The following is a 115,343-nucleotide window of genomic DNA, read 5'->3' as shown; positions in this document are numbered from 1 at the left end:
GCAAGCCGGACTGGATGCGGATCAAGCTGCCCCCCTCCAGCCAGAAGATCGAACACATCAAGAGCACCTTGCGCAAGAACAAGCTGCACTCGGTCTGTGAAGAGGCTTCCTGCCCCAATCTGGCGGAGTGCTTCAACCACGGCACCGCCACCTTCATGATCATGGGCGCCATCTGCACCCGCCGCTGCCCCTTCTGCGACGTGGCCCACGGTCGCCCGCTGGCACTCGATCCGGAAGAGCCGAAGAAGCTGGCGCTGACCATCAAGGAGATGAACCTCAAGTATGTGGTGATCACCTCGGTGGACCGCGACGATCTGCGCGACGGCGGTGCCCAGCACTTCGCCGACTGCATCCGCGAGATCCGCGAGCACAGCCCTCAGACCCGCATCGAGATCCTGACTCCGGATTTCCGTGGCCGGATGGAGCAGGCGCTGGAGGTGTTCCGCGAAACCCCGCCGGACGTCTTCAACCACAACCTGGAAACCGCGCCGCGCATGTATCGCGTCGCCCGCCCGGGCGCCGACTACAAGTGGTCGCTGGAGCTGCTGCGCCGCATCAAGGAGATGCACCCTCACGTGCCGACCAAGTCCGGTCTGATGATGGGCCTTGGCGAGACCAACGAAGAGATCGTCGAGGTGCTCAAGGATCTGCGCGCCCATGGCGTCAACATGCTGACCTTGGGTCAGTATCTGCAGCCGAGCCGCCACCACCTGCCGGTCAAGCGCTACGTGCCGCCAGCAGAGTTTGACGAGCTGAAAGATGTCGCCATGGAGCTGGGCTTTACCCACGCCGCCTGTGGTCCTTTCGTTCGCTCCTCCTACCATGCGGATCTGCAAGCCAAGGGCGAAGAGGTCAAATGATCTCGCACGACAGAGTGGCCAAGTAACCGCCACCCTCGCAATGAAAAAGAGCGCCTATTGGCGCTCTTTTTCATTGATATCACTGACAGTTGCAGCTGGATGTACTCATCAGCCGTGGTCGAAGATCCCCTGCTGATGCCAGCGTTGCAGCTGGGCCAGCACCCGGGTCTCCCGCACCGTCCACTGGGGACAGGGCCCCGCCAGCTGGGTCTTGTTGGTCTGCAGCGCCTCGTCGAGGGCAAACCAGCCGGGCACGAAGCCAAGGCGGATCTCGTAGGGCTGCGGCTGCGGCGCCACCAGCTGATCGCCAATCCGGCACAAGTAGTAGAGCGAGCGGATGCAGTAGGCATCGAACCCCGGCTCGCGGGCGGCGCGATATTCACGGGTCTCGCCAAGCAGGCCCCCCACTTCCCGCAAATCGGCACCGCACTCCTCCAGCAGCTCGCGAGCGAGCGCCACATGGTGGCTCTCCCCCGCTTCAATACCGCCCCCGGGGAACATCAGATCGCCGTTGACCCGGGAGTGAACGAGCAGCAGCTCGTCGCCACGGGGCACCACGGCGCGCACCGTGAGGCGCTCAAGCGTGCGGCCATCGGTACGTACCTCGCCATGAACGAAAGAGAGATCGAACGGATTGGGCCAGCAGCTGGCCGGAGAAAACGTCGTCATCACTGCCTCAGGGCCGGTAGTTGCCATGCTTGAGCTGCTCGACAATTTCGGCAGCCCGCACATCGTAACCATCCTGCTCTGTCTTGCTCAGGGTGTGGTAGATGCCAAAACGCTTGGCTGAGACCTCGGGGCTATCCTGAAACGACTCGCTCACCTTGCCCCACAGATAGGCCAGCCCATACTGTTTCTGGCCCATATAGAGGGTGCTGAGGGAGGTGAATATACGGCTGTTTACCTTGTCCCCCTCCTGATAGAGGGAGAGCCCGTGCTGCAGGGTGGCGATGGCCTTTTCCGGGTCGCTCTTGGCGTAGATACCGCCGAGCGCCAGTTGCAGCTCGGGTTCATCCAGCGCCTTGGTACCTTCCAGCGCCATAAACTGCTGGCGAGCCAGCTCGTTGGTGTTGTTGGTCCAGTGCCAGAGCAGCAGGTAGGGATCTTGTGAATTGCGGGTCGCCGCATCGAGCTGGGCCAACTGATCCCCGGCCGCCAGCATGCCCTCGACCCGTGGACTCTTCTGCTCGCGGGCATTCTTGTATTCAATGCTGGTGGAGCGCTCGGCACACTTGAGATAGCGCTCAAGGTTACGCATCAGCTCGTACTTGCGCCGATCCGTCCCCTCTTCCTTGAGATAGAAGCGACTGCGGATCACATCGGTACGCTCGTAGCGACACCAGCCATCGTCCACCAGATCCTGGCAGAGCTCAGGATGATTGCCACAGATGTTGTGGATCCGGTCGTCATTGCAGCCAGCCACGGCAAGGCCGACTGAAAGCATGATGAAGGTCTGTCGCAGGGGGAAATTGGCCATGGTTCACATCTTGTTGGTAACGCGGGTTGGTAACAACTGGCGCCTTTACGGGCCACCTCCGGCTAGCAAACCGGTTACATATCCATTACAATGCGCGCGCCATATAAGGCCGCGATTGCAGAATAATATAACGAAATATACACCCCTACACTGATCTGCATTCGACGAATTTTCTATTTACACCAACAACGTGAAATAAAGGATCTGGTCAATGACCCACGAGCACTACCTGCAAGCGTGGCAGGAGAGCCAGGAGCTCGCCGAAGCCATGCAGCCCTTGATTGGTCGCCTCTACCGACAACAAGGGGTCGAGATCACCCTCTACGGCCGCCCGCTGCAAAACGCCTCCACCATCGATATCCTCAAGGCCCACCGGGTCGTCCGCCGCCACCAGGGCGTTCCCCTCCCCATCCAGCAAAGCTTCCCCCTGCTTCAGGCCATCGTTGCCCTCAAACCCACCGCCGCCGAGGTTGACCTTGGCAAGCTGGCAGTCGGCTACTGGCAGGATCATCAGGATGAGGCGGGGATCGAGGACTATCTGCAAGCGCGACTGGCGCCGGCCCTTGGCCGCAGCCAGATGCCGCAGCCGACCGACGTGGTGCTCTACGGCTTTGGCCGTATCGGCCGCCTGCTGGCCCGGCTGCTCATAGAGCGCACCGGCGCTGCCAATCCGCTGCGTCTGCGCGCCATCGTGGTACGCGGTGGTCGCGACGGGGATCTGGAGAAACGCGCCAGCCTGCTGCGCCGCGACTCGGTGCATGGCCCCTTCAACGGCTCCATCGAGGTGGATGTGGAACGCAGCGCCATCATCGCCAACGGCACCTTCATTCAGGTGATCTACGCCAATAGCCCGGCCGACATCGACTACACCGCCTACGGCATTCACGATGCGCTGATCGTCGACAACACCGGGGTCTGGCGTGACGAGGCTGGCCTCTCCGAGCATCTCAAGGCGCGCGGTGCCGGCAAGGTGCTGCTGACCGCTCCCGGCAAGGGGGAGATGAAGAACGTGGTGTTCGGCGTCAACCATGAGGTGATAGGCCCGGATGACAGGATCATCTCCGCCGCCTCCTGCACCACCAACGCCATCACTCCGGTGCTCAAGGTGATGCAGGAGCGGTACGGCATCCGCCACGGCCACGTGGAGACGGTCCACTCCTATACCAACGATCAGAACCTCATCGACAACTATCACAAGGGGGAGCGCCGCGGTCGCAGCGCCGCCCTCAACATGGTGATGACCAGCACCGGCGCCGCCAAGGCGGTGGCCAAGGCGCTACCTGAACTCAAGGGCAAGCTGACCGGCAACGCCATCCGGGTGCCGACCCCCAACGTCTCGCTGGCCATCATCAATCTGTCGCTGGAGCAGGCCACCGATCGGGAGAGCCTCAACGCCTATCTGCAACAGATGGCGCTAAGCTCGGGCCTGCATCGCCAGATCGACTTCAGCGCCAGCACCGAGCTGGTCTCCTCCGACATGGTGGGTTCCCGTTATGCGGGCATCGTCGACTCCCAGGCGACCATCGCCGAGGGGGATCACTGCGTGCTCTACGTATGGTATGACAACGAGTTCGGGTACAGTTGTCAGGTAGTGCGGGTGATGGAGCAGATGGCTGGCGTAGTCCGCCAGGATCTGCCGGCATAGACCGATAGGGTCTACCTGCATGGCCCATCAGATCCCGCTGTTTATGGCTCAATAGTTCAAGGAGAGGCCGGATGTCATTTCAACAGGGTGAGTTTTTGCAAGCTATCAGGCAGATGCCACAAGAGGTGTATGAGCGGCTCAAAACCGCAGTCGAGCTGGGCAAGTGGCCCGATGGCAAGCCCCTCACCGACGAGCAGAAGGCCACCTCCCTGCAAGCCGTAATGGCCTGGCAGTCGATGCACATCGACAATCCGGAACACATGAACATCGGCCGTGACGGCGAGATTGTGATGAAGAGCAAGAGCGAGCTCAAGCGTCAGTATCGCGACGAGGAGGAGATAGTGCGGGTCGATCTTAACCATTGAACCTGACCCGGCAGGCCGCTCGCAGCGACCACAGCAAAGAGGGGAGCCATGATGGCTCCCCTCTTTTTTCCTATCGATGCCGGGTGACTCATCCCCCTCATCCCCAACCCTTCTCCCGCCAAGGGGAGAAGGGAGCAGGCTCGCACCTGCGAACAGTGAACGGGCTACCTGCCAACGCTCTTCATGGCAAGCCTCGTGGCCAACAGCACCTCGCTCTATCCCCTCTCCCGCCGGGAGAGGGTTAGGGTGAGGGCCGCATCGCTTAGGGAGTCAGCTCCCCACGCAGGGACTGCTGCATCAGCTCGCGAATTCTGTGGGAAGGCAAATCCTGACTCAGCAGGAAGTGCAGCTTGGTGAGCGCCGCTTCGGCGGTCATGTCAAAGCCCGAGATCACCCCGGCCCGCGACAGGGCGTTGCCGGTGGCATAGCCCCCCATGTTAACCTTGCCGTGCAGGCACTGGCTCAGGTTGACGATGATGACGCCGCGAGCGGAAGCCTCGGAGAGCAGCGCCAGCATGGCCGGGTTCTGCGGTGCATTGCCCACCCCGAACGAGAGCAGGATCAGCGCCTTCACCGGTTGTTGCAGGATGTTGGCGATCACCTCGCTGGAGATCCCCGGATAGAGGGTCACCACGCCGATGGGCTGGGGGGTGATGTCGTGCAGCACCAGCGGCCGCTCGGAGGGCACACCCAGCTCACCCGCTTCCAGCGAGATGGCGATCCCGGCGTTGAGCAGCGGTGGATAGTTGGGGGAGTCGAAAGCGTGGAAGCCATCGGCATGCACCTTCTTGCTGCGGTTGCCGCGATAGAGCTGGTTGTTGAAGAACAGCGTCACCTCGTGGATCGGGTAGTTGGCCGCAATATAGAGGGCGTTGAGCAGGTTCTGCTGACCGTCGGAGCGCAACTCGGCCAGCGGGATCTGGGAGCCAGTGATGATGACCGGCTTGTGCAGATCTTCCAGCATGAAGGAGAGCGCCGAGGCGGTGAACGACATGGTGTCGGTACCGTGCAAAATGACAAAACCGTCGTACTTGTCGTAGTTGTCTCGAATATCCTCGGCGATGCGCTGCCAATCCGCCGGGGTCATGTCGGAGGAGTCGATGAGGGGCGCATATTCGTGGATATGGTAATCCGGCATCTCGGGGCGGTGGAACTCGGGCATCCGCGCCAGACAGTCTTCCATAAAGCCCGCCATCGGCACGTAGCCGTGATCGGAACGCTGCATCCCAATGGTGCCGCCTGTGTAGGCAATGTAGATAGACTTCTTCACACCCTCTCCTCTTGATGAAGTGAACACCGCCGGAACATGAACCATGTCGGGGTGAACCACAATGTCAACGCCCGCCAGCGCCTCTGCATACAGCGGAAACCGGCGAATTATAGAGACTGGCGCCCCAAATGACAGCCGTTCCATGCACCCTTTTCGGCTTTTCTGCCCTCTACCTACATAGTGTTAAATGTCACAATAAACCACTAAAACGAGCATTAATACGACAAAGATGGAATTAAACGATGCTTTTTGCTACAATCCGCCGGATTTTACTAAAATCTCATCTGGATGCCTGAGCATTTCAGGCCCGCACAAGCCCCATCTTTCCTGGGGCGGGGAGATGTTTCCCCTTCTTTGCTGGCATATAAGCCACACTGTTTTCATCCCGGCTGAATCTGTAAGTCTTTTGCTATGAAAGACACAGCCAATCAACATGGGAGTACTGAATGTTACAACTTGATTCCTACGCAACGCTGGTCGCTGCCACTCTGGTATTGCTGCTTGGCCGGGTGTTGGTTACCCGAGTCGGGCTGCTGCGTACCTTCAACATCCCCAAACCGGTAGCCGGCGGCCTGGTGGTCGCGCTGGTGCTGCTGCTGCTGCGCTCCACCCTGCAGATGGAGCTGCAATTTGATACCAGCCTGCAAACCCCGCTGATGCTGGCCTTCTTCGCCTCCATCGGTCTCTCCGCCGATCTCGCCAGCCTGAAACGCGGCGGCAAGGCGGTGGTTACCTTCCTGATGGTGGTCACCGGCCTGCTGCTGGTGCAAAACAGTCTGGGTGTCGGTCTGGCGACCCTGCTCGGTCTGGATCCCCACATGGGGCTGCTGGCCGGCTCCATCACACTCTCCGGCGGCCACGGCACCGGTGCGGCCTGGAGCGCTACCTTCTCCGAGAAGTACGGCGTGCAATCCGCCGCTGAGCTCGCCATCGCCTGTGCCACCTTCGGTCTGGTGCTGGGCGGCCTGATCGGCGGCCCAGTGGCTCGCTATCTGGTAAAGAAAGTGCAGGTACCCGGTGAGGAGCACAATCAGGATGAGGCCCCACAGGGCTTCGAAATGCCGGATATGGAGCGCCCCCTCACCACTTTCAGCGTCATCGAGACGCTGGCACTGATCGCCATCAGCCTCAAGGGCGGCGAGCTGCTCTCCGCCTCGCTCAAAGGGGGCGCCTTCGAGCTGCCGATCTTCGTCTGCGTGCTGTTTGTCGGCGTGTTGCTGCGCAACGTCCTGACCCTGCTGAACTGGCATGAAGTGAGCGATCGAGAAGTCTCCCTGCTGGGCAACGTCAGCCTGTCGCTGTTCCTCGCCATGGCACTGATGAGCCTGAAACTGTGGGATCTGGCCAGCCTGGCGCTGCCCATCTTCATTCTGCTGGCCGCCCAGACAGTGGCGATGGCGCTCTACGCCATCTTCGTCACCTTCCGGGTCATGGGCAAAAATTACGATGCGGCTGTGCTGGCGGCAGGTCACTGCGGCTTTGGCCTCGGGGCCACCCCAACAGCCATCGCCAACATGCAGGCCATCACCCAGCGCTTCGGTCCCTCCCACCTGGCGTTTCTGGTAGTGCCCATGGTGGGGGCCTTCTTTATCGACATTATCAACGCCATGGTGATCAAGCTGTTTATGGCGATGCCATTCCTGTAATTCCCTTTCAGTCAGACGTATATGATCAGAGCCCACCTTTCGGTGGGCTCTTTGTTTGTTATCGACTCGCCAGCTGACGCAGGCAGAGCCGGGGCACATATCCGCTACCCGGGTGACCCGTGAGCAACTCAGAAAACCCGGAATCCCCACATCCCGCACTCCCCCGAACAACAAAAAGCCCCGCGCTCGACAGAGGACGGGGCTTGATTATGTCAGCCGGAACGGGCCGGGACGTGCACTTTACAGGATAAAGGTCGACACCTGCTGGTTCAGGTCAGCAGCACGTCCTTTGAGGCTGTGGGCCTGATCCAGATCGCGCATGGCGGCGGCGGTGATCTCGTCACTCACATCCTTGATGGCGGTGGTGTTTTGGGTGATCTCGCCGGTCACCTGGGTCTGCTCCTCGGCGGCAGTGGCGATCTGACCCGCCATGTCGGAGATGAGGGAGATGGCGCTGGTGATCTCTTCCAGCGCACGCACCGCCTGATCCGCATCCTGCACACTGTTGTCCGCCAGCCCCTGACTGGTCTGCATCAGGCTCACCGCGCGGGCAGTGGTCTGTTGCAGGGTCTCGATGGTGGACTGGATCTGCTGGGTGGAGTCCTGGGTACGGCGCGACAGCACCCGCACCTCGTCAGCGACCACCGCAAAACCACGACCCTGCTCACCGGCACGGGCCGCTTCAATGGCCGCGTTCAACGCCAGCAGGTTGGTCTGCTCGGCAATCCCCTGAATGGTGGAGAGGATGCTGGTGATGGCCTGCGCGTGGCGGCTCAGCTCGCCGATCACCTCGGTCGCCTGCCCCACCTCTTCGGCCAGACCATTGATGGACTGGCGGGTCTTGTTGACCAGCATCTTGCCCTGCTCACTGCTCTGGGCAGATTGCTGGGCAGCGGCGGCGGTGTTCTCGGCGTTACCGGCGATCTCCATGGTGGCGCTCGCCATCTCGGTGACCGCCGTGGCGACCATGGTCACCTCCTGCTGCTGACGCTGCAGCTCGTCCACCGCGGCCTGGTTGGTCACCAGACTGCGCTCGGCATCGGCGTTCAACTCGTTGGCCAGCTGGCGGATATTGCCGATCAGCTGATGCTGACTGCCGACGAAACGGTTGAAGCTGTTGGCCAGTTGGCCCACTTCGTCGTTGGCGTCGATCTTGATGCGCTGGGTCAGATCGCCATTACCATCGGCAATGCGGGCCAGTGCCTGGGAGACCTTGGTGAGCGGGCCAAGCAGCATGCTGACCAGCCAGGAGATAGCGAGGATGCTACCCACCAGCACCAGTAGCGCCATCCCCAGCTGGGTCATCAGCAGGGAGGAGAGCGGCGCTTCCAGCGCGGCCTTGTCCAGCACCAGTACCAGTTCCCAGTCTGTGTCGGGGATATCAACCGCCCACAGCAGCTTGTCGCGACCTTCGTTGTCGAAATAGGCCGGCACCAGATCCTTGCTCGACTTGCTCTGCTCGATCAGCGCATTGGTCAGATCGTTGTCGATCTCGCTGGCCGGTTTCATCGCCTTGGCGGCATCCTTGTAGGCGATGATGGTGCCATCCTTGTGCATCATGATGGCGAAACCGTCGGCAGGCAGCTGCATCTTGGTCACGTCTTCCACCAGCGAGGCGATGGAGAGGTCACCACCGACTACCCCGCCAGAAACCGGCTGGGCCAGGGTCACCACCATGATGTTGTAGGCCACATCGAGATAGGGTTTGGTGACAATCAGGCCACCTTTGCTCATCGCCTCCTGATACCAGCCACGGGAGCGCGGGTCGTAGCCATCGCGGTTGATGGAGGGATCGGAGTCATTCATCTTGCCGCTGCTCTCACCGAAATAGGTGAGCTGGAAACGGCCGGAAACTTGTGCCTGTTGCAAGGCATTGAGGGGGTCGGCACCGGCCTTGTTGCCGAGCGCCTGGATCACGTCGCGACGGGCGGCGAGCCAGTCGCTGACACGCTCGGCCTGCTGGGTACCCAGCCGTTGCAACTGCTCCTGGCTGCCTTGCAGCAACAGGGACTTCTGGCTGCTATAGCTCTGCCAGGAGAGCAACAAAATCACCAACGAAAGGGCGATCACCACTGACAACAGTATCTTCTGCTTGAGTGACAGGTTTTTCATCATGTGTTCTTCTTATTGAGGTGAGGAGCGGGTTTTTCCCTAAATTGCACAACACTACACGTAGTCATTAGCGACCCGAATGGCCAAAACTGAACCTGAAAATGGGTCGGCGGGCGATATTTTCTACCGAGGTGGAGAAAAGTGCACCAGAAATTGACGGCATGAGCCGCACAAGCCAAGGCAACCCTGTTTATTCCTTCCACAATTGGCTAGAATATCCCGTTTTTAAATCACATCGACCCTGAGAGTTTTCACGATGTTCGAAGTTAATCCCGTATTAAATAAACTTAAGGAGCTGTCTGAGCGGACCGAGCTTCTTAGGGGGTACCTTTGACTATGACGCCAAGAAAGAGCGTCTAGAAGAGGTCAACGCCGAGCTGGAACAGCCGGACGTATGGAATGAACCCGAGCGCGCACAGGCGCTGGGCAAAGAGCGCGTCGCGCTGGAAAACGTGGTCGGCACCATCGACACCCTGACCCAGGGCGTGGATGACGTCGAGATGCTGGTGAGCCTGGCCGTGGAAGGGGAAGACGAAGAGACCTTCAACGAAGCCATCGCCGAATCCGAACAGCTGGAAGCCAAGCTGGTGGATCTCGAATTCCGCCGCATGTTCTCCGGTCAGCACGACGGCTCCGACTGCTATATCGATATTCAATCCGGCTCCGGTGGTACCGAAGCACAGGATTGGGCCAACATGGTACTGCGCATGTACCTGCGCTGGGGCGATGCCCACGGCTACAAGCCCGAGCTGATTGAATGCTCCGAAGGCGACGTGGCCGGTATCAAATCCGCCACCATCAAGTTCACCGGCGAATATGCGTTCGGCTGGCTGCGTACCGAAACCGGCGTACACCGTCTGGTTCGCAAGTCTCCGTTCGATTCCGGTGGCCGCCGTCACACCTCCTTCTGTTCTGTGTTCGTCTACCCCGAGATCGACGACGATATCGATATCGAGATCAACCCGGCGGATCTGCGGATCGACGTCTACCGTGCCTCCGGTGCCGGTGGTCAGCACGTTAACCGAACCGAATCCGCGGTACGTATTACCCACGTTCCGACCGGTGTCGTGGTACAGTGCCAGAACGACCGTTCCCAGCACAAAAACAAAGACCAGTGTATGAAGCAGCTGAAAGCCAAGCTCTACGAGCTGGAAATTCAGAAGCAGAACGCTGAGAAACAAGCCCTGGAAGAGACCAAGTCTGATATCGGTTGGGGCAGCCAGATCCGTTCCTATGTGCTGGATGACTCCCGTATCAAGGATCTGCGCACCGGCGTCGAAACCCGTAATACCCAATCGGTGCTCGACGGTGACTTGGACAAGTTTATCGAAGCCAGCCTGAAATCAGGTCTGTAAACAAGCAGGAATCACCATGTCTGAACAAACCATCACTCCGGAAGTCGACCAAACTCTCGAACTCAACAACGAGATGACCGAGCGTCGTTCCAAGCTGGCCGCCCTGCGCGCCCAGGGTAATCCTTTCCCCAACGACTTCCGTCGCGACAGCCTCTCTGGCGATCTGCACGCAGAGTTCGACGACAAAAGCGCCGAGGAGCTGACGAGCCTGGGTAAACGGGTGAAGATTGCCGGTCGCATCATGACCCGCCGGATCATGGGCAAGGCTTCTTTCGCCACCCTGCAGGACATGGCCGGCAAGATCCAGGTCTACGTCACCCGTGACGACCTGCCGGAAGGTTTCTACAACGAGCAGTTCAAGAAGTGGGATCTGGGCGACATCGTGGGTGTCGAAGGTACCCTGTTCAAGACCCAGACCGGTGAGCTCTCCGTTCACGTTTCCGATATCCGCCTGCTGACCAAGGCGCTGCGTCCGCTGCCCGAGAAGCACAAAGGCCTGACCGACCAGGAGGCTCGCTGCCGCCAGCGCTACCTGGATCTGATCGCCAACGAAGAGTCCCGCAAGACCTTCATGATCCGCACCCAGGTGGTTGCCGGTATCCGCAAGTTCTTCAACGAAAAGCGCTTCATGGAAGTGGAGACCCCGATGATGCAAGTCATCCCGGGTGGTGCCTCCGCGCGTCCGTTCGTCACTCACCACAATGCGCTGGACATCGACATGTACCTGCGTATCGCTCCGGAGCTCTATCTGAAGCGTCTGGTGGTCGGTGGTTTCGAGCGTGTCTACGAGATCAACCGCAACTTCCGTAACGAAGGTATCTCGGTTCGTCACAACCCCGAGTTCACCATGATCGAGTTCTACATGGCCTACGCCGACTACATCGATCTGATGGACCTGACCGAAGAGCTGCTGCGCACCCTGGCGCAGGACATTCTGGGCGACACCAAGATCCGTTACGCCAAAGAGGGCGAAGAGGGCCTGACCATCGATTTCGGTCAGCCGTTCCAGCGCCTCACCATGGTCGAGTCCATCCTGAAGTTCAATCCGGATGTGACCCTGGACGATCTGGCTACCCTCGAGAGCGCCAAGGCCGTTGCCAAGCGTCTGCACATCGAGCTGATGAAGGGATGGGAATTGGGCCACGTGATCACCGCGATCTTCGAAGAGACCGTGGAGCACATGCTGCTGCAACCGACCTTCATCACCGAGTACCCGGCCGCCGTTTCTCCGCTGGCTCGCCGCAACGACGTGAACCCGGACGTAACCGACCGCTTCGAATTCTTCATCGGTGGCCGCGAGCTGGCCAACGGCTTCTCCGAGCTGAACGATGCAGAAGATCAGGCCAAGCGCTTCCAGGATCAGGTTGATCAGAAAGAAGCAGGCGACGACGAAGCCATGTTCTACGACGCCGACTTCGTCACCGCGCTGGAACACGGCCTGCCGCCGACTGCCGGTCAGGGTATCGGTATCGACCGTCTGGTCATGCTGTTCACCAACAGCCACACCATCCGTGACGTCATTCTGTTCCCGGCCCTGCGTCCGCAGAAGTAAGGCCCACAGAAGCCAGCTAAATCCCTTGGGTCAATCCCGAGCGTGATAGCCAATAAGAACGCCCCGCAACAGCGGGGCGTTTTTCTATCTCCTTTACCGCCAAATCACTTCATAAATTCAATAATGGAATAAAGAAGATATTTTTATTCTTTGTTGTTATCCAACACGCCCTTTAATCTGGCCAAAAATCAGACCATGGAAGACGCGTGTGATGCAATTGAAGGATTCCCCATTCAACCTCTCCCCCCTCTCTGACGAGCAGCAACGTCAGCTGGGTCAGGTACTCTCGACCCTCAATACCCAGCAACTGGCCTGGGTGAGCGGATATCTCTACGGCCTCTCCCAGAGCGGTCACCAGAACGTTGCTGCCAGCGCCGCCGTGGCTGCGCCCAGCGGCAGCCTGACCATTCTCTACGGCTCCCAGACCGGCAACGCCAAAGGTGTCGCCACTACCATCAAGGCGCAGGCCGAGGCCCTCGGTCTACCGGTCACCCTAGCGTCTATGGCCGACTACAAACCCAAGCAGCTCAAGAAAGAGAGCCACCTGCTGGTGGTAGTGAGCACTTACGGGGAGGGTGAACCGCCGGAAAGCGCCGTCGATCTGTTCGAGCAGCTTAAAAAAGGCAAGCTTGGCAAGCTGGACGGCCTCAAGTTCGCGGTGCTGGGGCTGGGTGACAGCTCCTACGAATTTTTCTGCCAGACCGGCAAAGATTTTGACAGCTTCCTCGCCACCGCTGGGGCTGAGCGGATTTATGAGCTCGCGAGCCTTGATGTGGATTATCAGGATGCAGCCAAGGCGTGGGGCGAACAAGCACTCAATGCCATTGCAGCGACGCTCTCTATCGGTGCTGCCAGCAACAGCGTAGCCAGCGTGGTGCAGCAGGCGGTTGGCCACAGCCAGTACAGCAAGGAGAACCCCTTCCCTGCCCGCCTGTCGGTCAATCAGAAGATCACCGGCCGAGATTCCACCAAGGATATCCGCCATATCGAGATCAATCTGGCCGACTCAGGCCTCACCTATCAGCCGGGGGATGCCCTCGGCGTCTGGTTCGACAACGATGCAGAACTGGTTAATGAAGTGCTGGCCCTGACCGGCCTCTCCGGTGATGAAGCCACGGCCCATGGCACCTTGCGCGCCGCACTGACCAGTCACTTCGAACTGACCCGGCTGCACGGCGGCTTTATCACAGGGCTCGCTGATATATCGGACAACGCAGCGTTGAAAGATCTGGCGGGCGACAAGGCCCAGGTCAATGCACTGGTCGCCTCCGCTCAGGTGGTGGATGTGCTCAAACGCTTCCCGACCGCGCTCACTGCCGAGCAGCTGGTTGGCCTGCTGCGCCCCCTCACCCCGCGCCTCTACTCCATCGCCTCCGCCCAGAGCGAGGTGGAAGAGGAGGTGCACCTGACCGTCGGCGTGGTGCGCTACCCACAGGAAGATGGCACAGTGCGCTCTGGCGCAGCCTCCTCCTATCTGGCGGATCGGCTGATTGAGGATGGCGAGGTACGGGTATTCGTCGAGCACAACGATAACTTCCGCCTGCCGCAAAACCCCGACACCCCCGTCATCATGGTGGGCCCGGGCACCGGCATCGCCCCGTTCCGCGCCTTTATGCAGGAGCGGGAAGCCCAAGGTGCCGAGGGCAAGAACTGGCTCTTCTTCGGCAACCCCCACTTTACCCAGGATTTCCTCTATCAGGTGGAGTGGCAGCGTTATGTGAAATCGGGGCTGCTGTCGAAGATCTCCCTGGCCTTCAGCCGGGATCAGGCCAACAAAATTTATGTGCAGGACCGCCTGCGTGAAGCGGGCCAGGAACTCTACCAGTGGCTGGAAGCAGGCGCTCACTTCTATGTGTGTGGTGACGCCAACAAGATGGCCAAGGATGTGCAGGAGGCCCTGCTGGATGTGATTGCCGAACACGGTCACAAGAGCCGTGAGGAAGCAGAAGAGTATTTGAGCGAATTGCGTCGTGCCAAACGTTATCAAAGGGATGTCTATTGATGAGCAAACAACCTCTTTCTCACCCAAAAGCGGGACCGGTCGAAGGGCCGCTGGCCGACAACGAGCGCCTCAAGCGCGAGAGCAACTTTCTGCGCGGCACCATAGAGCAAGATCTGCAGGATCCGCTCACCGGCGGCTTCAACGGCGACAACTTCCAGCTGATCCGCTTTCACGGCATGTACCAGCAGGATGACCGCGACATCCGCCCGGAGCGCGCCGCCCAGAAGCTGGAGCCGCTGCACAACGTCATGCTGCGTGCCCGCCTGCCGGGTGGGATCATCACCCCGGCCCAGTGGCAGATCATTGACAAGTTCGCCGAAGAGCACAGCCTCTACGGCAGCATCCGCCTGACTACCCGTCAAACTTTCCAGTTCCACGGGGTATTGAAGCGCGACATCAAGCTGATGCACCAGACCCTCAACAACACCGGCATCGATTCCATCGCCACCGCTGGCGATGTGAACCGCAACGTGCTCTGCACCAGCAACCCGGTGGAGTCCGAGCTGCATCAGGAGGCCTACGAGTGGGCCAAGAAGATCTCCGAGCACCTGCTGCCCAAGACCCGCGCCTACGTGGAGATCTGGCTGGACGGTGAAAAACTGGGGCAGGATGAGGAACCGATCCTGGGCTCCAACTACCTGCCGCGCAAATTCAAGACCACTGTGGTGATCCCGCCTCACAACGATGTGGATATCCACGCCAACGACCTCAACTTCGTGGCGATTGCCGAAGGTGGCAAGCTGGTGGGCTTCAACGTGCTGGTGGGCGGGGGTCTGGCCATGACCCACGGCGACACCAGCACCTACCCGCGCAAGGCGAGCGACTTTGGCTTTATTCCGCTCTCCCACGTGCTGGAGGTGGCGGCCGCCGTGGTCAGCACCCAGCGCGACTGGGGCAACCGGGTCAACCGCAAGAACGCCAAGACCAAGTACACCCTGGAGCGCGTTGGCGTCGAGGCGTTCAAGGCCGAGGTGGAGAGCCGCGCCGGCATCCAGTTCGGGCCGGTTCGCCCCTATGAGTTCACCAGCCGTGGCGATCGCTTCGGTTGGGTCGAGGGGATCGACGGCAAGCATCACCTCACCCTGTTTATCGAGAATGGCCGCCTGCTTGACTTCCCGGGCAAGCCGCTCAAAACCGGCATGTTGGAGATCGCCAAGGTGCATCAGGGGGATTTTCGCCTGACCGCCAACCAAAACCTGATCATCGCGGGCGTGCCTGCCGGCGAGAAGGCTCGCATCGAAGGGCTTGCACGCCAATACGGCCTGCTGGATGACGGCGTGAGCGAGCAGCGCAAGCAGTCCATGGCCTGCGTGGCCCTGCCCACCTGCCCGCTGGCGATGGCCGAAGCGGAGCGCATGCTGCCGGCGTTTGTCACCGACATCGAGGGCTTGCTCACCAAACATGGGCTGGCGGATGACGCCATCATCTTCCGGGTCACCGGCTGCCCCAACGGCTGCGGCCGCGCCATGCTGGCGGAAGTAGGTCTGGTGGGCAAGGCACCCGGCCGCTACAACCTCCATCTGGGAGGCAACCTTGAGGGCACCCGCATTCCGCGCCTGCACCTAGAGAACATTACCGAGCCGCAGATCCTGGCCGAACTGGACGCGTTGATCGGCCGCTGGTCCACCGAGCGAAATCAGGGTGAGTGCTTCGGCGACTTCGTGATCCGGGTTGGGGTAATTGCCCCCGTTATCGATTCTGCGAGGGACTTCTATGCCGCTTAATGTCACTGAAGATGGCCGCCTTGAACTGCAGGCACTGCTGGCCCTCGGCCGTGAGGAGCAAGTCGAGGCACTCGCGCCCCTCAACCGCGAGCTGGATACCATGAGCGCCCCAGAACGGGTGCGCTGGGCCCTGGCCAATCTGCCGGGGGAGCATGTGCTCTCATCCAGCTTCGGCATTCAGGCGGCGCTGATGCTCCATCTGGTAAGCCGCGAGCGGGCCGACGTGCCCGTAGTGCTGACCGATACCGGTTATCTGTTCCCGGAGACCTACCGCTTTATCGACGAGCTGACCGAGCGCCTCGCACTCAACCTGAAGATCTATCGGGCCGAGTTGTCACCGGCCTGGCAGGAGGCGCGATTTGGTCTCTTGTGGGAGCAGGGGGTGGAGGGGATCACCCGCTACAACCAGCTCAACAAGGTGGAGCCGATGGACCGTGCCCTGCGTGAGCTGGGGGCCCAGACCTGGTTCTCCGGCCTGCGCCGGGAGCAGTCCGGCAGCCGTGGCAAGTTGCCGGTGCTCGGCATCCAGCGCGGCCGCTTCAAGTTCCTGCCGGTGATCGACTGGAGCAACAAGGATGTCTTCTACTACTTCAAGGAGTTCGACCTCCCCTACCATCCGCTGTGGGAGCAGGGCTACCTCTCGGTGGGCGATGTCCACACCACCACAAAATGGGAGCCGGGCATGAGCGAGGAGCAGACCCGCTTCTTCGGCCTCAAGCGCGAGTGCGGTTTGCACGAGGAGAACGGGGAGAACGACGGCTCAGGCATCTAATCCCGTCTTGAAAACCCAACAGAACAACAAGGGCATCCGAAGATGCCCTTGTTGTTATTTGCAAATTAGCATTCGCCCGTCAGCGGCGCTGCCAGATCTCGAAGCTATAGGGATGCGGGTTCTTCTCATCGGCAGGGTGGCTCTCGCACTCAACGCGTTGCCACTGACCATCGTCAAAAGCAGGGAAGCGGGTATCCCCCTCCACCGCCAGATCGATGCGGGTCAGGTAGAGACAATCCGCACTCGGCAACATCTCGGCATAGAGATGACCACCACCGATCACCATCAACTCCTCCACCGAGCTGCCTGCCAACAGCGCCAGCGCCGCCTCAACGGAGCCCACCACCTCAATGCCCTCAGCCTGATAGTCGGGATTGCGGCTGATCACCAGATTGCGCCGTCCGGGCAGCGGTCGACCGATGGATTCGAAGGTCTTGCGCCCCATCAATACCGGTTTACCGAGGGTGACACGCTTGAAGTGGGCCAAGTCAGCAGGCATATGCCAAGGCATCAGGTTGTCCTTGCCGATCACCCTGTCGTGGGCCATGGCGGCAATCATGGAAATCTTCATGGGGCCTCTCACCGTCTGTCAGATTATGGGGCGGTTACGGTACACGACCAGAGAGGGGATCGCCAAACCGAAACTGAGGGCACCGACGATAAAGAGCGCCTTGAGGCCGTTCTCCACCGCACTCTGGATCAACTCCATGGTCACGCCGTTGATGTTGAGCTCCACCACCGCAATCATGGTCTTGAAGGCATAACTGCCCGGGATCATCGGAATGATGGAGGCAACGCTGAACACCGGACGCGGCGCCAGCAGACGGCGCGACCAGTAGACGCAGACAAAGCCGACCGTGGTCGCCGCCGCCAGCGTCGCCCACTCGATGGGCATACCATAGTGGATCAGCAAGGTACGCAGGCTGTGGGCCAGCGCGCCGCCCATGGCGCAATACTTCAGCATCCGTGGTGGCACGTTGAACAGCATGGCAAACCCCACCGCCGGGATGGAGGACCAGAAGGCATCCTTGGCCAGTAGCCAGAGCAAATCCATCATACTTTCCACCCCCAGATCCCCGTGACCGACATGGCCAAAATGATACCTATGGCGGCGCTGATGGTCAGCAGGGTCGCGGTCCCCCAGCGGGCCAGCCCCATGTTGAAGTAGCCCTTCACCATGTCGGAGACCGCATTGATCAGCGGAAAGCCCGGCACCAGCAGCAGCACGCTAGCCGCCATGGCGAGATAGGGCTGGTCACCCCAGTTAAAAAAGGTGGCGCTGGAGGAGAGCAAGGTGGCAATAAAGCCGGTGGCGGCAAAGTTGATGAGCGGGCTATGGTGATGGCGGGCCATCAGTTGGCGCACCCGCATCGCCACGGCAGACGAGAAACAGGTCACCAGGAAGATGGGCCAGTCACCGCCAAACAGCAGGCTAAAGGCACCACAGGAGAGCCCCACCATGGGGACCACCAACCAGGGGTGATAGTGAAAGGGGACGATGGCCTCGAGCCGCTGACGCACTTCACGGGCGCCGATCAGCTCTTTCTCTGCCATGATGCAGATCCGCTGGATTTCGCACACCACCTGCATGTTGATGCCATGTTCGCGCACCCGCCGGGTAGTGGTGACGCAACCCCCCTGATAGAGACTGGTGAGCACGATGGCACTGGAAGAGATGGCCATTTCGACACTCTCCAGCCCCAGCGCCATCCCCAGCCGCACCGTGGTCTGCTCGATGATCCGGCTCTCCGCCCCGAACTGGGCCAACATCTGACCCACCTTGACGATAATGCGGGTGATCTCTGTCTGTTGCTCCCGCGACAACACCCGTCTTGGCGTGATACTTCTCATAATCCCTTCGAGTCGTAGCAATAAAAATTTCGGCCATATTAGCCTAACTTTTACTGTTATTCATCCACCCCTATCACAACCTGACTAATTAGTTATTACAAGAAGGAGAAAAGAAATTACATCACAAATACATTACGACTAACATTAAAAACCATAACAATCAGGTCGCCGGGAATCCCCTTTATTATGGCCTCACCGATTTGGCTGAAATATCATTCAAGGGGGTTATTGCAGATTATTTGCGACGTCGATAGTCCGCCAGACGGATTATTTTACCACTGCCATCGCTTTCAGGCGGAGGGTCCCCCTCTTCTCTGAACTGGCTCATTTCGCTGCGCATCAAATAAAAAGATTCCCGCATCATGTTGGTAATCCGGATACAGCTATCAAGATTGTTTTTCGCCAGACGGCGCTGACCATCAATCTTGAACTGCAACCCGCGCAGACGGCGCTGCTGATCGGGGCTCGCACGGGCCATCAACTGGTCGATCTGCTGCTCCAGAATCGCATCCAGCCGGGAGGACTCATTCGCAGCCAACTCCTTCAGGGTGTCAAAATCAGGCAACTCCATATGCCCTCCTTGGCGACTATTGCTGGCAACACACTGCGGTACCACACCATCACGTCCCAGCCATATAAATCTGTATATACGACGTGGCTAAAAAGGGTTCAATCCATCCACTGGCGACTAAACCGGACAATGGTCACTACGAGGGTGTCTATCTATTTTAATTGTGTTTGGAAACAAGCGATTGTTTTTAATTCAGGCGAGATAAAACACTTATACATTTTAGGTTGTGATTTTCTGTTTTTTATTGCAAATAAAAATCAGGGTGGCCTTATTTTGCTTCATTCGACACTTTATTCTTCCCTCACCGACCCGCGTCATCTCCTGACGGTTTAACATATCTCACTGATTATGTTATTTTAATTGCCACTTTTATCGGACATTCAAGAGCAGACCATGAGCAAGGCAAAAATCGGTATCGTCACCGTCAGCGATCGCGCCAGCGCGGGCATCTATGAAGACCTCTCCGGCCAGGCTATCATCGACACCCTGAACGCTTATCTGACCTCGGAGTGGGAACCTGTCTATCAGGTGATCCCCGATGAGCAGGAGCAGATTGAAGCGACCCTGATCCGGCTGGCGGATGAGGAGCAGTGTTGCCTCATCGTCACCACAGGCGGCACCGGCCCGGCCAAGCGGGATGTCACGCCGGAAGCGACCGAAGCGGTATGTGATCGCATGATGCCGGGCTTTGGCGAGCTGATGCGGGCCGAATCCCTCAAGTTTGTGCCGACCGCCATTCTGTCGCGCCAGACAGCCGGACTGCGCGACGACACCCTGATCGTCAATCTGCCGGGCAAGCCCAAATCAATCCGCGAATGTCTGGATGCAGTATTCCCCGCCATCCCCTACTGCATCGATTTGATGGAAGGGCCGTATCTTGAGTGCGATGAAACCGTCATCAAGCCGTTTCGGCCGAAAAAATAGCGAACCCAACCATAAAAATAATGGCGAGCCACGGCTCGCCATTATTTTTAACTCATCTGTCTGCGCAGAAAAACCGCATCAATTATTTGCGGCCAAATACTTTTACGCCCGCTTTGCTGCGCTCTGAATTACCGTACACTTCGATTTTTTTCACACAACGGCGCGAACCCAGTGATTTCCACTCGGTCTCTTTATCACTGCTCATTTCCCGATCGAAACGAATGGTCTTGGTACGATCACCACCATAGGTCACCACCACCCGATCCAGGGTCAAATCACGCTCCGCCTTCACCTTGATATATTTGGTCTGACGGCAAATCACCAAAGGAATTGTCGCACCATGATCACCGGCTCCCAGTAAAATAGTCCGCCCCAGCGTGAACTGATCGTCACCGGCATGGCTGGCTGACGCCACCACCAGCAAGACACCACCCAGCAAGCTGCGTGCAGAAAAACGGGAATTCCAGATAGACATCAAGGACATAACACCTCCAATAAAAAATGGAGTGTGATGATAAGGGTTAAACCATAACGGAAGCTGTATCACGACTGAATTTGCTGCAAATGTGCGGGGATAAACAGAGGAACAGCGGGAATTTTCGGCGAAAATGAGAAGAGCCGCAGATAGCGGCCCTTGCGGCAAGAGAGCGCTTAGCGCTCCATGATTTGGGTCACGTCATCTTTCTTGATCATCACCTCGCGCCCTTCATGATCGTAATAGCGATACATGCCGGTACTCTCATCCAGCTTGGGTTTGCTCTCTGTGGTGATCATCTTGCCATCCTTGGTGCTCATGATGTATTGGGAGCTGCATGCCACCAGCCCCAGGGCGCACACCAGGATCATCATCAGTTTTTTCATTGCGGCCTCTTCTGCGATCATCCTCACCACGAGGATGTTTCTTGAAGCCTAGTTCAATCGCACGGCACGGGATGACGAGATGAGCAAAGCGGGATCGCCGTCAATAATCAGCGACTTAGCCTCGCTATCTGGCCGGGTGGTGAGCGCAATGAAAAAAGCCGGACATCTCTGTCCGGCCTCTTCTTTTCAGCGCCAGCGCGCAATCATGACTTGGCGGGCTGACGCTCACCGGTCACGGTCGGGTTCTTGGGATCGGAACTCCACTCGTACCAACCGCCGTCGTAGACGCTGATCTGTTTCCAGTCCATCAGCCAGGCGTAGAAGAAGGCCTCGGAGGCGCGCCAGCCGGTACCGCAGTAGAACGCAGCCTGCTGAGTTGGCTCGATGTTCCACTGCTCCCACATGGCGAGGATTTCGCGGGCCGGCTTCATGGTGCCGTCCGGGTTGTGGAAATCGCTCATGCTGTTGGCATCCACCCCACCGTGACCCCACTTGGCCCCCGGGATATCGCCCTTCGGCTTGATGTAGCTGTAACCTGAGGTGTTGCCGACAAACTCGTCCCAGGTACGCACGCTGACCAGTGCGCTATCGGGCTTCTTGAGCAGCTCTTTTGCCTGACTTAACGTGGTGTAGTACTCGGGGTGAGCGGGAATGGCCACGCCAAACTCCTTCACCGGCTCATATTTGTTGGGCAGACCGGTTTCGGTGCGCAGGTGCTGGATAAACCAGGCATCCAGACCACCGTCCAGCAGTCGTACATCTTCCACCCCCGCATACATCATCAGGTGCGCGGCACGGGCAGCCGCCATAGTGTTGCGACCATAGAGGATGACGGTGGTGTCGTGACGGATGCCGTTATCCAGCAGCAGTTTCTTGAGCGCTTCGTCAGAGACCTTGTTCCACAGCGGCTCCTCTTCGAGGCTGTTGGTATCGATATAACCGGCCCCCGGGATGTGGCTGATGAGGTAGGCCTTGGGTGAACCCCAATCCACTTCAAACAGCCTCCAGTCACCCTTGGGCGCCGCGGCAACCGGCTTGCCCTCTTGCAGATCCACCAACCAGCGCGGATAGACCAGCTGCTGCCAGCGTGCCAGCGACTCGCGCGGTGCGGCTTGCCAACCTTGCAGCTCGAACAGCTGCTTGATCCCCTGCTTGCGCAGCAGACGGGCCACCTCAGCCACTTCGCGGGACGCACCGTAGAGGGCAACCGGACGATCGGCCTTCAGTCCCTTGATCTCGAGGGCCTTTGGCCACTCTTCATCGCTGTATTTCCACTCGGCAGAGAGGTTCTCGGCGCCCGCCACATGGCCGCCCTGCTTCTCCCCTTCCATCGGCCACCCCTGATAGAAGTAGCTGGCGCGGGTATCCAGGATGACAGCCTGTTTGGCCTTGGCATCGGCCAGCGAGAGCGGTGGCAACTCCCCTGCCACGGCGGGCAGGGCACACCAGAGCAGTAAGGTCGCCAGCGCGGCCTGCAGGAAGCGAAGATGTCGTTTCATGGTGATTTCTCGATTCATAGTGAACAAGGTTAAAAAATGGAGCGACCCAGCCGCTCGGCCAGCAGCTCCAGTGCCGCCGTGCCCGCCAGCGAGTTGCCGGCTTTGTTGAGCTCGGGCGACCAGACACAGACGCAGAGCTCACCCGGGATCAGGGCGATGATACCGCCGCCGACACCCGATTTGCCCGGCATGCCGACCCGATAGGCAAAATCGCCCGCCTCATCATAGAGGCCGCAGGTGGCGAGCAGGGCGTTGACCTGCTTGGTGGTGCGAGCTGGCAGCAGTGGCACGCTCTCGCCCAGTGGCACACCACGGTTGGCCAGATAGATGAATGCCCGCGCCAGATCGACGCAGCTCATGCGGATGGCACAGGCATTGAAGTAGCTTTGCAGCACCTTGTCCACTTCGTTTTCGAAGTTGCCATAGGCCTTCATCAGATAGGCGATGGCGGCGTTGCGGGCAGAGTGCTGATATTCGGAGCGGGCGACCACCTGATCCGCCATGATGGCCGGATTGCCGGAAAGGCGGCGCACCAGCTCGAGGGTACGCTGACGCGGCGCAGTGAGGCGGGTCTCCAGCAGATCGCTCACCACCAGCGCCCCGGCATTGATAAAGGGGTTACGGGGGATCCCCTGCTCGAACTCGAGCTGTACCAGCGAGTTGAAGGGCTGGCCGGAGGGCTCCTTGCCAACCCGAGCCCAGATCTCCTCCTCCTGATAGAGAGTGAGTGCCAGGGTCAGGCTCAGGGCCTTGGAGATACTTTGAATGGAGAAGGGTTCAAAAGCGTCACCGGCGGTGAACAGCTCCCCCTCGACGGTACAGACTGCGATACCCAGCCGATCGGCCGGTACCTGAGCCAGTGCCGGAATGTAGTCGGCCACCTTGCCTTGTCCCAGCAACGGGCGCACCTCTTCAAGGATGCTGGCCAGTAATTCGGATGACAACACCATAAGCAATAAGCGATTCCATGACTAAAACAGCGGTGGAGATCCCATCCCCACTGACAAAAATCCCGCCAGCGGCGGGATTTTTCAGTTACCCACAACAAGGCGCCAGATGCGGCAGCCTTGTATCAGGCCGGTTCACCGTACCAGAGGTCGAACAGTTCGGTAACGACCACGGCTTCCATCCCCTTGCCTTCCAGCCAGGATTTGACGGCAGCGCGGTCTTCTTCGGTACACTTGCCCAGTTGCTGGGTGCAGATCATCCCTTCCCAGGCCAGGTGACCGGAGCCGGCAAAAGCCAATTTACGGGGTTCAACAACCTCATCGATCATCGCATCGACTACCGCATCGATGGTCTCTTCGGCAGTGCCGACCGGGAAGTTGAAACTGATGTCGAAACCCATTTCCTGGAATTCATCGACGCGCAGTTTCTTGCGCAGGCGGCGGCTACGATTGGCCATGATAGCTCCTCAAGTTAGTTGATACGCTAGGTGTGTTGACGTGCCAGCTTAGCTGACACGCTTGAAAATCAGATCCCAAACCCCGTGGCCGAGACGGTGGCCACGTTGTTCAAATTTGGTCAGCGGACGCCAGTCCGGACGAGGCACCCAGTTGCCGGTGGCAGAGGTATTCTCGTAACCCTCGGCGGCGCTCATCACTTCCAGCATGTGCTCGGCATAGTTTTCCCAGTCGGTCGCCATGTGGAACACGCCACCGATGGCCAGCTTCTGGCGAATATCCTGGGCAAACGCAGGCTGTACGATGCGGCGCTTGTGGTGACGGCTCTTGTGCCAGGGATCCGGGAAGAAGAGCTGCAGGCAGGAGAGTGAACCGTTCGGGATCATGTGCTCCAGCACCTCGACCGCATCGTGGCAAATCACCTTCAGATTGGTGACCCCCGCTTCCTGAGCGGTACCCAGACAGGCGCCCACGCCCGGGGAGTGCACTTCAATGCCGATGAAGTTCTTCTCGGGGGCATTCTTGGCCATCTCCACCAGAGAGGCGCCCATGCCAAAGCCGATCTCCAGCACCACAGGTGCCTCGCGGCCAAACAGTGCGACCAGATCGAGCTGCTTTGGCTCGAAATCGATGCCCATGACCGGCCAGAGCTCTTCCAGGGCCTTCTCCTGCCCTTTGGTCAGGCGGCCTTCGCGACGGACAAAGCTGCGGATCTTGCGCATGAACTTGCCGTCTTCGTTAAATACATCTTGGGTCACAGGCATAATGGTCTCGTTATTTCATCAATCTGGGTAATACATCTTGTGTTCGATCCCGAGCGGGACCGCTCGCGGCTCGGCATTTCATCGACCCGCGAAAACAGGGGAGCGAATTATCCCAAGATAGGCCCAAGGCGCAAGTGTTTCGCGCAACAAATATTCCGGCCATCCACTTCCCTGCTCCCTCACTGGCATCACCATACCGACTAACCGTCCAATATAATCCGCAGTAGAGTCGTTCCAGCCCTTTTTTGGCGATTTTTGTGACAATCATTGCCTCATTTCTGAAATCTGATACAAACGGATAACCTGGCGGTCGAATGGAGCGACCGCCCACATGCCGAGAGAATTGTCTATGCAGCCGTTTTTTGCCCAGCGCTTCGAGAAGGTTGAACCTTCCTTTATCCGTGAAATCCTCAAAGTTGCCGCCAATCCGGAGATCATCTCCTTCGCTGGTGGCCTGCCCAATCCCCACCTGTTTCCGGTCAAGGCGATCGATCAGGCCTGTCAGGATGTACTGCGCGAGCAAGGGGCTGCTGCCCTGCAATATGCGGCGACCGAGGGCTTCGCACCGCTGCGCCAATATATTGCCGACCGCTATCTGGCCCGCCACGGCATGCAGGTCAATCCGGACAACATCCTGATCACCAGCGGCTCCCAGCAGGCGCTGGATCTGCTGGGCAAGGTGCTGATCGACGAGGGTCAGGATCTCATCATCGAAGAGCCGGGTTACCTTGGTGCCATTCAGGCCTTTTCTGTCTACCAGCCCACCTTCAAGCCGATCACCCTTGGAGAAGAGGGTCTGGATCTGGCTGCGCTGGATGCGCTGCTGGCAAGCGGATCCAATGCCAAACTGCTCTACGGCGTGCCCAACTTCCAGAACCCGAGCGGTGTCTCCTATAGCCGTGCCAACCGCGAGGCACTGGCCGAGCGACTGGTGCGCCACGAGCTGTTGATGGTGGAAGATGATCCCTACGGCGAGCTGCGCTTCGAGGGCGAGCATCTGCCCCCCATTGCCAAGTTGGCACCAAACAATACCGTGCTGCTCGGCTCCTTCTCCAAAACCGTGGTGCCCGCCTTCCGGCTGGGCTGGATGGTGATGCCAGACTGGCTGCGCAAGAAGGTGACCATCGCCAAGCAGGCGACCGATCTGCACAGCAACGCCTTCAGCCAGCAGGTGCTGCACCGCTTCCTGACCGACAATTCACTGGATGCCCATCTGGAGAAGATCAAGGAGGTCTATGGCCGCCAGCGCGCCGCCATGGAAGCCGCGCTGGCCCGTCACTGCCCGCCCGGCGTCAGCTACACCCGACCGGAAGGGGGTATGTTCCTCTGGCTGACCCTGCCTTCCCACATCAGTGCCATGGCGCTGTTTGACGAGGCGATCAAGGAGAAGGTGGCCTTCGTACCCGGCGCCCCCTTCTACGTGCGCCCCGAGATCAAGAACACCCTGCGCCTGAGCTTCTCCTGCGTCGATGAAGCGACCATCGAGGAGGGGGTCAAACGCTTGGCCCGCGCCCTCCAGCGCATGCTCTGATCGCCCAAGCCAAACCGTACCAACAAAAAACCAGCGAGCGATCGCTGGTTTTTTATGCTCCCCATTCAACCGTTCAGCCAAACAGGGTCTTGCAAAACTGCTTCATCGGGATGGGACGGCTGTAACGATACCCTTGCAGATAGTCAACATGCCGAGCCCGCAGGTAGTCCGCCTGCGACTGCTTCTCGACCCCCTCCGCGATCAGGATCAATTCAAGTCGCTTCGCCAGATCAATCACGTTTTCAACGATATGGCTGGAGAGTGCATCCGTGCCGATCATCTCCACAAAGCTCCGGTCAATCTTGAGTGCATCGACCTGAAACTGTTGCAGATAGGTGAGACTGGAGTGACCGGTGCCAAAATCATCGATAGAGATCAACACGCCCAGTTTGCGCAATTCGGCAAACATCTGAGCGGTTGTCTCATCGGCCACCAGCAGCTCCCGCTCGGTCAGCTCCAGCCCCAAATCAACGGGATTGTCTTTAAATGCGTCAAGAAACGCCTTGCAGTCAGCCAACAGGTCAAGGTCCTGAAAGTGCTTGGCGCTGATATTGAAGCAAAAATGGAACTTTGCCGGCAACTTGCGGGCATAAGGGGAGAAGTGATCGCGCACCTGCGCCATCAACAGGCTGGTCATGGGCACGATCAGCCCGCTATCTTCCGCCAGCGGAATAAAGCGATCCGGCGAGATCATCCCCTGCTTGGGATGCTGCCAGCGCATCAGCACCTCACAGCCACGCCACTGCTCATCCTCACCGGAGACCACCGGCTGCAGATAGGGGATAAACTCCTCTTCGATCAACGCCCGCTTGAGCTCTTCCGCTGGTGAGCTGCTACGCCCCATCAGCCTGAAGGTGCCGAATCCAATCAGCAGCGCCAGCAGCGGAGAGAGGAACAAGGTATATCTGGAGTAGCGCCATGCGTGACTCCAGTAGTCATGCACCGTGACCCGGGTGACGACCTGATAGGGGAAATCGGCCGAAGCGAGGGCAATATAACCTTCTTCTGTCGGAGAGGGCGCCGCCCCGACCTGACCTGAGCCAAACAGAGCCCTCTGCCCCACCACCAGAGCCATCGGGGAGTTCTTGCTGGAGATCTCCAGGGTATTGCGCAGGTAGTAGCCATCTACACCGATCAGCACACTCCCCTTGTCCGTTTCATGACGCAGCACGATCAAGGGGCGATCCGGTGTAACCTCATTGCCTGGCAGCAGTTGCAGCCTGCCATCCACATAACTGTCAGGATTGAAGGGGCCATCGTAGTCACCATAGAGCGAGGTGCAGTAGATGTGGCTGCCGACAGCCAGATTGGCGGAACGGACATAAGGCACCGTGGCCACCTGTTCGCGCAGCAGTTGTGCCGCCTCCTTGCAGGAGTGACCAAGCATCCCCTTCACATTGATGGCCGCCTGCCGGGCATGGCCGATGGAGCGCTCAAACATCACACGGGCATGCTGCAACCGTGAATCGGCATCACGCTCTGTCTCCGTCACCGTCTGCCAGATAACGGCAACAACCCCCAGCAGCAGGATCCCGCCCCCCATCAGCAGCGCCAACAGAATCCTCGAGTAAAGCTGGCGAAGTTTCAAACGACGAAATGGCATGGCGGCCTCTTTGATGCTCGGATAATGGGTGACAGCCTCGGTGGACAGGCGAAAAGGGTCGCCATAATAGCGATTGTTCAACAAATGTCCACACAACAAAAATCAATCAATTCAAACTATTGTTCAACAATATGTCGTAAGAAGAGGATAGAGTTAACAAACATCAAACAGAAAACTCCCGAAGCACGTCTCACTTGTTGAAGGGAAGCCACACCATTAAAGTTGAGCAAACGGCAGCAGGAGCATGCAGCGATGAAGATTCTTATTACCGGAGGGACCGGCTTTATCGGCCGCAAGCTGGTTGCCCATCTCAAGGTCAATCACGAGGTCGTGGTATTGAGCAGGCAGGGGAGCCGCGCTTACTCCCTGCTCGGTCACGATATCAAGGTATTGGATAACCTCGACCGGCTCGATGACCTCAATGACGTGGACGCGGTGATCAATCTGGCCGGTGAACCCATCGCCGCCGGACGCTGGAGCGAGTCGCGCAAACAGCTGCTCTGCAATAGCCGCTGGCTGTTGACCGAGCAGCTGGTGGATCTCATCAAGCTATCCAGCACGCCGCCCAAGGTGCTGATCAACGCCTCCGCCATCGGCTGGTATGGCAGACAGGGCACCGAAACCCTAGATGAGCAGTGCCGCTCTCCCAACGACGAGTTTACCCACCAGCTTTGCCAGCAGTGGGAAACCTTGGCGCAGGAGGCCCAGAGCCGCCAAACCCGGGTCTGTATCGTGCGGATCGGACTGGTGCTTGGCATGGATGGCGGCGCCCTGCCCAAAATGCTCCCTCCCTACCGCCTCGGACTCGGCGGCCCCATGGGGTCAGGCAGCCAGATGATGAGCTGGATCCATGTGCAGGACCTGGTACGCGCCATGCTGTTCTTGCTGGATCACGAAGAGTGCAGCGGCATCTTCAACGGCACTGCGCCCCATCCGGTCAGTAACCGGGAGTTCAGCCAAACCCTTGCCACCACGTTGCACCGCCCGCACCTCTTTTTCGTGCCCGCGCCGCTGTTGCAACTGGTGATGGGGGAGGCGGCAGATCTGCTACTCACTGGACAAAAGGTGATACCAGCACGGCTGCAACAGGCCGGTTTTAACTTCAGCTATCCCGAGCTGCCGAGCGCCCTCGCCAATCTGCTGCGCGAGCCCCGCTAACTCACACCCGCTCGCTGCGTCTGCTCGTCAGCACCTCGCATAACAAGCAGCCCGGCCAATGGCCGGGCTGCTTGTTTATTGTGGCTGCGCTATTGCACCTTGTGTGCATCGGCTCGCGCTGGCGGGATTACAACAGTCCCTGACCCAGCCCCCGCAGCCGATCGCTCAGGGTGCCAGCCAGCAGCTGACGTTGCATCCCCTGCCCCGCCAGCGTCACCAGCAGTGCCCCCAACGTCGGCAGGCCGAGCCAGATAGCCCAGTGGAACTGCCACAGCCCCTCGAACCACCACCACTGCAGGCCAAAAGAGCAGAGCTCCACCACCATGGCGGCACAGAGCCCCGCCAGTGCACCACTGGCCACCAGCTCCCAGCGCAGCATCTTTTTCAGTAGTTCGCTGCTGGCCCCCAGGGTGCGCATCAGCAACAGCTCGCGCCGACGCTGGGCCATGCTGGCCTGAGTCTGGGTCAGCAGCACCAGCAGCGCGGCCACTGTCACCAGCCCCAACATCAGCGCCAGCGCCCGACTCACCTGCTCCGATACCTGAGTGAGCCGCGCAATCAGGTCATCCACATCGATAAGACTCACCGTGGGGTGGCGGCGAATAAGCTCCACCTCGGCAGTGCGCCCCGCCTCGGGCAGCCGGTAACTACCAAGCCAGGTTCGGGAGAAGGGTGCCAGCAGATCCTCGGAGAAGATCATGTAGAAGTTGGGGCGCATGTTGTCCCACTTGATGCTGCGCAAACTGGTGACCCTGGCGCCAAAGCTGCGCCCCTCGATGGTAAAGGCGAGCATGTCCCCCAGCTTGATATCGAGCCGCTTGGCCAGCTCGCTATCCACCGACACCTCGCCGGGTCCGGCAAGCCATTTCCCGGCCACCAGCTTGTTGTCGATTGGCAGGGTTGCCGTGGTAGTGAAGTTGAGCTCCCGATCGACCCCCTCGCGGCCACTGCTGGCCCCCTCGCCCACCGCCTCACCGGCGATATGGGTCAGCCTGCCACGCACCATGGGATAGAAATCGGAGGTGTTGGCCCCGGCTGCCGCCAGCTCGCTCAGGATCCCCTCCCGCTCGTTCTCGGCCACATTGACCAGAAAACGGTTGGGTGCATCGACGGGGAGACGTGCCGAAAACTCATCCAGAAGATCGACCCGGGCCGCCCATAGCAAGCCAAACAGCATCAATGCCAGCGCAAAGCCCGCCAGCTGGAGCAGGCCGCTGCTGCGCTCGCGCGACAGGTGGGCCAGCGCCAGCCGAAAGGCATGAGGCCCGCTCACTTTCGTCCCCAGCCGCAACATCAGGGCTGCCAGCAGGGCCAACAGCCCCATCAGCAAACCCATGCCCCCCACCAGACCCAGCGCCAGCCGCACATCGGCGGTAAAGCCCCAGACCAGCGCAAACAGCCCGAACAGGCCGACCGGCAGGGCCAGCCAGGGGGGAATACCCGCCTCCAGCTCCCGGCGCAATACCCGCAGCGGCGGCACCTTCAGCAGACGCAAGAAGGGCACAAAAGCGAGCAGCAGGGTGATAAAGAGCGCCACCGCCACCCCCAGGGCAAAGGGACGCCAGGAGGGGGGCGGCAGATCCGGCGGCAGCAGGTCCCCCAGCAGCTGCAAGGTGATCCACTGCATGGCTGTGCCCGCCACCAGACCCAGCAACGCACCAATCAGCGTCAGCGAAAGCAGCAGGGTTCCCATCAGTTGCCAGAGCGAGCGACGTGATGCCCCCAGCGTCTTGAGCAGCGCCACCATATTGGTCTGGCGCTCGGCAAAGTGGCGCACCGCAATCCCCATCGCCAACGCCCCCAGCAACACCCCGCTTAGCGAGGCAAGCCGGAAGAAACGCTCGGCATTGGCCAGCGAGCGGCCCACTTGGGATTCGCTGTCATCCGGTTTGATCCACTTCTGTCCGGCCTGCAACTGCGGCAGCAACCATTGCTCGTAACGGGCCAGCGACTCTCGCGGCCCCTTGAACAGATAGCGCCACTGCTGGCGGCTGCCGGGGAGCAGGGCGCCGGTCGCCTCGATATCGGCACTGTGGATCAGTGCACGCGGCGCCAGCAGGAAGGGGCTGAAGCCCTGATCCGGCTCCTCGCCAAGCAGGCCTGCCACCTTGAGCACCGTATTGCCTACCTCCAGCTCATCCCCCGTTTTGGCCTTGAGCAGCTGCATTACCCGGGCGGAGAGCCAGATCTCGCCGGGAGCAGGGGCACGGGCAGGTTCCAGAGTGAGTTTGCCATAGAAGGGAAAACCATCGGGCACCGCCCGAATGGAGGCAAGCTGCAACGCATCACCGTGAAACAGCATGCTGTTGAAGCTGACGGTGGTCTGCACCGCCAAGCCATCCTGTTTCGCTCGGGCCAGCCAGCCATCCGGCAGAGCAGCGGCAGTGCGCAACACCCGATCCGCTCCGATAAAGTCGCGGCCCGACGCCTTGAGTCCGGCATCGAGCCGATCCGCCACCAATGCCACACTCAAGACACACGCCACGCTAAGCGCCAGCGCCAGCACAAACCAGCGCAGCTCGCCGCTGAAACCTTCCCGGCGCAGCAGTCGCCATCCCAATCGCCACTGCATCATCCCTTGCATCTCCCGCTTGACCCGCAGCTCACCCCGTTACACCACATCATGGGTCACCTCACGATCCAGTCTGCCCGCCGTCATGACCACTTGCCGCTGGCAGCGTTCGGCCAGCTGATGGTCATGGGTCACTACCACCAGGGTGGTGCCGTGCTTGCGATTGAGTTCAAACAGCAGTTCGATCACCTTCTCGCCGGTCTTGCTGTCGAGGTTGCCGGTCGGCTCGTCCGCCAGCAGCAGACTGGGGCGGGTCATAAAGGCACGGGCAATGGCCACCCGCTGCTGCTCACCGCCGGAAAGCCGTGGCGGCAGATGGTGCAACCGCTCGCCAAGCCCGACCGCGGCCAGCAGCTCGCGAGCTCTTGGTTCGCAATCACGCTCGCCGCGCAGCTCGGCGGGCAGCATCACATTCTCCAGCGCCGTCATGGTCGGGAGCAGCAGGAACGACTGGAACACAAAGCCGATCTGCTCGGCACGCAATCTGGCCCTCCCCTCTTCATCCAGCTCGCCAAGGGATTTGCCGAGGATTTCGATATCCCCCTGACTCGGCAGATCGAGCCCGGCCAGCAGCCCCAGCAGGGTGGACTTGCCGGAGCCGGAGGCGCCGACCAATGCCACCGTCTCGCCGCTATTGACTTGCAGATCGATCCCTTCAAGGATGGTGAGGCTTTCCTGGCCGAGGCGAACCGATTTGCCGAGGCCCTTAACGACAATAATGGGGGTTGAACTCATGCTCTGTATCCTTTGTTCCAATCCCTTGATGACAATCCATAGCGGGAGTTGAATTGATGGTGCGTATTCTGTTTGCCTTGTTTGTTGGCCTCGGCAGCCTGCTCTCGTCGGCTCAGGCCCAGACCCTGCTGGTGCTAGGAGACAGCCTGAGCGCCGGCTATCAAATGCAGGTTGAGCAGAGCTGGCCTGCCCTGCTCAACCAGAAATGGCAGGAGGAGGGGGGCAAACACACCCTGCTCAATGCCAGCATCAGCGGTGAAACGACACAAGGGGCGCTGGCCCGTCTGCCCGCTCTGCTGAAGGAGCACAAGCCGGACTGGCTGCTGATCGAACTGGGGGGCAACGATGGCCTGCGTGGCTTCGCACCGACCATTACCCGCCAAAATCTGGCCAGCATGATCGCGCTCGCCAAGGAGCAGCAGACCCGTGTGGTGTTGACCCAAATCCAGCTGCCCCGCAACTACGGTGCCCGCTATCTGCGCCAGTTCGAACAGATCTTTCCCGAGTTGGCCCAGGCTAACGATCTGCCGCTGCTGCCCTTCTTTATGGATGATATTGCGCTGCGCCCTGAACTTATGATGAACGATGGTATTCATCCCACCCCGGCGGCCCAGCCACAAATCCGCGATAAGGTTGCCCGCTTTATGGAGCCACTGCTCAACCAATAAACCCACCGTCTATCACCAATATCCCATAACAAAATATCCCGCCAAAATCGGATGTTTTGAATGGTCGACGATCTCGGCGTGGCACCTTGATTCAACCAATCCATCGCCCATACCCAATAACAAAACATCCCGCCGAAGCGGGATGTGTTGTTACTGATTTAGCATAACCGGCAGGCAGCTTCTCAGCTTTCCAGTACCTGGCGCAGCCGCTCCTGGGCCACACCGACCAGCAAGTCGGGCTGGAATTTGGAGATAAAACGGTCGCACCCCACCTTCTTGACCATGGCTTCGTTGAAATTGCCGCTCAGGGAGGTGTTGAGGGTGATAAAGAGATCGGACATACGCGGATCACTACGCACCTCGTGGGTCAGGCGGTAGCCGTCCATCTCCGGCATTTCGGCATCGGTGATCATCAGCAGGATCTCGTCGGTCACCTTCTTGCCAGCATCGCACCACCCCTTGAGCAGGGTCAGCGCCTGCAAACCATCCTGACACTCGATCACCTCAAGCCCAAGCTGGCCCAGGGTCTCGCGCACCAGATTGCGGGCGGTGCTGGAATCATCGACGATCAGCACCTTGCGTCCATGCATCTCGGGCAGGATCTCCCGGTCCAGCACCTCCTCGGAGATGCGGATGTCATAGGTGATGATCTCCGCCAGCACCTTCTCCACATCGATGATCTCGACGATCTGCTCCACTCCATCTTCGGGAATGCGGGTGATGGCAGTGAGGTAGTTGGCGCGCCCGGCGGAGCGCGGCGGCGGCAGGATATCCTTCCAGGTCATGTTGACGATATTGGCCACCTGCCCCACCAGAAAGCCCTGAATAGTGCGGTTGTACTCGGTGATGATGAGGTTGGATTCACTGTCGATGGGCATGGGTCGCATGCCGATGGCGCTACGCAGGTTGATCACCGGGATCGAGGTACCGCGGATATTGGCCACCCCGCTGATATTGTGATGGGAGCCCGGCATCTTGCTCAGATGGGGCAACTTGACCACTTCCCGTACCTTGAAGACGTTGATGGCGAACATCTGACGGGTGCCGAGACGAAACATCAACAACTCGAGGCGGTTTTCACCCACCAGTTGAGTTCGTTGATCAACGGAATCCAATATACTCGCCATACGCTGATATCCATCTGATTATTAATCGACTCTATTATAGAGGCTGCCCGCCAGGAAAGGCAGGCGCATTTTCAACCAGAGCGACCAACCAGACAAAAAAAGTGAGGCCGAAGCCTCACTTATCTCATTGATTTTAAAATCAATAGCTACAGACAGACTTCCAGCTGCCATCGGTTGCCTTGGGCTCGCTGCTGGTCCACCAGTTTGCTTGCCACACAACCTTGTTATGGGTGATGCGATCGCCGCCATTGGCATGATCCCCCTGCGGCCAGATCGGATAGGCCTTGTAGGCCGCCGGATTAACGTTCTGGCTGCTGCAGCTGGTACCCGGATTCTCACCGCCACCCGAGCCCAGCACGGCCTCCGGCAAGGTCGGGAACTCGGCCTTGAGACCAATGGTCTGGCTGCCGCTGATGATGCGCATACCGCTCGGCACGCCAGCGGCGGGCAGGTAGTAAGTCATGGCGACTTCAATCTCGGCCCCCGGCGCCAGAGTCTGCCAGCCCGGCAGGTTCATGGCGACCTTGTGGAAGTCCTTCTCGCCCGCAATGCCTTCCGAGTTGTCGTTGCCACCGCTCTCCACCACTTTCAGGCCCATGCCACTCTGATCCGTGATGGTGTCAGAGGTGGAGGTGGGCACCAGAAACTCGATGCGCGCGCCGCCCGGAATGGTCTGGGTCGACTTGTTGACCAGCTTGAGTTTCGGGTTGATCGGGTAGTTGGAGTCCCCTTCCTTGAAGCCGGAGAGGCTGACCTGGATGTCGAGCTGGGCGCTCGGCGCGGCCAGATCGTTTTGCTTGGTGTTGTACGGAGTTGCCTTGGCAAACTTCTCATAAGCCAGGGTGGTCAGGGTACTGCCCATGCCGTACTCGTTCTTGGCCGGATCGAAGGCGTAATCACCCGCCATCTCCCAGAACATCACCCCGCCCAGACCGCGCTTGATGATGTAGTCCAGCTTGTGGCCCATGGACTCTTCATCTTCGGTTGAGAGGAACACCTTCTTCTCTTCGTTCCACAGCCAGGGCGCGTGGGCCTTGTCATCGTAGTAACGCACATACTTGCCCTGTATCACGTGAGCCGGATTGTTGGGATCCAGACCCCAGGCAGTGCCATAACTTGGCAATGTGGTGATGCCGAGGCTGGCCGCATTCTCCAGGTTCTTGGCATGCCACATGGGCACGGCGCCACCGCCGATCTCTTTGCCGTTCTTGTCGAGATCATGCCAGATGTTGTCGATGCCGACCGCCCCGTTGCCGCACGGAATGGTGCTGCCACCTGTGCCCGGCTGGCACTCGTTCTGGCTCGGCAGGGCTGCTTTGCCACCCAGCCCATGACTGCCACCGCTCACCCCCTGCCAACCGCGGGTGTAATAGGGCACGCCAACGTTGATCTTGCCAGCCGCCAGCGCACCGCGGAAGTAGTGGGCAGACCAGGCCGCGTTGAGGTAACCGATACCGCCAAACTGGGTCTGGGTATAGACGCCCCAGTGGGAGAGCTCGGGGTCGGCATTGTTGTCGAACAGGGCCGCGTTGTGACCGACAAAGTGGTTCCAGGCACCGTGGAAGTCATAGGTCATCAGGTTGACGTAGTCGAGGTACTGGGTGACCTGGAAGTTCTCCATCCCGCGCAGCAGATAGGCCGATGCCGGTGAGGCGATGGTCAGCATGTACTTGCGGCCATCTTCGTTACCGGCGTTATCGAGCCGCGCCCGCAAGGTCTTCATCAGCACCTCGTAGTTGGCAAACAGCTTGGCTCGGCACTGGTTGGAGAGCGGGAAGTCGTTGGGATTGCCCGCATCCTTCATCGAGGTGGGGTATTCGTAGTCGATATCGACCCCGTCAAAACCATACTGGCGGATAAAGCTCACTGCCGAGTCAGCCAAGGTGTTGATACCGGCAGTATTGACCGAGCAGTCGCCCTTGGTGGTGGCGGTGTAGAAGCCACGGGTATCGGCCCAGCCGCCGACCGAGATGAGGGTCTTCACGTCCGGATACTGCTTCTTGTACTTCGACAGCAGGTTGAAGTGGCCCTTGTAGGCGAATTCAGGATCCATCTCGGCACCCGGCACGCCATCCCAGGTCATCTTGGTGGCTGCATCGTCCACCTTGATGGTGTGGCTCTGCTCATCCACCGCCGCGAAGGCGTAGTTGATGTGGGTGATCTTGTTCCATGGAATATCGCTCACCAGATAGGCGGGCAGGCCGTTCTTGCCGGTGCGCCAGGAGGTGAAGTAGCCGATGACCCGGCGGGCATGGTCATCCCCCATGCACTCGTAACCGTCCGGGCGATAGATCTGGCGGATATCGCAGGAGAGGTTGCCACCGGTGGGCGGCAGCGCGGCCTCCTCGACATTGACAGTCACCGCCGCCGACTCGCCGCTCAGATTGGTCTTGTCAGTGGCCACCAGCTTGAGGGCGGCACTGCCTTTGACATCCGGCGTCCAGTTCACCTGCCAGGGGGCAGTGGTATCTTCGCCCACCTTCTTGCCGTCGACATAGAGCTCGACTTTGGCCACATCGTTGTTGGCATCGGTGACGTTGCCGCTCACCGCCACACTGCGACCCAGCGTCACCTTGGCGCCGCTGGCCGGGCTGCTGATGCTCGCCTTGGGCGCCTCTGGCGCGACCACGGCGGCGACGTTGAAGCTGGAATCCGCTTCGCTCAGCACCTTGCCATCTTTATCCAGCGCGCGAGCTTTGAGGGTATGGGCCCCCACTCCGGCGGCGCTCCAGCTGGCACTCCATGGCGAGGCGCTGGCCGTGGCCACCAGCTTGCCGTCGACAAGGTATTCCACTTTAACCAGCGCCGTCACCGGGCCGCTCAAGGTCACCGCCAGCGCCACGCTGGCTCCTTCGTTGAAGCTGGCACCAGCAGCCGGTGAGCTGACGGCTACGCCGAGTGCAGGAGGGGGCACCTCGCCACCATAGGGCTTCCAGGCATCAGCCCAGACCACCCCGACACCCGGCTCATAGTGATAGGGGGATGCCCCGCACCAGCCTGAATAGGGAAATTCTTTGCACTCGTAGAGGGCGCCGACGTTGCTGACGATATCGCCAGCCTTGTAGGCAGTACCGGATTTATAGGCGGGATAAGCGGCCTGAGCCCAGGCGGGCGCAGCCGCAAGGGCGACCAGCATGGCAAGCCTGCTGGGTCTGAAGAGCTGTTGCATATTGTTATCTTCCTTGTTTTGTCTTGGCTTGGTCACCAAGGCAAAGAACAATCGCAACCTGCATGATGGGCGCAGACAACTGGCAATGGACCTGCCACAAAAACAACCCCTCACCCAGGGAAACCCCGCTATCTGGATCCACGATCGAGACCGGAAGCATTGCGCCCCGACATCACTGCCGGTTTGCCCTTTACCTGGGTTCCGTGAGGAACGAACCCAGTATAGGAAGGCGACAAGATCCCCTCAATCTTTATTCTCAAAGAGAATTATCCCCTGCCACGAAAGCGTCATGATCACAGGGTTAAAATTGATTTAATTATCAAAAAAATCATATCGTTACTGGGATCATAAAAACGCTTTCCCACACCTTCCCAGATTCATTTAATGTGCGTTGGCTCACTGGTATGACATGCCAGAAATGTGACAATGCGCGCCCTTGGTCAACGAGCCAAGGCTATGGAATCACTGGCAAAAATAAAAAAGGAACACCTATGAAAGGTACTCGTACCCTGCTGTCGCTGGCCGTGGGGCTGGCACTTGCATCCTCAGGCGCCCATGCGGCATTTGTCTGCCCGTCCGATCCGGCTCAACTCACCCCCATCCCGACCATTCAGGGCACAGGCTCCGCCAGCGCGCTGGCCACCCAGACCGTGACCGACAAAAACGGTAACGTGACCGGCAAAATCAGCCCGGGCACCTTCAACGTTCGCGGTATCGTGACGACGCTGGGCCAAAGTCTGACCAAGGGTTTCTATCTGACCGACCCGGTGGGCGATGGCAATCCGGCCACCTCTGATGGCATCTTTGTCTATCTGAACGACAAAGACTTCGCGACCAAATATAAAGACATCAAACCGGGGAGCGAAGTCTGTCTGGAAGCACAGGTGCAAGAGTTTTACGGCGGCACCCAGCTGACCCCGTTAGTCGACAAGGCCACCAAAAAAGCCCACTTGCAAGTCACCGCACAAGGGCTGAATGTGCCGACCAGCGTACTGCTGGTCAATGAAGGGGAGACGCTGGCGCAAGCGCTCAATCGCCACGAAGGGATGCGGGTACGTCTCGACAGCAGCAGTGACCTGCACCTGACCCGCAACTACGGCTTCGACTACAAGGTCTATCGCAACAACGTAGAGTTGGCCCACAAAACCCCGCTGATCAAACCGACCCAACTCCATGTCGCCAACAGTGCAGATGCTGTCGCGCTGGCCACCCAAAATGGCAGCAACCGTCTGGTGGTCGAGTCTGATTACAAAGCACCGGATGGCGTACTGCCCTGGTTCCCTAGCTGGGATGCCGATCAGGGATATCTGCGCATCGGTGATCAACTGACCGGGCTGGAGGGGGTGATCGTCTATAACAAGGATGCCTTCCGTCTGGTGGTACCGAGCGATGTCACCCTGACTGCCGGTGCCCTGCTGCGCAGCCCTGAAGAGGATCGTCAAGACGCGCCGGCTCGCCTCGCTGGCAGCGATCTGCGGATCGGCAGCTTCAACGTGCTCAACTACTTCACCAGCCACTCCAGCATCGGCGGCGCACTCAATATCCTGTGCAAGGATCAGGCGGATGCCGATAACGCCAAAGGTTGCAACCGAGGTGCCAAGAGCCAGCCCGAGTTCGAGAAGCAGCGCACCAAGATCGTCAATGCCATTACCGCAATGGATGCCGATCTGCTCGGCCTGATGGAGATGGAGAACAACGGCTTCGAGGATAACTCGGCCCTCCACAATCTGGTGACCCGCCTCAACGAACAGCAGAAGGATGCGAGCAAACACTACGCCTATGTGCGTCTGCCGGTCACTGCCCTTACCGATGGCAAGTTCTTCGGCGGGGACGCCATCATGGTGGCGATGATCTACCGCCCTGCTCTGCTCACCCCCAGCGGAGATGCCAGCGTCATCAAGCTGCCGGAACAGCGCTACACCACTGGTGGTGTGGCCAAGACAGCCGGTCAGCGCGACTCGCTGGTTCAGACCTTCACCCTCGCCAAGAGCAAGGAGCCGTTGACGCTGGTGGTCAACCACCTCAAATCCAAGGGGTCAGGCTGCTACGAAAATGGCGATGGCAAGACAGAACCAGCCGACCTGCAGGGCAAGTGCACCGAGTTCCGGGTCTCTGCCGCCAAGGTGCTGGGTGAAGCGGTCAGCAAACTGCCGGGCCAGGTGCTGCTGGTGGGCGACTTCAACTCCTACGCCAAGGAAGATCCGATCCGGGTTCTGACCGACTACAACCCGGCCACCAGCGAGCGGAAGATCGTATCGGCCTCTCACACCTTTATCGGTGATCAGTCCTATGAACAGCTCGGTCGCGAAGTGACTCGCAGCTACGGCCTGATCGATCTCAACGTCAAATTCAACAAGGAGAAAGCCATCTCCTACAGCTACGACGGGGAGCTGGGCACCCTGGACTATGCCCTAGCCAACCCGGCGCTGGCCAGCAAGGTGGCAGGTGTCGCCGACTGGCACATTAACTCCTTCGAAAGCTCCCTGTTCGAGTACGGCAGCCAGTACACCGGCACATTGCTCAAGTCTGACAACCCCTTCAGTGCCTCTGACCATGATCCCATCATCGTCGACCTGAGACTGGAGAGCGATGCCACCAAACCGGACACCTCCTCAGGCGGTGGTGCACTGGGACTCGGCCTGCTGGCCCTGTTGCCACTGGCCTGGCGACGTCGCCGTTAACCACAGGCGCATTTGAATAGTGCAAGCAAAGCCCGCGACTCTCGCGGGCTTTTTCATTCAGGTCATTGGATTTACAAATGAAAGGCGCGGACGTATGGAGAAAATAAATGATGGAGAAAACAAAAGGCCACCGCGATGCGGTGGCCTTTTGCTTCTTGTAACAAGAATTTGGTGGAGCTACGCGGGATCGAACCGCGGACCTCTTGCATGCCATGCAAGCGCTCTCCCAGCTGAGCTATAACCCCGATTTTTGTGAATGACAGGCAGTCACTCTGAATTTGGTGGAGCTACGCGGGATCGAACCGCGGACCTCTTGCATGCCATGCAAGCGCTCTCCCAGCTGAGCTATAACCCCAAATTCGGTACTGAATGAATGGTTCTGGCGGCCATTCATCCTAAATAATGGTGGAGCTACGCGGGATCGAACCGCGGACCTCTTGCATGCCATGCAAGCGCTCTCCCAGCTGAGCTATAACCCCACAAAGGTCGGCTTGGGTGATACACACCACACTGCCCTGGGTATTCAATAAAACAATCAAGAATCTGGTGGAGCTACGCGGGATCGAACCGCGGACCTCTTGCATGCCATGCAAGCGCTCTCCCAGCTGAGCTATAACCCCTTTGATTCCAGATTGTTCGAGGAGAATTTGGTGGAGCTACGCGGGATCGAACCGCGGACCTCTTGCATGCCATGCAAGCGCTCTCCCAGCTGAGCTATAACCCCAACTCACCTCGGCGCTGACGAAGTTATCTCCGGCAACGGAGGCGCATGATAGGCATCACCCGCTTTGCTGTCAACCCTAAAATAACCGCGACTGATTCGTTTAGTCAAAATTGCAGCAGTTCGCTGTTTTTACCAGCAAGGCGCGTGCTATCTCTCTGTTTTATGTCACAAATCGGCTCAAGCACCTATACAGGAGAGGCCGTGCAGCAAGCCTCTTTCCCCGTGCAACGCCCCCGCTCTCAGGCATCTTTTGCAGGCTGATCGTCAGCTTCTCCCCCGTCACCTCGGGAAAGCCTTTCCATAAAGGGCATTGCATTTGAAAACCCTTTCCATGATTTTTGTAAATTTACAACACAGAAAGTTGATCTGGCTCACAAATGACCATAGGATCAAACCGTGACACAGGTCACACACCATAACCATAAATGACAGAGCGATGAGGTAAACCATGTTTGAGAATCTGGCAGTCCTGTTCCACCTGCGCGGTGCAACCACCAAGAACGGCGTTGTAGAGAAAGATGCCTATGCCCCCTCCACCCGTGAATACTACTTCCGCTACGGCAAATAATTGCTGAAAGCCTTTCACGGAAAATGTAATAAAAAAACAACACACATCATCACACAGCCCTCTCGAGGCGCTGTCCTGTCCGGGCCAGATGTTCCACGGCCAAACCTGAACTCCACCAAACAAGAATGGGGCCCGCAGGCCCCATCTTTTATTGCTCCGGATTGTCATTGCACCAGATAGTGCGCTGGCTAATCGGCAAGCCTTGTAACCCTGAAACGGCTCAGAGTTTGATCCAGGCATCGGCCCAAGCCGTACCCTTGCCCGGCTCATAAGCCCAGGCGGCACCGGCACACCAGCCGGTGTAGGGGTGCGGTTTGCACTCGTAGCTGGCACCGCCGTTGCTGACCCGCTCGCCCGCCTTGTAGGGAGTCCCCTCTTTATAGGCCGGATAGTCAGGCGGCGTTACGCCCCCCTCCTCTCCTTTCACCAGCAGGCTATGAGTGGTACTGCGGCTCAGATTACCTTCATCTGTGACCGTCAGTTTGATCTCCAGCCTGGTATCGCTGGCCGGCTTGGGCAGAGTCAACTCCAGAGTGACCTGATCCAGTGCCGAGGCAGAGGCACCTGCCGGAATAGTCCAGGCATAAGTGAGCGGCTTGCCTTCCGGATCGCTGGAGTGCTGGCCGGAGAGGGTCACCTTGCTGCCACCTTCGGCCTGCGCCGGACCGGTGATATTGGCCACCGGCGGCAGGTTGGTGCCACCGCCGTTATCCTCGATCACCACCTCCGGATAGAAGTGCTGAACGCAGCGGCTGTAATCCCCCTCCTTGAAGGCGCTGAAACGGGTCTGGTAACCCACCAGCTTGCACGCGTAACTCTTGCCGCCGTTGGGGTTCTCTGCCACATAGCTCCAGTCCTGCTCCCAGTAGATGGGCAGGGCACCGGCGCCCTTGTCGTCAAACACCTTCATGTTCTTGCAACCCAGCACCTCGTCGGATGGCACCGCCACCCCGAGGTAGTTGGCAAATTCGCGGTAGTAGTTGATGCGATTCTGGGACTGGGCGTGCTCGACCGGGCCACCGCACTCCACCCCACCATTGATGATCTGGGTGGTGACCCCGAAGCCCGGCACCAGACCGTTCTGCTTGTCATGGTCATTCGGCTGCCAGGTGCCATCGATGACATGGAGCATGGAGGGCTTGGGCGGCTGCGGATAGGTATAGAAGAACACCGCACTGGCCAGGTTCAGCCAGGTGTCGGCCACCAGATCGGGACGGTCGAGCAGGGTGCGTACCGTACCGAACATCGCCTCGGAGAAGGGGCCGTAGTTGTAGTTGTAGGAGAGCTGCTTGGCGCCGCGGCCAAAGTAGCTCTTGAACTCGCCATTGTCGAAAGTACCGCACGGCCACTGCTGACCCTGCCACACATCGGGGCGGCACTCGGCGTTGTAACCACCGCGCATGGTCTCATTCCATCCCATCTCGCGCACGTAGACCAGCGCCTGACGCCACTCGGCCTCCGGGCGCCAGTTTTCATGGCCGCCGGTCTCTTGAGCGAAGTGGGCGAACATGGTCGCCAAGGTCTTGCGGCAGATGGCATCGGCATCGCGGCCGTCGCTGTAGTCGCCGCACAGGGCCGGGAACTTGGCCGCTGCCTGCAGCAGGCCGCGATAGGTGTACTCGGGGGCGCGCAGCGGGAAGAGGTAGTTGAACTGGCTCTCGCTCAGCAGGCTTTCGACCCGCTTGACGTTGCCCGGGTTGTCGGCACGGCCCGGCTGCACCGCCTCGACCACCAGATTGTCCCGGGTAGCGATGGAAGCCTTGACCGCTTCCATCGCCGGGAAGTCGGTCAGCGCCTTCTCTTTGGCATCCAACTCGGCCTGGCTCATATAGACGGGGGTGGTGCTGCCATCCGGTGGAGTTGGCGTCGGCGGATTGGGCTTGTCATCGCCGCCGGTGTCCGGCGGGGTCACTTCCCCTTCGCCGACAAGCTTCCACGGGGTATCCCACTCATTGGCGGCCGCCATACCGGGAGTCTGACCCGGGTTGACCCACCACTTGGCCTCGAAAACCTGGCCGTTGTAATTGACCTGGCTGCCGCCCGGATAGGATTTGTTGATGTCGTATGCCTCGGCCGCCCACAGGTGGCCGCTCAGCATCATGCCGGCAAGCAGAAGGGTGATGCGGTTTTTTTTCATTATTGTTGCTCTCTATGGTTTTGTGGCAAAAGGCGGAGCCTGCCTGAACAGGCTCCGCCATCTTCATCATGGACTCAACCTAGGGGCAGCTTGCCGCCCCGACATCCAGCCAGACATCGTGTTTGCCCGGCTCATTGCCTTGAGTCCACCACTTGGCCTTCCACTGACGGCCGTTGTGGTTGGTCAGCTCACCGCCGTTGTAGGCAACGGTCGCGCTCCAGCCCAGCTCAACCTGACTCGCCAGCGCCCACTGATCGGCGACGCGGCCCGGTTCATTGCCCTGAGTCCAATACTTGGCACGCCATACCAGCTGGTTGTGGCTCACCTTGTCGCCGCCGTTATAGACCTTGCTGGCCTGCCATACGGGAACGTTGGCCGCTTCCGGATCTGTGGTGTTGCAAGAGCCGTCGACCACGGGCTCCAGCGTCAGCACGACGCGCCCTTCGCTTTGATGTATCCCATCCGAGACGCTCACACTCAGCTCATGCTGCTCGCTGGTGGTGACTGCCGGCGGCAGCAGACGCAGGTTGGCACTGGTCTCGCCTTCCGCCTGCCAGCCTGCCGGGAAGTGCCAGCGGTAGCTGAACGCATCCCCCTCGGGATCCCTCGCCTCGGCAGTGATGGTCAACCACTCACCGCCGATGCCGCCAAGCTGCGCCGGTACGGTCACCACCGGAGGCTGGTTCTCAACCACGCCCTGCTCCAGCGGCCGCCCGTTGACGGTAAAGGAGAGGGTCTGCTGCGGTGGCAACAAGCTCTGCTGTACCAGTGTCTGGCCACGGCACTGGATGGTGGCGCGACCTGGCTCGCTGGCGGTGGGCAGGTTGATGTGGAACTTGTTCATGACGCTGCTCGCCGCTCTGTGATTGGCCAGCCTGAAGCGCTGCAGACCATTGCGGGTCTCCACCTGCAACTGACAGTCATTGCCGGACAGAGTGTTGCTGTCATCCGGGTAGGTGAAGCCGTAGGCGCCGTGCAGAGCCGGATAGATGTAGCTGCGCAGGGCTCCTTGAGGATCGTAATAGCCCACCAGGGTGGTCACCGGCACGCCGAACTGCTCGGGCTTGCGCGCAACCTTGGTATCGATGGGGGAGACCTCCACCCAGCTCAGGCCATCCGAGGTGAAGCTCTTCTTGAAGCCCCGGTTCACCACAATTTCCTTGCCGTTGATAAAGAGGCGACTGTTGTAACCGGCCCCGTGATCGATGGTCAGACTGCGCCCACGGTTGTCCGCAGAGGCAACCGGCACCCGGATATCACGAGTCCAGCGACCGTCCCACATGGCGACCCTGACCAAGCCATAATCCGCCAGCAGGGCACTCAGTCCGGCCTCGCTCAGGGCATCCATGGGGGCATCGACCTTCTCGATCCCCTCGATTGTGTGCTGATAGGGCTCCATTCTGGCCGTCGCACTGTTCCACTTGCTAAAGCCAGTGGCCGAGTTGGCATCGAACACCGCCTTGCTCTCCAGGAAGCGCTGGATGATGGCGGCGGAATTGGGGGTATAGAGGGTGAAACGGTTGGCACCGGAGAGAGGGCTGCCGCCCGCCATCGCATCGTAGCCAAACTTGCGGCCATCGAACGGTGGCTGGCACTGGCCATCCAGACAGGCATCCTCATTGGTGCGGGTCGGGGAGAAGTTGGGGATGAAACGGTGTTTGTCACTGTCCCAGCCCCAGCTGGAGTTGAGCTGATCGGCACTGCGATGAACCGAGCCACGGAAGCCATCCACATAGTGGCCAAGGCCGAAGTTATGGCCCACCTCGTGGCTGAACTCGTTGCCCAGCGAATCATCCAGCGTGACGATGCCACCGCCACCAGAGCCACCGTGCACCTGAACCCCATTGGCATATTTGCCGCGGCTGTTGTGCGCCGTCAGCTGGGCCACCACAAAGGGATGGCTCCCCTCCCCTTCACCGGCACTGCTGTTGATGCCGTAGTTGGCATTGTCGATGCCGTGGGAGATAAGCTCCTTGCCGATGCGCTGACGCATGGTGCCGCCATGCCACCCCCCCTCGCTCGGGTCAAAATCGGTCAGCAAGGTGCCATTGGGCAGCATCACCTCAGGCAGGGAGAGCGGTGCATACTGACTGACAATCATCCGGCTGGCCGGAATGGTCTGGAAGTATTCGCGATGGGCCTCCTTATCATTGGCAAAGTCAAAGCGATCCCGTGGCGGGGTGAGCATGCCAATGTCGATGGTGTGCAGCAGCAGCTCGCCGGGGGCGCCGACCTTGATGTCACGCAGTTCACCACTGAGATTGCCCTGACGAACGGAGAGGTTCAGTCCGGGCTGGATCCACTCGGCAGGCAGCTCGCCGCTCCAGGTATCCGCTGCATAGGTGATGCGGTTGTTCTCCAGCTCCCCCTCACGGAACCACTGCCCATTGGCAAACTTGAACTGCAGGGCCTGGCCACGGGAGACGGTCACCTGTCGCTCGCCATAGAAGGCCGTCGAGTTATAACCGGCGCTGGAGCGGATCCGCACCATCTTGCCCTCCAGCTCCGGGCTCACGGGCAGGTAAATATCCCGAACCCAGCGGCCGTCGGCGGTCTGGATCTCCACCAGCGCGCGCCCGGTCAGCCGATCCTTGAGGAAGGCGCCGCTCTTGTCGTTCAGTTTGGCCAAATCAGCACTGCTGCTGATGATGGCAGTGGTGCCGCTCTCCGGGATGAAACTCACTCCCCCTTCTGGAGCCCCCGCGAGGTGGTAGACAGTCTCTGGCAGCGCCGATGGCGGCGACAAGGTCAGGGTGCCCAGCAGCTCGCCGCTGCCGTCACGGGCCTCCACCGTCATGGGAGTCACCCCATCGGCCTGGAGCGGTTTCACCAGCAGCAGACTCTTGCGCAGGCTGGTCAGGATGGGTTGGCGATCCCCCTCCTTGGGATGAGACGGCAGGATCTGGCTCTGGGCAAACTGCACGCTGGCAGCCAAGCTGCCCGCCAGATCGCTTTGCGGGGTCGTGTCATTGAATATCAGGGGCGAGGTGGCGGCAGACAGGGGGCCAGCCGCCAGGGTTGCCATGATGAGGGCAGCGATTCGGGTCACATTTGTGGTCATTGTCGGGTTCTCGTTCATATTGCTACCGGGAATGAGGGGCATGTCGCCATGCCCCGTCCTCGGTGAGGAGGCCTCAGTTACAGCTTGCTGCCCCGATATCCAGCCAGACATCGTGCTTGCCCGGCTCATTGCCTTGAGTCCACCACTTGGCCTTCCACTGACGGCCGTTGTGGTTGGTGAGATCCCCGCCGTTGTAGGCAACGGCAGCGTTCCAACCCAGATCAACCTGACTCACCAGCGCCCACTGATCAGCGGCGCGGCTCGGCTCATTACCCTGAGTCCAGTACTTGGCCTGCCATACCAGCTGGTTGTGGCTCACCTTGTCACCGCCGTTGTAGACCTTGCTGGCCTGCCATGCGGGAACGTTGGCCGCTTCCGGATCTGTGGTGTTGCAAGAGCCCCCCTCACCGCCTTCGTTGATCGGCGTGACGGTGAGACGGGTGGCCGCGTTGGCATCGAGTGCGCCATCGGAGACGGTCACAGAGAGGTCATAACCGGTTTCGGTATCCACCGCCGGGCCGGTGACCACCAGGGTGGCGCTGTTCTGGCCGGTCGCCGTGATACCGGCAGGCACTTGCCACTGGTAGATCAGCTCGTCGTCGTTGGGGTCGGATGCCTTGGCGGTGATGGTAACTTGCTTGCCCTCTTCCACCTTGACGCTGGCGGGCAGAGTGACCACCGGAGGCAGGTTGGGCTGCGGCGCCTTGTTGGTCACCACTACCTGATCCCTGGCGGTCAGTTGATGGTCATCGGTCACCGTCAGCTCGAACACCAGATTGATGTCGGCGGACACGGCATCGAGTACAACCCGGGCCTTGGCCTGAGTGACATCAAGCAGAGCGGCCTGCGGGCCGGAGACCTGCTTCCAGCTATAGGTGAGGGTGCCATTTTCCGGGTCGTGGGAGGCGGAGCCGTTCAGCGTCACCTCGGTCGGGCCGGTGACACTCAGATCGCTGCCCGCATTGGCAACCGGCGGCTTGTTGGCTGGTGGGGTGACCCCTTCACCGTGACCGAGACCTTCATGCATGGCGTTAAGGATGTCGCCGTTGTCGGCATCGATCTCCCAGGAGAAGAGCCCGCCCAGCTTGTTGGCCAGCACGTATTGGCCTTTCGCCTTGACCGAGCGCTCGTCGTCATAGGTGATCAGCTCGCCGGTGGAGGGCTTGAACAGGGTCGCCGCTTCGGCAGTCTCGTCGTAGTTGTACTCCCAGCCTGCGCCCATATGGCTGTTGACGATGTGGCGATAATCCAGCACGCCATCTTCCCAGGTGCCCTTGATCTTGCCGGTGGCGGTGCCGGTGAAGGGATCGTTGCCCTGATATCCGCTCACCCCTTTCCAGCCGCGACCGTAGGCGGCGGCACCGATCACCAGCTTCTCGGAGTCGACCCCCTGCGCCAGCAGTTGCTGCACCGCTGCATCAGTGTTGTAGCGCTTGTTGGCCGAGCCGTTGGTGGCCTGATAGAGGTTGGCCTGATGACCCAGGGAGGTATTGCTCCAGGCGCCGTTGTAGTCGTAACTCATCACGAAGAGGTGGTCCATGTACTGCTGGGCAGCCTTGTAATCCACATCCTCAATCTTGTCGTAACCGGCACCGATGGCGGAGGTGAGCTGATAGGTGCGACCGGTCTCGGCCTCCAGCTCGTCGAGCATGGCGCGCAGATCCTTCATGATCAGCACATAGGTTTCACCATCTTTGGTCTTGTCCCCCAGATTGGGGTTGGCGCCATCGCCACCCGGGAACTCATAGTCGATATCGACACCGTCGAAGAACTTCCAAGTCTGCAGGAACTCTTTGACCGAGGCGACGAACACGTCACGCTTGGCCTTGTCATCCATGAAGAAGAAGGGATCGGAGAGGGTCCAGCCCCCGATGGAGGGGAGGATCTTGAGATCAGGCTGGGCCTGCTTGAGCGCCATCAGGGCACCGAAGTTGCCCTTGTAGGGTTCATCGTGAGCGGTCAGACCGCTTTGTGGCATCTGGACCGCAGCCCAGGGATCATGGATCGCCACCTTGAAATCGGCGCGACCGGCACAGGCCCGTTGCAGCGCCTGGAAGCTGTTGCCGTTCTCGATCTCCTTGAGGCTGTCATTGAGCCCATCCCCGCCACAGATCGGGGTGAAGCCATAGAGGATATGGGTCAGGTTCTGCGCCGGCAGCTTGTCTACAGTGAACTTGCGACCATAGACACCCCACTCCACATAGTAAGTCCCCACCACCTTGCCTGACTTGTTGGCGTAGGGCTTGTTGTTCTCCTGCAGCGCAGCCTTGAGCGGTGCAAGGTGGCTGCCATCGGTATCGGCGACCACGATCTCCTTCTTGTCTGAGAGGGTGCAGCCGTCGGCATTGCAGAGGGCCACCTGCATCTGGTAGCGGCCCCCCTTGTTCACCTTGAAGGTGGCAGCGCCAGCGGCGGAAGAGGGACCGGACCAGACTTCCTTGCCATCCAGCAGCACCTTGGCACTCTGGCCAATATCGCCGTTCCAGAGATTCCAGGTGACGGTCACATCGGCGCCATCCTTCACCTTGACCAGCTCGTTATAAGCGGTCGCGGACTGGCTGACTTCGACGATAGCAAACTTGGTGGGGCCCCAACCGATAGCGGGTTTGCCGGGAGCTGCCGCATAAGCGGCGGAGGAGGCGAGCAGGGTGCCGACCATCATGGCCAGCAGCGCGGGTTTTGGACTTAGCATATTGCTTTCCTTTTCGTTATTGGAAAAACGAAAGGGCAACGCAACACGACAGGTGACACAAAAACGGCCACCCCTTGGCAAAGGCAGCCTGCATTCTACTGTGGTGGCCCCGCTATCCTAGGTCGTCTTGACCCTTAGACCGGAAGCTTTGCGTCCCGACTTTTCAATCGGTTTGCCCTTGTCACAACGTTATTTCTGGCGATAAATAATCGCCGATTGACTGTAGGGTAATTCTGATAAGTAAGCAAATCGGACCATTGTCCGCCCACCGGTTACCAACTCCGACAATTACCCACTTTCAAGAAATTAATGCTTAAAAAACAGCCGGATATGCAGACATAATCTCATCACCTCCAACCAGATACCTCACACCATTTTTTTGATCTGCATCACACCAAATTGAGAAAAATCAATGAGTAAGAACAATACGCGACAAAAGACCCATCTGTATCGCAACTAATGAATTTATAATCGCCGCTTTGCATGGCCAGCAGGTGTCTTCATGCCCAGCGAACTGCCCTCACGCACCCGGTTATCCAGATACGACAAATTTGTTCGTTTGACGATTTATGCCTTGCCACTGGCCGGGATGATCTGGCTTATCAACAGCCTCAATGGCTGGCAAAGGGCAACGTGTGGCACAGATGCCAGCTATCGGGGAGAGCATTAATCACTAGCCCGGAAGGGCTGCTTTGCAGACACAAAAGAGAAGCTGGGTGGGGAAACCGATTGGCAGACCCGCCAGAATGTGGCGAAGCGGGGAGAAAAAACAGGGCATGACCGGCATGCCCCGCCACCATTCAATGCTTATTTACAGCTGGCGGCCCCCACATCCTGCCAGACGTCGTGTTTGCCGGGCTCATTGCCCTTGGTCCAGTACTGCGCCTTCCACTGACGGCCGTTATGGGTGGTGAGCTCGCCACCGTTGTAGGCCACATTGGCATCCCAACCCAGTTGCACCTTGCTCACCAGCAGCCACTGATCCGCGGTGCGGCTCGGCTCGTTGCCCTGGGTCCAGTACTTGGCCTGCCACACCAGCTGGTTGTGGCTCACCTTGTCGCCGCTGTTATAGGTGCTGGCCGCTTTCCAGACTGGCCAGTTGGCCGCATCCGGATCGGTCGCCGTGCAACCACCGCCGCTGCTGGCCGGTTTGACCGTCAGACGGGTTGCCGCGCTGGCATCCAGCCCGCCGTCAGAGACGGTGACGCTCAGGTCATAGCCGGTGTCGATGGTGACGCTCGGGCCGGTGACCACCAGAGTGGCGCTGTTCTGACCCGTTGCGGTGATGCCTGCCGGCACACTCCACTGATAAGTCAACGGATCACCGCTCGGATCAGAGGCGGTCGCCTTGATGGTCACCTGCTTGCCCGCCTCCACAGAGGCCGTGGCAGGTAGACTCACCACCGGCGCCAGATTGGCCTGCGGCGCCTTGTTGGTCACCACCACCTGATCCTTGGCACTCAACTGCTGATCATCGGTCACCGTCAGCTCGAACACCAGATTGATGTCGGCGGACACGGCATCGAGTACAACACGGGCCTTGGCCTGAGTGGTATCAAGCAGGGCAGCCTGCGGCCCGGAGATCTGCTTCCAGCTATAGGTGAGGGCGCTGTTTTCCGGATCGTGGGAGGCCGACCCATCCAGCGTCACCTCGGTCGGGCCGGTCACCTTGAGGTCACTGCCCGCGTTGGCCACCGGCGGCTTGTTGGCTGGTGGAGTGGTTCCCTCGCCGTGACCCAGACCCTCGTGCATGGCATTGAGGATGTCGCCGTTGTCGGCATCGATCTCCCAGGAGAAGAGGCCACCGAGCTTGTTGGCCAGCACATACTGCCCCTTGGCCTTGACCGAGCGCTCGTTGTCATAGGTGATGAGGTCGCCGGTCGCCGCCTTGAACAGATAGGGCGCCTCGGCCACCTCGTCATAGCCCTTCTCCCAGCCCGCCCCCATCCGGTTGTTGACGATGTCGCGGTAATCCACCACTCCGTCCTCCCAGGTGCCTTTCACCTTGCCGGTCGCCTTGCCGGTGAAGGGGTTGTTGCCCTGATAACCGCTCACCCCAGTCCAGCCACGGCCATACATGGCGGCCCCGACCACCAGCTTGCCCGGTTCAACCCCCTGCGCCAGCAGCTGATTCACCGCCTTGTCGGTGGTGTACTTGGTATCGGGATCCCAGCTCGCTGCATAGAGGTTGGTCTGGTGGCCCAGCTCGGTGTTGCTCCAGGCACCGTTGTAGTCGTAGGTCATCATGAAGATGTGGTCCATGTAGGGCTGGGCCGCCTTGTAGTCCACATCCTGGATCTTGTCCCCCCCCGCCCCGATGGCCGAGGTGAGCTCATACTGGCGACCAGTCTCGGCCTCCAGCTCGTCGAGCATGGCCCGCAGCTCCTTCATCAGGGCCACGTAGGTGGCACCATCACTCGGGCTGCCCAGTTTCGGGTTGGCACCCTGTCCGCCCGGGTACTCCCAGTCGATATCCACACCGTCGAAGAACTTCCAGGTCTGCAGGAACTCTTTCACCGAGCCGACAAACACATCGCGCTTGGTTTTGTCACCGAGGAAGTAGAAGGGATCGGAGAGGGTCCAGCCGCCGACCGAGGGGAGGATCTTGAGGTTCGGATAGGCCTGCTTGAGCGCCATCAGGGCGCCAAAGTTGCCCTTGTAGGGCTCGTCATGGGCTGTGAGGTTGCCTTGCGGCATCTGGATGGCGGCCCAGGGATCGTGCATCGCCACCTTGAAGTCGGCCCGGCCTGCGCACGCCCGCTGCAGCGCCTGGAAGCTCCCTTCGATCTCCTTGAGGCTGTCGTTGAGGCCATCCCCGCCGCAGATGGGGGTGAAACCATAGAGGATATGGGTCAGGTTCTGGGCCGGGATCTTGTCCACCGTAAACTTGCGGCCATAGACCCCCCACTCCACATAGTAAGTCCCCACCACCTTGCCGGACTTGTTGGCGTAGGGCTTGTTGTTCTCCTGCAGCGGCGCCTTAAGTGGCGCCAGATGGCTGCCGTCGGTATCGGCAACCACGATCTCCTTGGCATCAGAGAGGGTACAGCCATCGGCGTTGCACAGCGCCACCTGCATCTGGTAGCGCCCCCCTTTCTTCACCTTGAATTTGGCGCTGCCCGCCGCGGCCGAGGGGCCGGACCACACCTCCTGACCATTGAGCAGCACCTTGGCACTCTGGCCCAGATCGCCGCTCCAGAGGTTCCAGTTCACCTCCACATCGGCGGCATCCTTTACCTTGACCAGATTGTTGTAGGCAGTAGCCGCCTGATCGACTTCAACGATGGAAAACTTGGTGGGGCCCCATCCGATGGTCGGCTTGCCGGGCGCCGCAGCATAAGCGGACGAGGCGCAGCACAGACCGACCGCAAGGGCCAGCATGGTAGGCTTTGGACTTAGCATTTTTATATTTCCCTATTTCGTTATGTTGGCAACGAAAAGGGCTACGCCCTGACAGGTAACGCAGACGGCAGTGCGGCCTCTTGGCAAAGGTGCACAACAACCTGTGGTGGCCCCGCTATCTCAAGTACGGCTCATCCCTGGACCGGAAGCTTTGCGTCCCGATCTTGCGATCGGTTTGCCCTTCGGTTACTTCATTTGCGATGCAAAAAATCGCATCCCGACTATAGAGTGAGCCAATCCGGTCTGCCACTGTCGGCGTTCACCGACAGTGGCAATCCAAAAGAGTAACTGGCAGCCATTACGCAAGAAGATGACGATATCTTCGCCAATAAATCTCTGTTTTCGACATTCATCCATGACCACGGGCCACAGGATCATTCTACGGTTTTGTGAGCCGGTTCACGGCTAGCCGCCCCGGATGCGGCTAGCGCAGCAGCAGGCTGTTCATCAGGGCCCGCAGTTTGAGCGGTTTGACCGGTTTGCTGATGTAGCCATACCCCCGCTCGCGGATCTGCGCCTGCAACTCGCTCTTGCGATCAGCGCTGATGATGATGCCTCCCAGCTCGTCGCCACACACCCGTTGCAGGGCAGCGAGCGCCTCCAACCCGGTCTTACCATCGTCGAGGTGGTAGTCGGAGAGCACCAGTCTCGGCACAAACCCGTCAGCCACCAGCGCCTCGGCTTCGGCCAGATCGACGGCGCAGCGGACCTCGCAGCCCCAACGGCCGAGCAGGGTGCTCATGGCGGTCAGAATGTCCCGCTCGTTGTCGATACAGAGCACGGCTACACCTTCCAGCTGGCTGTCACGCACCACCGGCGCCGCCAGATGATGGGCCGTGACCGGCCGGGTTACCAGATTGAGGGTCACCGCAAAGACCGACCCCTTGCCCGGCCAGCTTTGTAATGTGAGCTGATGACCGAGCACCAGCGAGATGCCGCGGGCGATGGCGAGCCCCAGACCCAGCCCCTGCTCCTTGGCGGTACGGGAGTGATCGAGACGGGAGAACTCGTCAAAAATAGCCTCCTGCTTGTCTTGCGGGATGCCGGGGCCGTTGTCCCATACCTCGATGCGGATCTTCTCCCCCATCCGGCGGCAACCGAGCAGCACCCGGCCGCCCGGGTTGTAGCGAAACGCATTGGTGAGGAAGTTCTGCAGCACCCGGCGCAGCAGCCGCACATCGCTGTGCACCGCGTGCTTGCTCTCCACCACCGAGAAGTGAATCCCCCCCGCCTGGGCCAGCACGCCAAACTCCGCCTTGAGGTTGTCGAGCAGATCGCGCAGGGCGAAGTCGAGCTTCTTGGCCTTGAACTTGCCCGCTTCGAGCCGCGAGATATCGAGCAGATCGGTGATGAGATCCTCGGTCGCCCCCAGCGCATCATCGATATGGCGGGCGATGCGGGCCTGCTCGCCAGCATCGGGCAACATCTCCAGCAGGGAGGAGGTAAACAGCTTGGCGGCATTGAGGGGCTGGGTCAGATCGTGGCTGACCGCCGCCAGAAAACGGCTCTTGGATTGATTGGCCCGCTCCACCTGCTGGTTCACCAGCAGCAGCTGGCGGTTGAGTTCGGAGAGCTCACGGGTACGCTCGGCCACCCGTGCCTCCAGATGTTCGTTCGCTTCGCGCAGCACCCGCTCCGCATCGCGAAACGGGGTAATGTCGGTAAAGGTCATGACAAAACCGCCGGCGGGCATGGGGTTGCCCTGCATCTCGATCACCCGCCCATCCGGGCGCTCCCGCGCCGAGATATGGGCGCTGCCGCGTTTCATAAAGGCAACGCGCCGCGCCACGTGATCCTCGATATCGCCGGGACCACAGAGCCCCTGCTGGGCGTTGTAGCGGATGATCTCCTCGATGGGACGCCCTGCCTGAATAAGCCCCGGCGGATAGTGGAACAGCTCGATGTAACGGCGGTTCCAGGCCACCAGCCGAAGCTCCCTGTCCACCACCGAAATCCCCTGCCCGATATGCTCGATCGCCCCCTGCAACAAGCCTCGGTTGAAGCGAAACACGTCGGAGGCCTCATCGACTATGGTGGCGATCTCCTCGAGCTGCATGTTTCGTCCCTGCAGGGCAGAGGCGAGCACCAGCCGCGCTGACGAGGTACCAAACACCCCCGCCAGCAGCCGCTCGGTATGGGCAATCAGCTCGGCCGAGGCCTGCATCTGGGGCGCCAGGGTGCCGCCCCGCTCACCGGCGAAGCGACCAAAGGCGCGCTTGACCCGGCTTGAGCCGACGAAGCGGGCCGCCAGCATCTCCAGCTCCTTGACCGAGACCCGTGCCTGATAGAGGGCGGCAGTATCGCGGCTCGGCTTGCCGACAAAGTTGGCCGCCTGCAGCCGCTCGCTCACCGCAGGGCGCGACAGCAGCGAGCCCGCCACATAACCGAGCAGGTTGAAGAGCAGGCTCAGGAAGATGCACCAGGCTCCGAGACTCAGCTCGCGAAATGCGGGCCAGTCCGGCGGTGCCAGCAGTTCGGCCAGCGGTGAGCCGGCCAGCAGCCCGCTCTCCACCAGCAGGGTCACGAACCAGAGGCTCACCCCGAGGCTCAACCCAAGATATACCCCCTTGCGATTGCCGTGACGCCAGTAGAGGCCGAGCAGCAGGGCTGGCGCAAACTGAGCCACCGCGCCAAAAGAGAGATAGCCGATGCGCGACAAGCTGGTGAGATCGCCGAGCCAGAGGTAGAGCCCCCAGGCCGCCAGCAAGATCAGCAGGATGGCGCCACGGCGCACCTGCAACAGCAGCCGCACCAGCCGCTCGTCACGCCCCTGCCGCCAGAAGCGGCGCAGCAGCACCGGCAGCACCAGATCATTGCTCACCATGATCGCCAATGCGATGGTGCAGACGATCACCATGCCGGTGGCCGCCGAGGTGCCGCCGAGAAACGCCAGCATCGCCATGCCATCGAACCCGAGGGCCATCGGCAAACTGATCACATAGGTATCGGAGGCCATGTCAGCCCCCACCCACTGTTTGCCCGCCAGTGCCAGCGGCCAGATAAAGAGCCCCATCACGAACAGGTAGAGCGGGAAGATCCAGCGCGCCCAGTGCAGATCCTGCCCCTGATTGTTCTCCACCACAGTCACATGAAACTGGCGCGGCAGGCAGATGACGGCGCACATCGCCAGCACCGTGTAGATGGCAAGCTCCAGCAGGTTGCCGGGGCTCACCGCCACCACCTGTGCAAAGAAGTCACGGGTCACCTGCTCGTGAGCCTCGCCCGGTTTGCTCAGGATCAGCCAGAGGGCGAAGCCCCCCACCGCGATAAAGGCCAGCAATTTGACCACCGACTCGAAAGCGATGGCCACCACCATCCCCCTGTGGTGCTCGGTGGCATCGAGATGGCGGGTGCCGAACAGGATGCTGAACAGCGCCAGCAGCAGGGTGACCCCGAGCGCCAGCTCGCTGGTATTGCTGGTCGGGCTGATGCCGCCGCTGTTGACCATCAGCAGATCCAGCCCGGTGACGATGGCTTTGAGCTGCAACACCAGATAGGGGAGGATCCCCATGATGGCGATGAGGGCGATCACCATGGCGAGCCGCTGGGATTTACCGTAACGAGCAGCGATAAAGTCGGCGATGGAGGTGATGTGCTCACGCTTGGCCACCAGAATAAGGCGAGCCAGCAGCCGCCAGCCAAACAGAAAGACCAGCATGGGGCCAAGGTAGATGGGTACTGGTGACCAGGGGGATTCACTCGCCTGCCCCACGGTGCCGAAGAAGGTCCAGGAGGTGCAGTAGACCGCCAGCGACAGGCTGTAGAGCAGCGGTTGCCCCTTGAGACGGTGCCGTTTGTGCTTGTCTGCCACGAAGGCGATCAGAAACAGCAGCCCCAGATAGGTGAGCGACAATCCGATCAGCAGCCATCCCTGGTGCATCGATAACTCCTTGTCCATGTTGAGTTTTTGTATACAGCCTCGCCAGTCTAGAGAGGCTGCAGCCAAAAGTCATCCCCTTCGGACAGATTGAAATTATCGTTTTTCAATAAGTTTTATCTTGACTGCATATCGTAAAACAATAAACATCACCAGTGTGAATATTGATAAACGATAAACTTTACCTTTCAGATAAAACCATCACAGTGAGGAATGAGATGATCTCCAACAAACTCGAACGCTCGAGCATGCTGATCGAATGGCTGCTACTGCTGGCACTGCTGGCGACCCCTTTGATCACCTTGCTGGAGGTGTGGACCCCCTTCGGTGGTGCCGATTTTCTGCAGGAGAAGCTCAACACCATCTTGAGCCGCCCCGGCATCAATCCTGCCGACTATCCCCTTCACTTCTCCACCCGGCTGCTCGGCACCCTGGTGCAGCTGTTGCCGGATCTGGTCTTTATGATGATGCTCTGGCAACTGCGTCAGCTGTTTCGCGGCTACCGCGCCGGTCTGCTCTTCACCTTCGAGCAGATCCGCCGCTACCGGCAGATCGGACTGCTGCTCTGTACAACCTTCCTGGTCGAATTGATCCTGACCCCCTTGCTGGATACCGTCCTCACCATGAGAGGCCCGGAAGTACTCGGTACCATAACGCTGAGTACCTCAGATTTCCGGGTACTGCTGGCGGGACTGATCGTACTGGCGCTGGCACTGGTCATGCGCGAGGCCAAACTGCTGGCCGATGAACAGCAACTGACGGTGTGAGGATCCTATGCCCATTATCATCCGACTCGATGCCCTGCTGGCCGAGCGCAAGATGACCGCCCGCGAGCTGGCCCAGCGCATCGACATCACCGAGGCCAACCTCTCGATCCTCAAGAATGGCCACGCCAAGGCGGTGCGCTTCTCCACCCTGGAGGCCATCTGCCGTGAACTCAAATGTCAGCCCGGCGATCTGCTGGGCTACGAGCAGGAGCGCTAACCCTCTTATGAGTCGTCATATCACCCTGTTTGCCCTGTGGCTGCTGCCGCTGTGGGCCTGCGCTAGCAATGACGCGAACGGCCCCCGCTACCTTATCGAGCAGGGCGCCAGCGCCAATGTGCTGCAAGTGCGCCTCACCGTGCAGGGCAAGCCCCCTTTTACCCTGCTCCCCGCCCGCCAGTTGCCGGGCAATGCCACGCCGGTTTCCCCCGCGCTGGTCTGCCTTGCAAACAACCAGCCGGTTGCCCTCAACCAGCCCTTCTCCTGCAAGGAGATCGGCTGGCAGATCACGCTCACACCGGCTCCGGCAGAGGGTGCTGATGCCTCGGCCCAACAGTCGCTTCTGTTCGCTCCCAACCAGTGGCTATTGACCGAATGGGGTAACTTTGTGCGCCAGATGGGGAACCACCAAGGGGAGGTCTGTCTGCCGGATGGCAGCTGCCAACCGCTGCCGGATGTCAATCAGCCGCCGCTGATCCTGCCATTTGGTCTGCAAACTGTGTCCGTCACCAAACCGGATCCGCGGCTGGTGCTGAGCCATGACGAGACCGCCAACCAACTCGATCTGCTGGCCTTGCAGCAACAACTGAATGAGATCATCGACTATCTGGCCTTTCAGCTTGATGTGACCCCTCCCACTCACCCGTGGCAACTGGTGTGGCTCGGGCGAGATGTGGCAACCCACTCCCTTGGCGGAGCCGCCGGGGATCAGGTGTTTGTCGCCAACTACCCCACCGAGGCTGGCAAACCGACACCACAGGCCCCCTTGCGCCTGCTGCGCACCTTGGCCCACGAGGCGGTGCATATCCTCAGCGCTCGCCACTCTGCTCCACAACCCACCTGGGTCAACGAGAGCCTCGCCGAGTACCTCGCCATCAAGGCGTTGCGCCGCTTTCGGCTGCATCAGGTCACGGCAGTCAACGAGCTGGCCGAGCGGGGCAAACAGCTGCCCCATCGCGAGAGTGGCCTCTATCGGGCGGCTCGCGAGGTGCTGGCGGGCGATCGCTCCTACTACCCGCTCTTTTACGTCAAGGGGAGCGCCTTCTGGGAAGCGCTGGAGCGGGAGCTGCAGCACAATGATGTGACGATGGCGCAACTGCTGCCCCAACTGGGCTGGCTGCCGGATGGCCGCTTTGATGCTGCATCCAATGAGCTGCTTGCCGGCACCATCGGCTCGGATACCTGGCGCCGTCTCAGCCGCCTCTATCTTGGCGAGCAGCAGTAGCGCCACAAACCGCAGTAACGAAAAAGGGAGAGCCGTGGCTCTCCCTTTTGTTAGGTGATGATTCAAATAGACAAATATCAGGCCGGAGCCCTCTCCTGCGCAGACGGCGCAAAGGGGCGTAGCCGCAGGAAGAACACCGGCAAGACCACCAGCACCATCAGGAAGAAGATGCCGCCGCCGAGAGGCTCGAACAGCACGCCGCAAAGTGCCATCAGGGCCGCCACCGTCATGCCGAGGCCAAGGGCCGCATAGAGCGCCTGAGTCGGGATCAACTGCTCGGCGGGCAGCTGGCGAGTCATAAAACGCACAGCCCCGAGATGACTCATGCCAAACGTCACCGAGTGGAGCAGCTGCCCCAGCACCAGCACCCACAACTCGGTCGAGGCACCCAGCAATACCCAACGCACCACACAACCGATGGCACCGGCGATAAAGAGACTCTGGGCGCCAAAGCGCTGCAAGAAACGCTTGTCGGCGGCGAACATGCAGATCTCGGCCACCACCCCGAGCGCCCAGAGATAGCCGATGATGGTGCCGCTATACCCTTGCGCCTTCCAGTAGATGGCGCTGAAACCGTAATAGGCGGCGTGGCTCCCCTGCAGCAGAGCTGTCAGCAGCAGGAAACGGCGCACCGGTGCGCTGCGCAGGGTTGCCAGCAAGGATGCTTTGGCCCGCTCGCCCTGACTATCCTGTGGCGCCGGATAAAGCGGCAGCCAGCTGAGCAGCAGCATCAGCGCCAGCCCCGCCACCATGGTGTGCAAAATCCAGTCACTACCGAAGTTGCCCACCAGCGCCCCCACCAGGGTAGAGGCGACGATAAAGGCAAAGGAGCCGCACAGCCGCACCTTGCCGTAATCGAGGTGCGCCTGCACCACCATGCGGGTCGCCAGCGCCTCACCTACCGGCATCAGGGTCGGATAGATAAAGTTCGCCAGCAGGGTCAAGCCCACCAGCCACCAGAGGTTATGACTGAGGTAGAAGCCGAGAAACGCCAGCAGACTGAGCAGGGAGAGCAATCGGGTCACCGGCAGCAGATGGCCCGCCCCCTTGATCTGTCCCATCACCATCAGGTTGCCGGCAAAGCGGATCGCCATCCCCGCCCCCAGCAGGAGACCAATCATCTCGGCGCTGACGCCCACCCCCTCCAGCCAGAGCGACCAGAACGGCAAGTAAGCACCGTAGACAAAATAGAAGGCGCCGAAAAAGAGCGCTAACCAGGAAAACGCGGGCATAGATCCTCTGCAACCGGATGACGGGAGCAGAATGATAACCCATCCTCCCGCGCAGATCCCGATGGAAACCCTGCGCAGAAAACGAAAAAAATTCAATAAAATTGAACTATTACCGAAGAGGTGGGGTCTACCTGGTAACACCTCCTCCTGGTTAGTGTTGCAATCCTTCCACCCGCCCATGGCGGGTTTCTTTTTTAGGCAAACATTTGCTCTGCTCCATCGTCACAACATGGCGGCGACAAAAAAGGGGCCGAAGCCCCTTTGATCATCTGCGTCTGTTGTTTGCTCTTTAGAATACGTATTTGACCCGTGCACTCAGGTTGCGACCCGGTTCGGTCATCAGGCTGTTGTCGGAACCTGCATCACGACCGGCGATGCGCTCGTAGCTGGTGTACTCCTTGTCAAACAGGTTGAAGACCCCGACGTTGAGCTGCAGATCGCTCATCGGGTTGAACTGGGCGTACATATCCACCACACCCCAACCGGCGCTCTTCACGTAATCGTTGCCTTTGCTGTCTTTACGGACTTTGTCCATGTCGTCAGCAAAGCGCAGCGCTGTGTTGAAGTTCCATTGGGCCTGTTCCAGACGCACACCGACCGAGCCGTTCAGCGGGCTCAGGCTGTTGATGTAGTTGCCATCCCCATCCTTGCCTTCGATGTAAGCAAGGTTGCCCCAGACATTGACGATGTCGTTGAGCCAGTAATCCGCCTTGGCTTCGACCCCTTTGGTGGTCGCCTTGCTCAGGTTCTGGTACTGGTAGACGGCGGTGCGCCCCTCTTTGCCCACTTCCACCATCTCGATGAAGTCTTCAAACTTGTTGTAGAAGCTGGCTACTTCATAGCTGAAGCCATTGCTGCTGCCACGTACGCCGAGATCGATGCCGTCGCTGCTCTCCGGATTGAGGTTCGGGTTGGGCTCGATGCGATAGCCGTACGCCTGATGGTTCAGGGTGGAGAAGGCGCTGTCATACATGGGGGCCTTGAAACCGTGGCTGTACTGGGCGAACAGGTTGGCCGCCTCGTGGGCCTTGAACACCAGACCCAGCTTGGGTGACAACTCCCCTTCGGAGAACTTGTGCAGCTTGTCGCCGGTGTAGGCCGGATCGTTGTCCGGGGTCATCCGGTAGTAGTCATAACGTGCACCCGGGGTCAGTACCCAGCGCTCGCCAAACTTGATCTCGTCAAAAGCCCACAGGGCGCTGCGCTCGCTGGTGGTAGCCGGGAAGCTCAGCTCGTTGTAGCCGACAAAATCACCGGGAGTCGTCGGCCCCTTGTAACGGGTACGTTCGTTATCGGTGTGCTCGTATTCAGCCCCCCAGGCCAGGCGGTGGTTGGCGACCGCCTTGTGGAACTGCAGCTGGGCGCCGATGTTCTTCTGATCGAACACGTTGTGATCCAGCGAGTTTTTGGTCACATAGGGGTTGCCGGGGCTGACCGGATACTTGGATGAGGCGTACTGATCCAGTGTCTGCTTGGTGCGAGCGAAGTAGACCTTGCTATCCATCCGATCGGCCCAGCCTTGGTTCAGCGCGATGCCGTGATCCAGCACCACAGAGAGGTTGTCGGTCTGCTTGTCGGTGATGGGCTGATCAAAGACACGGGCAGTGCCGGTACCGACCTTGTTGAGTTTGACCGCATCCGGCTCCTCGCCATCGGTCAGGTAGTCGACGGTCAGCTTGAGGAACTGCTCATCGGAGAGATTCCACTTGCTCTTGAGCAGCAGGGCGTGGGTACCGATATCGAAGTCGTTTTTGGTGGAGTCGAAATTCTGGGTCACACCGCCATCGCGCCAGGTGTAGCGCAGCAGGTTCTCCACTTCACCAGTGCGCAAGGCGCCGGTAAAGCCCGCCATCTTCTGGTGGCTGCTGGAGGCGTAACCGCTGGTCACATCCAGATAACTATCCTTACCCTTGAGGAAGTCGCTGGCATCCTTGGTGGTGATGGCAATCACGCCACCCAGCGCATCGGAGCCGTAGGCGGCAGACGCCGGCCCCTTGGCCACTTCTACCTGCTTGATCATGTCGGTATCGAAGTAGCTCTGGCCAACCCCGCCCTTGCTGTAGGCATCGTTCTGGCGCACACCGTCGCGCACCACCTTGACCCGGTTTTCACCCATGCCGCGGATGATGAAGGTCTGCGCATCCCCCTGACCGCCGAGCACGGTCACACCGGGTTCGTAGCGAAACAGGTCGGCGACGTTGGTGACGACCTGCTCTTCAATCTGCTTGGCGGTGATCACCGAGATGGGGCCGGAGACATCTTCCAGTTTTTGCTCCATCCGTGAGCCGCTGACGACCACGACTTCATCCGCCTTCTGGGTGGCAGCAAAGACCTGGGAGGAGAGACCAGCCGCCACGGCGAGGGCAACCAGAGAGAGTGCGTTATGATGGGTCACAGCGAATCCTTATTGAGAACTGTTATCAAACAGGCCGCATATTACCCGGCTCTCGACAAAGATCAACAAGAAACGAAATCATTCTCATTTGTTTTGAACCAAATTGGTTTTACACTGTCGCCCTGTGTTGCCCTTATTCTCTATTAGCCCCCCGAGATGCACCGGCATCCGGGCATATCAGCCGTGAGATCCCATGATTAGACGACTTCCCCTGCTCGCCCTGCCGCTGCTACTGGCAGCCTGTGCCACCCCCACCCAACCGACCCAGTCATCACAGTTGCAGACGCTCTATGACTACCGGCTAAGCGGCGAAAGAGAAGCAGACCTGACGCTGGAGCAAGCAATCGCGCGCATTGCCGACGCCGACATCATTCTGGTGGGTGAGCTGCACAGCCATCCCGCCGTGCATCTGTTGCAATCGCGCCTGCTGAGCGGGCTCTACACCGCAGGTCAGCAGCACGGTCGGCCATTGGCCCTCTCCATGGAGCAGTTAAGCCGCGCCGATCAGAAGACGCTGGATGCCTATCTGGCGAACCAGATTGGTGAAGCGGCCTTGATCCGCGAAGGCAACGCCTGGCCCAACTATCCGAGCGACTACCGCCCGCTGGTAGAGTTTGCTAAAGCGCACCAGATGCCGGTGATCGCCGCCAACGCCCCCAAGCCGCTGGTGAGCTGTGTCGGTCAGGAGGGGGCTGAGTGGCTAGACAAACTGCCCGCGTCGCGCCGCAGCCAGCTGGCCCGCCAACTGACGCTAGGGGATGATCCCTATAAACAGAAATTTATGGCCTCCATGCACCACGGCGATGCCGACAGCAACGCCCGCCGCTTCGCCGCCCAAACCAGCTGGGATGACACCATGGCCGAGAGCATGGTGGATTATCTCGCCAAGCACCCGGGCCAGCAGATCATGCATATCGCCGGCAATTTCCACGTCGAGGGGGGGCTTGGGCTCGCCAGTCGCATCGCCAGCCGCAATCCTGCCCTCAAGGTAGCGCTGGTCGTGCCCCGTACAAATGAGACCTCTGTTGCAGATCCCGCAGCCGATGTGCAGGTAACCATCATGCCGCTGCCTAAGCGCTGGCAAAACAGTGACGAGATGAAGCAAGATATGGGCGCGCTGCATCAATCCCGCAGTCGTGACTGCAGCCAGTGGCTGCAACCCTAATCTTCCAGGAAACGGCGGGTAAAATATGGATGTGTTACTGATCATCGATGTGCAGCAAGGCTTGTTCAACGAGCCCCGTTACCGCCAGGAGCAGGTGCTGGCCAATATCAACCGGGCTGCGGCCCATGTCAGGCAGCAACAGGGACGGGTCATCTATATCCAGCATGACTCGCCCCCCGGTACCGAACTGGAACCGGGCACACCGGGTTGGCAGTTGCACAGTGCGCTGCAACCGGCCAAGGGAGAGAGCCGGGTGCGCAAAACGGCATGTGACAGCTTTCTCGACACCGAGCTCGCCTTCCTGCTGGCCGAGCAGCCGGTCGATCGACTCATTCTCTGTGGCTGTGCCACCGATTTTTGCGTCGACACCACGGTGCGCAGTGCCGCCTCCCATGGGTACGAGGTGCTGGTGTTGAGCGATGGTCACACCACCGCTGATCGCCCCCATCTGAGCGCGGCCCAGATCACCGAACACCATCACTGGATGTGGCGCCACCTCAGCCTACCGGAGGGGCGCAGTGTGACCCTGCTCACCACCGACGAGCTGCTGGCAGTAACACCCGCCCTGCAGCCGTGCTAATCTGCGAGCCTCGCTTCGTTTCTCACTGGAGTCTGTCGTGCGCCTGTTGTCTGCCACCCTGTTGTTGATTGTTCCCCTGCTGTCGGCCTGCTCCAGCTTGCCCGGACAGAAGTATGACGGGCCGGAGCCCCTGTTTCTGACCCACATCAACGAGGAGGGGAGCAAGCGCTTCACCTTTGAAGCCGCGCCCAACGACACCTTGCCGCGCGGCCTATCGGCAGCCCAGAGCCAGCGGCTGCTGGAACAGCGAGAGGCGTTGCAGGAGAACCTGCTGACCGAGACCCTGGCGACCAAGCAGTATTGCCGCCAGGGCTACATAGTGCTGAGCCAGACCTCCTGGAAGGTGCGGGGGGAGTGCAACGAAACGGCCACCGACGCCGATCGTCGCGCTTTTCCCAACAAGGCCAGCTGGCAGGATTGAACAGGCCGGATGAGATAACACAATAAAAACGGGCAGCCCAGTGGCTGCCCGTTTTGTTATGACGGCTGTCGTGGTCGACAGGGATCGTCAGACCGGCGCATCGGCCGGGCTGGTGAGCTCGGCACCGTTATCGATGCGCTTGTGCCCTTCCACCAGATGGACGAAATCCACCAGCTCGTCACCGGAGACTGCGAACGCCTGGCCGAAGCCCTTGACGAACAGCCCCTGCTCCGGCTTGAGGCGGAACAGTTTGAAATCCTTGAGGTTGGAGAGACCCTTGATGATCTCGCCAAAACGTCCCTCCAGCGCTGCAACCGCCTTGCTCCAGCGAGCGTCGTCTCGGGCCACCACTTCAGCCACCGCATCGAAGGTCAAGCGCTTGCGGGCAAACAGCTCGCGGGCACCGCTCTCATCCTCGATCAGCATCAGGGATACCCGGGGCACCTGTTGCAGGTTGCGGGCGTGGCGGGCGATCTCGGAGATCAGCACATAGTAGCCATCTTCCTGCAGCACGAACGGGGCATAGCTGGCGTTGGGATTGCCTTCGCCATCGACGGTGGCGAGCTGCAGGGTACGGCAGCTGTCGCGAAACTCGCGGATCTCCGGTTGCAGGCGGTTCTGCAGACGCTCCTGACGTTCACTCATGCTTTGACTTCCTCTTGAGAGTTGTGGCGCAGCGCCATGAAACGGGTGACCTGATCGGCCAGCAGCTGGCGTTTCTCGTCGCGACCCAGATAGACCTTGAAAATACAGCGGCCGGAGTGACCGAAGAACTGGAAGGAGTGCCCCTCCTTGCCCATGAACAGCTTGCTGACCAGCGCAATCCCCGCCACGTTGTCGAGTTTGAGGTGACCATGCAGCTCACCGTCGCGGCCCATCAGGTTGTAGTAGCCGCGTGCGTCCTTGCCTTTCGGGAAGGGGGCTTTGACCTCGAAGATGGAACCTTCTGATTCGACGATGGTGGTCACCGGGCCCCAGTCGGCCAGATCTTCCAGCAGACCTTGTGCGCGATCGGCGGGCAGCAGGGTCACCAGCTCGGCGGGCAGATGGCGAACCACCTCCCATTCGCTGATGGCAAGCTGGGCCGCCAGGGTGGACGGATGAGCGCCGGGATCCTGCTCCAGCAGCGCGTGAATGCGTTGTGCAATGCTCATGTTTTCTCCCTCTGCGGGACCATGTTGTCCCGCTGTTTATCATGGCGGCTACTCTAATAAAGCACCGAAACCAATGCAATTGATAATTGCTATCATTATCAGTGCATTTTTTCCAAAGCCTTGATATTCTCGGCGGCACACCCGTTTAATTCACCCCTTCGGAGGTTAGCATGGGCCGTCGTCTTGCCCTCGCCATCACCCTGCTCTGCAGTTCACTCTCTCCCTTCTCTGCCGTTGCCGCCGACGGACAGAAAGAGCGTATCGTCAGTATCGGCCCGGCCACCACAGAACTCATTCTGGCCCTTGGCGGTGAATCGAGCCTGATCGCCACCGATGTCAGCAGTTCCTTGCCAAAAGGGCTGCCCAAGGTGGGTTATCACCGGGCGCTGGCCGCCGAAGGGATCCTGAGCCTCTCCCCCACCCGACTGGTGGGCAGCGACGAGATGGGCCCGGCCCCGACCCTGGATCAGCTGCGTCGTGCCGGGGTCAAGGTGGAGGTGCTGGATACCGCGCCGACTCTCGCCAACCTCAACCAGCGCATCGACACCCTCTCCAGCCTGCTGGGCGATAAAGCAGCTGGCGATCGCCTGAAGGCAGAGATCCTGGCCCAGACCGCTCAGCTGGCAGCGCAAGCCAAACAGAACAAACCGCTCAAGGTCGCCTTCCTGCTGCTGCACAAGGGGCAACCCACCAGCATCGCCGGAGGGGACACCACCGCCAGCGCGCTGATCTCGCTGGCAGGCGGCATCAATCCGGTCGCCGAGTTGCGCAACTACAAGCCGGTATCCGCCGAATCCCTCATCGAGATGCAGCCCGATCTGGTACTGATCAGCGGTCGTGACTGGCAGCAATATGCCGATCCGGCCAAGGTTCTGGCAGAAGTGCCCGCCCTGGCCGCCACCCCGGCTGGCAAGCGCAACGCCATTCACGCCATCGACGGCCACGCCCTGCAAGGGGGCCTGAGCCTCAACTCCCTGCAACAGGCGAACCAGATCGCCCAGTGGATCAAGCAGGGGTCATGATGCGGTTACCCCTCTCCTGGCTGCTGGCCTTCACCACGGCCGCACTGGCACTGTTGCTGCTCGGTTCGCTGGCAACCGGCCCCATGACCCTCACCCTGGGCGAGAGTCTGCGGGCGCTGTTTGCCGGGCAGGAGAGCGGGATTGAGTCACACAAGCTGCTGATCGTGCAGGAAATTCGCCTGCCGAGAACCCTGCTCTGCATCGCAGTGGGGGGGATCCTCGGGCTCTGTGGCGCCGTGATGCAGGGGCTGTTTCGCAACCCTCTGGCTGACCCCGGCATCATAGGTGTCTCCGGCGGTGCGGCACTCGGTGCGGCGCTCGCCATCGTGCTGCTGGCCCCCCTCGGCCAGCAGCTGCAAGCCACCATAGGGGTTGGTCTGCTGCCGCTGCTCGCCTTTCTCGGCGGCGCGCTCACCACCACCCTGGTTTATCTGCTCGGCACCCGTGAGGGCGGCACCTCGGTCACCGTCATGCTGCTGGCCGGGGTCGCCATCACGGCGCTCTCCGGCGCGGTGATCGGCCTGCTCACCTATCTGGCGGACGATCAGATGCTGCGCAACCTGAGCCTGTGGCAGATGGGAACGCTGGCGGCAGGCAAACCGGCCGATGTGGCGCTGGCCCTGCTCACCCTGGCGGCCCTGCTGTGGCTCTTTATGCGCGATGCCAATCCCCTCAATGCCCTGCTGCTGGGTGAAGGGGAGGCTCGTCATCTGGGGGTCAATGTGCAATCCCTCAAACGTCGTCTGATTCTGCTCACCGCCGCGGGCGTCGGGGTGGCGGTGGCGGTATCGGGGATGATCGGCTTCGTCGGGCTGGTGGTGCCCCATCTGGTGCGCCTGCTGGCAGGCCCCAACCATGTCAGGTTGCTGCCGCTCTCGGCCCTGCTTGGCGCCGCCCTGCTGCTCGCGGCCGACATGCTGGCGCGCACCCTGCTGGCCCCGGCCGAACTGCCGGTGGGCATCATCACCGCCCTGCTCGGCGCCCCCTTCTTCATCTGGCTGCTGGTAAAAGGCCGCCGCGCCCTGTGATACGGACTGTTATGCAACCACTCTCATCCTCACTCTCCTCCCCCCTGTTGAGCTGTACCCGACTCAGCCTGCGCCGTGGCCAGCGCCAGATCCTGGATGGGTTCAATCTCGACCTCGAGAGCGGCACCCTGACCGCGCTGCTCGGCCCCAACGGGGCGGGCAAGAGCTCGCTGCTCAAGTGCCTGACCGGCGAGCTGGAATATGAAGGCTCCATCACCCTGTTTGGCGCGGATCGCCAGCAGTGGGACAGCAGCCAGCTTGCCCACCGGCTCGGGGTATTGCCGCAAAGCTCATCCCTCAACTTCCCCTTTCTCTGCGAGGAAGTAGTCGCCATGGGGCGCTTGCCCCACAGTGAACCGGCGGCGCGGCGTGACGAGATAGTGGCGGCGGCCATGACCCATGCCGGGGTCGAGCATCTGGCCAAACGGCTCTATCCCGGGCTCTCTGGCGGCGAGCGGCAGCGGGTGCAGTTTGCCCGGGTGCTGGCGCAGATCTGGCAGGCCCCCTCCCCGACCGAGCAAGCCGAGCAACCCCGCCTGCTGCTGCTCGACGAACCCACCTCGGCGCTGGATCTGAAATACCAGCATCAGCTGCTCACCATGGCGCGCGCCCTGGCCAGCCGCAATACAGCTGTGCTGGTGGTGCTGCACGACCTCAATCTGGCGGCGCGCTATGCCGATCGGCTGGTGATGCTGGAGCGGGGCAAGCTGATGGCCGATGGCACACCTGCCGAGGTGCTCACCCCTGAGCTCATCGCCCGTCTCTATGACTATCCGGCACAGGTGATCCACCATCCCGAGAGCGGCCTGCCGATGGTGGTGTGACAAATTCAGAGTGCGGTAACGGCAGGAAGTGCGCCATTCATCCCGGAAACTGCAGCGTATAAACCGGTTTTTCACACCCCATATCGCCCTGCTAACATTCATCATCGCCAGATATGTGGTGTGAATATCCTCACACTTTGCTCAGGCAAAACCCCCGCAGCATCGCCGTCTACTTATAATGGCGCCGCCTCACAGAAGGCATAACTAATTGATGCTACGGAACAATTACAATGAAAGATATCAACAAGACCCTACTAGCCGCCGCCATATCCCTCGGGATGCTGGCAGGCTGCAACAGCGACAACGACTCAAAAGCAGCTGATCCCATGGTTCGTTTTGCCACCTTCAACCTCTCTTTTGACCGCACTGCCGCCGGTATGCTGACCGGTGAGCTGGCCTTGACCCGCACCGAGCAGGATGCCCTGCTGGCCCGCCTCGCCGAAGGGAGCCTGAGCGGCGCCACTGAAACCAAAGCCAAGAACGTGCAGCAGATCCGCAACGTGGCGGAGATCATCCAGCGCACCCGTCCGGATGTGTTCCTGCTCAACGAGTTCGACAACGACGGCAAAGGCGAGAGCACCGCCGATCTGAAAGCCTTCAACGACAACTATCTGGCCCACGCCCAGCACGCCGAAGTGACGGCTATCAGCTATCCGGTGATGCAGAACTTCGCCACCAACACCGGCCTGATGAGTGGTTATGACCTCAATCTGGATGGCAAGGTCAACAGCGGCCCCGACGATGCCTGGGGCTTTGGCAACTATCACGGCCAGTACGCCTTTGCGGTGATGTCCAAATATCCCATTGACACCAAGCAGATCCGCACCTTCCAGAACTTCAAGTGGAAGGATATGCCGGGCGAGCAGAACCCCATCATCGATGACTGCAACAATCCCAAGGTCAAGATCCCGGCCAGCCGCCAGTGTGGTGATGCCTGGTATTCAGACGCAGCCTGGCAGCAGTACCCGCTCTCCTCCAAGAACCACGCCGATGTGCCGGTACGGATCAAGACCGAGAAAGGGGAAGAGGTGATCCACTTCCTGATCTCCCACCCGACCCCGCCGATCTTTGCCAACGCGGCGCGTCACACCGTCAAGCACAACCGCGCCGAGATCGCCTTCTGGAATGATTACGTCAAGGGTCTCAACTACATGACCGATGACAAGGGCACCAAGGGTGGGCTGGCCAAAAACGCCAAGTTCGTTATCGCGGGTGATCTCAACGCCGATCCGCTCACCGGTGACGGTGACCTGACCGCCATTCAGGATCTCCTTAACAACCCGCTGATGAATCAGGCCATCACCAATGGCACCCTGATCCCGGTCAGCGAAGGGGGCCCGGAGTGTGTCAGCAAGGGGGCCGACTGCAAACGCAACCTCACTCGCCCCAACCCGGAACGCATCACCAACTCCAGCGTGCTGCAGCTGGATCACGTCATCCCCTCCGCCAACCTCAACGCGGTCAAGAGCGGCGTCTTCTGGCCTGCCAGCTTCGAGGCCGGTTATCACCTGGTCTATGACGCGAAACTCGGCATCGCCAAGGGAGTCAGTTCGGATCACCGCATGGTATGGGTCGATCTCAAACTCGACTAACTCTGCCATGACCCCGCTGCGGTGGGGTCTTTTATTGGCGATGGGTGGCGAGCTGAACACTGCTCGTTAATCCACCGCCCTGCCATTGGATTATCCATCCATAACGCCTCCATGGCCTTTGAATGGGCCTCGCGATCACAGAACCGCCGCGCCAATGGTGGTAGCATGCCTCCTCTTGCCATCCGGCCGCACGGCGGATACGGTGGCCCTCCCTCCTCCGCTTTCACTTTTTGAGGACGTATCTGATGGAACTGCTTCTACTAAGCAATGGTAAAGCCAACGAATTTCCGGGTCTGCTCGGCTGGGCCCGCGATCGGGTTCAAAGCCTGCTCGCGCGCAAACAGGTCAAGCGCATCCTGCTCATCCCCTACGCGGTGATCCGCAGCGACTGGGATGCCCGCGCCAACGAACTTACCGAGAGCCTCGGGATCGAGACCATCAGCATTCACCACTTCGATGATCCGGTCGCGGCCGTCAATCAGGCCGACGCCATCTTTATCAGTGGCGGCAACACCTGGCGCCTCAACCAGATGCTGCATGAAAACGGCCTGATCGTGCCGATCCAGCGTGCAGTGCGCGAACGGGGCGTCCCCTATGTGGGCTGGAGCGCCGGTTGCAACGTGGCGACCCCGAGCATCCGCACCACCAACGACATGCCGGTCTGCAACGCCGCCGTGCTGCCCGCGCTGGGCCTGTTCCCGCTGCAGATCAACCCGCACTATCTGGACGCCAGCATCAGCGGCCACATGGGCGAGACCCGCGACGAGCGTCTGGCCGAGTTCTGCGCCATCAACCCGAGCGAGCACGTAGTGGCCCTGCGCGAAGCGAGTCTGCTGCAAATCACCGGAGAAAACGGCAGCGAGCGTCTGGAGTACTGGAGCGCCCGCGAGCAGGACTTCAAGATCTTCAAACACGGTCAGGAGCCACAAGCCTTTATGGACGCCGCCCCGCTGGCCGAACTGACCCCCTTCAAGGTCGGCTGAGCCACGCAGAGCGCCGTGCCACTTGCCAGCGGATAGCTCGCGAAAGCGCAAAAACAAAAGAGGGATGGCTCAATGCCATCCCTCTTTTTTATCGTCATCTTGCAGCTGGTTGCAGGCTGATTACTCACCCTGCAGGGTCACCAGCACCTTGCGGGCGCCGCCATCGACGCGATGTTCGCCAAGCCAGATCCCCTGCCAGGTGCCGAGCGCCAGCTGACCATCGCGAACTGGCAGCAGCAGGCTCACCCCGAGCAGGGAGGATTTGATGTGGGCGGGCATGTCATCCGCCCCCTCATAAGTGTGGCGATAGTAGGGGGCATCCTCCGGCGCCAGCCGGTGCAGATGGGCCTCCATATCGCTGCGCACGCTGGGGTCGCAGTTCTCATTGAGAGTGAGCGAGGCAGAGGTGTGTTGCAGCAGCAGGTGCGCCATGCCAATCCGGTAATCCGCCAGCATCGGCAGCTTGGCCACCAGCTCGTCCGTCACCAGATGAAAGCCCCTCGAACGGGGCTTCAACGTCAGCAGGCACTGCTGCCACATCAGACGTACTCCATAAAGACGCGGGAGGTGAGTTTGGTGATGAGTTCGTAGGGGATGGTGCCAATCTCGTCTGCCACCCGCTCCACCGGCAACCCCTCGCCCCACAGCACCGCTTCGTCGCCGGGCTTGTCGGTCGCGCCCGGGCCCAGATCGACCGTGCTCATATCCATGGAGACACGCCCCACCAGCGGCACAATGCGGCCGTTGATCAGCACGGAAGTGCCATTGGGCGCCATGCGCGGATAACCGTCACCGTAGCCGATGGCGATCACGCCGAGCCGAGTATCGCGATCCGACACCCAGTTGGCGCCATAGCCCACCGGCTCGCCCGCCTTGTGATCCCGCACCGCAATCAGCTGGGTCTTCAAGGTCATCACCGGCTGCAGGTCATAATCGGCCGCTACCGTGTTGGGGAAGGGCGACACGCCATAGAGGATGACACCGGGGCGAACCCAGTCGCAGTGGGAGTCTGGCCAGGCCAGAATGCCCGCCGAGTTGGCCATGGCCCGCTCGCCCGCCAGCGGTGCGGTCAACTTGCTGAACAAGTCGATCTGCTCGCGGGTAGTGGGCTGCTCCAGCTCATCGGAGCGGCTGAAGTGGGTCATGATGTTGAACGGCTGCACCACGTTCTTGCACTTGCCGAGTCGTTCGATAAAGGCGGGCATCTCGTCGGCCCGCACCCCGAGGCGATGCATGCCGGTGTCGAGCTTGAGCCAGGCCACCACGGGCGCTGGCAGCTCGACCTGCTCCAGCGCTTCGAGCTGCTCCCAGGTGTGAACCGCCGTCTGCAGATTGTTGGCCGCCAGCACCGGCAGATCATCGGCAGAGAAGAAGCCCTCCAGCAGCACTATGGGCTTGACCACGGCGCAGGAGCGCAGCATCAGCGCCTCTTCGATACGGGCCACCGCGTAGGCATCCGCATCCACCAAGGTGCGGGCGACCGGCAGCAGTCCGTGGCCATAGGCGTTGGCCTTGACCACAGCGATGATCTTGCAAGCGGGAGCGTGGTGCTTGACCACGGCGAGGTTGTGGCGCAAGGCCGCAGTGTTGATTTGGGCAGTAGCCGCTTTCATGGTTTTCCCTTACGAGGGCACAAATGGTCTCCCCCTCATCGGGCAGAAGACCGCCACTCACTTATCGTCGTCGAAGGCCGGACCGGCATAATTGTCGAACCGGGAAAACAGGCCCTGAGCGGCAGCCAATGACTGGCTATCGATCAGGGCAGTCGTGGTAATGACGAAATCGCCATCACCTTGGGTTTACATCAATAATCGTCGTCAAACGCCGGGCCGGCGTAGTTGTCGAACCGGGAGAACTGACCCTGGAAGGTGAGACGCACCCGGCCGATGGGGCCGTTACGCTGCTTGCCGATGATGATCTCGGCAATCCCCTTGTCAGGGCTGTCATCGTGATAAACCTCATCACGATAGATAAACATGATCAAGTCCGCATCCTGCTCGATGGAGCCCGATTCACGAAGGTCAGAGTTGACCGGACGCTTGTCGGCCCGCTGTTCCAGACTTCGGTTGAGCTGGGAGAGCGCCACCACCGGACACTGCAGCTCTTTGGCCAGCGCCTTGAGGGAGCGGGAGATTTCACCGATCTCCAGAGTCCGGTTGTCGGAAAGGCTGGGCACCCGCATCAGCTGCAGGTAGTCCACCATGATCATGCTGATGCCGCCGTTGTCCCGTGCCACCCGCCGGGCGCGCGAGCGCACTTCGGTCGGGGTCAGGCCGGAGGAGTCATCGATATACATCTTGCCCTTCTCGAGCAGCAATCCCATGGTGGAGGAGAGACGGGCCCAATCCTCGTCGTCGAGCTGACCGGTACGCACCTTGGTCTGGTCGATACGCCCCACCGAGGCGAGCATACGCATGATGATCTGCTCGGAGGGCATCTCCAGCGAGAAGATAAGCACCGGCTTGTCGGCGGTGAGGGCCGCATGCTCGCACAGGTTCATGGCAAAGGTGGTCTTGCCCATGGAGGGACGGGCGGCGACGATGACCAGATCCGAGCGCTGCAAACCGGCGGTCATCTTATCCAGATCGTTGTAGCCCGAGGAGACACCGGTCACCCCGTTGTGCGGGGTCTTGAACAGCTCTTCAATCTTGTCGACGGTCTGCTCGAGGATCAGCTTGAGCGGCTGGGGGCCTTCGTTGGCGCTGGTGCGCTGCTCGGCGATCTGGAATACCTTGCTCTCGGCCAGATCGAGCAGATCGTTGGAGGTACGGCCCTGCGGCTCGTAGCCCGCTTCGACGATCTCGTTGGCGACCGAGATCATCTCCCGCACTACCGCCCGCTCGCGCACGATTTCGGCGTAGGCGTTGATGTTGGCGGCACTCGGGGTGTTCTTGGCGATCTCCACCAGATAGGCGAAGCCACCTGCCTCCTCCAGCTGTTCGGAGCGCTCCAGCTCCTCCTGCAGGGTGATGAGGTCGATGGGGTTGCCCGCGTTGGAGAGGCGGGTCATGGCCTGGAAGATCAACCGGTGCGGACGGCTGTAGAAATCCTTGTCGATCACCCGTTCGGCGACCCGATCCCAGGCGTCGTTATCCAGCATCAGGCCGCCCAGTACGGACTGTTCGGCCTCAAAAGAGTGGGGAGGAACTTTCAGCTGTTGTGTCTTGGCGTCTTTTTTCGCCGTCACTTGCTCTGCCATACACATAAAAACCGCAGCGGGAAGGGGACGGGAATTTTACAAAAGAAAGCCAACTACGGCGAGCCCTATCTGGCGGCTCATACCATCATAAAGGGCCAAACCAGAGTCTGCTCTACCTTGACCATTTTGATTTTGCTTCGCATTTTGCGCTCCTTGCGACTCAATCTTCTGCTTTTCATCCGGTTTACTCCTCTTGTTTGACGCCGTATCGCGGCTACCTCGTTCATGAATAATTCATGCCAGAGGTGATATTGATGAATACAAGCTGCGACACAATTAGGGACAGGCAGCCTGCCATGCGCCTTGCTGAGCTTGCCAAAGCGGAGCATGCCCCACCCACAGACGAGAGTGAAAAGAGTCAAAATGAAAAAGATGCTGACCCTGTTTGCCGTGATCCTGGCCATTGGCCTGGGGGCACCTCACGCCGAAGCCAAGAAATTTGGCGGCGGCAAATCCTTTGGTAAAAGTTACAAAACTGCGCCGGCCCAGCCTGCGGCCAAACCGGTCGACAACAAGAATCCGACACTGAATGCCCAGACTCCGCCGAAAAAGAGCGGCATGATGGGCGGCCTGCTGGGCGGCCTGCTGGCCGGTGGCCTGTTTGCCTACCTGCTGGGCAGCGGTGCCTTTGAAGGTCTGCAAGGAATGGACTTCCTGCTGATCGCCCTGCTGGCGCTGGGTGCCGTCTTCCTGATCCGTACCCTGCGCAAGGGCAAGGTCGCGACGCCACAGCCACAACAGGCGGCCTATGCGGGCTATCAGCCACCGCAATCCGCGGCCCCGCAGCAGTTTGAGCAGAGCAACAGCGCACCGCAAGCCACCGGCTTTGCCGACAGCGATGTGCCGTTCCGCCTGCCGCCGGGCTTTGACATGAACAGCTTCCTGGCCGGTGCCCGCGATCACTATCGCACCCTGCAAGAGGCGTGGAACAAAAACGATCTGGAAAAGGTGCGCGAGTACGTCAGCACCGAGCTATTTGAGCAGCTCAAAGCCGAGCGCGCCGAACTGACTGGCGACCAGCACACCGAAGTGATGTACGTCGATACCCAGCTGGTACGTGCTGACTATGGCAGTGACTGGGCTCAGGTGAGCGTGCGCTTCAGCGGCCGCTACATGGACCGTCAGGAGCAGGTCGAAGAAGACATCAAAGAGGTGTGGCACCTCGAGCGCGATCTGGCCAAGAACAATGCCCCTTGGCATATCGTCGGTATCGAGCAGCTGTAAGGCTTCGAGCCTATCAGTTAGTCACTAGGCAATAGCCAGTCAGTTAAGCCTGACTGGCTATTTTTTTATGGGGCACAACGAGACCAAATAGAGACTGACGCTGGCTCGTTATAGCTGTTGGAATATGAAGTAACTTGGTCATATTGTGCTGATGAAGACACCGATTTGATGACTCGTTTGCAGATGGCGTTTGCGCTCCGCACAAAAGCCCCATCGCGGAACCGAGAGGGAATAACGCTGAGCATTAACCAAAAATAAGCGGCCCTGTTAGCTTGGGAAAAGCCGCGAGCCTATTTGACAGACATAAAAAATCCGAAGCCAGAACAACCGGCTTCGGATTTCATCATCCAAGGAGGAGCCATTAACGAGCATTAATTGCTCGGTATGACTCCTACGGCAGATTTCTTATCATCGGCATGGCCGTGATCAGTGGTGATGGCCCTTGCCACCACAACCGCCGCCACCGCAGCAGCCGCCGTGACCATGGTCGTCACCGTGATCGTGGCCATGATCGTGACCGTGGCCAGCACCGCCGCAGCAACCGCCCTGGCCATGCTCCTCATCGTGGTCGTGACCATGACCGCCACAGCAGCCGCCGTGATCGTGGTCATGACCGTGATCGTGACCGCATCCACCGGCACCGTGAACGTGGCCGTGAGCCAGCTCTTCGGCAGTGGCAGCACGCACATCCTTGATCTCGACCTTGAAGCCCAGAGTCACGCCAGCCAGCGGATGGTTGCCATCTACCTTGACGAACTCTTCGGACACTTCAACCACGGTCACCGGACGGTGGCCATCGTCGGTTTCAGCAACAAAAGTATCCCCTTCGGAGACTTCCATGCCGTCGAACAGCTCGCCCGGTACTTCTTGTACCAGTGTCTCGTCATATTCGCCGTAGGCCTGGCTCGGTGCCAGAGTCACTTCGAAGGCTTCACCTACCGCGCGACCTTCCAGCTCGGCTTCGAGGCCGGAAACCAGATAACGGGTGCCGTGCAGATAGACCAGCGGCTCTTTGCCGACAGTGCTGTCGATGACTTCACCGTGCTCGTCGGTGACTGTGTATTCCAGCGTAACCACGCTCAGAGGAGCTACTTTCATGTCAGGATCCTGCGGATAGAAAAAAACGGGCCCAGAATAACCTAAAAAGCGGGCCGCGCATATGCCGTACGGCGCCACGGAGTGACGAAAAAAACGGCAACAGCGTCAGCGAGGAGACCCGCATTCCACCCGCCGTTCCCTTATCAGGGGCGAAACACCCCGATCACCTCTTCCGCCTCGCGAGTCTGCTTGTCGACCTCGGCAGGCGTTTGTACCTGGGTATCGCCACAGGCGACGCAGGTCACCTTCTCGACTCCATGCTCCAGATACAGCATCATGTTGTCCAACTTGCCGCACGCCGGGCAAACTGCACCGGCAATGAAGCGCTTTTTACGTCTGGTTTCCATATTTGTTACCTCCAGGCAGCATCATATCAGGGTTTTTACATGCATCACGCCATCGAGTATCACCATTTTTCCTGCCAGGGCCTGCACGCCGGCAACCGCAAACGAACTCCGGTCGGGCAGCTGTTGCGGATCACCCGGGGCGCCGCGCTGCTGAGACTGGGCCAACATGAGCTGTTGCTGCCGGCAGGCAGCAGTTTCTGGCTCTGCGCCGATGCCCTCGCGGCCTTCAGCCCCCTAAGCGGTTGCGAGTACGATCAGCTGAGCGTCTCTTTGCGCGTGGCTCAGCCGCAGCAGGCAGGCTGGCTGCAGACCACCCCGCTGCTCGATGCCCTGCTCGACTCGCTGGCCCGGTGGCAACGTCCGAAAGAGTGGCAAGGCGCCTACGGCCAGCGACTGCAGGTGATCCTGGATGAGCTGCAACAGTGCGCCATCAGCGAGCAGGGTCACGGTGAGCTGCAAGCCTGCTGGCAAGCGCTGGCCAATGGCCAACCGGAGTCTCTGCAACAGTGGGCACAACAAGCCGATGCGCCGGTGGAAGGGAGTGAATTGCAACAAGAGTGGCAACTGCTGCAGGCGCTCAGATTGCTCAAGGGCGGCAGCAAACCCGCGCAGGTGGCCAGCAAGCTGGGTTATGCCGATGAGGCCGTATTGCAAGCTGCCTGCCAGCAGTGGGGCGTTGGCGAGGATGGCGATCAATAACCGGACGCCGATGGAATACGCCAACGAAATTGGCTGAATGAGTCCAGTTTTTTGCCAGATGGTCGTTAACAAGGAAGGGCCATTCCCCCCGTAATCCTTTATGCTAGAGGCCTGAAGTGACTGCCAACGTTTCGACCAACAGGACATCTGCCATGACGAGCAAAGCCAATCAATCCCAGGGCATGTTGCTGTTTCACCTTTCAGCCAAACAATCTTTTGCCATCGGTACCCTCAAGGTGAAGGAGATAGTGCCCTACACCCAGCTGACGGCAATGCCGCACTCGCACCCGACCGTATTGGGGGCTGCCAATATGCGCGGCTCCACCATTCCGGTGATCGACATGGCGATGGCAGTGGGCTATCGCCCCATCAGCAAGGAGGAGATGCCCCACTGCTTCATCATCATTACCGACTGCCGCCGTACCCTGGTGGGCTTTCTGGTACGGGGCATCGACAAGATCACCGAGTGCAACTGGCGCGATATCGAATCGCCCCCCGCCTCCCTCGGCCACAATGTCTTCGTAACCGGCGTGACCCGGGTCAATGACCAGCTGATCCAGCTGCTGGATGTGGAGCTGATCCTCTCCCGGGTCTATCCGGACGATCCGAGCCACCTCTATCCGGTACTGACCGATGTGCAGCGGGAGCGGATCAAGCCGATGCGGATCCTGCTGGTCGATGACTCTTCGGTCGCCCGCCGTCAGCTGATGGCTGCCCTCGACTACATCAATATCCCCTATGAGGTCTGCACCAATGGCAAGGATGCACTGACCCTGATGCAGGAGCGGGCGAGCCAGAAGACCCCGATCGACATTCTGGTGAGCGATATCGAGATGCCGGGGCTCGATGGCTATGAGCTGGCCTTCGAGGTGCAGAGCGACAGCAAACTGGCGGGGGCCTACATCATCCTGCACACCTCGCTCTCCAGCGAGATCAGTGTGGAGCGTGCCCATCAGGTGGGTGCTCATGAGGCGCTGACCAAGTTCGAGGCCAACGAGCTGATCCAGGCCATGCTGCGCGGCGCCGAACATCACGATCGCCTGCTGAAATAAGCCAATGACTGGCGGGAGGAACACGCCTCCCGTCCTCCTTATCTTCGACCCAGACCGACTAACCCCATGCTGACCGAGAGCCACTTCCACGCCCCCTGGTGGGCACGCAATCCTCATCTGCAGACCATATTGCCCAAATGGCTGCGCCGCCCCCCTGCCCGTTTTGTGGCGGAGCGGTTTGAACTGCAGGATGGGGACTTTGTCGACCTTGCCTGGAGCGGGGAGGTCTGCCTTGATGAACGGCCGCTGATAGTGGTGTTTCACGGGCTGGAGGGAAGCATTCGCTCCCACTATGCCAAGGGGTTGTTCACACATCTGCAGCAAGAGGGCAGAGAGGCTGTGCTGATGCACTTTCGCGGTTGCAGTGGCGAGCCCAATCGCCACCTGCAGGCCTATCACTCCGGCGCCATCGGTGATGCGCAGGAGCTGATTGCCGAGCTGAGCCAGCGCTTCCCGGGCAAGCCGCTGATCGCCATCGGCTTTTCACTGGGTGGTAATATGCTGGTCAATCTGCTGGCGCGGGGCTGTCCTGCGGCATTGAAAGCGGCGGTGGTGGTCTCGGCCCCGCTGCAACTGGCGAGCTGCGCCGAGCGGGTCAATCAGGGCTTCTCGAAGGTCTATCAGAACTATCTGCTACGCACCATGCGCCGCAACCTGCTCAACAAGATCAGCCAGCAGCAGAAAGCGAGTGAACGCTGGCAACCTCGACAAGTGGAGCAGATTGCCACCCTGCGAGATTTTGACGAGCTGGTTACCGCGCCGCTGCACGGCTTTCACAGCGCCAACCACTACTACCAGAGCTGCTCGGGACTACCGCTGCTGGCTCAAATCCCCATCCCTACCCTTATCCTGCACGCCGCCGACGATCCCTTTATGTCACACGCGGTCATTCCCCGGCCGGAGCAACTCTCGCCCACGGTGCGCTATGAGCTGAGCCAGCGCGGCGGCCATGTCGGCTTTCTGCACGGCACGCCCTGGCGGCCACGGTTTTGGCTGGATGAGCGGATCAGTCGCTGGATTGCCGAACAGAGTCACTCCGCAACACAGAACTGATTGCGTCCCGACTCCTTGGCCCGATAGAGCGCCTGATCGGCCCGCTCCAGCAACTGGCTCGCCCCTTCGCCGGAGACATTGCTGGCAATCCCCTGACTCACCGTCACCCAGGGGGCAACATCGGACGCCAGATGCTCCAGCTGCAGGCTGGCCAAGCCATCTTGCAGCCGCTGCGCCACGCTGACCGCCGCCTGACGGTCGGTATTGGGCAGCAGCAGCACAAACTCCTCTCCGCCATAGCGGGCCACCAGATCAGATGGCGTGCGAACCGCACGGTTGAGCGCTTGTGCTACCTCCTTGAGGCACATATCCCCTACCTGATGGCCGTAGTGGTCGTTGAAGCGCTTGAAATAGTCCACATCGATCAGGATGAGCGATAGCGGAGCGCCGCTCTCCTGGCTATGGGCCAACGCGCGGTCCAACTCGATATTGAAATGCCGTCGGTTGGCGGCACCGGTCAGAGGATCTTGCTTGGCGAGCTGATCAAGTTTGCGCAGCAGCGTCAGATTTTCATGCTCCCGCATGATCGCAAGCTCAAACCAGCGGTGCAGCATGCGGCGGCCGACCTCCAACACCACCAGACCACAACCCAATCCCAACATGTATAACTGCGGAAAATCTACCCGCAGGTAAAGCTCATTCCATATCCCTAACAGCAATGAGCCAAACACATACCCGTAAAATACCTTCCACGAAGGATAGAAAGCGATCATCGCGGCTAACAGGTTGAGGCGCATGATGCCATTTGAAAAACTGAGCCCGCCTCGCAGCTCGACCTGCCCCAACGTATAAAGATGAACAGCCCACACACAGCCCCAGACAAGGGTGACCTGCGAGGCAGCCCGCAACCAGGCCCTGTCATTGAAATAATCGCAGAACAACCCGATGACAGGCAGCAGCAACAGCGCCACCATGACAAAGCCCAACTCACTCTGAAAACGCCATGGAAGAGCGCTATCACTTGCCAGACCGGCCTGTCGATAGACCTCGTAGCGTATTGCAAGAAACAGCACCATCAACCATTGCAGTAACCAGAACCACACCATGCCTCGGGCAATCGCCTCTCGACGTGCGCTGTCCAGATGCTCAGTCAGGGTTAACGGCGCGCTGCGCTGCGCTTCAGACAACATCTCTCAGACTCCGGTGAAAAGGTAAAAAGTGATTGCATTCGCGGGATTCAACACAACAATAGCCTGACGATCACCTCTTTTGCTGTGAGACCTTTAAATGATCATTCCCTGGCAAGAACTGGACGGCGACACCCTGACCAACCTGATCGAACACTTTGTGTTGCAGGAAGGAACCGAATATGGAGAGCAGGATGTCCCGCTTGGCGTCAAAGTCGATGCAGTGAGAGAACAATTACAGCAAGGCAAAGCTGTCATCGTCTATAGCGAGCTGCACGAATCGGTGAATATCGTGATGAAAGACCGCTTCATCGAGCAGTCTTGACCCAACCGCAATCCGGACCTTATAACGGAATTCCCAAGGAAGAGAGAATCCCATGTCGGCCAAGCACCCCATTATTGCTGTTACCGGTTCGTCCGGTGCCGGCACCTCCACCTCCACCAACGCCTTTCGCTCCATGTTCCATCAACTGGGATATACCGCGGCTGTGGTGGAAGGTGACAGTTTTCACCGCTACACCCGACCGGAAATGGATGTAGCGATCCGCAAGGCGCGCGAACAGGGGCGCCATATCAGCTATTTTGGCCCTGAGGCCAATGACTTCGGGCTGCTGGAGAGCTTTTTTCAGGGCTATGGGCAGGATGGCAATGGCCAGTATCGCCGCTACCTGCACAGCTTTGACGAGGCGGTGCCCTTCAACCAGATGCCCGGCACCTTCACCCCCTGGCAGCATCTGCCCAGCAATACCGATCTGCTGTTTTATGAAGGGCTGCACGGCGGTGTGGTCACCGAGGATCACAATGTGGCGCGCCACGTGGATTTTCTGATAGGCGTAGTGCCCATCGTCAACCTGGAGTGGATCCAGAAGCTCATTCGCGATACCTCGGAGCGAGGGCATTCCCGCGAGGCGGTAACCGACTCCATCGTGCGCTCCATGGATGACTACATCAACTTCATCACCCCGCAGTTCTCGCGCACCCATATCAACTTCCAGCGAGTACCAACGGTGGATACCTCCAACCCCTTCAGCGCCAAGGTGATCCCGAGTCTGGACGAGAGTATGCTGGTGATCCGGTTTCGCGGTATCAAGCAGGTGGATTTCCCCTACCTGCTGTCGATGATCGATGGCTCATTCATGTCGCGGATGAACACCATAGTGGTGCCGGGTGGCAAGATGGGCTTTGCGATGGAGCTGATCCTGCGCCCGCTTATCCAGCAATTGATCGAAACCGGCAAAATAACCTGATTCAAAGGAGTTCACGATGCGGCTTGCTTATCTCTCTGTGGCACTGCTCGCCCTGCTTGGCGGTTGCAGCAGCGGGCCAGCGGCCCCCACGCTGGAGTCCGGCACCATGCTGGTTCGCCCGATGGGCAACTGGACCTATGGTGCAACCCCGCGCTACGCCCTGGCCGAACAGTATCAATTTGCCGGTGAGCTGGCGGAAGGGTGGCTTGAGCCGATGCAGCAGGCGGTGAGCCGGGAGCTCAATGGCAAGGGGTGGCAGAGTGCACCGCTCGACGAGGCGGATCTCTGGGTCGCCATCGGCGTCGCGGGCGGCAAGGATATGAGTGACGGCGAAATTTTCGCGCGCCTTGGCATGACGCCCGGGGTATATGCCTCGGCCAACCAGCGCAAAGGGTCGCTGGCCATCGTGCTGCTCGATCGTAAAACCCAGAAAGCAGTCTGGAGCAGCATCATCCAGCTGACCAGCGACGTGAGCATTGCAGACAGCCAGCGTCAGGCGCTTAGCCAGCAGCTCGCGGCCGAGCTGCTCAATCGCGTCCCCACCAACTAGCGCTTGCTTAGTGATAACGGATGGATAGAAAAACGGCTTGCCTCCCGGCAAGCCGTTTTTTGTGGTCTCAACCTCTTGACCCAATCCGGCTTAGGCCAGACTCGGGCACAAAGCTGCACACCTTCAGATATCTGTGGTCACTTATTTAAGTGTACAGGTCAGCAGCGTCACCCCTTTCTGAGTGAGGAGAGCCTGTTTGTCCTGATTCCAGAAGGTGGTGACGCTGTCGGAATATTTGGCGCCAGATTCAGACTCAACGCGCGCCAGCTTGTGATAAACCCCGGCATAGGGGAACTGCACCATGTCAGCCTGGGCATCATAGGTAACGGCCAGCATCTCTTCGCCACACTGGTATTGGCTGTATTGATACTGGGTAGGTTGCGGGCTGCTGCACGCCGCCAGGCCCAAAAGGGGAAGCAGAGCGATCAATTTTTTCATTGCACTTTCCTTATGTAATGGCTTTATGTCATGGCCTTGTGCAGTGGCCTTACGTAACGGCCTTATGCCAGGGTACCAGCGAAACTATCGTTATCAAGCTTCAACAATTTGATAACTATGGGTAATTTGTACCGCTTTTTCCAACATCAGGGAAACAGAACAGTATTTTTCCATCGACAGATCGACCGCTCTGGCCACCTGTTTCTCTGCCAATCCCTTGCCCGTCACCACGAAGTGCAGATTAATCTTCTCGAAAACCCGGGGCACGCTATCGACCCGTTCGCCACTGACATCGACATGGCATGCGGTCACCGACTGGCGCGCTTTTTCGAGGATGGAAACCACATCAATGGAGCTGCAGCCACCGACCGCCAGCAGGATCATCTCCATCGGGCTGGCCCCCTCACCGGGGTTGGCACCATCCAGGATCACCTTGTGACCAGATTCACTCTCACCCACAAACTTCATCCCTTCCACCCAGCTGACCTTGGCTTTCATCTCGCACTCTCTCCTGTTAATCATGATGATGGATCCCTAGCATAACCCAGTCGCTTATCTCTGCCGAACAGGGGGAGTTGGGATGGAAATAGATCAAAATCAACATCTCCGACCTCTATCTTCCCTAGAATGGCCGAAGCGGCGCAGCAGGCATTACTCAAAGGGCTCTGTCAAAAGCCCGCAAAGCCTTGTCAGCACAGGCAAAGGCTCTTATCCTACTGCGACCAATACAAGGAATGGCAAGATTGGCAGCTTGCCCGGACGCACAAGTCCATAAAAAGACACTACAGAGGAATTCTCATGGTCATTGGCAAACCGCAAAGCGATCCCACCCTGGAATGGTTCTTGTCGCACTGCCACATTCATAAGTATCCCGCCAAGAGCACCCTGATCCATGCGGGTGAAAAAGCGGAGACCCTCTACTACATCGTCAAGGGCACTGTGGCCGTCTTGATCAAGGACGATGAGGGCAAAGAGATGATCCTCTCCTATCTGAACCAGGGTGATTTCCTGGGCGAGATGGGGATGTTCGAGGAGAACGAGAACCCCGAGCGCTCCGCCTGGGTTCGCGCGAAAGGCTCTTGCGAAGTGGCAGAGATCTCCTACAAGAAGTTCCGCCAGCTGATCCAGGTCAACCCGGACATTTTGATGCGTCTCTCTGGCCAGATGGCCAAGCGCCTGCAACACACCAGCCAGAAAGTGGGTAACCTCGCCTTCCTGGATGTGACCGGCCGGATCGCCCAGACCCTGCTCAACCTGGCCAAACAGCCGGATGCCATGACCCACCCGGATGGCATGCAGATCAAGATCACCCGTCAGGAGATCGGCCAGATCGTCGGCTGCTCTCGTGAAACCGTGGGCCGCATCCTGAAGATGCTGGAAGAGCAGGAGCTCATCTCTGCTCACGGCAAGACCATTGTGGTATTTGGCACTCGCTGATGACCCGTCCGCAGGCCTGACTGAGGCCTTGGGATAAAAAAGGCTGCTACGGCAGCCTTTTTTGATCCTCTCCCCTATAATCCCGAACGCCCTTCACTGTTCCGGCATTCGCCCAGAGAGTTACTATGCACCTTCAATGTCCCCGCTGCCGCAGTCCGCTCCATCTTCATGAAGCCTCCCAAGGGCGCTATTGCGACAACAAGCATCACTTCGATCCGGCACCGGAAGGTTATCTGGATCTCATCCCCGGCAAGAAAAACCCCAAAGACAGCGACAGCCGTGCCCTGATGCGCGCCAAGCACCATTTCCTGGAAGCCGGGCACCAATTGCAGCTGGTTGAGGCCATGGCCGGCCTGCTCGCTCCGCTGGCCCCACAAGAGCTGATCCATCTTGGGTGCGGTGAAGGCTACTACTGCCGCGCGCTGGCAGAGCGCCTGCCCGGCTGGCAGTTTGCCGGGGTTGATATCGCCAAGAACACCATCTTTGCCGCCAAAAAAGCGCAGCCGGACGGCCAGTTTGTCATTGCCGATCCCGCTCGCGCGCCGTTGCAACCGGGTTCTGCTCAGGTGCTGTTGGTCAACGATCTCAAGGTCAAGACCGAACAGCTTGTCAGCTGGCTGGCCCCCGGTGGCTATCTGCTCTATCTGCAGCCGGGCCCGCGCCATCAGTGGCAACTGCGGGTCAGCCTCAATCCGGTGAGCATGGAACACCCCCTCAGCTGGCCAACCCTCGGCGGCCTCAATCCGGTGGCTCAACAGCGCTGCCAGTTCAGCCTTACCATGGATCAGGCCATGCGCAGCTTTATTCTGGAGACCAGCCGTCTTGGCTGGCGGGCAACCGGTGAGCAGCGTCACGCTTTCGCTCAACAGGGCCCGAATGAACTGGAACAGGATCTGCTGCTGACCCTGTGGCAAAAACCCATCTGATCACTGGGGGGAGCCTTGCAAGGCTCCCGCCCCGTTTTTCCCGCCCCGCCCCATTCTCCCCTGCGTGATCTAGCTCACAACTTGAGCCATCGACCTTGTTGCTCAGAACAGCCTTGATGTCAAAAAAGTCACTAGAAAATAATTCATTGAATTTAATCTCTTTTTATCTTGTCAAAAACCGTCACACCCAGTCTTGATAACGACCTCGTCACCTCAATTAAACAACGATGGATTCAGGCCCAGTCAAGGTTGGGACGCCTACCGTGTGGCTATCGGACTATTTCCGATTTCACAGAACCGACAACAAGTTCGGAAGTGTTTACATCAGAGGAATAACGCATATGAAGAAGTCTGCACTGACTATTGCCATCTCCAGCCTGCTGCTGGCGAGCGGCGCCCATGCTGCTACCGTTTACAACCAGAACGATACCAAGCTGGAAATCGGCGGCCGTGCACAAGGTGCTTACTACGGTACTGACGACAACGGTTCCGAAGGTGACCAGAGCTACTTCCGTCTGCACGTTGCTGGCGAGACCAAGATTGCTCCCGAGATGAAGGCGTTCGGCTTTGCCGAGTACAACCTGCCGACTTCCGGTTCTGACAACGACGAGCTGCGTTATGCCTATGCCGGCATCAAGCACGACCGTTTCGGCGCATTCAGCTATGGTCGTCAGGATGGCCTGTTCACCAAGGCCGTCAACAACTATACCGACGTCCTGCCTGAGTGGGGCGGTGACGGCCTGGGCAAAGATACTGAAGTATTCGGTACCGGCCGTACCAACGGTCTGGCCCAGTACATCTATAACTACCAGGGTCTGACTCTGGGTGCCCAGTTCACCGGTAACAATGATCCGCAAAACGCCGGTCGCAGTGCAATCACTGAATCTTTCAACGGCAACACCTACAACGGCGAAAGCTGGAATAGCAAAGGTTCTGCTGAAGGCTTCGCAGTATCTGCCAACTACGATTTCGATATGGGCCTGAGCCTGGGTGCTGCCTATAACCAGGCTGGCAAGACTGACGAGCAAGCTCGCTACGCCGCCTTCGGTGGCGACAAGGATGCCAAGCTGATGGGCTTCGGCGCCAAATATGCAACTGGCGACCTCTACCTGGCTGCAACCTACTCCCACGGTGAAGACCACCTGTTCGTCAACAACGGCTACGCCGAGAAGATGGATGGCTACGAAGCCGTTGCCCAGTACACCATCGGCAAGTTCAAGCCTTCTCTGGCCTACCTGCGCACTGACGTGAAAGACTCCGCTCGCGGTATCGATGATACCTACACCGAGTACGTATCTATCGGTGCCTGGTACAACTTCACCGAGAACTTCAACGCCTATGTTGATTACAAGCTGAACCTGCTGGACTCCGTAGATGGCAAGTCCACCAACTCTCTGGGCAAGAACACCGACGACGTAGTCGCGGTTGCCCTGCAGTACAACTTCTAAGTAATTGGAAGTCAGTTATACCCTGTGATACCAATGTCTACTGTTTGAATTACTTCCGGCCGCTCTGCGGCCGGTTTTTTTATTGCGCCTTTTCAGCACCTTGCATATAACTATCGAGCGGATTGATGGCAATATCCGCGTCGTTGACAGGGAGTGACAAGGAGATATTCACGGATGAGACAAGCGCGCGGGAACATAGACTGGCAACGCGGATGGCTGCTGTTGCCACTGCTGTTGATATCGCTCATCTGGAGCAGTACGGCAGATGCCAGCTGGGATCAGAGCCTCTATCGTCAACTGGGTCTGGCCGGCAAGCTGGATAAACAGACCTTTCGTCAGGCACTCAACAGTTATCAAACTGTGCGCCACAAACGCAAACCCATTCTCACCATCATCGATTACAGCAAGCCATCCACCCAGCGCAGACTGTTTGTCATCGATATGAAACGCCACAAGCTGCTCTATCACACCTGGGTCAGCCATGGCCGCAACTCCGGTGAACTGGATGCTGAACGCTTCTCTAACCAGCTCAACTCTCGGCAAAGTTCTCTTGGCGTCTATCGCACGGCGGAAACCTATCAGGGCAAGCATGGCTATTCGCTGCGACTCGATGGCTTGTCACCGGGTAAAAACTGCAATGCCCGCAAGCGTGCCATCGTGGTACACGGCGCCGCCTATGCCAGCCCGACCCATCTGCGCAAATATGACAAGCTGGGCCGCAGCTGGGGTTGCCCCGCCCTGCCCAAGGAGCAGGCCAGAGCCATCATAGATACCATCAAGGGGGGGAGTGTCATCTACGCCCACGGCTAGCGGGCACAACACCAAAAAACGCAAGGCCAGCAATCGCTGGCCTTGTTTGTTACGCTTTTCACTCTAAACGTGGCGCGTTATTGGCGCACCACCAGTACCGGACAGGGTGCATGACGCACCACAGACTCGGCGACACTGCCTACCAGCAGATGGCTGATACCGGAGCGGCCGTGGCTGCCCATCACGATCAGCTCAACCTCATCCTCCTTGGCCTGAATGACAATTTCATCGGCGGCGCGGCCAAAGCGAATATCAAAGGTGGCAGGGATCGGCAGGGTGGCAACCAGCTCTTTGAGCTGGGTTCTGGCCTGACGCTCCATCTCGTGAGTGATCTCGATGGCCGTCATATGCAGGATCTTGTAACTGTCAAAACCGTGCAGTTGATCAACCACGTGGATCAGCTTGAGCTGGGCCTGATGGCTCTGTGCCATAAAAACGGCATAGTCGAGTACCGCGCGAGACATTTGGGAAAAATCGACTGGACAGAGCAGAGTCTTGATCGATGGCATAATGCAGTCTCCTCTACTGATTGGGGTGCTATTGAATCTTTACTCGATCATAACGATCCGACCGTAAATAACCCTCGACCCTGTCGCAAAATGGAGATGCGGAATGTTTTCTCCGCCCGCCACTATCAATGGCATGGTATAAATCAGGTGATAAATGCTCTCCTCACCCCTGCGAGGATAATGCTGACCATGCTGCGCATCGGTTGTTTGCTGCTTTACTGTCTGTGTGCGATCGCCCACGCTCGCACAGCCGATATTCACGTCTATTGCGATGGCTGGCCCGGTTTCTGCCAACCGGATGGCCGCGGTATCTATCTCGATCTGGTGCGAACCATCTACCAACCCCACGGCTATCAGATCGTGCCCCATATCGTGCCCTACAAACGCGCCGTCGCCATGGTAGCCAGGCAAGAGGGGGATATGGCGATGAGTGTCTATCTGGACGAGATCAAGGGGGTCAGGCAGCCCCATCAGCCAGCCTCCGCCGATGATGTGACCGTCTTCATGCTCAAACAGTGGCAGCCACAATGGCTGGGGGAGCGCAGTCTTGAAGGCGAGACCGTGCTTTGGCGGCGAGGGTGGGTGCTGGATAAATATCTTCCGGTTACCATGCGGTGGCACGAAATCGACAACCATGAGATGGCCCTGCAGCTGATTGGCAAGGGGCGCTATCGCTATTACCTGACCGCTGGCGTGCTCCATGCAGCCGATGAGACCCCGGCCAATATGTACCGCACCATTTTGCGCTGGATCCCGACTTACCCCATTTTTGCCGATACCGAACGGGGCGAGCGGCTACTGCTGCTGTGGGATCAGGAGATGGTGAATCTGATCCGTCGCGGCACGCTGGCCGAGATATATCGCCATTATCACCTCTATGAATACTACCGCGACTTTCTCGAGGAGCAGGCGGTCAAGGCCAGCGAAAAATGATCCCGCCATAGGGGAAAGAGAAGGATGCCGCAGCCCCGTCAACAGCGGCCACCGCCAGCAACCTGCCCATGAGCAACACCTTTCCATTGTGGTTTGAGTCACCGTAGCCACGCCACAACTCAGGGTTGCCGGAACCCCTTCGCCAAGCGGTCATAGAGGATCACATTGACCGAGGCGGCCAGATTCATGCAGCCCTGAGTCGGCACATAAACCACATCTTTCACCGCGCCATAGAGCTTGGGATCCAGGGTGCCATCCTCCGGCCCGAAGATATAAAAAGCGCGTTCCGGATGGATATAGTCGGGGAGCGGCGTAGCGCCGTCGATCAGATCGACCACCACGGGAACACACCCTTCCGGCATGAATTGCAGCAGGTCATCCACCCCGAGCAACGGGATCTTCTCCACCATCTGCTTGGTATCGGTGGCAAAGCGGCGCGCCAGCTCGAAGCGGTTGCCGGTGTAGTAAACCTCATCCACTCCGTAGCAACCCGCAGCCCGCATCACGGCACCGACATTTTCCGGGGATTTGGGATTGACCAGCCCCACGCAGCAGAATGCTCTCTTTTCCATCATCTCTCCTCATCTTGCGGCGGCCATTATAAGCCGCTGCGGGGTCATCGACCCGTTAAAAGTACCTCGCCAGGCTCAACGACTCGTCACCCCATCACGAATGTCGATTTTTTGTGCGCAAGCCGACAAATTTTGTACAAGTCGATAGCCAGCAAACGTTTCCCAGCAATAATAGACAAACGTTTGTAAGTGGATGTTTGTCTATGACTGAGCGTGAACAAGAGATCCTCGCCCTGCTGCGTCAGGATCCCATGATTGCCCAGCAGGAATTGGCCGATCGCCTCGGCATCAGCCGCTCTGCGCTGGCCAGCCACATCTCAAGCCTGATCCGGCAGGGGTATGTGCAAGGCAGAGGTTATGTACTGCGAGAAGGCCCCTACGTGGTGGTGATCGGCGGTGCCAATATGGATATTTGCGGCACCAGCCACGACAACCTGCTGCTCGGCGACTCCAATCCGGGCAAGGTGCGCACCTCGGCCGGTGGTGTTGGCCGCAATATCGCAGAGAATCTGGCACGGCTCGGCAGCGATACCCGACTGCTGACCGCAGTCGGCAACGACCAGTATGGTCACCATCTGCTGGAGGTAAGCCAGCGGGCCGGCGTCGATGTGCGCCAGACTCTGGTGCTCGATGGCCACACCACCTCCTGTTATCTCAGCCTGCATGATGGCAGCGGCGAAATGAGCTGTGCCATCAATGACATGGCCATTATCGAGCAGCTCACTCCTGCCCGCCTGACACCCCTCGCAGGCTTTCTCGGCGGTGCCAGGCTCTGGGTGCTCGACACCAATCTGGCCATCCACACCCTCGACTGGCTGTTCGAGCGGCAAGGTGAGCACGCCATCTTTGTCGATACCGTTTCGGTGGCCAAGGTGGAGAAGATCCGCCCCTGGCTCGGCAAGATCCACACCCTCAAACCCAATCGCAGCGAGGCCGAGCAGCTGTGCGGCATGACCATCGCCGGGCCCGAAACCTGGCCCATGGTGGCCGCCTGGTTCCACCGCGCCGGGGTCAAGCGGCTGTTTCTCAGTCTGGGTGAACAGGGGATCTTCTACAGCGATGGCGAGCAGCAGGGCCACCTGCCGGTGCTGGGCAGTCCGGTGCTCAACGTCACCGGCGGCGGGGATGCCTTTATGGCTGGCCTCGCCCACGCCTGGCTGCAAGAGCTCGACATTGCCCAGACCACCCGCTTTGCCCTGGGCTGCGCCGCCCTCACCGTCAATTGTTCCGATACCGTTTTTACCGGTCTGAGCAAGACCGCCGTTGACCGCATACTGGAGGAGTACTCATGCTGAACGCTTACCTCGATATCCAACCGGAAGTTGCTGCCGCGCTGGCCGCCGGCAAACCGGTCGTCGCCCTCGAATCAACCATCATCTCCCACGGCATGCCCTATCCGCAGAACGTGGAGACGGCCCGTCAGGTTGAACAGGTGGTGCGCGACAACGGCGCCATTCCGGCGACCATCGCCATCCTCGACGGCCGCCTCAAGGTGGGTCTGGATGCCGGTGCGCTGGAAGCGCTGGGCCGTGCTGGCCACAGCGTGACCAAGTGCAGCCGCCGCGACATTCCGTTCGTACTGGCGCGCAAGGGGATGGGAGCCACCACGGTCGCCTCCACCATGATCATCGCCGCCATGGCGGGGATCCGGGTCTTTGCCACCGGTGGCATTGGCGGGGTACATCGCGGCGCGCAGGAGACCTTCGATATCTCGGCCGATCTGCAGGAGCTGGCGCAAACGCCAGTGGCCGTAGTCTGTGCCGGTGCCAAATCGATCTTAGATATCGGACTGACGCTGGAGTATCTGGAGACACAAGGGGTGCCGGTGATCGGCTATCAAACCGAAGAGTTGCCCGCCTTCTACACTCGCGAGAGCGGCTTCAAGGTTGATTATCGACTGGAGAGTCCGGCGGCCATCGCCGAGGCGCTGCGCCTCAAGTGGGAGCTGGGACTGGCGGGCGGCGCCGTGGTGGCCAACCCCATCCCGACCGCACACGCCATGCCTAAAGCCGACATCGACGCAGCCATTGCCCAGGCGCTCCATGAAGCGGATGAGCAGGGGATCAAGGGCAAGGCGTCAACCCCCTTCCTGCTGGCCCGCGTCTGCGAGCTGACTGGCGGCAACTCGCTCGCCGCCAACATTCAGCTGGTACTGAACAACGCGGCGCTTGGCGCCCGCATCGCCGCCGCGCTTTAATTGCACACCGATACCTCGCCATGTAAAAGAGGGCCTCGCGGCCCTCTTTGTTGTTTTTGCTATCTGCAGCGCTATTGCAACGCTGTGTTATTGCAGTACCACGCGCCCATTGAGGGGCTGCACCGGTCGGTTGTTGGGGTGGTGCATCACCGCCTTGAAGGCGTCGATCTGGGCCTGACTGACCTCAACCGGCTGCTTCATCACCAGCCAGCGCACCCCTTCCGAGCAGGGAGGCGTAGTAAGGGAACCGCTGAAGCGATAGTAGTCATGGCTTTCCGGCAGCAGTTGCTCAGCAGAGAGCGGCGCCTTGAGGGCCTGGATCTCCCCCACCTTGGCAGGTAATACACTCCAAGCTGCCGCCAGCACCGGATTGGCCTTGCCAGCCTCGAACATCACCGCCACCACGGCGATCTCTCCCTTGTCACTGACGTGCACCAGATGCCCTTCCAGCGGATAGGATTTGCCCTCGATGAGGTTCTCACTCGGGGCGTGGAAGTGAAACTGCTTTAGTTCAAACCTGGTGCCATCGAGTTGCAAGGTGCTGCCCGGGGCATAACCGACCTGCACGGTATGACCGTTGTTGACCACTGTGTTGCCACCCGCCTGATAGTGGAGTACCAGCGGGGCCAGTTTGGCCTCGACCAATCCGTTCAGGTCAACCGGCGACTGATTGCTGCCCGCACACTGGCTAAACTCAGGGGTCAGCTTGGCCCAGTGGGCAGGTCCCGCCTCACCGCTATATTCCCAATGGGGGGTGGCAGCAAACACGACAGGGCACAGCAACAGGGAGCAGGCCAACAGAGGCTTTCTCATCATACATCCTTATCTTGATTGAAAAGCACGACCATCCTCTCCCCCGGATAGCGGGGCATGCAGAGATGGCATATCTGATACGCGGGATACAGAACATCAGAGCGACTTTCTAATGGTAACGAGCACGGGTTGGTCAATCGGTTTGACCGCGGCTCAATACAGAGTCGTTTGGCAAGTATATGGTGAGGGATCGACAGAGACAGTGAAAGAGGGGGAAATTAATCAGCCGGCTATCCACTCATCGTCTGGCGGATACGGGGCAAGGTTCAGGGAGTCACGCTTTCATAACAACCATCCATAACAACCATCGCGGGAATCCGAGCTCCCGCGATGGTTGCCGATAACGGCAATTAACGGTCGCGATTCAACGCGATCAGACGATCAAGAATCGCCTCACCATCGGCACGCAAACCGTTGTGCTCATATTCATTGGTGATCCAGGCACGACTGTTGCCCAGGCCACGCAGGGTCTCGCGGCTGTAGTCAAACTCTACATACATATCCTCGGCATAGACGGCGCAGGCTACCGGCACCTTGTTGCGGGCCAATTGTGCCGGGTCATAGAGCGCCCCCCAGTCCGCCTTGTTGGCCAGCAGATGAGCCGCCTCTTTCAGGGGCAGCAACTCGCGAAACTGCTCGAACATCCAGGGGTAAACCATCTCGCCGGTGAAGGCGAAATCCTTGCCGGGCGCCCAGTTCACCGCAGGAAACTCCCCTCTGACCCGATCCGCCGCCCAGCGAGTCGCCTCCCCTTCGGCGTAGATAGCCTCGTGCAGAATGGCAAACAGCGGGTTGGTATTGAATGGCTGCATGCTCTGCACCTGATAGAGAAAGGCCGGGCTCAGCTTGTCACCGATAAAGGCCTCCTCCAGCAGGTAATAAAGCTCCTCGAAAGCACCCGTAGCGCCGAGATCCAGCCCTTGCTGCTGGAACTGCTCCACCGTCAGGCGCTGGCCGTTGGGCAGCCGCACATCGTGATGGTGCAGATGGTTGGCCAGCCGGTTGGAAATCCCCTGAGCGTGGGGGAAGCGGGCGAAGAAAGCACGGTTCTTGTCGGCAACCCGCTTATAGGTGGCACGGTAAACCTCCTCGGCACTGCGGCTGATCGGCGCGATACCGCCGGTGATATAGACCTCCCGCAGGCTATCGGGGAAGAGCGAGAGATAGGTCAGGCAGCAAAAACCGCCAAAACTTTGCCCCAGCAGGCTCCAGCGATGCTTGGGACTGAGCTCCAGCCGGATGAACTCGGCATCTTGCACTATGCTGTCGGCGCGAAAATGGCTGAGATACTCCGCCTGCTCGGTCGGTGTCATTTTGGCCAGAATATGCCCATGGATGGGGCTCGACATCCCGGTGCCACGCTGATCCAGCAGCAGCACTCTGAACTCCTGCAACGCCCGCTTGAGCCAACCACTGTTAGCCGTCGGGCGCGGCGCCCCGAATCCCGGCCCCCCTTGCAAAAAGAGCAGCCAGGGCAACTTCTCATCAATCTTGTCTTTACGGCAGAGGGTGCGGGCAAACAGGGTAATGCTGTCACCATCCGGCTCATCATGATCGAGGGGAACGGTAAAAAAGTGCGGCTCGCAATGAATGCCGTCCAGTACATAGCTCAAGGGGCTGTTCATCTGGGATCTCTCCGTCAGGATGGGAACATCATTGACCCCATCATATCCTCGCCCAGCCACAGGGTCACTCCGGTTTTCCAAAATGTTAACAATGGCTTAAAGGTCGAAACATCACCAGACAAGCCGCTCTTCAACGGTGCTGAATTAATTGTTTTGCGGGGGAGATTGACGCCATGGCGCCATTCAACAAAGATGGCTCGCCTGCACAGGAGTGCAGCCATTCAGGCCGACAAAATAGATAAGGGAATGTGATGAAACCGAAGTGGATCAGGGCCAGAAAAAGAGAGAAGAAGCCATGCCCTGGCAGCATGCTGCAGACCGGAATGCTGCTGTTCAGTGCCACCTGTGGCGCAACGCTCTTTTTGGCAGCATGCAACAGCAACTAGAAATGAAAAAGCCCGCTCGATTGAGCGGGCTTTTCGAATTTGGCTCCTCCTACTGGACTTGAACCAGTGACATACGGATTAACAGTCCGCCGTTCTACCGACTGAACTAAGGAGGAATTGTGGTGCCCAGAGACGGAATCGAACCGCCGACACGGGGATTTTCAATCCCCTGCTCTACCGACTGAGCTATCTGGGCAACGGCGCGCATTAAACCCTTTCCAGCGCAGGGTGTCAACCATGATGGCACGATAAAAAGCACCTTCGCTCAACAACTGAACGCAATGAACGGTTATTAGCCGTTTCGGAGCAGAAATCTGCCTAACCGTGACCCGTCTCATATATGAATGATCACCAAACCGCGGGAAATCACGGCCTCTATAGCTTTGCCACATTGAGCCGAATCCACTCTGCGAGTATGCTTTGCCGCAATGATACCGCCTGGAGGCAACATGAGTCTGAATATGCAAGAGTGGCGTGAAGAGACCACCGAGATCGTCAACGAACTGCTGGCCGATGGCAGCAATCCCGATGCGGATTACGACATCGAGCACCACTTCGCCTGCCAGGATTTCGACCGTCTGGAAAAAGCAGCGGTTGACCTGTTCAAGGCCGGTTTTGAAGTGACCGATGCCGAAGAGATGGAGCTGGATGACGGCGCCACCATCTTCTGCTTCGATGCCACCATCGAGTGTAAGCTGAATGTCGAAGCGATCGTCGCCGATATCGCCAAGATGCTGCCCATCCTGGAAAAATATGGGGTGGATTACGATGGCTGGGGCACCTACTTCCAGGATTGATCCTGCCTCCATCGTAAAACAACAAGGCCACCTTGCGGTGGCCTTGTTGTTTCTAGCGATCTCTCACGCCAGATAGCTGGCAGCGAACTCCGCCGGCGGCAGGGGGCGACTGAACAGATAGCCCTGGAGCCGATCACACCCCGCCTCGGTCAGCCACAACTGCTGCTCGGGTGTCTCTACCCCTTCGGCTGTGATCCGGATCCCCAGCTCATGGCCCAACCCGATGACAGAACGCACGATAGCGGTGGTCGCGCTATTGCTGGCCAGCCCCTGAGTGAAGCTGCGATCCAGCTTGAGGGTCGCTACCTGCAACCGCGGCAGATAGGCCAGTGAACAGTAACCGGTACCAAAGTCGTCGATGGCCAACTGAAAACCGGCGGCGATCAGGTTGTCGAGGTTGGTCTCAATCTCGTCGGCGTTCTCCATCAGTACCCCTTCGGTGATCTCCAGCTCCAGTTGACTGGCCTTGAGACCATGGCGAGCGATGCAGGCAGAGACCCGTTGACAGAGCGTCGGATCACGGAACTGCAGCGGCGAGAGATTGATGGATAGCACCATATCCGGCAGCGCAGTTTGCCACTGCGCCAGCTGGGCACAGCCCTGCTCCAGCATTAACTGGCCAAGCTGACCGATAATCCCCATCTCTTCCGCCAACGGAATGAATTCGTCGGGGGAGATCATCCCAAGCTCGGGATGGGGCCAGCGACAGAGCAGCTCGGCGCCGTGCAGTCGGTGAGTGCGAGTACAGATAATAGGCTGATAGACGGCAACCAGCTGGGCGGACTTGATGGCGAGTGGCAACTGGGCGGCGATCAGCTGACGCCGCTTGAGCCGGGCATGCAGCTCGGGATCAAACAGGGTGCAGTACTGCTGCTGCCGTTTGCCCTGCGCCAGCGCAGCCTCGGCATGGCTGAGCAACCGCTCGGCATCGCTTGCCCGCCCCTGGGCCAGCCCCAGAAACACCGGGATCTGGATGCGATGATCTTCCACCTGATAGTGCTCCATCAACTGCTGCTGCAGATGCTGGCTCCACCCCTGCAATGGCTCGTTGAAGTCCGGCAGCAGCAGGCTGAAGTCATCGGCAGCGACCCGACAGAGCAGGGAACGCGGCGGTACCAGCTGCTGCAACCGCTTGGCCACCTGGCTCAGCAGGCGATCGGCAATCCGGATCCCGAAGCGATCGTTGATTTCACGAAAATGGTGCAGATCGACCAGCACCAATGTGGCACTGCGTCCCCCAAGATGGCGGCTGGTCTGCAAGAACCGGGAGAGTTTGAGCAGCCCGGTCAGACTGTCGTAGTGCTGCTCCTGCTGCAACTGCGCCTGAGTGGTGCGCAGGCCGGTGATGTCACGCCCCAGCGTCAGGATCCCGAGGGAGTGGCCGTCACCATCGGGGACATCGACCCGGGTGATCTCCATGTGTCGCCCCTGCCCGCTGGCATCCAGCAGACAGCACTCGCCGTGGCCCATCCCCTGCGGCGCCGCCAACCGGAACGGCAGCTGCTGCCCCAGCACCTCATCGGCCCCATGGCCGATAAAGTCGAGAAACGCCTGATTGCACTCCAGCAATACCCCGTTGTGATCATCGAAACGGATCAGGTCAGGAATGGCATCGAGCAAAAAACGCTGCAACAACTGCTGCTTTTTGACCGTCTGTTCCAGGCTCTTGCGCTGGGCAATCTCGTTAACCACGCCGAACACTGCGCAAGCTTCCCCCTGCGGAGTGTAAAGAGGCACCTTGTGCACCTCCATCCAGCAGGTATTCCCGCCCCGGTTGCAATGAAGCTGCTGATACAGCATCGGCACGCCTCCGGCAAGCAGCTGCTCATCCTCACTGCGAAAGAGATCGCCCCATGGCATCTCTGCATCTGTCTTGCCGACTACCTCGGCAGGCGACTCCAGCTTGGCTTCACGGGCGAACTCACGATTGGCGAACAGGTAACGCCCATGACTATCTCGACAGAAGATACTCATTGGCAATTGGTCGATGATCTGCTGCAGCAGATCCGGGGTGAGCATGTTGGTCACAGGGGCGCTTATGGAGGAATTTCGAGCAAATCTATGATAGCAAACCAATTTTGTAAAGCACCCCGATCACCTCCCCATAACATCGAACGCTGGATGGTTGCTGACAGAGATTGTCGCTCCGGCGATAATAGGCGCCGGTTGGCCAATGGCCTGGTGATATGGACGAGAGAAACAAGATGAAAAAGATTATGGGGAGCGCATTGGCGCTGCTGCTGGTTGGTTGTGCTGGTGACAATAACGGCGGTGAGGAGTATCGCTACAACCCGCCAATTGCCAAGGCAACCAACAATACTCAGGAAATGGCGATCCCGGTGGATCTGGTGTGGGCTCGCGCCGAGAAGTGGTTCACCGATCACGGCCTCACCATCGAAAACAGCCAGCGTGGTTCCGGCCTGATGACCGCCAACGTCAACCAGTCAGCCGACGGGCTGGAGTGGCTGGACTGCGGTACTATGGGTTCCAAAGTTGCACTGGGCAACCCGAACCTGCAGATCAACCTGATCATCACCCAGAGCGGCAACAGCAGCGTGGCCACCGTCAACGTCAAGGGCAACACCGAGCTGTTCTTCGTTGAATCCTCAGGCGAGCGCGTACCGGCCCCGTCCATCAAGCCGGTCTGCGTCTCCCGCGGCACCCTGGAGCAGAGCCTGTTCGCCACCCTCGGCAACTGATTTCGCTTCCCTGCAAAGATAAAAAAAGCGGCAGATTGCTCTGCCGCTTTTTTATTGCCCCGAGTTGGGCTTACTTGTCGATATCGAGCATGTTGTTGGTCAACATGTAATCGATCACCTGGTTGGCCGTGGTGCCAGAACCGCCCGTCAGACTGTCGAAGGTATGGTTCATCAGCACAATCTCCTGAGTCACCGGCGCAGTACTGTTCTCCTTGACTTGCAGGTGCACCCCTTCATTGTCCTGGAACACCGAGAGCAGACTCTTCAGATCAGTCGTACTGTGAGAACCATCGTGATCCAGCAGATCGCTCAGATCCAGCTTGTCTCCTTCCAAACGGTTGATGGTGCCTGACCCCTTGTTGAAGTCCATGATGTAATCCTTGGTCAGGGAGCCGGATACTGTATCTCCCTTGTTCCAGACAAAGGTATCAGCCCCTTCCCCACCAATCAGGATGTCATTACCCAAACCACCGATCAGATAGTCATTACCAGCTCCACCATCCAGCACATCGCTTCCACTCCCTCCACGCAGCGCATCTTTACCGTCACCACCGTAGAGATGGTCGTTACCCGAACCACCAAAAATGACATCAGAGCCATTTTGACCATAGATTCGGTCATCACCACCACCACCATGAGCAATATCCAGATAGGCATTGCTGTTTGCAGTGATCTTCAGATCGCTGTTTTCATTGTTGGGGTCTTGCAGTAGAAGCGAGTCGGCCCCACGGCTGAAGTTATCCACAGCCAGCTCTGCTGCATCCTGTTTCTGCTGAGCGTTGCTATCGAAACCGGATACATGGCTGTCTCCCAGATAGATAATATCGTTACCCTTACCCAGGTAGACCTTGTCGCCACCGACACCCACATCGACAACTATGCCGTTTTCAACGTGCTGCAGCGTCTTGTCGATCGGGGTGCCAGTTCCGGATGTCGACCATTGCACTTTCTGATTACTGGCTGTGGGGTCATACATCTGCACAGAGTCGATCATATCGCCCGTTGACTTGATGTCATAACCCACAACAAAGGTCAGCGTGCTTGCACTAGTGTCACCATCGAGATCTTTCAAGGTGTAACCGAAATCAAGCTTGACCGAGGGCGACACTGCAGCACCAAAGAACTGATAACTGCCGTTATCAAGATCGACAATCAACGAATGCTTGTTATCGATGTAGATAGTCAGCGTTTTGGTTGCTGCATCAAAGCTATGGCTGAGCGCGCTCGAACTGCCTGCAGTAGTAACTGTGCTGCCGTCAAAGTTATACGTCACGCCGCGGATCGTAAGTTGGCCAACAAAACCACCATCAGCACCAACTCCATATCCCTCAACACCGCTCAACAAATTACCGCCTATCGGCTGCACCACAGATTGCAACAGAATGGGTGGCAACTTGGTCACGTCCGGGACAATTACCGCATTGCCATCCACATTCAAGTAACCATCGAATGCAACTTTGTCCAGCTCGCCAGCTGGCACACTGTTCCCCATGCCGTATGCAAGCGCAGTCACCTTATTGTTCTGCAGATGTTTCGTCCATGCTGCAAGTTCACTCGCCTCAATGGTGTTGGGATTGCTGCCATCGCTACCTTCCGGTACGCCATCAGAGAGGAAATAGCTTACGTTGGAAGCTCCGGTTAACGGTCTTGCATTACTATTGCCACTCCAAAAACTCTCAGCCCATTTAATGGCGTCGTCGTAATCCGTTCCACCATTTGCAGTCAAGCCATTAATCCATCCTTTGGCCTGCTCAACAGTCATCCAGTAGATGGGGCTACCACTTGTTCCCTGATTCACAATACGTGCTTCAGAACTGAACAATACCAACTGCACCCGGGTTTGCCCTTGCGCCAGATATTGATCCAGCAACTGGTTGGCAGACTCTTTCATAACTTCCAAGCGAGTCTTTCCATTACCGGCTGCAAAGCCCATAGAACCGGAAACATCCAAAACCAGCTGTACGTTGGCACCAACTTTGGTTTCTGACTCCACGGCATGGAAGATCGGGCCAGCAACCGGTACATCGTCACGCACAGCCAAGTCAAACGAGCCAGTCGCAGTCTCAGCTCCAGACTTGCTTACCTCATAGTTGACGGTAAAGCGCAATTCGTCCTGGCTGGTCAACACTGTGCTCTGGCCATCTACTGTGTGGCTAAGCGGCTTGAGCAGAGTAAAGGTGTAGCTCGGTGGATTGGCACTGTTATCCACCGTCACGGTAAAGGCTACATTGGCGGGGTTGTTACCAAAGTACCCTTTGAGCCCGGCGCCATCCTGAACAACATTGACCGGCTGACCATCAATACCCGTCACCCCGCTCAGACCCGTAATGCCAACAAGTTTGAGTTGTACGCCAGAGACATTGCCACCACTGCCATCAGTCACCTGCAGCGACTGAGTCACAGAAAGCGGGCCGCTAGCAGGCATACCCACAGGCTCAGGCAAGTGTGCATTTCCGCCAGACAAACCATCTTCATCAACCAGACCATTGCCCAATCGCACAGAGAGATCGTTGTCAGTAATCGTTCCGGCTCCGGTCGCACCACCTACTGTCAGAGTCAAGGTTTCAGTCTGTTCTACCAGCTTGTCATTCACTGTCGGCACTGACACGGTAAAGCTCGTCACACCGGCTGGTACTGAGATTTTGCCTGTGCTGCTGTTATAGGTAACACCGTGACTGAACTGCAGAGTTCCCCAGTCAGAGTTAGAGGCAGCATGAGTACCACTGCCCGCGATTGAGAGGCTGTACTCAGTCACTACATTAGTCGCACCACTCAAGGTCACAACATGCTGCAAGGTAGCCCCTTCAACCACAGCGGCACTCGATACGCCGGTTACATCAGGGCGCGCCAGCGGGTTGACAGCAAAGCTGCCTTGCGAGCCGTCACCGTCCCGATCATAGGCCTTGAAGGTGAAGTCGATGTCGCCATCACCAACCGGACGCTGCATCTCTGCATACTGGAAGAATTCCCACTTGCCCGTTGCAGGCGTGAATTGCATCTTGAAGATCAAGCTGCCATCACTGGCCTTGCCAACCATGCTGTTGGCACCTTCCGCGGTAATGGTAATTGCCAGACCTGCAGCCGTTTTCAGACCCGTTTCAACGGTGCCGGTAACCAGCTCCAGACGCCCTTTACCATCAGCTCCCCATTGCGGTCCCACTGTCCCCGAGCCATAGGCAATCGCCTGCGGAGTAGAGGAGCCAAGGAACTCGATAGACTTGACGGTAAAGTCGCTGTTGTCCTTGACGTTGAACGAATTGCCGTTATCGGTTGCTTTGATCACCATGGTGTCAAAACCACCCTGCTGCACTTGGAAGTTCTGGTTGTACTCTCCCCCCGCCGCATCCGACCTAAAGGGAAGTGTTGAGATCAGAACTCCATCACGGTAGAACTCGACCACGCCGCTCTCCAGCTCACCACCGAACATCTTGCTGAACTCGATCTTGGCACCGTAAGCCACAGTGCCAGCATCCAGTTTGATCACCAGCTCTTCAGATACCCCTGAGCCGTCTGCCAGTTTGCGGAAATCGACCTCGTTCTCAATATTGTGGTAAGGGGCTGTCGAGCTCTTGACACCAATGCCTTCGCCCGAGCCATTAACCAGAGCACCGGTCAAGACAGTAGACGTTGAAGAGAGGAACCCTTTAGCCGTAATGGTGAACTTGCCACCATCAATGCTGGTGCGATCCCCGCTATAACCAGTCATGCTGAACTTGCCGGTCAATACATCAGGAATACTGGTTTTCACCAGCGAAACCGCGGCAGCATCGCCAGCAATGGGGGCATCATCCTCCACAGTGATGGACAGCGAACCAATCGTAGTACTCTGACCATCAGAAACAGAGACTCCGATGTTGAGACTCAGCGTGTCCTCGGCAGTAGTCACCGGATGATCGAGGGCGCCTTTCAGAGTAACGTCATAACCCCAATCTCCTTTGGTACTACCTGCTGGTGAAGTCAGCTTGACATCAAGCACAGCCTTGTAGTCCGCACCACCCAAGGTACCGGTATACCCGGTCAACACTTTGCCTGATGCATCCCAGTTCCACTTCACATCCAGACCGCCGGACTTGAGTCCGGATGGACCTGAGAGGCTGACCGTCACACTACTGCTATCGACATCCCCCACAGTAATAGTGCCGCTGGCGATGGTCGCATTGGTGGTATCTGTATTACCTGCGTTATCAGCCAACCCGTTGGCCAGCCCCTCTTCGGACACCACCGCAGGTTTATTGATCACCACGGTAGGAGGAGCGTCGTTGTCGGTGATGGTGGCCGTGCCGGTCACGGTGCTGCTGGTGCCTGCACCGCTCAGGGTGTAGTTCTCGCTCGCCTCGAACACGGTGTCATTCACGGTGCTCACCTTGACGCTGAAGCTGCCGGTGTTGGCCGGTACCGTCACGTTGAAGGTGCCGTCTGCATTGACGTTCACAACCTGATCTACCCCGCCGATAGTGACGGTCACCTGGGTGCCGCTGAAGTCAGCCCCCTTGGTGGCCGTGCCGCTGGCCAGGGTCAGCGTCAGCGTGGTCGGGGTGCTCGAGGTGTTGGTCAACCCCACCGCAAAGCTGTTGGCATTCCCTTCCACCACAGTGTCACCCACGATGGTCGCCACCTTCGGTGCACTGTCGTTGTCGGTGATGGTGGCCGTGCCGGTCACGGTGCTGCTGGTGCCTGCACCGCTCAGGGTGTAGTTCTCGCTCGCCTCGAACACGGTGTCATTCACGGTGCTCACCTTGACGCTGAAGCTGCCGGTGTTGGCCGGTACCGTCACGTTGAAGGTGCCGTCTGCATTGACGTTCACAACCTGATCTACCCCGCCGATAGTGACGGTCACCTGGGTGCCGCTGAAGTCAGCCCCCTTGGTGGCCGTGCCGCTGGCCAGGGTCAGCGTCAGCGTGGTCGGGGTGCTCGAGGTGTTGGTCAACCCCACCGCAAAGCTGTTGGCATTCCCTTCCACCACAGTGTCACCCACGATGGTCGCCACCTTCGGTGCACTGTCGTTGTCGGTGATGGTGGCCGTGCCGGTCACGGTGCTGCTGGTGCCTGCACCGCTCAGGGTGTAGTTCTCGCTCGCCTCGAACACGGTGTCATTCACGGTGCTCACCTTGACGCTGAAGCTGCCGGTGTTGGCCGGTACCGTCACGTTGAAGGTGCCGTCTGCATTGACGTTCACAACCTGATCTACCCCGCCGATAGTGACGGTCACCTGGGTGCCGCTGAAGTCAGCCCCCTTGGTGGCCGTGCCGCTGGCCAGGGTCAGCGTCAGCGTGGTCGGGGTGCTCGAGGTGTTGGTCAACCCCACCGCAAAGCTGTTGGCATTCCCTTCCACCACAGTGTCACCCACGATGGTCGCCACCTTCGGTGCACTGTCGTTGTCGGTGATGGTGGCCGTGCCGGTCACGGTGCTGCTGGTGCCTGCACCGCTCAGGGTGTAGTTCTCGCTCGCCTCGAACACGGTGTCATTCACGGTGCTCACCTTGACGCTGAAGCTGCCGGTGTTGGCCGGTATCGTCACGTTGAAGGTGCCGTCTGCATTGACGTTCACAACCTGATCTACCCCGCCGATAGTGACGGTCACCTGGGTGCCGCTGAAGTCAGCCCCCTTGGTGGCCGTGCCACTGGCCAGGGTCAGCGCCAGCGTGGTCGGGGTGCTCGAGGTGTTGGTCAACCCCACCGCAAAGCTGTTGGCATTCCCTTCCACCACAGTGTCACCCACGATGGTCGCCACCTTCGGTGCACTGTCGTTGTCGGTGATGGTGGCCGTGCCGCTGACGCCAGCAGCGCCATTGGTGGTGATGCCATTGGCTTCGGTCACCTTCAGGCTGAAGGTTTCAGGGCCTTCGTAGACGCTGTCCTGGGTCGTGGCGACGGTCACGGTCAGGTTGGTGACACCCGCCGGAACAGTCACATCGCCATTGGTGGCCACAGTCAAGGTTTGGGTCTGACCATTGCCGTCCACATAAGTGACGGTCATGGTGCCAAGGTCGGCAGCTTCAGCAGTGCCGTACACCAGGCCGAGGTTGATGACCAGCGGTGCTTCGGTGGCATTGGACAGGCTGACATTGAACACGGCATTGCTGCCTTCATTTACGTCGCCGGCGTTGCTGACGGCCAGAGCAGGCTTGTCATTGTCCGGGGTCGAGCCAGGGCCGGTACCATCGTCTTTGATGGTGGCATTGCCGCTGACGCCAGCAGCGCCATTGGTGGTGATGCCATTGGCTTCGGTCACCTTCAGGCTGAAGGTTTCAGGGCCTTCGTAGACGCTGTCCTGGGTCGTGGCGACGGTCACGGTCAGGTTGGTGACACCCGCCGGAACAGTCACATCGCCATTGGTGGCCACAGTCAAGGTTTGGGTCTGACCATTGCCGTCCACATAAGTGACGGTCATGGTGCCAAGGTCGGCAGCTTCAGCAGTGCCGTACACCAGGCCGAGGTTGATGACCAGCGGTGCTTCGGTGGCATTGGACAGGCTGACATTGAACACGGCATTGCTGCCTTCATTTACGTCGCCGGCGTTGCTGACGGCCAGAGCAGGCTTGTCATTGTCCGGGGTCGAGCCAGGGCCGGTACCATCGTCTTTGATGGTGGCATTGCCGCTGACGCCAGCAGCGCCATTGGTGGTGATGCCATTGGCTTCGGTCACCTTCAGGCTGAAGGTTTCAGGGCCTTCGTAGACGCTGTCCTGGGTCGTGGCGACGGTCACGGTCAGGTTGGTGACACCCGCCGGAACAGTCACATCGCCATTGGTGGCCACAGTCAAGGTTTGGGTCTGACCATTGCCGTCCACATAAGTGACGGTCATGGTGCCAAGGTCGGCAGCTTCAGCAGTGCCGTACACCAGGCCGAGGTTGATGACCAGCGGTGCTTCGGTGGCATTGGACAGGCTGACATTGAACACGGCATTGCTGCCTTCATTTACGTCGCCGGCGTTGCTGACGGCCAGAGCAGGCTTGTCATTGTCCGGGGTCGAGCCAGGGCCGGTACCATCGTCTTTGATGGTGGCATTGCCGCTGACGCCAGCAGCGCCATTGGTGGTGATGCCATTGGCTTCGGTCACCTTCAGGCTGAAGGTTTCAGGGCCTTCGTAGACGCTGTCCTGGGTCGTGGCGACGGTCACGGTCAGGTTGGTGACACCCGCCGGAACAGTCACATCGCCATTGGTGGCCACAGTCAAGGTTTGGGTCTGACCATTGCCGTCCACATAAGTGACGGTCATGGTGCCAAGGTCGGCAGCTTCAGCAGTGCCGTACACCAGGCCGAGGTTGATGACCAGCGGTGCTTCGGTGGCATTGGACAGGCTGACATTGAACACGGCATTGCTGCCTTCATTTACGTCGCCGGCGTTGCTGACGGCCAGAGCAGGCTTGTCATTGTCCGGGGTCAAGCCAGGGCCGGTACCATCGTCTTTGATGGTGGCATTGCCGCTGACGCCAGCAGCGCCATTGGTGGTGATGCCATTGGCTTCGGTCACCTTCAGGCTGAAGGTTTCAGGGCCTTCGTAGACGCTGTCCTGGGTCGTGGCGACGGTCACGGTCAGGTTGGTGACACCCGCCGGAACAGTCACATCGCCATTGGTGGCCACAGTCAAGGTTTGGGTCTGACCATTGCCGTCCACATAAGTGACGGTCATGGTGCCAAGGTCGGCAGCTTCAGCAGTGCCGTACACCAGGCCGAGGTTGATGACCAGCGGTGCTTCGGTGGCATTGGACAGGCTGACATTGAACACGGCATTGCTGCCTTCATTTACGTCGCCGGCGTTGCTGACGGCCAGAGCAGGCTTGTCATTGTCCGGGGTCAAGCCAGGGCCGGTACCATCGTCTTTGATGGTGGCATTGCCGCTGACGCCAGCAGCGCCATTGGTGGTGATGCCATTGGCTTCGGTCACCTTCAGGCTGAAGGTTTCAGGGCCTTCGTAGACGCTGTCCTGGGTCGTGGCGACGGTCACGGTCAGGTTGGTGACACCCGCCGGAACAGTCACATCGCCATTGGTGGCCACAGTCAAGGTTTGGGTCTGACCATTGCCGTCCACATAAGTGACGGTCATGGTGCCAAGGTCGGCAGCTTCAGCAGTGCCGTACACCAGGCCGAGGTTGATGACCAGCGGTGCTTCGGTGGCATTGGACAGGCTGACATTGAACACGGCATTGCTGCCTTCATTTACGTCGCCGGCGTTGCTGACGGCCAGAGCAGGCTTGTCATTGTCCGGGGTCGAGCCAGGGCCGGTACCATCGTCTTTGATGGTGGCATTGCCGCTGACGCCAGCAGCGCCATTGGTGGTGATGCCATTGGCTTCGGTCACCTTCAGGCTGAAGGTTTCAGGGCCTTCGTAGACGCTGTCCTGGGTCGTGGCGACGGTCACGGTCAGGTTGGTGACACCCGCCGGAACAGTCACATCGCCATTGGCGGCCACAGTCAAGGTTTGGGTCTGACCATTGCCGTCCACATAAGTGACGGTCATGGTGCCAAGGTCGGCAGCTTCAGCAGTGCCGTACACCAGGCCGAGGTTGATGACCAGCGGTGCTTCGGTGGCATTGGACAGGCTGACATTGAACACGGCATTGCTGCCTTCATTTACGTCGCCGGCGTTGCTGACGGCCAGAGCAGGCTTGTCATTGTCCGGGGTCGAGCCAGGGCCGGTACCATCGTCTTTGATGGTGGCATTGCCGCTGACGCCAGCAGCGCCATTGGTGGTGATGCCATTGGCTTCGGTCACCTTCAGGCTGAAGGTTTCAGGGCCTTCGTAGACGCTGTCCTGGGTCGTGGCGACGGTCACGGTCAGGTTGGTGACACCCGCCGGAACAGTCACATCGCCATTGGTGGCCACAGTCAAGGTTTGGGTCTGACCATTGCCGTCCACATAAGTGACGGTCATGGTGCCAAGGTCGGCAGCTTCAGCAGTGCCGTACACCAGGCCGAGGTTGATGACCAGCGGTGCTTCGGTGGCATTGGACAGGCTGACATTGAACACGGCATTGCTGCCTTCATTTACGTCGCCGGCGTTGCTGACGGCCAGAGCAGGCTTGTCATTGTCCGGGGTCGAGCCAGGGCCGGTACCATCGTCTTTGATGGTGGCATTGCCGCTGACGCCAGCAGCACCATTGGTGGTGATGCCATTGGCTTCGGTCACCTTCAGGCTGAAGGTTTCAGGGCCTTCGTAGACGCTGTCCTGGGTCGTGGCGACGGTCACGGTCAGGTTGGTGACACCCGCCGGAACAGTCACATCGCCATTGGCGGCCACAGTCAAGGTTTGGGTCTGACCATTGCCGTCCACATAAGTGACGGTCATGGTGCCAAGGTCGGCAGCTTCAGCAGTGCCGTACACCAGGCCGAGGTTGATGACCAGCGGTGCTTCGGTGGCATTGGACAGGCTGACATTGAACACGGCATTGCTGCCTTCATTTACGTCGCCGGCGTTGCTGACGGCCAGAGCAGGCTTGTCATTGTCCGGGGTCGAGCCAGGGCCGGTACCATCGTCTTTGATGGTGGCATTGCCGCTGACGCCAGCAGCGCCATTGGTGGTGATGCCATTGGCTTCGGTCACCTTCAGGCTGAAGGTTTCAGGGCCTTCGTAGACGCTGTCCTGGGTCGTGGCGACGGTCACGGTCAGGTTGGTGACACCCGCCGGAACAGTCACATCGCCATTGGTGGCCACAGTCAAGGTTTGGGTCTGACCATTGCCGTCCACATAAGTGACGGTCATGGTGCCAAGGTCGGCAGCTTCAGCAGTGCCGTACACCAGGCCGAGGTTGATGACCAGCGGTGCTTCGGTGGCATTGGACAGGCTGACATTGAACACGGCATTGCTGCCTTCATTTACGTCGCCGGCGTTGCTGACGGCCAGAGCAGGCTTGTCATTGTCCGGGGTCGAGCCAGGGCCGGTACCATCGTCTTTGATGGTGGCATTGCCGCTGACGCCAGCAGCGCCATTGGTGGTGATGCCATTGGCTTCGGTCACCTTCAGGCTGAAGGTTTCAGGGCCTTCGTAGACGCTGTCCTGGGTCGTGGCGACGGTCACGGTCAGGTTGGTGACACCCGCCGGAACAGTCACATCGCCATTGGTGGCCACAGTCAAGGTTTGGGTCTGACCATTGCCGTCCACATAAGTGACGGTCATGGTGCCAAGGTCGGCAGCTTCAGCAGTGCCGTACACCAGGCCGAGGTTGATGACCAGCGGTGCTTCGGTGGCATTGGACAGGCTGACATTGAACACGGCATTGCTGCCTTCATTTACGTCGCCGGCGTTGCTGACGGCCAGAGCAGGCTTGTCATTGTCCGGGGTCGAGCCAGGGCCGGTACCATCGTCTTTGATGGTGGCATTGCCGCTGACGCCAGCAGCGCCATTGGTGGTGATGCCATTGGCTTCGGTCACCTTCAGGCTGAAGGTTTCAGGGCCTTCGTAGACGCTGTCCTGGGTCGTGGCGACGGTCACGGTCAGGTTGGTGACACCCGCCGGAACAGTCACATCGCCATTGATGGCCACAGTCAAGGTTTGGGTCTGACCATTGCCGTCCACATAAGTGACGGTCATGGTGCCAAGGTCGGCAGCTTCAGCAGTGCCGTACACCAGGCCGAGGTTGATGACCAGCGGTGCTTCGGTGGCATTGGACAGGCTGACATTGAACACGGCATTGCTGCCTTCATTTACGTCGCCGGCGTTGCTGACGGCCAGAGCAGGCTTGTCATTGTCCGGGGTCGAGCCAGGGCCGGTACCATCGTCTTTGATGGTGGCATTGCCGCTGACGCCAGCAGCGCCATTGGTGGTGATGCCATTGGCTTCGGTCACCTTCAGGCTGAAGGTTTCAGGGCCTTCGTAGACGCTATCCTGGGTCGTGGCGACGGTCACGGTCAGGTTGGTGACACCCGCCGGAACAGTCACATCGCCATTGGCGGCCACAGTCAAGGTTTGGGTCTGACCATTGCCGCCCACATAAGTGACGGTCATGGTGCCAAGGTCGGCAGCTTCAGCAGTGCCGTACACCAGGCCGAGGTTGATGACCAGCGGTGCTTCGGTGGCATTGGACAGGCTGACATTGAACACGGCATTGCTGCCTTCATTTACGTCGCCGGCGTTGCTGACGGCCAGAGCAGGCTTGTCATTGTCCGGGGTCGAGCCAGGGCCGGTACCATCGTCTTTGATGGTGGCATTGCCGCTGACGCCAGCAGCGCCATTGGTGGTGATGCCATTGGCTTCGGTCACCTTCAGGCTGAAGGTTTCAGGGCCTTCGTAGACGCTATCCTGGGTCGTGGCGACGGTCACGGTCAGGTTGGTGACACCCGCCGGAACAGTCACATCGCCATTGGCGGCCACAGTCAAGGTTTGGGTCTGACCATTGCCGCCCACATAAGTGACGGTCATGGTGCCAAGGTCGGCAGCTTCAGCAGTGCCGTACACCAGGCCGAGGTTGATGACCAGCGGTGCTTCGGTGGCATTGGACAGGCTGACATTGAACACGGCATTGCTGCCTTCATTTACGTCGCCGGCGTTGCTGACGGCCAGAGCAGGCTTGTCATTGTCCGGGGTCGAGCCAGGGCCGGTACCATCGTCTTTGATGGTGGCATTGCCGCTGACGCCAGCAGCGCCATTGGTGGTGATGCCATTGGCTTCGGTCACCTTCAGGCTGAAGGTTTCAGGGCCTTCGTAGACGCTGTCCTGGGTCGTGGCGACGGTCACGGTCAGGTTGGTGACACCCGCCGGAACAGTCACATCGCCATTGATGGCCACAGTCAAGGTTTGGGTCTGACCATTGCCGTCCACATAAGTGACGGTCATGGTGCCAAGGTCGGCAGCTTCAGCAGTGCCGTACACCAGGCCGAGGTTGATGACCAGCGGTGCTTCGGTGGCATTGGACAGGCTGACATTGAACACGGCATTGCTGCCTTCATTTACGTCGCCGGCGTTGCTGACGGCCAGAGCAGGCTTGTCATTGTCCGGGGTCGAGCCAGGGCCGGTACCATCGTCTTTGATGGTGGCATTGCCGCTGACGCCAGCAGCGCCATTGGTGGTGATGCCATTGGCTTCGGTCACCTTCAGGCTGAAGGTTTCAGGGCCTTCGTAGACGCTGTCCTGGGTCGTGGCGACGGTCACGGTCAGGTTGGTGACACCCGCCGGAACAGTCACATCGCCATTGGTGGCCACAGTCAAGGTTTGGGTCTGACCATTGCCGTCCACATAAGTGACGGTCATGGTGCCAAGGTCGGCAGCTTCAGCAGTGCCGTACACCAGGCCGAGGTTGATGACCAGCGGTGCTTCGGTGGCATTGGACAGGCTGACATTGAACACGGCATTGCTGCCTTCATTTACGTCGCCGGCGTTGCTGACGGCCAGAGCAGGCTTGTCATTGTCCGGGGTCAAGCCAGGGCCGGTACCATCGTCTTTGATGGTGGCATTGCCGCTGACGCCAGCAGCGCCATTGGTGGTGATGCCATTGGCTTCGGTCACCTTCAGGCTGAAGGTTTCAGGGCCTTCGTAGACGCTGTCCTGGGTCGTGGCGACGGTCACGGTCAGGTTGGTGACACCCGCCGGAACAGTCACATCGCCATTGGTGGCCACAGTCAAGGTTTGGGTCTGACCATTGCCGTCCACATAAGTGACGGTCATGGTGCCAAGGTCGGCAGCTTCAGCAGTGCCGTACACCAGGCCGAGGTTGATGACCAGCGGTGCTTCGGTGGCATTGGACAGGCTGACATTGAACACGGCATTGCTGCCTTCATTTACGTCGCCGGCGTTGCTGACGGCCAGAGCAGGCTTGTCATTGTCCGGGGTCGAGCCAGGGCCGGTACCATCGTCTTTGATGGTGGCATTGCCGCTGACGCCAGCAGCGCCATTGGTGGTGATGCCATTGGCTTCGGTCACCTTCAGGCTGAAGGTTTCAGGGCCTTCGTAGACGCTGTCCTGGGTCGTGGCGACGGTCACGGTCAGGTTGGTGACACCCGCCGGAACAGTCACATCGCCATTGGCGGCCACAGTCAAGGTTTGGGTCTGACCATTGCCGTCCACATAAGTGACGGTCATGGTGCCAAGGTCGGCAGCTTCAGCAGTGCCGTACACCAGGCCGAGGTTGATGACCAGCGGTGCTTCGGTGGCATTGGACAGGCTGACATTGAACACGGCATTGCTGCCTTCATTTACGTCGCCGGCGTTGCTGACGGCCAGAGCAGGCTTGTCATTGTCCGGGGTCGAGCCAGGGCCGGTACCATCGTCTTTGATGGTGGCATTGCCGCTGACGCCAGCAGCGCCATTGGTGGTGATGCCATTGGCTTCGGTCACCTTCAGGCTGAAGGTTTCAGGGCCTTCGTAGACGCTGTCCTGGGTCGTGGCGACGGTCACGGTCAGGTTGGTGACACCCGCCGGAACAGTCACATCGCCATTGGTGGCCACAGTCAAGGTTTGGGTCTGACCATTGCCGTCCACATAAGTGACGGTCATGGTGCCAAGGTCGGCAGCTTCAGCAGTGCCGTACACCAGGCCGAGGTTGATGACCAGCGGTGCTTCGGTGGCATTGGACAGGCTGACATTGAACACGGCATTGCTGCCTTCATTTACGTCGCCGGCGTTGCTGACGGCCAGAGCAGGCTTGTCATTGTCCGGGGTCGAGCCAGGGCCGGTACCATCGTCTTTGATGGTGGCATTGCCGCTGACGCCAGCAGCGCCATTGGTGGTGATGCCATTGGCTTCGGTCACCTTCAGGCTGAAGGTTTCAGGGCCTTCGTAGACGCTGTCCTGGGTCGTGGCGACGGTCACGGTCAGGTTGGTGACACCCGCCGGAACAGTCACATCGCCATTGGTGGCCACAGTCAAGGTTTGGGTCTGACCATTGCCGTCCACATAAGTGACGGTCATGGTGCCAAGGTCGGCAGCTTCAGCAGTGCCGTACACCAGGCCGAGGTTGATGACCAGCGGTGCTTCGGTGGCATTGGACAGGCTGACATTGAACACGGCATTGCTGCCTTCATTTACGTCGCCGGCGTTGCTGACGGCCAGAGCAGGCTTGTCATTGTCCGGGGTCGAGCCAGGGCCGGTACCATCGTCTTTGATGGTGGCATTGCCGCTGACGCCAGCAGCGCCATTGGTGGTGATGCCATTGGCTTCGGTCACCTTCAGGCTGAAGGTTTCAGGGCCTTCGTAGACGCTGTCCTGGGTCGTGGCGACGGTCACGGTCAGGTTGGTGACACCCGCCGGAACAGTCACATCGCCATTGATGGCCACAGTCAAGGTTTGGGTCTGACCATTGCCGTCCACATAAGTGACGGTCATGGTGCCAAGGTCGGCAGCTTCAGCAGTGCCGTACACCAGGCCGAGGTTGATGACCAGCGGTGCTTCGGTGGCATTGGACAGGCTGACATTGAACACGGCATTGCTGCCTTCATTTACGTCGCCGGCGTTGCTGACGGCCAGAGCAGGCTTGTCATTGTCCGGGGTCGAGCCAGGGCCGGTACCATCGTCTTTGATGGTGGCATTGCCGCTGACGCCAGCAGCGCCATTGGTGGTGATGCCATTGGCTTCGGTCACCTTCAGGCTGAAGGTTTCAGGGCCTTCGTAGACGCTGTCCTGGGTCGTGGCGACGGTCACGGTCAGGTTGGTGACACCCGCCGGAACAGTCACATCGCCATTGGTGGCCACAGTCAAGGTTTGGGTCTGACCATTGCCGTCCACATAAGTGACGGTCATGGTGCCAAGGTCGGCAGCTTCAGCAGTGCCGTACACCAGGCCGAGGTTGATGACCAGCGGTGCTTCGGTGGCATTGGACAGGCTGACATTGAACACGGCATTGCTGCCTTCATTTACGTCGCCGGCGTTGCTGACGGCCAGAGCAGGCTTGTCATTGTCCGGGGTCGAGCCAGGGCCGGTACCATCGTCTTTGATGGTGGCATTGCCGCTGACGCCAGCAGCACCATTGGTGGTGATGCCATTGGCTTCGGTCACCTTCAGGCTGAAGGTTTCAGGGCCTTCGTAGACGCTGTCCTGGGTCGTGGCGACGGTCACGGTCAGGTTGGTGACACCCGCCGGAACAGTCACATCGCCATTGGCGGCCACAGTCAAGGTTTGGGTCTGACCATTGCCGTCCACATAAGTGACGGTCATGGTGCCAAGGTCGGCAGCTTCAGCAGTGCCGTACACCAGGCCGAGGTTGATGACCAGCGGTGCTTCGGTGGCATTGGACAGGCTGACATTGAACACGGCATTGCTGCCTTCATTTACGTCGCCGGCGTTGCTGACGGCCAGAGCAGGCTTGTCATTGTCCGGGGTCGAGCCAGGGCCGGTACCATCGTCTTTGATGGTGGCATTGCCGCTGACGCCAGCAGCGCCATTGGTGGTGATGCCATTGGCTTCGGTCACCTTCAGGCTGAAGGTTTCAGGGCCTTCGTAGACGCTGTCCTGGGTCGTGGCGACGGTCACGGTCAGGTTGGTGACACCCGCCGGAACAGTCACATCGCCATTGGTGGCCACAGTCAAGGTTTGGGTCTGACCATTGCCGTCCACATAAGTGACGGTCATGGTGCCAAGGTCGGCAGCTTCAGCAGTGCCGTACACCAGGCCGAGGTTGATGACCAGCGGTGCTTCGGTGGCATTGGACAGGCTGACATTGAACACGGCATTGCTGCCTTCATTTACGTCGCCGGCGTTGCTGACGGCCAGAGCAGGCTTGTCATTGTCCGGGGTCGAGCCAGGGCCGGTACCATCGTCTTTGATGGTGGCATTGCCGCTGACGCCAGCAGCGCCATTGGTGGTGATGCCATTGGCTTCGGTCACCTTCAGGCTGAAGGTTTCAGGGCCTTCGTAGACGCTGTCCTGGGTCGTGGCGACGGTCACGGTCAGGTTGGTGACACCCGCCGGAACAGTCACATCGCCATTGGTGGCCACAGTCAAGGTTTGGGTCTGACCATTGCCGTCCACATAAGTGACGGTCATGGTGCCAAGGTCGGCAGCTTCAGCAGTGCCGTACACCAGGCCGAGGTTGATGACCAGCGGTGCTTCGGTGGCATTGGACAGGCTGACATTGAACACGGCATTGCTGCCTTCATTTACGTCGCCGGCGTTGCTGACGGCCAGAGCAGGCTTGTCATTGTCCGGGGTCGAGCCAGGGCCGGTACCATCGTCTTTGATGGTGGCATTGCCGCTGACGCCAGCAGCGCCATTGGTGGTGATGCCATTGGCTTCGGTCACCTTCAGGCTGAAGGTTTCAGGGCCTTCGTAGACGCTGTCCTGGGTCGTGGCGACGGTCACGGTCAGGTTGGTGACACCCGCCGGAACAGTCACATCGCCATTGGTGGCCACAGTCAAGGTTTGGGTCTGACCATTGCCGTCCACATAAGTGACGGTCATGGTGCCAAGGTCGGCAGCTTCAGCAGTGCCGTACACCAGGCCGAGGTTGATGACCAGCGGTGCTTCGGTGGCATTGGACAGGCTGACATTGAACACGGCATTGCTGCCTTCATTTACGTCGCCGGCGTTGCTGACGGCCAGAGCAGGCTTGTCATTGTCCGGGGTCGAGCCAGGGCCGGTACCATCGTCTTTGATGGTGGCATTGCCGCTGACGCCAGCAGCGCCATTGGTGGTGATGCCATTGGCTTCGGTCACCTTCAGGCTGAAGGTTTCAGGGCCTTCGTAGACGCTGTCCTGGGTCGTGGCGACGGTCACGGTCAGGTTGGTGACACCCGCCGGAACAGTCACATCGCCATTGGTGGCCACAGTCAAGGTTTGGGTCTGACCATTGCCGTCCACATAAGTGACGGTCATGGTGCCAAGGTCGGCAGCTTCAGCAGTGCCGTACACCAGGCCGAGGTTGATGACCAGCGGTGCTTCGGTGGCATTGGACAGGCTGACATTGAACACGGCATTGCTGCCTTCATTTACGTCGCCGGCGTTGCTGACGGCCAGAGCAGGCTTGTCATTGTCCGGGGTCGAGCCAGGGCCGGTACCATCGTCTTTGATGGTGGCATTGCCGCTGACGCCAGCAGCGCCATTGGTGGTGATGCCATTGGCTTCGGTCACCTTCAGGCTGAAGGTTTCAGGGCCTTCGTAGACGCTGTCCTGGGTCGTGGCGACGGTCACGGTCAGGTTGGTGACACCCGCCGGAACAGTCACATCGCCATTGATGGCCACAGTCAAGGTTTGGGTCTGACCATTGCCGTCCACATAAGTGACGGTCATGGTGCCAAGGTCGGCAGCTTCAGCAGTGCCGTACACCAG

Annotated in this window: 83 protein-coding genes, 7 tRNA genes and 3 riboswitches (2 of these 93 running past the window's edge); of the genes, 41 read left to right on the top strand and 49 right to left on the bottom strand. The window is 59.4% G+C overall.

What is annotated here, in order from left to right; all coding sequences use genetic code 11:
* Positions 1-860, top strand: partial view of a lipoyl synthase gene (gene lipA / locus I6L49_RS20605; protein WP_005335190.1) — the 3' portion only. It extends 106 nt beyond the left edge of the window; 860 of the gene's 966 nt are visible here — the last part of the coding sequence; its start codon lies off the left edge, out of view; its stop codon occupies positions 858-860.
* A 108-nt stretch (positions 861-968) separates the two neighbouring features.
* On the opposite strand, the gene I6L49_RS20600 is transcribed toward lipA, so the two are convergent.
* Together I6L49_RS20600 and I6L49_RS20595 are read right to left on the bottom strand one after the other, a co-directional pair.
* Positions 969-1,529, bottom strand: a complete 561-nt coding sequence (locus I6L49_RS20600) for an NUDIX domain-containing protein (protein ID WP_216950269.1) — start codon at positions 1,527-1,529, stop codon at positions 969-971.
* A gap of 7 nt (positions 1,530-1,536) precedes the next feature.
* Positions 1,537-2,337, bottom strand: a complete 801-nt coding sequence (locus I6L49_RS20595) for a DUF2989 domain-containing protein (protein WP_005335192.1) — start codon at positions 2,335-2,337, stop codon at positions 1,537-1,539.
* Positions 2,338-2,548: 211 nt separating this feature from the next.
* Between I6L49_RS20595 and I6L49_RS20590 the strand changes: the two genes are divergently transcribed.
* Entirely contained in the window at positions 2,549-3,982 is a 1,434-nt protein-coding gene (locus tag I6L49_RS20590; RefSeq protein WP_216950268.1) for a glyceraldehyde-3-phosphate dehydrogenase, read from the top strand.
* A 71-nt stretch (positions 3,983-4,053) separates the two neighbouring features.
* The gene (locus I6L49_RS20585; RefSeq protein ID WP_005362427.1) at positions 4,054-4,347 is read left to right on the top strand and encodes a YeaC family protein; all 294 of its coding nucleotides are present in this window, start codon (positions 4,054-4,056) and stop codon (positions 4,345-4,347) included.
* A 262-nt stretch (positions 4,348-4,609) separates the two neighbouring features.
* Here the strand turns inward: I6L49_RS20585 and ansA are convergent, their stop codons facing one another.
* Positions 4,610-5,617 (bottom strand): asparaginase, encoded by a 1,008-nt coding sequence (gene ansA / locus I6L49_RS20580; protein WP_005354141.1) that lies wholly within the window; start codon positions 5,615-5,617, stop codon positions 4,610-4,612.
* 446 nt (positions 5,618-6,063) lie between these two features.
* Here ansA and gltS point away from each other — a divergent pair, with 446 nt between their 5' ends.
* Positions 6,064-7,263: a sodium/glutamate symporter gene (gene gltS, locus I6L49_RS20575; RefSeq protein WP_005348115.1), complete on the top strand. Its 1,200-nt coding sequence runs from the start codon at positions 6,064-6,066 to the stop codon at positions 7,261-7,263.
* A 240-nt stretch (positions 7,264-7,503) separates the two neighbouring features.
* Here the strand turns inward: gltS and I6L49_RS20570 are convergent, their stop codons facing one another.
* Positions 7,504-9,375, bottom strand: a complete 1,872-nt coding sequence (locus I6L49_RS20570; RefSeq protein ID WP_216951693.1) for a methyl-accepting chemotaxis protein — start codon at positions 9,373-9,375, stop codon at positions 7,504-7,506.
* A 256-nt stretch (positions 9,376-9,631) separates the two neighbouring features.
* Here I6L49_RS20570 and prfB point away from each other — a divergent pair.
* The 5 genes from prfB to I6L49_RS20545 all read left to right on the top strand — a co-directional run bounded on the left by prfB (position 9,632) and on the right by I6L49_RS20545 (position 16,780).
* A protein-coding gene (gene prfB / locus I6L49_RS20565) for a peptide chain release factor 2 (RefSeq protein ID WP_100645262.1) occupies positions 9,632-10,730 on the top strand; the annotation gives its coding sequence in 2 pieces (ribosomal slippage) (positions 9,632-9,706 and positions 9,708-10,730; 1,098 coding nt in all).
* Positions 10,731-10,803: 73 nt separating this feature from the next.
* The gene (lysS, locus tag I6L49_RS20560) at positions 10,804-12,282 is read left to right on the top strand and encodes a lysine--tRNA ligase (protein WP_223849333.1); all 1,479 of its coding nucleotides are present in this window, start codon (positions 10,804-10,806) and stop codon (positions 12,280-12,282) included.
* Positions 12,283-12,493: 211 nt separating this feature from the next.
* A complete protein-coding gene (locus tag I6L49_RS20555) occupies positions 12,494-14,284 on the top strand; it encodes an assimilatory sulfite reductase (NADPH) flavoprotein subunit (protein WP_216950267.1) in 1,791 nt (596 codons plus the stop codon).
* Positions 14,284-16,008: an assimilatory sulfite reductase (NADPH) hemoprotein subunit gene (gene cysI, locus I6L49_RS20550; RefSeq protein WP_216950266.1), complete on the top strand. Its 1,725-nt coding sequence runs from the start codon at positions 14,284-14,286 to the stop codon at positions 16,006-16,008. Before I6L49_RS20555 ends, cysI begins: the two co-directional genes overlap by 1 nt.
* Entirely contained in the window at positions 15,998-16,780 is a 783-nt protein-coding gene (locus tag I6L49_RS20545; protein WP_158109877.1) for a phosphoadenylyl-sulfate reductase, read from the top strand. Before cysI ends, I6L49_RS20545 begins: the two co-directional genes overlap by 11 nt.
* A gap of 79 nt (positions 16,781-16,859) precedes the next feature.
* Here I6L49_RS20545 and folA read toward each other — a convergent pair whose 3' ends face one another.
* The 4 genes from folA to I6L49_RS20525 all read right to left on the bottom strand — a co-directional run bounded on the left by folA (position 16,860) and on the right by I6L49_RS20525 (position 19,202).
* On the bottom strand, positions 16,860-17,351 hold the full coding sequence (gene folA / locus I6L49_RS20540; protein WP_184232799.1) for a type 3 dihydrofolate reductase: 492 nt from the start codon (positions 17,349-17,351) through the stop codon (positions 16,860-16,862).
* A gap of 18 nt (positions 17,352-17,369) precedes the next feature.
* Positions 17,370-17,837 (bottom strand): threonine/serine exporter family protein, encoded by a 468-nt coding sequence (locus I6L49_RS20535; protein ID WP_026035076.1) that lies wholly within the window; start codon positions 17,835-17,837, stop codon positions 17,370-17,372.
* On the bottom strand, positions 17,834-18,631 hold the full coding sequence (locus tag I6L49_RS20530; RefSeq protein WP_005348133.1) for a threonine/serine exporter family protein: 798 nt from the start codon (positions 18,629-18,631) through the stop codon (positions 17,834-17,836). The genes I6L49_RS20535 and I6L49_RS20530 overlap by 4 nt, the downstream gene beginning before the upstream one ends.
* A 235-nt stretch (positions 18,632-18,866) precedes the next feature.
* Positions 18,867-19,202, bottom strand: a complete 336-nt coding sequence (locus I6L49_RS20525) for a DUF3135 domain-containing protein (RefSeq protein ID WP_216950265.1) — start codon at positions 19,200-19,202, stop codon at positions 18,867-18,869.
* Positions 19,203-19,595: 393 nt separating this feature from the next.
* Between I6L49_RS20525 and mog the strand changes: the two genes are divergently transcribed.
* Entirely contained in the window at positions 19,596-20,126 is a 531-nt protein-coding gene (gene mog / locus I6L49_RS20520) for a molybdopterin adenylyltransferase (RefSeq protein ID WP_216950264.1), read from the top strand.
* 82 nt (positions 20,127-20,208) lie between these two features.
* On the opposite strand, the gene I6L49_RS20515 is transcribed toward mog, so the two are convergent.
* The 6 genes from I6L49_RS20515 to trmB form a co-directional block, all read right to left on the bottom strand.
* Positions 20,209-20,610, bottom strand: coding sequence for a DUF2541 family protein (locus I6L49_RS20515; protein WP_005348146.1), 402 nt, complete (start codon positions 20,608-20,610; stop codon positions 20,209-20,211).
* Positions 20,611-20,777: 167 nt separating this feature from the next.
* On the bottom strand, positions 20,778-20,987 hold the full coding sequence (locus tag I6L49_RS20510; RefSeq protein WP_005335219.1) for a YgdI/YgdR family lipoprotein: 210 nt from the start codon (positions 20,985-20,987) through the stop codon (positions 20,778-20,780).
* A 203-nt stretch (positions 20,988-21,190) separates the two neighbouring features.
* Complete coding sequence (locus I6L49_RS20505) at positions 21,191-22,486, bottom strand: sulfurtransferase (protein ID WP_216950263.1); 1,296 nt, start codon at positions 22,484-22,486, stop codon at positions 21,191-21,193.
* A gap of 29 nt (positions 22,487-22,515) precedes the next feature.
* Positions 22,516-23,436, bottom strand: coding sequence for a glutaminase B (gene glsB, locus I6L49_RS20500; protein ID WP_005348151.1), 921 nt, complete (start codon positions 23,434-23,436; stop codon positions 22,516-22,518).
* A 122-nt stretch (positions 23,437-23,558) separates the two neighbouring features.
* Positions 23,559-23,891 (bottom strand): YggL family protein, encoded by a 333-nt coding sequence (locus tag I6L49_RS20495; protein WP_005348158.1) that lies wholly within the window; start codon positions 23,889-23,891, stop codon positions 23,559-23,561.
* A gap of 48 nt (positions 23,892-23,939) precedes the next feature.
* Positions 23,940-24,653 (bottom strand): tRNA (guanosine(46)-N7)-methyltransferase TrmB, encoded by a 714-nt coding sequence (trmB, locus tag I6L49_RS20490; RefSeq protein WP_005335228.1) that lies wholly within the window; start codon positions 24,651-24,653, stop codon positions 23,940-23,942.
* A gap of 349 nt (positions 24,654-25,002) precedes the next feature.
* Here trmB and I6L49_RS20485 point away from each other — a divergent pair, with 349 nt between their 5' ends.
* A complete protein-coding gene (locus I6L49_RS20485) occupies positions 25,003-26,184 on the top strand; it encodes a PLP-dependent aminotransferase family protein (protein WP_216950262.1) in 1,182 nt (393 codons plus the stop codon).
* Positions 26,185-26,257: 73 nt separating this feature from the next.
* Here I6L49_RS20485 and I6L49_RS20480 read toward each other — a convergent pair whose 3' ends face one another.
* Positions 26,258-27,787 (bottom strand): EAL domain-containing protein, encoded by a 1,530-nt coding sequence (locus I6L49_RS20480; RefSeq protein WP_216950261.1) that lies wholly within the window; start codon positions 27,785-27,787, stop codon positions 26,258-26,260.
* 252 nt (positions 27,788-28,039) lie between these two features.
* Between I6L49_RS20480 and I6L49_RS20475 the strand changes: the two genes are divergently transcribed.
* Complete coding sequence (locus tag I6L49_RS20475; protein WP_216950260.1) at positions 28,040-28,945, top strand: TIGR01777 family oxidoreductase; 906 nt, start codon at positions 28,040-28,042, stop codon at positions 28,943-28,945.
* A gap of 127 nt (positions 28,946-29,072) precedes the next feature.
* Here I6L49_RS20475 and I6L49_RS20470 read toward each other — a convergent pair whose 3' ends face one another.
* Together I6L49_RS20470 and I6L49_RS20465 are read right to left on the bottom strand one after the other, a co-directional pair.
* Positions 29,073-31,520 (bottom strand): ABC transporter permease, encoded by a 2,448-nt coding sequence (locus tag I6L49_RS20470; RefSeq protein WP_216950259.1) that lies wholly within the window; start codon positions 31,518-31,520, stop codon positions 29,073-29,075.
* Between the two features lie 36 nt (positions 31,521-31,556).
* Complete coding sequence (locus I6L49_RS20465; protein ID WP_201958862.1) at positions 31,557-32,252, bottom strand: ABC transporter ATP-binding protein; 696 nt, start codon at positions 32,250-32,252, stop codon at positions 31,557-31,559.
* A gap of 56 nt (positions 32,253-32,308) precedes the next feature.
* Here I6L49_RS20465 and I6L49_RS20460 point away from each other — a divergent pair, with 56 nt between their 5' ends.
* Positions 32,309-32,920 carry an arylesterase gene (locus I6L49_RS20460; protein ID WP_101529573.1) on the top strand — a complete coding sequence of 204 codons (612 nt, stop codon included), beginning with the start codon at positions 32,309-32,311 and terminating at the stop codon, positions 32,918-32,920.
* 182 nt (positions 32,921-33,102) lie between these two features.
* On the opposite strand, the gene I6L49_RS20455 is transcribed toward I6L49_RS20460, so the two are convergent.
* Both I6L49_RS20455 and I6L49_RS20450 read right to left on the bottom strand, forming a co-directional pair.
* Entirely contained in the window at positions 33,103-34,047 is a 945-nt protein-coding gene (locus I6L49_RS20455; RefSeq protein WP_005362471.1) for a chemotaxis protein CheV, read from the bottom strand.
* A 139-nt stretch (positions 34,048-34,186) separates the two neighbouring features.
* On the bottom strand, positions 34,187-37,183 hold the full coding sequence (locus I6L49_RS20450; protein ID WP_216951692.1) for a glycosyl hydrolase family 18 protein: 2,997 nt from the start codon (positions 37,181-37,183) through the stop codon (positions 34,187-34,189).
* Positions 37,184-37,331: 148 nt separating this feature from the next.
* Positions 37,332-37,414: riboswitch (cyclic di-GMP riboswitch) on the bottom strand.
* Between the two features lie 293 nt (positions 37,415-37,707).
* Between I6L49_RS20450 and I6L49_RS20445 the strand changes: the two genes are divergently transcribed.
* Entirely contained in the window at positions 37,708-39,897 is a 2,190-nt protein-coding gene (locus I6L49_RS20445; protein WP_216950258.1) for an ExeM/NucH family extracellular endonuclease, read from the top strand.
* A 169-nt stretch (positions 39,898-40,066) separates the two neighbouring features.
* On the opposite strand, the gene I6L49_RS20440 is transcribed toward I6L49_RS20445, so the two are convergent.
* From I6L49_RS20440 to I6L49_RS20395, 10 genes are all read right to left on the bottom strand, one after another.
* A tRNA-Ala gene (locus I6L49_RS20440) sits at positions 40,067-40,142 on the bottom strand.
* Between the two features lie 34 nt (positions 40,143-40,176).
* A tRNA-Ala gene (locus tag I6L49_RS20435) sits at positions 40,177-40,252 on the bottom strand.
* Between the two features lie 48 nt (positions 40,253-40,300).
* Positions 40,301-40,376 (bottom strand) — tRNA-Ala (locus tag I6L49_RS20430).
* A gap of 65 nt (positions 40,377-40,441) precedes the next feature.
* A tRNA-Ala gene (locus tag I6L49_RS20425) sits at positions 40,442-40,517 on the bottom strand.
* A 28-nt stretch (positions 40,518-40,545) separates the two neighbouring features.
* Positions 40,546-40,621 (bottom strand) — tRNA-Ala (locus I6L49_RS20420).
* A 788-nt stretch (positions 40,622-41,409) separates the two neighbouring features.
* Positions 41,410-43,326: a glycoside hydrolase family 19 protein gene (locus I6L49_RS20415; RefSeq protein WP_216950257.1), complete on the bottom strand. Its 1,917-nt coding sequence runs from the start codon at positions 43,324-43,326 to the stop codon at positions 41,410-41,412.
* 79 nt (positions 43,327-43,405) lie between these two features.
* On the bottom strand, positions 43,406-46,387 hold the full coding sequence (locus I6L49_RS20410) for a M66 family metalloprotease (RefSeq protein ID WP_216950256.1): 2,982 nt from the start codon (positions 46,385-46,387) through the stop codon (positions 43,406-43,408).
* Between the two features lie 73 nt (positions 46,388-46,460).
* On the bottom strand, positions 46,461-49,079 hold the full coding sequence (locus I6L49_RS20405; RefSeq protein WP_216950255.1) for a glycosyl hydrolase family 18 protein: 2,619 nt from the start codon (positions 49,077-49,079) through the stop codon (positions 46,461-46,463).
* 99 nt (positions 49,080-49,178) lie between these two features.
* Positions 49,179-49,266: riboswitch (cyclic di-GMP riboswitch) on the bottom strand.
* A 620-nt stretch (positions 49,267-49,886) separates the two neighbouring features.
* Positions 49,887-52,481, bottom strand: coding sequence for a glycosyl hydrolase family 18 protein (locus I6L49_RS20400; protein WP_216950254.1), 2,595 nt, complete (start codon positions 52,479-52,481; stop codon positions 49,887-49,889).
* A 102-nt stretch (positions 52,482-52,583) separates the two neighbouring features.
* Positions 52,584-52,671: riboswitch (cyclic di-GMP riboswitch) on the bottom strand.
* Positions 52,672-52,905: 234 nt separating this feature from the next.
* Positions 52,906-56,361, bottom strand: a complete 3,456-nt coding sequence (locus I6L49_RS20395) for a PAS domain-containing hybrid sensor histidine kinase/response regulator (protein ID WP_216950253.1) — start codon at positions 56,359-56,361, stop codon at positions 52,906-52,908.
* A 215-nt stretch (positions 56,362-56,576) separates the two neighbouring features.
* On the opposite strand from I6L49_RS20395, the gene I6L49_RS20390 reads away from it, so the two are divergent.
* The 3 genes from I6L49_RS20390 to I6L49_RS20380 are packed head-to-tail and all read left to right on the top strand — an operon-like array spanning position 56,577 to position 58,567.
* A complete protein-coding gene (locus I6L49_RS20390) occupies positions 56,577-57,125 on the top strand; it encodes a DUF2975 domain-containing protein (protein ID WP_216950252.1) in 549 nt (182 codons plus the stop codon).
* A gap of 7 nt (positions 57,126-57,132) precedes the next feature.
* Positions 57,133-57,342, top strand: coding sequence for a helix-turn-helix transcriptional regulator (locus I6L49_RS20385; protein WP_005335250.1), 210 nt, complete (start codon positions 57,133-57,135; stop codon positions 57,340-57,342).
* Positions 57,343-57,349: 7 nt separating this feature from the next.
* Positions 57,350-58,567: a hypothetical protein gene (locus tag I6L49_RS20380; protein ID WP_216950251.1), complete on the top strand. Its 1,218-nt coding sequence runs from the start codon at positions 57,350-57,352 to the stop codon at positions 58,565-58,567.
* Between the two features lie 77 nt (positions 58,568-58,644).
* On the opposite strand, the gene I6L49_RS20375 is transcribed toward I6L49_RS20380, so the two are convergent.
* On the bottom strand, positions 58,645-59,799 hold the full coding sequence (locus tag I6L49_RS20375) for a 3-phenylpropionate MFS transporter (RefSeq protein WP_139436754.1): 1,155 nt from the start codon (positions 59,797-59,799) through the stop codon (positions 58,645-58,647).
* 289 nt (positions 59,800-60,088) lie between these two features.
* Complete coding sequence (locus I6L49_RS20370) at positions 60,089-62,194, bottom strand: TonB-dependent hemoglobin/transferrin/lactoferrin family receptor (RefSeq protein WP_204383991.1); 2,106 nt, start codon at positions 62,192-62,194, stop codon at positions 60,089-60,091.
* 193 nt (positions 62,195-62,387) lie between these two features.
* Here I6L49_RS20370 and I6L49_RS20365 point away from each other — a divergent pair, with 193 nt between their 5' ends.
* Genes I6L49_RS20365 through I6L49_RS20355 form a run of 3 tightly spaced genes read left to right on the top strand, consistent with a single transcriptional unit; the run spans position 62,388 to position 64,360 of the window.
* Complete coding sequence (locus I6L49_RS20365; protein ID WP_216950250.1) at positions 62,388-63,359, top strand: ChaN family lipoprotein; 972 nt, start codon at positions 62,388-62,390, stop codon at positions 63,357-63,359.
* A gap of 25 nt (positions 63,360-63,384) precedes the next feature.
* Positions 63,385-63,939: a cysteine hydrolase family protein gene (locus I6L49_RS20360; protein ID WP_005348211.1), complete on the top strand. Its 555-nt coding sequence runs from the start codon at positions 63,385-63,387 to the stop codon at positions 63,937-63,939.
* 37 nt (positions 63,940-63,976) lie between these two features.
* Complete coding sequence (locus tag I6L49_RS20355; RefSeq protein WP_005335256.1) at positions 63,977-64,360, top strand: hypothetical protein; 384 nt, start codon at positions 63,977-63,979, stop codon at positions 64,358-64,360.
* Between the two features lie 87 nt (positions 64,361-64,447).
* Here I6L49_RS20355 and hutZ read toward each other — a convergent pair whose 3' ends face one another.
* Entirely contained in the window at positions 64,448-65,005 is a 558-nt protein-coding gene (gene hutZ, locus I6L49_RS20350; protein WP_005335257.1) for a heme utilization protein HutZ, read from the bottom strand.
* Positions 65,002-65,514 carry a heme utilization cystosolic carrier protein HutX gene (gene hutX, locus I6L49_RS20345; protein WP_005362516.1) on the bottom strand — a complete coding sequence of 171 codons (513 nt, stop codon included), beginning with the start codon at positions 65,512-65,514 and terminating at the stop codon, positions 65,002-65,004. Before hutX ends, hutZ begins: the two co-directional genes overlap by 4 nt.
* Positions 65,515-65,684: 170 nt before the next feature.
* Between hutX and I6L49_RS20340 the strand changes: the two genes are divergently transcribed.
* The 5 genes from I6L49_RS20340 (at position 65,685) to pepE (ending at position 70,963) form a co-directional block, all read left to right on the top strand.
* Positions 65,685-66,536 (top strand): hemin ABC transporter substrate-binding protein, encoded by an 852-nt coding sequence (locus tag I6L49_RS20340; RefSeq protein ID WP_216950249.1) that lies wholly within the window; start codon positions 65,685-65,687, stop codon positions 66,534-66,536.
* The gene (locus I6L49_RS20335; protein ID WP_005335261.1) at positions 66,533-67,564 is read left to right on the top strand and encodes an iron ABC transporter permease; all 1,032 of its coding nucleotides are present in this window, start codon (positions 66,533-66,535) and stop codon (positions 67,562-67,564) included. The genes I6L49_RS20340 and I6L49_RS20335 overlap by 4 nt, the downstream gene beginning before the upstream one ends.
* Positions 67,565-67,575: 11 nt before the next feature.
* Positions 67,576-68,388 carry a heme ABC transporter ATP-binding protein gene (locus I6L49_RS20330; RefSeq protein WP_216950248.1) on the top strand — a complete coding sequence of 271 codons (813 nt, stop codon included), beginning with the start codon at positions 67,576-67,578 and terminating at the stop codon, positions 68,386-68,388.
* 230 nt (positions 68,389-68,618) lie between these two features.
* Positions 68,619-69,980 carry an endonuclease/exonuclease/phosphatase family protein gene (locus I6L49_RS20325; protein WP_216950247.1) on the top strand — a complete coding sequence of 454 codons (1,362 nt, stop codon included), beginning with the start codon at positions 68,619-68,621 and terminating at the stop codon, positions 69,978-69,980.
* A gap of 245 nt (positions 69,981-70,225) precedes the next feature.
* Positions 70,226-70,963, top strand: coding sequence for a dipeptidase PepE (pepE, locus tag I6L49_RS20320; protein WP_216950246.1), 738 nt, complete (start codon positions 70,226-70,228; stop codon positions 70,961-70,963).
* A 120-nt stretch (positions 70,964-71,083) separates the two neighbouring features.
* On the opposite strand, the gene I6L49_RS20315 is transcribed toward pepE, so the two are convergent.
* The 3 genes from I6L49_RS20315 to dnaB all read right to left on the bottom strand — a co-directional run bounded on the left by I6L49_RS20315 (position 71,084) and on the right by dnaB (position 74,162).
* Positions 71,084-71,503 carry a secondary thiamine-phosphate synthase enzyme YjbQ gene (locus I6L49_RS20315; protein WP_216950245.1) on the bottom strand — a complete coding sequence of 140 codons (420 nt, stop codon included), beginning with the start codon at positions 71,501-71,503 and terminating at the stop codon, positions 71,084-71,086.
* Positions 71,503-72,576, bottom strand: a complete 1,074-nt coding sequence (alr, locus tag I6L49_RS20310) for an alanine racemase (RefSeq protein ID WP_216950244.1) — start codon at positions 72,574-72,576, stop codon at positions 71,503-71,505. Before alr ends, I6L49_RS20315 begins: the two co-directional genes overlap by 1 nt.
* Positions 72,577-72,767: 191 nt before the next feature.
* Entirely contained in the window at positions 72,768-74,162 is a 1,395-nt protein-coding gene (dnaB, locus tag I6L49_RS20305) for a replicative DNA helicase (protein ID WP_041210543.1), read from the bottom strand.
* Positions 74,163-74,525: 363 nt separating this feature from the next.
* Between dnaB and I6L49_RS20300 the strand changes: the two genes are divergently transcribed.
* Complete coding sequence (locus tag I6L49_RS20300) at positions 74,526-75,386, top strand: Tim44 domain-containing protein (RefSeq protein ID WP_019446894.1); 861 nt, start codon at positions 74,526-74,528, stop codon at positions 75,384-75,386.
* Between the two features lie 426 nt (positions 75,387-75,812).
* Here I6L49_RS20300 and slyD read toward each other — a convergent pair whose 3' ends face one another.
* Positions 75,813-76,484 (bottom strand): peptidylprolyl isomerase, encoded by a 672-nt coding sequence (slyD, locus tag I6L49_RS20295; protein WP_005335286.1) that lies wholly within the window; start codon positions 76,482-76,484, stop codon positions 75,813-75,815.
* A gap of 143 nt (positions 76,485-76,627) precedes the next feature.
* Complete coding sequence (locus I6L49_RS20290; protein ID WP_005335287.1) at positions 76,628-76,831, bottom strand: YheV family putative zinc ribbon protein; 204 nt, start codon at positions 76,829-76,831, stop codon at positions 76,628-76,630.
* A gap of 39 nt (positions 76,832-76,870) precedes the next feature.
* Between I6L49_RS20290 and I6L49_RS20285 the strand changes: the two genes are divergently transcribed.
* The 3 genes from I6L49_RS20285 (at position 76,871) to I6L49_RS20275 (ending at position 79,635) form a co-directional block, all read left to right on the top strand.
* Entirely contained in the window at positions 76,871-77,530 is a 660-nt protein-coding gene (locus tag I6L49_RS20285; protein WP_216950243.1) for a hypothetical protein, read from the top strand.
* A gap of 152 nt (positions 77,531-77,682) precedes the next feature.
* Positions 77,683-78,582, top strand: a complete 900-nt coding sequence (locus tag I6L49_RS20280) for a chemotaxis protein (RefSeq protein ID WP_204380156.1) — start codon at positions 77,683-77,685, stop codon at positions 78,580-78,582.
* Positions 78,583-78,648: 66 nt separating this feature from the next.
* Entirely contained in the window at positions 78,649-79,635 is a 987-nt protein-coding gene (locus I6L49_RS20275; RefSeq protein ID WP_216950242.1) for a hydrolase, read from the top strand.
* Here I6L49_RS20275 and I6L49_RS20270 read toward each other — a convergent pair.
* A complete protein-coding gene (locus tag I6L49_RS20270) occupies positions 79,614-80,765 on the bottom strand; it encodes a GGDEF domain-containing protein (RefSeq protein ID WP_216950241.1) in 1,152 nt (383 codons plus the stop codon). The two genes, I6L49_RS20275 and I6L49_RS20270, sit on opposite strands and share 22 nt — an antisense overlap.
* Positions 80,766-80,862: 97 nt before the next feature.
* On the opposite strand from I6L49_RS20270, the gene I6L49_RS20265 reads away from it, so the two are divergent.
* The 3 genes from I6L49_RS20265 to I6L49_RS20255 are packed head-to-tail and all read left to right on the top strand — an operon-like array spanning position 80,863 to position 82,559.
* Positions 80,863-81,087, top strand: a complete 225-nt coding sequence (locus tag I6L49_RS20265) for a YheU family protein (protein WP_005335298.1) — start codon at positions 80,863-80,865, stop codon at positions 81,085-81,087.
* A 52-nt stretch (positions 81,088-81,139) separates the two neighbouring features.
* Positions 81,140-82,009, top strand: a complete 870-nt coding sequence (locus tag I6L49_RS20260) for a phosphoribulokinase (protein ID WP_005335299.1) — start codon at positions 81,140-81,142, stop codon at positions 82,007-82,009.
* Positions 82,010-82,025: 16 nt separating this feature from the next.
* Positions 82,026-82,559, top strand: a complete 534-nt coding sequence (locus tag I6L49_RS20255; RefSeq protein WP_005335300.1) for a DUF4136 domain-containing protein — start codon at positions 82,026-82,028, stop codon at positions 82,557-82,559.
* A 141-nt stretch (positions 82,560-82,700) separates the two neighbouring features.
* On the opposite strand, the gene I6L49_RS20250 is transcribed toward I6L49_RS20255, so the two are convergent.
* Positions 82,701-82,997 (bottom strand): MliC family protein, encoded by a 297-nt coding sequence (locus I6L49_RS20250; RefSeq protein ID WP_040067985.1) that lies wholly within the window; start codon positions 82,995-82,997, stop codon positions 82,701-82,703.
* A gap of 93 nt (positions 82,998-83,090) precedes the next feature.
* Complete coding sequence (locus tag I6L49_RS20245; protein WP_005362569.1) at positions 83,091-83,495, bottom strand: OsmC family protein; 405 nt, start codon at positions 83,493-83,495, stop codon at positions 83,091-83,093.
* 300 nt (positions 83,496-83,795) lie between these two features.
* Between I6L49_RS20245 and crp the strand changes: the two genes are divergently transcribed.
* From crp to I6L49_RS20225, 4 genes are all read left to right on the top strand, one after another.
* A complete protein-coding gene (gene crp, locus I6L49_RS20240; RefSeq protein WP_005335304.1) occupies positions 83,796-84,434 on the top strand; it encodes a cAMP-activated global transcriptional regulator CRP in 639 nt (212 codons plus the stop codon).
* 125 nt (positions 84,435-84,559) lie between these two features.
* The gene (locus tag I6L49_RS20235) at positions 84,560-85,360 is read left to right on the top strand and encodes a putative RNA methyltransferase (protein ID WP_040067988.1); all 801 of its coding nucleotides are present in this window, start codon (positions 84,560-84,562) and stop codon (positions 85,358-85,360) included.
* A gap of 341 nt (positions 85,361-85,701) precedes the next feature.
* Complete coding sequence (locus tag I6L49_RS20230) at positions 85,702-86,808, top strand: porin (protein WP_042053944.1); 1,107 nt, start codon at positions 85,702-85,704, stop codon at positions 86,806-86,808.
* A gap of 174 nt (positions 86,809-86,982) precedes the next feature.
* On the top strand, positions 86,983-87,618 hold the full coding sequence (locus tag I6L49_RS20225) for a murein L,D-transpeptidase catalytic domain family protein (RefSeq protein ID WP_158111356.1): 636 nt from the start codon (positions 86,983-86,985) through the stop codon (positions 87,616-87,618).
* A 77-nt stretch (positions 87,619-87,695) separates the two neighbouring features.
* Here the strand turns inward: I6L49_RS20225 and I6L49_RS20220 are convergent, their stop codons facing one another.
* Entirely contained in the window at positions 87,696-88,127 is a 432-nt protein-coding gene (locus I6L49_RS20220; RefSeq protein WP_005335309.1) for a universal stress protein, read from the bottom strand.
* A 189-nt stretch (positions 88,128-88,316) separates the two neighbouring features.
* Between I6L49_RS20220 and I6L49_RS20215 the strand changes: the two genes are divergently transcribed.
* On the top strand, positions 88,317-89,060 hold the full coding sequence (locus I6L49_RS20215; RefSeq protein WP_216950240.1) for a hypothetical protein: 744 nt from the start codon (positions 88,317-88,319) through the stop codon (positions 89,058-89,060).
* Positions 89,061-89,179: 119 nt separating this feature from the next.
* Here the strand turns inward: I6L49_RS20215 and I6L49_RS20210 are convergent, their stop codons facing one another.
* Complete coding sequence (locus I6L49_RS20210) at positions 89,180-89,632, bottom strand: RNA methyltransferase (protein ID WP_216951691.1); 453 nt, start codon at positions 89,630-89,632, stop codon at positions 89,180-89,182.
* Between the two features lie 203 nt (positions 89,633-89,835).
* Here I6L49_RS20210 and I6L49_RS20205 point away from each other — a divergent pair, with 203 nt between their 5' ends.
* Together I6L49_RS20205 and I6L49_RS20200 are read left to right on the top strand one after the other, a co-directional pair.
* Positions 89,836-90,927, top strand: coding sequence for a PfkB family carbohydrate kinase (locus I6L49_RS20205; RefSeq protein ID WP_216950239.1), 1,092 nt, complete (start codon positions 89,836-89,838; stop codon positions 90,925-90,927).
* Positions 90,921-91,829 carry a pseudouridine-5'-phosphate glycosidase gene (locus I6L49_RS20200; protein WP_216950238.1) on the top strand — a complete coding sequence of 303 codons (909 nt, stop codon included), beginning with the start codon at positions 90,921-90,923 and terminating at the stop codon, positions 91,827-91,829. The genes I6L49_RS20205 and I6L49_RS20200 overlap by 7 nt, the downstream gene beginning before the upstream one ends.
* Before the next feature lie 87 nt (positions 91,830-91,916).
* On the opposite strand, the gene I6L49_RS20195 is transcribed toward I6L49_RS20200, so the two are convergent.
* The 4 genes from I6L49_RS20195 to I6L49_RS20180 all read right to left on the bottom strand — a co-directional run bounded on the left by I6L49_RS20195 (position 91,917) and on the right by I6L49_RS20180 (position 94,849).
* Positions 91,917-92,642: a carbonic anhydrase gene (locus I6L49_RS20195; RefSeq protein WP_216951690.1), complete on the bottom strand. Its 726-nt coding sequence runs from the start codon at positions 92,640-92,642 to the stop codon at positions 91,917-91,919.
* Between the two features lie 350 nt (positions 92,643-92,992).
* Positions 92,993-94,267 (bottom strand): alpha/beta fold hydrolase, encoded by a 1,275-nt coding sequence (locus I6L49_RS20190; protein WP_216950237.1) that lies wholly within the window; start codon positions 94,265-94,267, stop codon positions 92,993-92,995.
* Between the two features lie 426 nt (positions 94,268-94,693).
* Positions 94,694-94,769: transfer RNA gene (locus tag I6L49_RS20185), tRNA-Asn, on the bottom strand.
* A 4-nt stretch (positions 94,770-94,773) separates the two neighbouring features.
* Positions 94,774-94,849, bottom strand: a tRNA-Phe gene (locus tag I6L49_RS20180).
* 265 nt (positions 94,850-95,114) lie between these two features.
* Between I6L49_RS20180 and rraB the strand changes: the two genes are divergently transcribed.
* On the top strand, positions 95,115-95,450 hold the full coding sequence (gene rraB / locus I6L49_RS20175) for a ribonuclease E inhibitor RraB (protein WP_033114697.1): 336 nt from the start codon (positions 95,115-95,117) through the stop codon (positions 95,448-95,450).
* A 63-nt stretch (positions 95,451-95,513) separates the two neighbouring features.
* Here rraB and I6L49_RS20170 read toward each other — a convergent pair whose 3' ends face one another.
* Positions 95,514-97,469, bottom strand: a complete 1,956-nt coding sequence (locus tag I6L49_RS20170; RefSeq protein ID WP_216951689.1) for an EAL domain-containing protein — start codon at positions 97,467-97,469, stop codon at positions 95,514-95,516.
* A 185-nt stretch (positions 97,470-97,654) separates the two neighbouring features.
* On the opposite strand from I6L49_RS20170, the gene I6L49_RS20165 reads away from it, so the two are divergent.
* Complete coding sequence (locus tag I6L49_RS20165; RefSeq protein WP_005335330.1) at positions 97,655-98,149, top strand: hypothetical protein; 495 nt, start codon at positions 97,655-97,657, stop codon at positions 98,147-98,149.
* A gap of 70 nt (positions 98,150-98,219) precedes the next feature.
* Here I6L49_RS20165 and I6L49_RS20160 read toward each other — a convergent pair whose 3' ends face one another.
* A protein-coding gene (locus tag I6L49_RS20160) for an immunoglobulin-like domain-containing protein (protein ID WP_216951696.1) crosses the window boundary here: on the bottom strand, positions 98,220-115,343 show its 3' portion. 4,800 nt of this gene lie beyond the right edge of the window; only the last 17,124 of its 21,924 coding nucleotides appear in the window; the start codon falls outside the window, past its right edge — the gene reads right to left on this strand; the stop codon is at positions 98,220-98,222.

The organism is Aeromonas sp. FDAARGOS 1419 (assembly GCF_019047045.1).
In the GTDB taxonomy this organism is placed as follows: domain Bacteria; phylum Pseudomonadota; class Gammaproteobacteria; order Enterobacterales; family Aeromonadaceae; genus Aeromonas; species Aeromonas veronii.
Note: the sequence above shows the minus strand (reverse complement) of the source record. Positions and strands in the feature narration are given on the sequence as shown.

Bases quoted from the DNA above. Each gene is read 5' to 3' on its own strand.
- I6L49_RS20600 (WP_216950269.1), bottom strand. From the start codon at position 1,529: ATGACGACGTTTTCTCCGGCCAGCTGCTGGCCCAATCCGTTCGATCTC.
- I6L49_RS20595 (WP_005335192.1), bottom strand. From the start codon at position 2,337: ATGGCCAATTTCCCCCTGCGACAGACCTTCATCATGCTTTCAGTCGGC.
- I6L49_RS20590 (WP_216950268.1), top strand. From the start codon at position 2,549: ATGACCCACGAGCACTACCTGCAAGCGTGGCAGGAGAGCCAGGAGCTC.
- I6L49_RS20585 (WP_005362427.1), top strand. From the start codon at position 4,054: ATGTCATTTCAACAGGGTGAGTTTTTGCAAGCTATCAGGCAGATGCCA.
- gltS (WP_005348115.1), top strand. From the start codon at position 6,064: ATGTTACAACTTGATTCCTACGCAACGCTGGTCGCTGCCACTCTGGTA.
- I6L49_RS20570 (WP_216951693.1), bottom strand. From the start codon at position 9,375: ATGAAAAACCTGTCACTCAAGCAGAAGATACTGTTGTCAGTGGTGATC.
- lysS (WP_223849333.1), top strand. From the start codon at position 10,804: ATGACCGAGCGTCGTTCCAAGCTGGCCGCCCTGCGCGCCCAGGGTAAT.
- I6L49_RS20555 (WP_216950267.1), top strand. From the start codon at position 12,494: ATGCAATTGAAGGATTCCCCATTCAACCTCTCCCCCCTCTCTGACGAG.
- cysI (WP_216950266.1), top strand. From the start codon at position 14,284: ATGAGCAAACAACCTCTTTCTCACCCAAAAGCGGGACCGGTCGAAGGG.
- I6L49_RS20545 (WP_158109877.1), top strand. From the start codon at position 15,998: ATGCCGCTTAATGTCACTGAAGATGGCCGCCTTGAACTGCAGGCACTG.
- folA (WP_184232799.1), bottom strand. From the start codon at position 17,351: ATGAAGATTTCCATGATTGCCGCCATGGCCCACGACAGGGTGATCGGC.
- I6L49_RS20535 (WP_026035076.1), bottom strand. From the start codon at position 17,837: ATGATGGATTTGCTCTGGCTACTGGCCAAGGATGCCTTCTGGTCCTCC.
- I6L49_RS20530 (WP_005348133.1), bottom strand. From the start codon at position 18,631: ATGAGAAGTATCACGCCAAGACGGGTGTTGTCGCGGGAGCAACAGACA.
- I6L49_RS20525 (WP_216950265.1), bottom strand. From the start codon at position 19,202: ATGGAGTTGCCTGATTTTGACACCCTGAAGGAGTTGGCTGCGAATGAG.
- mog (WP_216950264.1), top strand. From the start codon at position 19,596: ATGAGCAAGGCAAAAATCGGTATCGTCACCGTCAGCGATCGCGCCAGC.
- I6L49_RS20515 (WP_005348146.1), bottom strand. From the start codon at position 20,610: ATGTCCTTGATGTCTATCTGGAATTCCCGTTTTTCTGCACGCAGCTTG.
- I6L49_RS20510 (WP_005335219.1), bottom strand. From the start codon at position 20,987: ATGAAAAAACTGATGATGATCCTGGTGTGCGCCCTGGGGCTGGTGGCA.
- I6L49_RS20505 (WP_216950263.1), bottom strand. From the start codon at position 22,486: ATGAAACGACATCTTCGCTTCCTGCAGGCCGCGCTGGCGACCTTACTG.
- glsB (WP_005348151.1), bottom strand. From the start codon at position 23,436: ATGGTGTTGTCATCCGAATTACTGGCCAGCATCCTTGAAGAGGTGCGC.
- I6L49_RS20495 (WP_005348158.1), bottom strand. From the start codon at position 23,891: ATGGCCAATCGTAGCCGCCGCCTGCGCAAGAAACTGCGCGTCGATGAA.
- trmB (WP_005335228.1), bottom strand. From the start codon at position 24,653: ATGCCTGTGACCCAAGATGTATTTAACGAAGACGGCAAGTTCATGCGC.
- I6L49_RS20485 (WP_216950262.1), top strand. From the start codon at position 25,003: ATGCAGCCGTTTTTTGCCCAGCGCTTCGAGAAGGTTGAACCTTCCTTT.
- I6L49_RS20480 (WP_216950261.1), bottom strand. From the start codon at position 27,787: ATGCCATTTCGTCGTTTGAAACTTCGCCAGCTTTACTCGAGGATTCTG.
- I6L49_RS20475 (WP_216950260.1), top strand. From the start codon at position 28,040: ATGAAGATTCTTATTACCGGAGGGACCGGCTTTATCGGCCGCAAGCTG.
- I6L49_RS20470 (WP_216950259.1), bottom strand. From the start codon at position 31,520: ATGATGCAGTGGCGATTGGGATGGCGACTGCTGCGCCGGGAAGGTTTC.
- I6L49_RS20465 (WP_201958862.1), bottom strand. From the start codon at position 32,252: ATGAGTTCAACCCCCATTATTGTCGTTAAGGGCCTCGGCAAATCGGTT.
- I6L49_RS20460 (WP_101529573.1), top strand. From the start codon at position 32,309: ATGGTGCGTATTCTGTTTGCCTTGTTTGTTGGCCTCGGCAGCCTGCTC.
- I6L49_RS20455 (WP_005362471.1), bottom strand. From the start codon at position 34,047: ATGGCGAGTATATTGGATTCCGTTGATCAACGAACTCAACTGGTGGGT.
- I6L49_RS20450 (WP_216951692.1), bottom strand. From the start codon at position 37,183: ATGCTGGTCGCCCTTGCGGCTGCGCCCGCCTGGGCTCAGGCCGCTTAT.
- I6L49_RS20445 (WP_216950258.1), top strand. From the start codon at position 37,708: ATGAAAGGTACTCGTACCCTGCTGTCGCTGGCCGTGGGGCTGGCACTT.
- I6L49_RS20415 (WP_216950257.1), bottom strand. From the start codon at position 43,326: ATGAAAAAAAACCGCATCACCCTTCTGCTTGCCGGCATGATGCTGAGC.
- I6L49_RS20410 (WP_216950256.1), bottom strand. From the start codon at position 46,387: ATGACCACAAATGTGACCCGAATCGCTGCCCTCATCATGGCAACCCTG.
- I6L49_RS20405 (WP_216950255.1), bottom strand. From the start codon at position 49,079: ATGCTAAGTCCAAAACCCGCGCTGCTGGCCATGATGGTCGGCACCCTG.
- I6L49_RS20400 (WP_216950254.1), bottom strand. From the start codon at position 52,481: ATGCTAAGTCCAAAGCCTACCATGCTGGCCCTTGCGGTCGGTCTGTGC.
- I6L49_RS20395 (WP_216950253.1), bottom strand. From the start codon at position 56,361: ATGCACCAGGGATGGCTGCTGATCGGATTGTCGCTCACCTATCTGGGG.
- I6L49_RS20390 (WP_216950252.1), top strand. From the start codon at position 56,577: ATGATCTCCAACAAACTCGAACGCTCGAGCATGCTGATCGAATGGCTG.
- I6L49_RS20385 (WP_005335250.1), top strand. From the start codon at position 57,133: ATGCCCATTATCATCCGACTCGATGCCCTGCTGGCCGAGCGCAAGATG.
- I6L49_RS20380 (WP_216950251.1), top strand. From the start codon at position 57,350: ATGAGTCGTCATATCACCCTGTTTGCCCTGTGGCTGCTGCCGCTGTGG.
- I6L49_RS20375 (WP_139436754.1), bottom strand. From the start codon at position 59,799: ATGCCCGCGTTTTCCTGGTTAGCGCTCTTTTTCGGCGCCTTCTATTTT.
- I6L49_RS20365 (WP_216950250.1), top strand. From the start codon at position 62,388: ATGATTAGACGACTTCCCCTGCTCGCCCTGCCGCTGCTACTGGCAGCC.
- I6L49_RS20360 (WP_005348211.1), top strand. From the start codon at position 63,385: ATGGATGTGTTACTGATCATCGATGTGCAGCAAGGCTTGTTCAACGAG.
- hutZ (WP_005335257.1), bottom strand. From the start codon at position 65,005: ATGAGTGAACGTCAGGAGCGTCTGCAGAACCGCCTGCAACCGGAGATC.
- hutX (WP_005362516.1), bottom strand. From the start codon at position 65,514: ATGAGCATTGCACAACGCATTCACGCGCTGCTGGAGCAGGATCCCGGC.
- I6L49_RS20340 (WP_216950249.1), top strand. From the start codon at position 65,685: ATGGGCCGTCGTCTTGCCCTCGCCATCACCCTGCTCTGCAGTTCACTC.
- I6L49_RS20335 (WP_005335261.1), top strand. From the start codon at position 66,533: ATGATGCGGTTACCCCTCTCCTGGCTGCTGGCCTTCACCACGGCCGCA.
- I6L49_RS20330 (WP_216950248.1), top strand. From the start codon at position 67,576: ATGCAACCACTCTCATCCTCACTCTCCTCCCCCCTGTTGAGCTGTACC.
- I6L49_RS20325 (WP_216950247.1), top strand. From the start codon at position 68,619: ATGAAAGATATCAACAAGACCCTACTAGCCGCCGCCATATCCCTCGGG.
- pepE (WP_216950246.1), top strand. From the start codon at position 70,226: ATGGAACTGCTTCTACTAAGCAATGGTAAAGCCAACGAATTTCCGGGT.
- I6L49_RS20315 (WP_216950245.1), bottom strand. From the start codon at position 71,503: ATGTGGCAGCAGTGCCTGCTGACGTTGAAGCCCCGTTCGAGGGGCTTT.
- alr (WP_216950244.1), bottom strand. From the start codon at position 72,576: ATGAAAGCGGCTACTGCCCAAATCAACACTGCGGCCTTGCGCCACAAC.
- dnaB (WP_041210543.1), bottom strand. From the start codon at position 74,162: ATGGCAGAGCAAGTGACGGCGAAAAAAGACGCCAAGACACAACAGCTG.
- I6L49_RS20300 (WP_019446894.1), top strand. From the start codon at position 74,526: ATGAAAAAGATGCTGACCCTGTTTGCCGTGATCCTGGCCATTGGCCTG.
- slyD (WP_005335286.1), bottom strand. From the start codon at position 76,484: ATGAAAGTAGCTCCTCTGAGCGTGGTTACGCTGGAATACACAGTCACC.
- I6L49_RS20290 (WP_005335287.1), bottom strand. From the start codon at position 76,831: ATGGAAACCAGACGTAAAAAGCGCTTCATTGCCGGTGCAGTTTGCCCG.
- I6L49_RS20285 (WP_216950243.1), top strand. From the start codon at position 76,871: ATGCATCACGCCATCGAGTATCACCATTTTTCCTGCCAGGGCCTGCAC.
- I6L49_RS20280 (WP_204380156.1), top strand. From the start codon at position 77,683: ATGACGAGCAAAGCCAATCAATCCCAGGGCATGTTGCTGTTTCACCTT.
- I6L49_RS20275 (WP_216950242.1), top strand. From the start codon at position 78,649: ATGCTGACCGAGAGCCACTTCCACGCCCCCTGGTGGGCACGCAATCCT.
- I6L49_RS20270 (WP_216950241.1), bottom strand. From the start codon at position 80,765: ATGTTGTCTGAAGCGCAGCGCAGCGCGCCGTTAACCCTGACTGAGCAT.
- I6L49_RS20265 (WP_005335298.1), top strand. From the start codon at position 80,863: ATGATCATTCCCTGGCAAGAACTGGACGGCGACACCCTGACCAACCTG.
- I6L49_RS20260 (WP_005335299.1), top strand. From the start codon at position 81,140: ATGTCGGCCAAGCACCCCATTATTGCTGTTACCGGTTCGTCCGGTGCC.
- I6L49_RS20255 (WP_005335300.1), top strand. From the start codon at position 82,026: ATGCGGCTTGCTTATCTCTCTGTGGCACTGCTCGCCCTGCTTGGCGGT.
- I6L49_RS20250 (WP_040067985.1), bottom strand. From the start codon at position 82,997: ATGAAAAAATTGATCGCTCTGCTTCCCCTTTTGGGCCTGGCGGCGTGC.
- I6L49_RS20245 (WP_005362569.1), bottom strand. From the start codon at position 83,495: ATGAAAGCCAAGGTCAGCTGGGTGGAAGGGATGAAGTTTGTGGGTGAG.
- crp (WP_005335304.1), top strand. From the start codon at position 83,796: ATGGTCATTGGCAAACCGCAAAGCGATCCCACCCTGGAATGGTTCTTG.
- I6L49_RS20235 (WP_040067988.1), top strand. From the start codon at position 84,560: ATGCACCTTCAATGTCCCCGCTGCCGCAGTCCGCTCCATCTTCATGAA.
- I6L49_RS20230 (WP_042053944.1), top strand. From the start codon at position 85,702: ATGAAGAAGTCTGCACTGACTATTGCCATCTCCAGCCTGCTGCTGGCG.
- I6L49_RS20225 (WP_158111356.1), top strand. From the start codon at position 86,983: ATGAGACAAGCGCGCGGGAACATAGACTGGCAACGCGGATGGCTGCTG.
- I6L49_RS20220 (WP_005335309.1), bottom strand. From the start codon at position 88,127: ATGCCATCGATCAAGACTCTGCTCTGTCCAGTCGATTTTTCCCAAATG.
- I6L49_RS20215 (WP_216950240.1), top strand. From the start codon at position 88,317: ATGCTGCGCATCGGTTGTTTGCTGCTTTACTGTCTGTGTGCGATCGCC.
- I6L49_RS20210 (WP_216951691.1), bottom strand. From the start codon at position 89,632: ATGGAAAAGAGAGCATTCTGCTGCGTGGGGCTGGTCAATCCCAAATCC.
- I6L49_RS20205 (WP_216950239.1), top strand. From the start codon at position 89,836: ATGACTGAGCGTGAACAAGAGATCCTCGCCCTGCTGCGTCAGGATCCC.
- I6L49_RS20200 (WP_216950238.1), top strand. From the start codon at position 90,921: ATGCTGAACGCTTACCTCGATATCCAACCGGAAGTTGCTGCCGCGCTG.
- I6L49_RS20195 (WP_216951690.1), bottom strand. From the start codon at position 92,642: ATGAGAAAGCCTCTGTTGGCCTGCTCCCTGTTGCTGTGCCCTGTCGTG.
- I6L49_RS20190 (WP_216950237.1), bottom strand. From the start codon at position 94,267: ATGAACAGCCCCTTGAGCTATGTACTGGACGGCATTCATTGCGAGCCG.
- rraB (WP_033114697.1), top strand. From the start codon at position 95,115: ATGCAAGAGTGGCGTGAAGAGACCACCGAGATCGTCAACGAACTGCTG.
- I6L49_RS20170 (WP_216951689.1), bottom strand. From the start codon at position 97,469: ATGCTCACCCCGGATCTGCTGCAGCAGATCATCGACCAATTGCCAATG.
- I6L49_RS20165 (WP_005335330.1), top strand. From the start codon at position 97,655: ATGAAAAAGATTATGGGGAGCGCATTGGCGCTGCTGCTGGTTGGTTGT.